At 57.8% G+C, this 80,939-nt stretch carries 73 protein-coding genes and 3 pseudogenes; 33 read left to right on the top strand and 43 right to left on the bottom strand.

Annotated features, from left to right (window positions below; all coding sequences use genetic code 11):
- Positions 1–88: 88 nt before the first annotated feature.
- The 5 genes from argE to KGB23_RS19730 all read right to left on the bottom strand — a co-directional run bounded on the left by argE (position 89) and on the right by KGB23_RS19730 (position 5,266).
- A complete protein-coding gene (argE, locus tag KGB23_RS19750; RefSeq protein ID WP_223432279.1) occupies positions 89–1,240 on the bottom strand; it encodes an acetylornithine deacetylase in 1,152 nt (383 codons plus the stop codon).
- The gene (locus KGB23_RS19745; protein WP_223432278.1) at positions 1,237–1,914 is read right to left on the bottom strand and encodes a DUF1028 domain-containing protein; all 678 of its coding nucleotides are present in this window, start codon (positions 1,912–1,914) and stop codon (positions 1,237–1,239) included. The genes argE and KGB23_RS19745 overlap by 4 nt, the downstream gene beginning before the upstream one ends.
- 165 nt (positions 1,915–2,079) lie before the next feature.
- On the bottom strand, positions 2,080–2,496 hold the full coding sequence (locus KGB23_RS19740) for a RidA family protein (protein ID WP_008027166.1): 417 nt from the start codon (positions 2,494–2,496) through the stop codon (positions 2,080–2,082).
- A 24-nt stretch (positions 2,497–2,520) separates the two neighbouring features.
- Positions 2,521–3,831, bottom strand: coding sequence for a flavin-containing monooxygenase (locus tag KGB23_RS19735; RefSeq protein ID WP_223432277.1), 1,311 nt, complete (start codon positions 3,829–3,831; stop codon positions 2,521–2,523).
- Between the two features lie 160 nt (positions 3,832–3,991).
- Positions 3,992–5,266, bottom strand: a complete 1,275-nt coding sequence (locus tag KGB23_RS19730) for a flavohemoglobin expression-modulating QEGLA motif protein (RefSeq protein WP_223432276.1) — start codon at positions 5,264–5,266, stop codon at positions 3,992–3,994.
- 180 nt (positions 5,267–5,446) lie between these two features.
- On the opposite strand from KGB23_RS19730, the gene KGB23_RS19725 reads away from it, so the two are divergent.
- The 3 genes from KGB23_RS19725 to KGB23_RS19715 are packed head-to-tail and all read left to right on the top strand — an operon-like array spanning position 5,447 to position 8,792.
- Positions 5,447–6,109, top strand: coding sequence for a VIT1/CCC1 transporter family protein (locus KGB23_RS19725; RefSeq protein WP_223432275.1), 663 nt, complete (start codon positions 5,447–5,449; stop codon positions 6,107–6,109).
- 42 nt (positions 6,110–6,151) lie between these two features.
- Entirely contained in the window at positions 6,152–6,973 is an 822-nt protein-coding gene (gene ppk2 / locus KGB23_RS19720; RefSeq protein WP_223432274.1) for a polyphosphate kinase 2, read from the top strand.
- 49 nt (positions 6,974–7,022) lie between these two features.
- The gene (locus tag KGB23_RS19715; RefSeq protein ID WP_223432273.1) at positions 7,023–8,792 is read left to right on the top strand and encodes a SulP family inorganic anion transporter; all 1,770 of its coding nucleotides are present in this window, start codon (positions 7,023–7,025) and stop codon (positions 8,790–8,792) included.
- A 16-nt stretch (positions 8,793–8,808) separates the two neighbouring features.
- Here KGB23_RS19715 and KGB23_RS19710 read toward each other — a convergent pair whose 3' ends face one another.
- Entirely contained in the window at positions 8,809–9,177 is a 369-nt protein-coding gene (locus tag KGB23_RS19710; protein WP_095132201.1) for a DUF5064 family protein, read from the bottom strand.
- Positions 9,178–9,398: 221 nt separating this feature from the next.
- On the opposite strand from KGB23_RS19710, the gene KGB23_RS19705 reads away from it, so the two are divergent.
- The gene (locus tag KGB23_RS19705; RefSeq protein WP_223432272.1) at positions 9,399–9,878 is read left to right on the top strand and encodes a VOC family protein; all 480 of its coding nucleotides are present in this window, start codon (positions 9,399–9,401) and stop codon (positions 9,876–9,878) included.
- A gap of 8 nt (positions 9,879–9,886) precedes the next feature.
- Here the strand turns inward: KGB23_RS19705 and KGB23_RS19700 are convergent, their stop codons facing one another.
- Entirely contained in the window at positions 9,887–10,312 is a 426-nt protein-coding gene (locus KGB23_RS19700; protein ID WP_150657415.1) for a hypothetical protein, read from the bottom strand.
- A gap of 199 nt (positions 10,313–10,511) precedes the next feature.
- Here KGB23_RS19700 and KGB23_RS19695 point away from each other — a divergent pair, with 199 nt between their 5' ends.
- Together KGB23_RS19695 and KGB23_RS19690 are read left to right on the top strand one after the other, a co-directional pair.
- Positions 10,512–10,883: a PH domain-containing protein gene (locus KGB23_RS19695; RefSeq protein ID WP_223432271.1), complete on the top strand. Its 372-nt coding sequence runs from the start codon at positions 10,512–10,514 to the stop codon at positions 10,881–10,883.
- Positions 10,884–10,948: 65 nt separating this feature from the next.
- Entirely contained in the window at positions 10,949–11,371 is a 423-nt protein-coding gene (locus KGB23_RS19690) for an HD domain-containing protein (protein WP_223432270.1), read from the top strand.
- A gap of 286 nt (positions 11,372–11,657) precedes the next feature.
- Here the strand turns inward: KGB23_RS19690 and KGB23_RS19685 are convergent, their stop codons facing one another.
- Together KGB23_RS19685 and speF are read right to left on the bottom strand one after the other, a co-directional pair.
- Entirely contained in the window at positions 11,658–13,334 is a 1,677-nt protein-coding gene (locus KGB23_RS19685; RefSeq protein WP_223432269.1) for an MFS transporter, read from the bottom strand.
- A 226-nt stretch (positions 13,335–13,560) separates the two neighbouring features.
- A complete protein-coding gene (speF, locus tag KGB23_RS19680; protein WP_223432268.1) occupies positions 13,561–15,744 on the bottom strand; it encodes an ornithine decarboxylase SpeF in 2,184 nt (727 codons plus the stop codon).
- Positions 15,745–16,196: 452 nt separating this feature from the next.
- On the opposite strand from speF, the gene KGB23_RS19675 reads away from it, so the two are divergent.
- Positions 16,197–16,985: a DeoR/GlpR family DNA-binding transcription regulator gene (locus tag KGB23_RS19675; protein WP_223432267.1), complete on the top strand. Its 789-nt coding sequence runs from the start codon at positions 16,197–16,199 to the stop codon at positions 16,983–16,985.
- 13 nt (positions 16,986–16,998) lie between these two features.
- On the opposite strand, the gene KGB23_RS19670 is transcribed toward KGB23_RS19675, so the two are convergent.
- The 4 genes and pseudogenes from KGB23_RS19670 to KGB23_RS19655 all read right to left on the bottom strand — a co-directional run bounded on the left by KGB23_RS19670 (position 16,999) and on the right by KGB23_RS19655 (position 19,464).
- Complete coding sequence (locus tag KGB23_RS19670) at positions 16,999–17,250, bottom strand: MoaD/ThiS family protein (protein WP_223432266.1); 252 nt, start codon at positions 17,248–17,250, stop codon at positions 16,999–17,001.
- A pseudogene (locus tag KGB23_RS19665) lies at positions 17,247–17,572 on the bottom strand (cyclic pyranopterin monophosphate synthase MoaC). Before KGB23_RS19665 ends, KGB23_RS19670 begins: the two are co-directional and overlap by 4 nt.
- A gap of 37 nt (positions 17,573–17,609) precedes the next feature.
- Positions 17,610–18,437 carry a formate dehydrogenase accessory sulfurtransferase FdhD gene (gene fdhD, locus KGB23_RS19660; RefSeq protein ID WP_223432265.1) on the bottom strand — a complete coding sequence of 276 codons (828 nt, stop codon included), beginning with the start codon at positions 18,435–18,437 and terminating at the stop codon, positions 17,610–17,612.
- Between the two features lie 136 nt (positions 18,438–18,573).
- Positions 18,574–19,464: a LysR family transcriptional regulator gene (locus KGB23_RS19655; RefSeq protein WP_223432264.1), complete on the bottom strand. Its 891-nt coding sequence runs from the start codon at positions 19,462–19,464 to the stop codon at positions 18,574–18,576.
- Between the two features lie 294 nt (positions 19,465–19,758).
- On the opposite strand from KGB23_RS19655, the gene moaB reads away from it, so the two are divergent.
- Both moaB and glp read left to right on the top strand, forming a co-directional pair.
- Positions 19,759–20,298 (top strand): molybdenum cofactor biosynthesis protein B, encoded by a 540-nt coding sequence (gene moaB, locus KGB23_RS19650; protein ID WP_223432263.1) that lies wholly within the window; start codon positions 19,759–19,761, stop codon positions 20,296–20,298.
- Positions 20,295–21,500 carry a gephyrin-like molybdotransferase Glp gene (gene glp, locus KGB23_RS19645; protein ID WP_223432262.1) on the top strand — a complete coding sequence of 402 codons (1,206 nt, stop codon included), beginning with the start codon at positions 20,295–20,297 and terminating at the stop codon, positions 21,498–21,500. The genes moaB and glp overlap by 4 nt, the downstream gene beginning before the upstream one ends.
- Before the next feature lie 201 nt (positions 21,501–21,701).
- Here glp and KGB23_RS19640 read toward each other — a convergent pair whose 3' ends face one another.
- Entirely contained in the window at positions 21,702–22,601 is a 900-nt protein-coding gene (locus tag KGB23_RS19640; protein WP_223432261.1) for a bestrophin family protein, read from the bottom strand.
- A gap of 5 nt (positions 22,602–22,606) precedes the next feature.
- Positions 22,607–23,605: a GTP 3',8-cyclase MoaA gene (gene moaA / locus KGB23_RS19635; RefSeq protein ID WP_223432260.1), complete on the bottom strand. Its 999-nt coding sequence runs from the start codon at positions 23,603–23,605 to the stop codon at positions 22,607–22,609.
- A 331-nt stretch (positions 23,606–23,936) separates the two neighbouring features.
- On the opposite strand from moaA, the gene KGB23_RS19630 reads away from it, so the two are divergent.
- The 4 genes from KGB23_RS19630 (at position 23,937) to KGB23_RS19615 (ending at position 28,995) form a co-directional block, all read left to right on the top strand.
- Positions 23,937–26,261 (top strand): FdhF/YdeP family oxidoreductase, encoded by a 2,325-nt coding sequence (locus KGB23_RS19630; protein WP_223432259.1) that lies wholly within the window; start codon positions 23,937–23,939, stop codon positions 26,259–26,261.
- A gap of 136 nt (positions 26,262–26,397) precedes the next feature.
- A complete protein-coding gene (locus tag KGB23_RS19625; protein ID WP_223432258.1) occupies positions 26,398–27,819 on the top strand; it encodes a cytochrome ubiquinol oxidase subunit I in 1,422 nt (473 codons plus the stop codon).
- 17 nt (positions 27,820–27,836) lie between these two features.
- Complete coding sequence (gene cydB / locus KGB23_RS19620) at positions 27,837–28,853, top strand: cytochrome d ubiquinol oxidase subunit II (protein ID WP_223432257.1); 1,017 nt, start codon at positions 27,837–27,839, stop codon at positions 28,851–28,853.
- Positions 28,840–28,995, top strand: coding sequence for a DUF2474 domain-containing protein (locus KGB23_RS19615; RefSeq protein ID WP_223432256.1), 156 nt, complete (start codon positions 28,840–28,842; stop codon positions 28,993–28,995). Before cydB ends, KGB23_RS19615 begins: the two co-directional genes overlap by 14 nt.
- Before the next feature lie 70 nt (positions 28,996–29,065).
- Here the strand turns inward: KGB23_RS19615 and KGB23_RS19610 are convergent, their stop codons facing one another.
- Complete coding sequence (locus KGB23_RS19610; RefSeq protein ID WP_223432255.1) at positions 29,066–29,917, bottom strand: CAP domain-containing protein; 852 nt, start codon at positions 29,915–29,917, stop codon at positions 29,066–29,068.
- A gap of 175 nt (positions 29,918–30,092) precedes the next feature.
- Here KGB23_RS19610 and KGB23_RS19605 point away from each other — a divergent pair, with 175 nt between their 5' ends.
- The 4 genes and pseudogenes from KGB23_RS19605 to KGB23_RS19590 all read left to right on the top strand — a co-directional run bounded on the left by KGB23_RS19605 (position 30,093) and on the right by KGB23_RS19590 (position 33,522).
- Positions 30,093–30,713, top strand: a complete 621-nt coding sequence (locus KGB23_RS19605) for a cell wall hydrolase (RefSeq protein ID WP_223432254.1) — start codon at positions 30,093–30,095, stop codon at positions 30,711–30,713.
- 177 nt (positions 30,714–30,890) lie between these two features.
- Positions 30,891–31,793, top strand: coding sequence for a universal stress protein (locus KGB23_RS19600; protein ID WP_223432253.1), 903 nt, complete (start codon positions 30,891–30,893; stop codon positions 31,791–31,793).
- Positions 31,794–31,798: 5 nt separating this feature from the next.
- A pseudogene (locus KGB23_RS19595) lies at positions 31,799–31,957 on the top strand (PLP-dependent aminotransferase family protein); the annotation flags it as partial.
- A 17-nt stretch (positions 31,958–31,974) separates the two neighbouring features.
- Positions 31,975–33,522: a phospholipase D family protein gene (locus tag KGB23_RS19590; protein WP_223432252.1), complete on the top strand. Its 1,548-nt coding sequence runs from the start codon at positions 31,975–31,977 to the stop codon at positions 33,520–33,522.
- A 22-nt stretch (positions 33,523–33,544) separates the two neighbouring features.
- On the opposite strand, the gene KGB23_RS19585 is transcribed toward KGB23_RS19590, so the two are convergent.
- Both KGB23_RS19585 and KGB23_RS19580 read right to left on the bottom strand, forming a co-directional pair.
- Positions 33,545–34,969 (bottom strand): GGDEF domain-containing protein, encoded by a 1,425-nt coding sequence (locus KGB23_RS19585; RefSeq protein WP_223432251.1) that lies wholly within the window; start codon positions 34,967–34,969, stop codon positions 33,545–33,547.
- A gap of 194 nt (positions 34,970–35,163) precedes the next feature.
- A complete protein-coding gene (locus KGB23_RS19580; protein WP_223432250.1) occupies positions 35,164–35,454 on the bottom strand; it encodes a hypothetical protein in 291 nt (96 codons plus the stop codon).
- 379 nt (positions 35,455–35,833) lie between these two features.
- Between KGB23_RS19580 and KGB23_RS19575 the strand changes: the two genes are divergently transcribed.
- Together KGB23_RS19575 and KGB23_RS19570 are read left to right on the top strand one after the other, a co-directional pair.
- Positions 35,834–36,649 carry a carbon-nitrogen hydrolase family protein gene (locus tag KGB23_RS19575; protein WP_223432249.1) on the top strand — a complete coding sequence of 272 codons (816 nt, stop codon included), beginning with the start codon at positions 35,834–35,836 and terminating at the stop codon, positions 36,647–36,649.
- Positions 36,650–36,776: 127 nt separating this feature from the next.
- On the top strand, positions 36,777–37,877 hold the full coding sequence (locus KGB23_RS19570) for a polyamine ABC transporter substrate-binding protein (protein WP_223432248.1): 1,101 nt from the start codon (positions 36,777–36,779) through the stop codon (positions 37,875–37,877).
- A 305-nt stretch (positions 37,878–38,182) separates the two neighbouring features.
- On the opposite strand, the gene KGB23_RS19565 is transcribed toward KGB23_RS19570, so the two are convergent.
- Positions 38,183–38,560, bottom strand: a complete 378-nt coding sequence (locus KGB23_RS19565; RefSeq protein WP_223432247.1) for a cytochrome c — start codon at positions 38,558–38,560, stop codon at positions 38,183–38,185.
- A gap of 567 nt (positions 38,561–39,127) precedes the next feature.
- Positions 39,128–40,063: a LysR family transcriptional regulator gene (locus KGB23_RS19560; protein WP_223432246.1), complete on the bottom strand. Its 936-nt coding sequence runs from the start codon at positions 40,061–40,063 to the stop codon at positions 39,128–39,130.
- 138 nt (positions 40,064–40,201) lie between these two features.
- On the opposite strand from KGB23_RS19560, the gene KGB23_RS19555 reads away from it, so the two are divergent.
- Positions 40,202–41,257, top strand: a complete 1,056-nt coding sequence (locus KGB23_RS19555) for a tartrate dehydrogenase (RefSeq protein WP_223432245.1) — start codon at positions 40,202–40,204, stop codon at positions 41,255–41,257.
- An 87-nt stretch (positions 41,258–41,344) separates the two neighbouring features.
- Complete coding sequence (locus KGB23_RS19550; protein ID WP_223432244.1) at positions 41,345–42,700, top strand: dicarboxylate/amino acid:cation symporter; 1,356 nt, start codon at positions 41,345–41,347, stop codon at positions 42,698–42,700.
- Positions 42,701–42,743: 43 nt separating this feature from the next.
- On the opposite strand, the gene KGB23_RS19545 is transcribed toward KGB23_RS19550, so the two are convergent.
- Positions 42,744–43,229, bottom strand: a complete 486-nt coding sequence (locus tag KGB23_RS19545; RefSeq protein ID WP_223432243.1) for an adenosine-specific kinase — start codon at positions 43,227–43,229, stop codon at positions 42,744–42,746.
- 185 nt (positions 43,230–43,414) lie between these two features.
- Here KGB23_RS19545 and KGB23_RS19540 point away from each other — a divergent pair, with 185 nt between their 5' ends.
- Positions 43,415–43,615: a YbdD/YjiX family protein gene (locus KGB23_RS19540; RefSeq protein WP_095132157.1), complete on the top strand. Its 201-nt coding sequence runs from the start codon at positions 43,415–43,417 to the stop codon at positions 43,613–43,615.
- On the opposite strand, the gene KGB23_RS19535 is transcribed toward KGB23_RS19540, so the two are convergent.
- Positions 43,612–47,100, bottom strand: coding sequence for a hypothetical protein (locus KGB23_RS19535; RefSeq protein WP_223432242.1), 3,489 nt, complete (start codon positions 47,098–47,100; stop codon positions 43,612–43,614). The genes KGB23_RS19540 and KGB23_RS19535 overlap by 4 nt on opposite strands.
- Positions 47,101–47,225: 125 nt before the next feature.
- Here KGB23_RS19535 and KGB23_RS19530 point away from each other — a divergent pair, with 125 nt between their 5' ends.
- Together KGB23_RS19530 and KGB23_RS19525 are read left to right on the top strand one after the other, a co-directional pair.
- Positions 47,226–48,158: a GlxA family transcriptional regulator gene (locus KGB23_RS19530; protein ID WP_223432280.1), complete on the top strand. Its 933-nt coding sequence runs from the start codon at positions 47,226–47,228 to the stop codon at positions 48,156–48,158.
- Between the two features lie 262 nt (positions 48,159–48,420).
- Positions 48,421–49,395, top strand: a complete 975-nt coding sequence (locus tag KGB23_RS19525) for a nitrilase-related carbon-nitrogen hydrolase (protein ID WP_223432241.1) — start codon at positions 48,421–48,423, stop codon at positions 49,393–49,395.
- Between the two features lie 51 nt (positions 49,396–49,446).
- On the opposite strand, the gene KGB23_RS19520 is transcribed toward KGB23_RS19525, so the two are convergent.
- From KGB23_RS19520 to KGB23_RS19510, 3 genes are all read right to left on the bottom strand, one after another.
- Entirely contained in the window at positions 49,447–50,145 is a 699-nt protein-coding gene (locus KGB23_RS19520) for a dienelactone hydrolase family protein (protein ID WP_223432240.1), read from the bottom strand.
- Between the two features lie 94 nt (positions 50,146–50,239).
- Positions 50,240–50,755 carry a DoxX family protein gene (locus KGB23_RS19515; RefSeq protein ID WP_223432239.1) on the bottom strand — a complete coding sequence of 172 codons (516 nt, stop codon included), beginning with the start codon at positions 50,753–50,755 and terminating at the stop codon, positions 50,240–50,242.
- A 56-nt stretch (positions 50,756–50,811) separates the two neighbouring features.
- Positions 50,812–51,015, bottom strand: a complete 204-nt coding sequence (locus KGB23_RS19510; RefSeq protein WP_223432238.1) for a hypothetical protein — start codon at positions 51,013–51,015, stop codon at positions 50,812–50,814.
- A gap of 439 nt (positions 51,016–51,454) precedes the next feature.
- Between KGB23_RS19510 and glsB the strand changes: the two genes are divergently transcribed.
- On the top strand, positions 51,455–52,363 hold the full coding sequence (glsB, locus tag KGB23_RS19505; RefSeq protein ID WP_149630625.1) for a glutaminase B: 909 nt from the start codon (positions 51,455–51,457) through the stop codon (positions 52,361–52,363).
- A 16-nt stretch (positions 52,364–52,379) separates the two neighbouring features.
- Here the strand turns inward: glsB and KGB23_RS19500 are convergent, their stop codons facing one another.
- Positions 52,380–53,171 carry an N-acetylmuramidase domain-containing protein gene (locus KGB23_RS19500; RefSeq protein WP_223432237.1) on the bottom strand — a complete coding sequence of 264 codons (792 nt, stop codon included), beginning with the start codon at positions 53,169–53,171 and terminating at the stop codon, positions 52,380–52,382.
- 166 nt (positions 53,172–53,337) lie between these two features.
- Here KGB23_RS19500 and KGB23_RS19495 point away from each other — a divergent pair, with 166 nt between their 5' ends.
- Positions 53,338–54,840, top strand: coding sequence for an aldehyde dehydrogenase family protein (locus KGB23_RS19495; RefSeq protein ID WP_223432236.1), 1,503 nt, complete (start codon positions 53,338–53,340; stop codon positions 54,838–54,840).
- Positions 54,841–55,007: 167 nt separating this feature from the next.
- On the top strand, positions 55,008–55,358 hold the full coding sequence (locus KGB23_RS19490) for a BON domain-containing protein (RefSeq protein ID WP_223432235.1): 351 nt from the start codon (positions 55,008–55,010) through the stop codon (positions 55,356–55,358).
- 80 nt (positions 55,359–55,438) lie between these two features.
- Here the strand turns inward: KGB23_RS19490 and KGB23_RS19485 are convergent, their stop codons facing one another.
- Together KGB23_RS19485 and cynS are read right to left on the bottom strand one after the other, a co-directional pair.
- The gene (locus KGB23_RS19485) at positions 55,439–56,101 is read right to left on the bottom strand and encodes a carbonic anhydrase (protein WP_223432234.1); all 663 of its coding nucleotides are present in this window, start codon (positions 56,099–56,101) and stop codon (positions 55,439–55,441) included.
- A gap of 164 nt (positions 56,102–56,265) precedes the next feature.
- Complete coding sequence (cynS, locus tag KGB23_RS19480; RefSeq protein WP_223432233.1) at positions 56,266–56,733, bottom strand: cyanase; 468 nt, start codon at positions 56,731–56,733, stop codon at positions 56,266–56,268.
- Between the two features lie 124 nt (positions 56,734–56,857).
- Between cynS and cynR the strand changes: the two genes are divergently transcribed.
- Positions 56,858–57,763, top strand: coding sequence for a transcriptional regulator CynR (gene cynR / locus KGB23_RS19475; protein WP_223432232.1), 906 nt, complete (start codon positions 56,858–56,860; stop codon positions 57,761–57,763).
- Here cynR and KGB23_RS19470 read toward each other — a convergent pair.
- The 5 genes from KGB23_RS19470 to KGB23_RS19450 all read right to left on the bottom strand — a co-directional run bounded on the left by KGB23_RS19470 (position 57,749) and on the right by KGB23_RS19450 (position 63,927).
- On the bottom strand, positions 57,749–58,051 hold the full coding sequence (locus KGB23_RS19470) for a hypothetical protein (RefSeq protein WP_056741688.1): 303 nt from the start codon (positions 58,049–58,051) through the stop codon (positions 57,749–57,751). The two genes, cynR and KGB23_RS19470, sit on opposite strands and share 15 nt — an antisense overlap.
- 124 nt (positions 58,052–58,175) lie before the next feature.
- The gene (locus KGB23_RS19465) at positions 58,176–58,505 is read right to left on the bottom strand and encodes a hypothetical protein (RefSeq protein WP_150657455.1); all 330 of its coding nucleotides are present in this window, start codon (positions 58,503–58,505) and stop codon (positions 58,176–58,178) included.
- A 519-nt stretch (positions 58,506–59,024) separates the two neighbouring features.
- Complete coding sequence (locus KGB23_RS19460; RefSeq protein WP_223432231.1) at positions 59,025–59,528, bottom strand: GNAT family N-acetyltransferase; 504 nt, start codon at positions 59,526–59,528, stop codon at positions 59,025–59,027.
- A 99-nt stretch (positions 59,529–59,627) separates the two neighbouring features.
- The gene (locus KGB23_RS19455; protein WP_223432230.1) at positions 59,628–61,577 is read right to left on the bottom strand and encodes a DNA topoisomerase III; all 1,950 of its coding nucleotides are present in this window, start codon (positions 61,575–61,577) and stop codon (positions 59,628–59,630) included.
- Positions 61,578–61,695: 118 nt separating this feature from the next.
- Entirely contained in the window at positions 61,696–63,927 is a 2,232-nt protein-coding gene (locus KGB23_RS19450; RefSeq protein WP_223432229.1) for a C1 family peptidase, read from the bottom strand.
- Positions 63,928–64,230: 303 nt separating this feature from the next.
- On the opposite strand from KGB23_RS19450, the gene KGB23_RS19445 reads away from it, so the two are divergent.
- On the top strand, positions 64,231–64,599 hold the full coding sequence (locus KGB23_RS19445) for a DUF427 domain-containing protein (protein ID WP_046048949.1): 369 nt from the start codon (positions 64,231–64,233) through the stop codon (positions 64,597–64,599).
- Positions 64,600–64,667: 68 nt separating this feature from the next.
- Here KGB23_RS19445 and lldD read toward each other — a convergent pair whose 3' ends face one another.
- From lldD to KGB23_RS19405, 8 genes are all read right to left on the bottom strand, one after another.
- On the bottom strand, positions 64,668–65,810 hold the full coding sequence (lldD, locus tag KGB23_RS19440; protein WP_223432228.1) for an FMN-dependent L-lactate dehydrogenase LldD: 1,143 nt from the start codon (positions 65,808–65,810) through the stop codon (positions 64,668–64,670).
- Between the two features lie 197 nt (positions 65,811–66,007).
- The gene (locus KGB23_RS19435) at positions 66,008–67,597 is read right to left on the bottom strand and encodes an MFS transporter (protein WP_223432227.1); all 1,590 of its coding nucleotides are present in this window, start codon (positions 67,595–67,597) and stop codon (positions 66,008–66,010) included.
- A gap of 419 nt (positions 67,598–68,016) precedes the next feature.
- Positions 68,017–69,606, bottom strand: coding sequence for a hypothetical protein (locus KGB23_RS19430; RefSeq protein WP_223432226.1), 1,590 nt, complete (start codon positions 69,604–69,606; stop codon positions 68,017–68,019).
- A gap of 736 nt (positions 69,607–70,342) precedes the next feature.
- Complete coding sequence (locus KGB23_RS19425) at positions 70,343–71,287, bottom strand: ATP-binding protein (protein WP_223432225.1); 945 nt, start codon at positions 71,285–71,287, stop codon at positions 70,343–70,345.
- Complete coding sequence (locus tag KGB23_RS19420) at positions 71,280–71,945, bottom strand: Mu transposase C-terminal domain-containing protein (RefSeq protein WP_223432224.1); 666 nt, start codon at positions 71,943–71,945, stop codon at positions 71,280–71,282. The genes KGB23_RS19425 and KGB23_RS19420 overlap by 8 nt, the downstream gene beginning before the upstream one ends.
- Positions 71,942–73,183 (bottom strand): hypothetical protein, encoded by a 1,242-nt coding sequence (locus tag KGB23_RS19415; protein WP_223432223.1) that lies wholly within the window; start codon positions 73,181–73,183, stop codon positions 71,942–71,944. Before KGB23_RS19415 ends, KGB23_RS19420 begins: the two co-directional genes overlap by 4 nt.
- Before the next feature lie 116 nt (positions 73,184–73,299).
- Positions 73,300–73,608, bottom strand: a complete 309-nt coding sequence (locus tag KGB23_RS19410) for a hypothetical protein (protein ID WP_223432222.1) — start codon at positions 73,606–73,608, stop codon at positions 73,300–73,302.
- Between the two features lie 2 nt (positions 73,609–73,610).
- Entirely contained in the window at positions 73,611–74,270 is a 660-nt protein-coding gene (locus KGB23_RS19405; protein WP_223432221.1) for a transposase, read from the bottom strand.
- 256 nt (positions 74,271–74,526) lie between these two features.
- Here KGB23_RS19405 and KGB23_RS19400 point away from each other — a divergent pair, with 256 nt between their 5' ends.
- Positions 74,527–75,423 (top strand): hypothetical protein, encoded by an 897-nt coding sequence (locus KGB23_RS19400; protein WP_223432220.1) that lies wholly within the window; start codon positions 74,527–74,529, stop codon positions 75,421–75,423.
- A gap of 552 nt (positions 75,424–75,975) precedes the next feature.
- Here KGB23_RS19400 and KGB23_RS19395 read toward each other — a convergent pair.
- The gene (locus tag KGB23_RS19395) at positions 75,976–76,206 is read right to left on the bottom strand and encodes a BPSL0761 family protein (protein ID WP_223432219.1); all 231 of its coding nucleotides are present in this window, start codon (positions 76,204–76,206) and stop codon (positions 75,976–75,978) included.
- A gap of 129 nt (positions 76,207–76,335) precedes the next feature.
- The gene (locus KGB23_RS19390) at positions 76,336–77,307 is read right to left on the bottom strand and encodes a DNA-binding protein (RefSeq protein ID WP_223432218.1); all 972 of its coding nucleotides are present in this window, start codon (positions 77,305–77,307) and stop codon (positions 76,336–76,338) included.
- Positions 77,308–77,482: 175 nt separating this feature from the next.
- Here KGB23_RS19390 and KGB23_RS19385 point away from each other — a divergent pair, with 175 nt between their 5' ends.
- The 3 genes and pseudogenes from KGB23_RS19385 to KGB23_RS19375 form a co-directional block, all read left to right on the top strand.
- Positions 77,483–78,391 carry a tyrosine-type recombinase/integrase gene (locus KGB23_RS19385; protein WP_223432217.1) on the top strand — a complete coding sequence of 303 codons (909 nt, stop codon included), beginning with the start codon at positions 77,483–77,485 and terminating at the stop codon, positions 78,389–78,391.
- A 266-nt stretch (positions 78,392–78,657) separates the two neighbouring features.
- Positions 78,658–79,170 carry an antitoxin Xre/MbcA/ParS toxin-binding domain-containing protein gene (locus KGB23_RS19380; protein WP_223432216.1) on the top strand — a complete coding sequence of 171 codons (513 nt, stop codon included), beginning with the start codon at positions 78,658–78,660 and terminating at the stop codon, positions 79,168–79,170.
- Between the two features lie 568 nt (positions 79,171–79,738).
- Positions 79,739–80,117 (top strand): annotated as a pseudogene (locus KGB23_RS19375) (transposase domain-containing protein); the annotation flags it as partial.
- Positions 80,118–80,939: the final 822 nt, after the last annotated feature.

The following is an 80,939-nucleotide window of genomic DNA, read 5'->3' as shown; positions in this document are numbered from 1 at the left end:
GTGTCAGTCGACAATGATGTTGTCTGACACTCCGCCTTCGCGAGCAAGCCCGCTCCCACAGGGGATTTTGGGGTGTTCAAAATCTTTGCTATTCGCTGATTGATTGCAGCATTCGATGGAGCATGGCATCGCAGCTGTTCAATTGCTCGAGGCTGATGAATTCGTCGGGTTTGTGGCCTTGATCCATGCTGCCGGGGCCGCAGACGACGGTGGGAATGCCTGCTGCGTCGAATAGGCCGCCCTCGGTTCCGAACGCCACGGTGCCAAATTCTCGGGAGCCTGAGACCGCAGCAATCAACTCAGCGGCTTCGCTTTGCGCATCAGTCGCCAAACCGGGGTACGCCGACAACTCGCTGAAGCGAATCTCACTCTGCTCACTCACGGCACGCATGCGCGGCAAAACCTGCTGTTCGGCATAGGCCTTTAGCTCCTGCGCAACCTCACTTGGATCATGCGAGGGCAGGGCGCGGATTTCGAAGTCGAAGCGGCAATCGGCAGGGACGATGTTCAAGGCCTTGCCGCCGGAAATCACACCGGTTTGCACGGTGCTGAACGGCGGATCGAATCGGGCGTCGTGATGCTCGGGTGCTTTGAGCCGGTTGCCAATCCTCCCCAGTTCACCGATCAGTTCCGCGGCGTATTCAATCGCATTGACCCCGAGCGGTGCGTACGCCGAATGGCACGCTTCACCGTGAATGTCGCAGCGCATCGCCAGTTTGCCTTTATGGCCGAGCACCGGCTTCAGCTCGGTCGGTTCGCCAATGATGCAGAGCATCGGTTTGACCGGGCGCTTTTCCAACTCCGACAGCAACGAACGCACACCAAGGCAGCCGACTTCCTCATCGTACGAAAGCGCGATATGCACCGGCAGCCTCAGCGAGGCGTTTACCAAGGATGGAACCAGGGCCAATACGCAGGCGATGTAGCCTTTCATGTCCGCCGTGCCGCGACCGTACAGTTTGCCGTCGCGCTTGGTGAGTTCGAACGGTGCAACGGTCCACGGCTGGCCATCGACGGGCACCACGTCGGTGTGCCCCGACAGCACGATGCCCGGCCGGTCCGCCGGGCCAATGGTTGCGAACAGATTGGCCTTGCTGCGTTGCTCGTTGTAGATCAACTCGCAAGGCACGTCGAAGCGTTCGAGGTAGTCGCGGACGAACTCGATGAGGTGCAGATTTGATTCGCGGCTCGTGGTGTCGAACGCCACCAACGTTTTCAGCAAATCGAGGCTGTTGCTCATCGGTCGTCTCCGGCGACACCGTAGCCAGGGGATTTGTCGGGGGCCAGGGCGCGGTCGATGTAGTCCTGAACCTGTGGGCGATAGGCGTCCCACAATTTCTCAAGCTGGCCGATTGGATCGTGATCCGCCCAATCCACCCGCAGGTTGATGATCGGCCAGGTCAATTCGCCGACCACCACCACCGCGGCCGAATGCACCGGCCCGGCTTCACCGCCCGCCGCGATGGCTGCTTTCATGGCCGCCAGCAAGCGGTCGGTCAGTTGACCCTCGCCATGCTCGAATGCCTCGACCATCGCCTCGATCACTGCACGGTCCGCCAGCATGTTGCCGGCAGCCACGCATTGATCGCCGGACACGGCGTTGTGGTTGCCCAGGGTTTGCGAGCCGCTGAAGTGTGCGGTCTGGCCGAGGTGGTCAATCGCGGTGATCTGGCGGTATTGGCTGTAGCCGTTGCGGGTCAGGACCTTGTCCAACGCTTTGGCCGGTGCAAGGCCTTGCTCCATGAGGGCGAGGACTTCCGGGCCGAGCGACGGCAGGGTGATGTTTTGTGTGGAGACGGCGCCGACACCCGGCAGCAGCCAGGGGCAGCGGGCGCCGACGGCGATGCTGGAGGAACTGATCGCAATGCCGAACTGACCGGTTTCGGGGCAACGGGCGGCGATGGAGAAGGTCATGTTTTGGTTCCTTGTTTAGCCTTGGCAAAGTGGGTGTCTGTGCGGACGCCTTCGCGAGCAAGCCCGCTCCCACATTTGATCTGTGTCGCTCACACATTTTGTGTTCGCTGAAGATCCCCTGTGGGAGCGGGCTTGCTCGCGAAGGCCGCGCCTCGGTCTACTTCCTTACTCAGGAATCACCGCAATCACATCAATCTCCATCAACCACTGCGGTTGTCCCAGTGCCGACACCACCAACCCGGTCGAAATCGGAAACACCCCTTTAAGCCACTTGCCGACTTCCTGATACACCGGCTCGCGATACCGCGGATCGATCAGGTAAGTGGTGGTTTTCACAATGTGGCTGAGGTCGCTACCAGCCTCTTCCAGCAACTGCTTGACGTTGCGCATGGCTTGCTCGGTTTGCGCTCGCGGGTCGCCGAGGCCGACCAGGTTGCCTTCGAAATCAGTCCCGACCTGACCGCGAACGTAAACGGTGTTGCCGGCCCGGACGGCTTGGCACAGGTCATTGTCCAGGCTCTGGTTCGGGTAGGTTTCTTTGGTGTTGAACATGCGAATGCGGGTATGGGTTGGCGTGGACATTTGAAGCTCCTAAAGAAAAATGGCTCAAGCGCTGACAGTTGCTTTATGGGCGGCCGGGACGGTTTCAGCCTCGCGTTGCGCGGCGTCGTGGTAGTCGAGGTAGGAACGCTGGATGGCGATGTGATCAGCCACGTACTTGGCGTCGTGCCAAACGCCCCAGATGAACGAAGACCCGCGACGGGACTGCCACGGCAGGCCGAGAAAATACACGCCAGCTTCGCTCGACACGCCGCGCTGATGTGCCGGTTTGCCGTTGTCGTCGAAGGCATCAACCTTGAGCCAGCTGTAATCCGTGGCAAAACCGGTGGCCCAGATGATCGAGGTCACGCCGGCCTTGGCCAGGTCGAGCTGAAGAATCGGGTTGGTCACGCACTCCGGATCCGGGAAGGTAATGCGCGCTTCAGGCTCTTCCGGCAGGTCCAGGCCGTTGCGTTCGATGTAGGCATCGGCGGCATTGAGCAGCGCCAGATAGTTCTCATCGCCACGCGCCAGGTTCTCGGCAAGGTTCGGTTGAAAAGACGCTACGCCGCCGTTGAACGACTGGGTCAAACCCACCAGCGTCATGCCGCGATGGGCGAGACCACGGAAGTCCACCGTGCGGCCGCCATGCGCACCGCTGACCGCGATGGTCACGTGTTCCCGGCCGGGCTTCATGGCGGCCTGATCCCATTCGCCCAGCACACCCAACCACCAGCAGAAATCACGGTTGCGATAGGCGCGAGGAGGGCGATCATGTGCGCCCACCGAGAGGTATACCTTCTTGCCGGCACGCTGCAATTCATCGGCGATCTGCACGCCCGACGAACCGGCACCGACCACCAGAACAGCGCCTTCGGGCAGCTGCGCCGGGTTGCGATAGTCGGCGGAATGGATCTGCAGGAATGGCTGATCTTTCGGCGCGATTGGCGGGATGACAGGGCGCTGGAAAGGCCCGGTGGCAGCCACCACGCGATTGGCTTCGATCACGCCCTCGGAGGTTTCAATGGTGAAGCCCGGGCGACCGACATTGGGCTCAACCTTCAGCACGTCCACGCCGGTGCGGATCGGGGCGTTGAATTTCTTGGCGTAGGCTTCGAAGTAGTCGGCGACCCGTTCTTTCGGGGCAAAGTCGTCGGGGCTGAGGTCGTCGAAATCGAGACCGGGAAAACGGTCGTGCCAGGCCGGACCGTTGGCCACCAGCGAATCCCAGCGCCCGGTGCGCCAGCGCTCGGCGATACGGTTGCGCTCCAGCACCAGGTGCGGCACGCCGAGTTTGCTCAAGTGTTCACTCATGGCCACGCCAGCCTGACCGGCGCCAACAATCAGCGTATCTGTTTTTATTTTTTCAGTGGTCATCTCAATACCCTTCGAAGTTGGATTTAGGTCGGTAACGGCCTGCCATTTCTTGGGGTCAAGACTAGGGATCACCCTGGTATCGGTAAAATATTATTAAGCTGGCATTTGAGTATAAATAACTGATGCAGAGCGTTTGGTTCGGCGGCTCTCCCTTTAAACGCTAGGCGCTGGCATCGGCTTCATGCTCGTCGGCGAAGGCCATGAGCACCTCCAGATCGAGTACATCCAGCTTGATCCGGGAAATAAAAGCGGAGAAGGCCAGGTTGGCGGCGAGCAGACGCAGATCGGAGGCCCAGGCCGGGACATGGACCGGCCCCTGCAGCCAGCCGGACTCGAAGAGCGGGGCCAAGCGCACGGTATCCCCCAGACTGAGGCGCCCGGCGAACAAATGGCCCACCAGTTCCGGCCGGTTGTCGCGGATCGCGATGCGCAACAGGGTATGCACGCCGAGCAAACCGGTCAGGTAGGCGGCATCCTTGGTGAACGCCGAACCGCCGCGCAGGTCGGCGCCGCGGAACACCCGCTGGGTCGAGCGGAAGGATTCCTCTTGCGACTGTCCGGCCGCGAGAAAACCTTCAAATACCTGGATGAAATCGGCGCCATCCAGCGCCTGCTGGACCGCGAGTACGCGCAGGGCGAGGCGGCGCAGGCGGTTGATGTCCATGCTGCCGGTGAACAGCTCGGCCAGGGTGGCGATGCCCTCTTGGGTCTGGGTCGTGCGTGGCGCCCCCAGGCCCAGGCTTTTGAGGTTGGGTTGGAGTGCGCCGTTTTGTGCCGTGGCGACATGCACGAAGGCCTCATGTTGCAACAACTGGTTCTTGTCCAGTTCCGAGAACAGCGCGCTGGCCCGCAGGCGGATGCGACTGGCCCCGGCGATGGCCTTGGCGGCCAGGGTCGGATCGAGCACGACGGTGATCCGGCCCGGTCCGAAGAAGCGGTCGAGTTCCGGCTGCATCCAGGCGGCGAAGACCTCGGCCGGAATTTCTGCCGGGCACGGTGGAATCCGCGCACCGCCCAGAAGGGCGTCGGTGGTCTTGAGGAAGAATTGGGCCGCGTCCAGCATGCTCAGTTTCAGGCGCGAATAGTAGAAGTCCGGGCGCCGGTACAGCGCTGACGAATACTGAGTAAAGTCGGGTGTGCCGATGGCACCGAGCATGAGCCCGGCCGTGGCATAGCTGCGCGCCGTCATGGCGAGGTGGCGTCCGGCCGGATGGCCTTCATCGCAGCGGCCGATAAAGGCTTCGAGGGCGGCGATGTCAGCGCTGTGGTCGCGCGGGCGCAGCTCGACCCTGGGCAGTTCTGCCTGCCCGGCGCGCCAACGTGTCAGAAATGCTTCCTCAACCCCATCCGGCCAGGCCAGGGCGTCCAGCACGCGGATCTTGCGGACCAGACCGGGTAGAGCAGCATCGAGTTCGGACAGGGACGCGGTGCTCATGAAGATCTCCTTGGGGAACAAGGTTCAATCGCAAAAGTTTAGTCGTTGTCGATACGCCGCGTTGTGACAGGTCAAGTCTGAACTAAGCTGTTCGGTGTGCTTGCGGATGCCGGGTCTTGGCCATCCTGGCACGGCTGAAAACCAGGACCACGCTGACGCAGCCGTGGTGAGGATGAGCGCATGCAAAGCACTGGAGAGCAAAAGCGGGCCCGTGTACTTGATCCGGTCGATCGTGTCACGGAGGTCATCTTCGGCCTGCTGATGGCTATGACCTTCACCGGAACCATCAGCGTGGCCACGTCTGGCCAGGAGGCGGAGCGCACGATGATGATCGCCGCGCTGGGTTGCAACCTCGCCTGGGGACTCGCGGACGCCGTGATGTATTTACTGCGAACCCTGATCGAGCGCACGCGCAACCGTACGCTTCGCACCAACCTGCGCGATGCGACGGACGCAGCCGCCGGGCAAGCGCTCATTGCCGAGGCGTTACCCCCGCGTCTCGCAGCAGCGGCCGGCCCTGAAGAGCTGGAGTCGTTGCGGCGCCGCCTGGTCGAGTATTCATCGATGCCGGTACAGCCACGCCTCGGTTGGGATGATTTCAGGGGCGCTGTCGGTGTTTTCCTGTTGGTGGTGTTCTCGACATTCCCGCTTGTCGTGCCGTTTCTGTTGCTCGACCAGACGGCGCTCGCCGTGCGCCTGTCTAACCTGGTCGGACTCGGCGTGCTGTTCATCGCCGGTTGGGTGCTCGCGAAATACGCTGGCGCAAAACCGTGGCAAGGCGCAATTGCGCTGGCAGTCACCGGCGCTGTTCTAATCACCGCGATCATCGCGCTCGGTGGATGAGCAGATTGCAACCCTACGCTGTTTATTGGTGAGGTCTCGATCATGGCAAAGGACAAGAAAAAAGCCCCTAAGCGTAAATCTGCTGAAAACCCGAAGCTGAAGAGCAAGGATTACCTTGAGCAACTGCGCACCCTGCACGTCGAACTGGTCAAGTTACAGGAGTGGGTAAAAGCCAAAGGCATCAAGCTCTGCATCGTCTTCGAGGGGCGCGATGGCGCTGGCAAGGGCGGAACGATCAAGGCGATTACCGAACGCGTCAGCCCGCGTGTCTTTCGGGTGGTGGCGCTAACGGCGCCGAGTGATCGAGAGAAAAGTCAGATGTATGTCCAGCGTTACCTGCCGTACTTGCCCGCGGCCGGCGAAGTGGTGATCTTCGATCGCAGTTGGTACAACCGGGCGGGCGTTGAGCGTGTGATGGGGTTCTGCACTAAACAGCAGGTTGCCAGTTTCCTGAAGACAACGCCGCTCGTGGAGCGTGCAATCGTCGATTCGGGCGTGATCCTGCTCAAATACTGGCTGGAAGTCAGCGAAGAGGAGCAGACCTGCCGGCTTCAGGAGCGCATCAAGGATGGACGAAAAACCTGGAAACTGACCCCCATGGACCTCAAGTCATACAGCCGCTGGTATGACTATTCACGTGCACGTGACGACATGTTCAAGGCGACTGACACCGATCATGCCCCATGGTTGGTGGCCAACTCGAACGACAAGCGGCGGGCCCGCCTTAACATCATCACCGATTTACTCAGCCGCATCCCGTACAAGGAAGTCGAACACGAGAAGGTGATATTGCCCAAGCGGCAGAAGCCAGGCGGCTATCGCGACCCGGATTATCCGCACCGGCGAGTGCCCGAAAAGTTCTGACGGGCACGTGTAAGCGAATCTGCGCTGTACACCTAAAGGCCACAGTTCTATGAGCGATTCGGATTCTTCGCCTCCCGTCCCGGAACCGGGCCGGATTGCACGCCGGGATACCGGCGACGATACCGGCTGGAGCCGTTGGCTTCCTGGGCTTCGCACGCTGCGCGGGTACCAGGTTGCCTGGTTACGTCACGACATCATGGCCGGGCTGGTACTCACGACGATGTTGGTGCCCGTCGGCATCGCCTACGCCGTGGCATCGGGCGTACCCGGCATCTATGGCCTCTACGCGACCATCGTTCCGCTACTCGCTTACGCATTGTTCGGGCCTAGCCGGATTCTGGTGCTGGGCCCGGATTCCTCACTGGCCGCCGTTATCCTGGCGGTCGTCCTGCCCCTGTCGGGTGGTGACCCGCATCGCGCCGTCGCCCTTGCGGGCATGATGGCGATCGTTTCAGGCGCCGTGTGCATCCTGGCGGGCATCATGCGTTTGGGCTTCATTACGGAGTTGCTGTCCAAGCCGATCCGCTACGGGTACATGAACGGCATCGCGCTGACCGTGTTGATCAGCCAACTGCCCAAGTTTTTCGGTTTTTCGATTGAGTCCGACGGCCCGCTGAGAAACATATGGGCAATCGTCACAGCGGTGATGGAAGGAAAGACCAACTGGACCGCGTTCATGATCGGCGCAGCCACTTTGGTCGTGATCCTGCTGCTCAAGGGCTTCAAGCGCGTGCCGGGCATCTTGATCGCAGTGGCAGGCGCGACCGTCGCCGTCGGCGTGCTGGACCTTGGCACGCGCGCGGGTGTGTCGGTCCTCGGTGCTCTTCCACAAGGTTTACCTGCGTTCGCCATCCCCTGGATCACCCAAGCCGATATTGTACCCGTGCTCATCGGCGGTTTTGCCGTCGCCCTGGTGTCGTTCGCCGACACCAGCGTGCTCTCTCGTGTCTATGCGGCGCGGACCCGTTCCTATGTCGATCCGAACCAGGAGATGGCGGGGCTCGGTTTTGCCAATCTGGCGGCTGGATTTTTCCAGGGCTTTCCAATCAGCAGCAGTTCGTCACGTACCCCCGTGGCCGAAGCCGCAGGCGCCAAAACCCAGTTGACCGGGGTTGTCGGCGCGTTTGCAGTTGCCTTATTGCTGATGGTGGCGCCGAACCTGTTGCAGAGTTTACCCAGCAGCGCGCTGGCAGCGGTCGTAATCTCCTCGGCCATCGGCCTGATTGAAGTCGCCGACCTGCGGCGCATTTATCGCATCCAGCGCTGGGAGTTCTGGTTGTCGATCGTCTGCACCGTCGGCGTGGCCGTGTTCGGCGCGATCGAGGGCATCGGCCTGGCCATCGTGATCGCCGTGATCGAATTTCTGTGGGATGGCTGGCGGCCGTATTCCGCGGTGCTGGGGCAAGCCGAGGGGGTCAAGGGCTACCACGACATCCAGCGCTATCCCGACGCGAGCCTTATCCCCGGCCTGGTGTTGTTTCGCTGGGATGCGCCGTTGTTTTTCGCCAACGCCGAACTGTTCAATGACCGGGTGCTTGCCGCAGTGGCGACATCGCCTACGCCCGTGCGCTGGTTGGTCGTTGCGGCCGAACCCGTCACCAGTGTGGACGTGACCTCTGCCGACGTGTTGGCTGAACTGGACGACACCTTGCACGCGGCGGGCATCAAGTTGTGCGTGGCCGAGATGAAGGACCCGGTCAAGGACAAGCTGAAGCGATTCGGGCTGTTCGCACGGCTTGGCGAATCGGCGTTCTTTCCAACCATCGACGATGCCGTCGACAGCTACCTCGTGATCCATCCGGTGGACGAGGCGCGCTGAGTGGCATTGGCGTCACTCAGCGACGGTCTTTCTCCGCGTTATCCAGATTGACTGGATCGCCCGGTTGGACGCCGAGTTTGTCGCGAATATCCTCGAACATCGCGTCGTATTCCTTGTGCCCGCGCATGATGAGACTGGCATTGGCGGGCACTCCATGCTTGGCCGCAGCCTTTGCCACGCGGCTGGCGAAGTTGAAGGCCGTGTCGCGGTGCATATCGAATTCTTCAGTGAAGCTTTTACCTGATACCGCTCCGTCCATCTTGAAGTGCATCAGCATGCCTTCCTTGGGGTCGCGGCGGACTTCATAGAAGACATCAATGTTGTATTCCGGGACTCCGGGAGTGCCAGGAGCATTAGTACGGTTCAGGTGACCGGGCTTGAACATGAGTGGCTCCTTTTGGGGTGGATGGCTACCTTCCTGGAATCGGCAGTCCATGAAAATCGCATTAATGGAGCGTGCTCCATAGCGTGGAGCTATCAATTTGTAGCAGCGCAAAATCTCCCCTTAGAGCTTAGGTGATCGCTTGGGGTTTTCTACCTTCAAGGTGCACGAAAGGCGTATCCGTACCAGAATGCACGTACCCGTTTCTTTTCTGGAGAACCGCGATGATCAGCAAAAACACGATTTGTCTGTGGTACGACGGCACCGCGCTGGACGCTGCGACGTTCTACGCCAAAACGTTTCCCGACAGCGCTGTGGGAGCGGTCCTTCGCGCGCCTGGCGACTATCCGGCGGGCAAGCAGGGCGATGTCTTGACGGTCGAGTTCACGGTGATGGGCATCCCTTGTCTCGGACTGAACGGGGGCTCGGCGATCAAGCACAACCAGGCTTTTTCGTTCCAGGTTGCAACCGACGACCAAGCCGAAACGGACCGCTTGTGGAACGCGATTGTCGGAAATGGTGGCCAGGAAAATGTATGCGGCTGGTGCCAGGACAAGTGGGGAGTGTCATGGCAGATCACACCACGCGTTCTGACCGCCGCGATAACCAATCCTGATCAAGCAGTGGCCAAGCGCGCGTTCGACGCCATGATGGAGATGGGAAAGATCGACGTCGCTGGGATTGAAGCGGCGGTTAAGGGTTAACTGAGCGGTTACTGCGCTTTCCAGTGACCACCACCCGACTCGCAATCAATTTTCGCCTGACTCAAGTGCTCAGCGCCGTAGTAATACGTAGTGACCTTCGCATTGTTCGGAATGTTCAGCGATGTGCTGCTCTTGTCCTTGCTGGTGGAGTGAGGATTGGCCAGCGATTCTTGCGTCAACGTCGCGATGCAAGTGGCCTGAGAATGATCGGCACATTGTTCGACTTTTTTCTTGGTGCTGGTCAGCATGTCTTTGCTCTCGTTGCTGCATGACCAATCAATGGAACTCACCGGCATGCCTTCGTACTCATAGCAGCTATGCGTTTCGACCACCGGCACGGAAGGGCTTTGGGAGCGGGTCAGCACGTCACAGCCCTCAGCCATGACCAGGGTTGGGCTCAGGCTGGCAAGCAGAAACAGCAGTCTACTGTTCATCGGGGTTTCCTCTCCAATGGCGCCTTGTTTGATCAAAGATCAGCGCTGATAGGCTTTCGAAAACGCGATGAGGCGCGCGGTTCCATTGGTTTTTCAGATCCGCTGTGGGAGGGGGCGTAAAAAGCGCAGGCCCGATGGTATGCTCGCCGCGCCACGCGCTGGCAATCCAGGGAACACTCTTTAAGGAAGGGGATGACGGATGATCGATTTCAACAACAAAGGCTTTTTCAAACTCAAGCAAAACAACGAGTACGCGGAGCGAGTCACCGCGCTGCTGCTGGACGGCGAGCATGTCATTGATGCCTATAAATCCATGCGCGACGGCGTGGTGTTTACCAACAAGCGAATCATCGCGGTGAACGTGCAAGGCATCACCGGCAGCAAAAAAGACTTCACTTCGTTGCCTTACAAAAACATCGTCGCCTACTCCGTGGAAACCTCGGGCACCTTCGACCTGGATTCTGAGCTGGAAATCTACTTCTCGGCGCTGGGCAGAGTGAAGTTTGAATTCACGGGGAGGACGTCGATGGTCGAGATTTCCAAACTCATCTCACAGCATCTGTTGGGCTGAACCCGGATTTTAACGGTCATTGCGGCGAGCTCCAATGCGAACGCCGATTACCCAGAGAGAACGACATGAGCCAGACGCTGGAACGCGCCATTGCCATCGCCGCCACCGCGCATGAGGGGCAGGTCGACAAGGGCGGTAGCCCTTACATCCTGCATCCGCTAAAAGTCATGTTACGGGTCAACACGCTGGAAGAACGCATCGTCGCGGTGCTGCATGACGTGGTCGAAGACAGTGGCATCAGCCTTGATGACCTGCGCAAGGAAGGCTTCAGCGAAGCCGTTCTGACAGCCATCGAGTCGGTGACCAAAGTGGCGGGTGAGTCCTATGAAGCCTTCGTCGAACGCGCGGCGCAGAACCCGATAGGCCGGGTGGTGAAACTGGCGGACCTTGAAGAGAACAGCGATCTGTCGCGGATAGCGCAGCCGTCGTGGGAAGACCTGGAACGTGTTGAGAAATATCGACGAGCGATTGGCGTGTTGCGTTCCTGACAAGCCGAACCAATAGATCAATTGCGCCCCGCACTGTGTAGCAGCTGGCGCAGCCTGCGTTCGGCTGCGGAGCAGTCGTTAAACCTCAACACACGGTTTTCCTGAAGCATCGCATTGTCTGGACATCACGACTGCTTCGCAGCCGAACGCAGGCTCCGCCAGCTGCTACACAGTGCGTGTTGCGGCGCAAGTAACCGAGATTACTGCGCAATGAAGTCGCGAATCGCTCGAATGGTCTGCGTTGGCGCTTTGCCCTCTCCCTGGCAGGAGAGGGCGGGTGCCAGACTTAGGTGTGATGAATTTCCCGATCCTTGGTTTCCGGCAGGAAGAACGTGCCAAGAATGGCCGTCATCACAGCGATGACAATCGGGTACCACAGCCCATAGTAGATATCACCCGTGGCCGCCACCATGGCGAACGCCACCGTGGGCAGAAAGCCGCCGAACCAGCCGTTGCCGATGTGGTAGGGCAGCGACATCGAGGTGTAGCGGATGCGCGCCGGGAACAGTTCCACCAGCCAGGCGGCGATCGGGCCGTAGACCATGGTCACGTAGATCACCAGGATGGTCAGGAGCAGCAGCACCATTGGGTAGTTGGTCTTGGCCGGGTCGGCCTTCTCGGGGTAGCCGGCGTCCTTGAGCGCGGTGCCAAGCGTGGCGGCGAAGGCGTCGTTCTTGGCCTTGAAGTCGGCGCCCGGCATGCCGGTGCCCTCGAAGCTCTGGATCACCTTGTCGCCGATGCGCACCTGCGCGACGGTGCCCGGTTCGGCCTTCTCGTTCTTGTAGGGGATGGCCTTCTTCGCCAGCACGGTCTTGGCGAGGTCGCAGGAGCTGGTGAATTTGGCCTTGCCCACCGGGTCGAACTGGAACGAGCACTGGCCGGGATCGGCGACCACCGTGACCGGGTTCTTCTCCTGCGCGATGAACACGTCGGGGTTACCGTATTGGGTCAACGCATGGAAGATCGGGAAGTAGGTCACTGCCGCCAGGATGCAGCCGGCCATGATGATGCCCTTGCGGCCGATGCGGTCGGACAGGCTGCCGAATATGACGAAGAACGGCGTGCCGATCAGCAGGGAGCCGGCAATCAGCAGGTTGGCGGTTTGCGGGTCGATCTTCAGCGTCTGCAGCAGGAAGAACAGCGCATAGAACTGCCCGGTGTACCAGACGACGGCCTGGCCGGCAGTGCCGCCGAGCAGGGCCATGATCACGATCTTGAGGTTGTCCCAGCGGGCGAAAGATTCGGTCAGCGGCGCCTTGGAGGACTTGCCTTCGGCTTTCATCTTCAAGAACACCGGCGACTCGCTGAGTTGCAAGCGGATGTACACCGAGACGATCAGCAGCAGGATCGACAGCAGGAACGGAATCCGCCAGCCCCAGGCTTCGAACGCTTCGGTGCCGAGTGCCGTGCGGCAAGCAAGGATCACCAGCAGCGAAAGGAACAGCCCAAGGGTCGCGGTGGTTTGAATCCACGAAGTGAAGTAGCCGCGTTTGCCTTTCGGCGCATGCTCGGCGACATAGGTCGCCGCGCCGCCGTACTCACCGCCCAGGGCCAGGCCTTGCAACAGGCGCAAGGAGATCAGGATGATCGGCGCCGCCACGCCGATGGTCGCGTAGCCGGGCAAAAAGCCCACCACGGCCGTGGAGATACCCATGATCACGATGGTGATGAGGAAGGTGTGTTTGCGTCCGATCATGTCCCCCAGTCGGCCGAACACAATGGCGCCGAAGGGGCGTACCGCGAAGCCCGCGGCGAACGCGAGCAGCGCGAAGATGAAGGAGGTTGTCTCATTGACGCCGGCGAAGAAGTGCTTCGCAATAATTGCGGCGAGAGAGCCGTAAAGGTAGAAGTCGTACCACTCGAACACGGTGCCCAGGGACGAGGCGAAAATGACCTTGCGCTCCTCCTTGGTGATCCCGTGGTGGGGCGCGCTGCTCGTGGAAGTGTTGTCGATTGCGGCCATGAGTCTTCTCCGTCGTTCTTGTTATAGGCCGGAGTACCTCGTTACTTTTTTGCCGCACCCAGGCCCTGGGGCTGATGTCGTCGGATTACGGATTGCGCGAAGCATGCACACAGGCTGACGGCCTCGCATCGCTGCAAGGTTTCCTGAAGCATAATCGGCTTCGCGCAGATATCCACTCGCCATCACGCTCAACCCCGGGCTGACACACCGCTGGAGGTGTGAAGACTCACGTCTTGATCACGTACCCATAGGCTCGAATGCGATCACCTTCCTGTTTCAAGTACACGCCCTGCAGTTCCGGCGTGAAGCCGGGCAGTGAGTTGATACCTTCCTCCAGCGCCAGGAAGTACTTGAGCACCGCACCGCCCCATATTTCCCCGGGCACCACGCAGAGCACGCCGGGTGGATAGGGAAGGGCACCTTCGGCAGCGATGCGACCTTCGGCGTCTGCCAGCGCCACCAGTTCGACGTTGCCACGGATGAATTCGAACTGTGCTGTTTGCGGGTTCATCGCCTTTTTCGGGAAGTGTTCCTTGCGGAACATTGCCTTCTGCAATTGCTGGACGTTGTGGGTGCGGTAGAGGTCGTGCATCTCCTGGCAGAGTTGGCGAATGGTGTAGTTGCGATAGCGCTCCTGATGCTTCGCATAGATGGCCGGCAACACCCGGCTCATTGGCGCGTCATCACTGATGAAGCGTTCAAAGCGCGCGATCTGTGCGGCGAGATGAGTCATCTTCGCCCAGTCTTCAGCAGGGGTGAGCAGGAATAGAATCGAGTTCAGGTCGCACTTTTCCGGAACGATGCCATTCTCGCGCAGGAAGTTGGCGAGGATGCCGGCATGGATACCGAAGTCGGTGTAACTGCCATCGATCGGGTCGATGCCGGGCGTTGTGAACAGCAACTTGCAGGGGTCGATGAAGTATTGCTTGTCGGCGTAACCGCCAAAGGCATGCCAGCGATCCTTCGGATGGAATTCGAAAAACCGGATGTCGTTGGCGATGTTTTCGGTCGGATGGTCCTGCCAGGGGCGCCCGTCAATGGTGTCCGGCACGAAGGGGCGAACCAGGGTGCACGCTTCCAGAATCAACTTGCGCGCCTCGATGCCGAACTTCACACAGTCTTCCCACAGGCGCAGGCCACTGCGGCCGGAATGGATGCGCGCGTTCACATCCAGTGAGGCGAACAGCGGGTAAAACGGGCTGGTAGAGGCTTGGGCCATGAAAGCGTTGTTTAGCTGCGCATGGTTGCAATAACGGGCCTGGCCCTTGATATGGCGATCTTTTTTGTGGATCTGCGACGCCTGGGAAAACCCCGCCTGCTGTTTGTGCACCGATTGGGTGACAAAGATGCCGGGATCGTTTTCATGCAGATCCAGCAGCAGCGGCGAGCAATCCTTCATCATCGGGATGAACTGTTCGTAGCCCACCCACGCCGAGTCAAACAGGATGTAGTCGCACAGTTTGCCGATGCGATCGACGACTTGCCTGGCGTTGTAGATGGTGCCGTCATAGGTGCCCAGCTGAATGATCGCCAGGCGAAACGGCCGTGGCAGCTCGGCCTTGTCCGGTGCAACTTCACGGATGAGTTCGCGCAGGTAATCTTCTTCGAAACAATGGGCGTCAATCCCGCCGATGAACCCATAAGGGTTGCGCGCGGTTTCCAGGTAAACCGGGGTCGCCCCCGCCTGGATCAATGCACCCTGGTGATTGGATTTGTGGTTGTTGCGGTCGAACAGCACCAGGTCGCCAGGCGTGAGCAGCGCATTGGTGACCACCTTGTTGGAGGCCGATGTGCCATTGAGCACGAAGTAGGTCTTGTCGGCGTTGAACACCTGCGCCGCGTGCTTTTGCGCCAGAAGTGCCGGGCCTTCATGGATCAGCAGATCGCCAAGTTTTACGTCGGCGTTGCACATGTCGGCGCGAAACAGGGTCTCGCCGAAGAAGTCGAAAAACTGCCGGCCAGCCGGGTGTTTGCGGAAAAACTGGCCGCCCTGGTGACCCGGGCAGGCGAACGTCGCGTTGGCTGATTCGGTGTAGTGCTTTAGCGCGTCGAAGAAGGGCGGCAGGAGACTTTCTTCATAGGCTTTTGCCGCCGTCTCCAATTGGTTGCCATGGTATTCGGCGTTGTTGCGCGAGGGGTCAAAAATGCCATTCACCTGAAGCAGAACATCTTGCAGGTGCTTGTAAACCTCCCGGGCGCGGTTGCCGGAACCGGGGGAGGCGACGAGAAAAATGGGGATATCGAAACCGGTACGTTGCAGGACGCCCAAGGCGTCTCCCAGCACATCCTCCACAGAGAACACCGCAACCGCGACGTCGGTGTAGTCGGTTTGATTGAGCGGAATCACTTCTCGGGAGGTCTGGAAACAATCGAACGCGGAATCACTGGCGGCTATTTTCAGGGTTTTCATGCGAGGAATCTCCTAGCGGACAGTCACTTGTCGGCTTTTTTCAAGAGATCAATTTAGCGAGGGAGACTTCAAGGTTCCCTGATCCAAATCATGTAGACACTGGTTATAGACCATGTTTGGCAAGGCTTATGGCTTTTCTACCGGTGTTCCCCAAGCACCGCGGCGCTCGACCCCTCTGATTCGCTAACCCCTTGGTTTCCGCTGATCAGGCGTGGCCCAACGCAATCGCGAACGAGACCACGATCATGCAGGCAAAGGCAAAATTTAGATTCATGAAGTTTTCATCCAAAACATGTGTGATGGCGCCATCTTGAATAGGTCACAAAGAAATAAAAAATTCGGCTTCATGATTTGAATCATCGAAACAATTGATAGCCGGCTGGTTTGTGTTTACCCCGCGCTTTGGCTAGTCTCGCACAAACACGCAATTACACGCAAAAGCGGGCAAAAACATGCACGATTCACACTCAGCCGCCGAACTCCCTCATCTGCGCCGGCAAAAAATCCTGCTCATCCTCGAACGTGACGGCAAGGTCATGGCTAGTGAGCTTAGCCAGCATTTCGTGGTGTCCGAAGATACTATTCGCCGTGATCTGGCGGAGCTGGCCAGCGCCGGGCTGGTGCAGCGGGTGCACGGCGGGGCGCTGCCGCGGCCCAAGGACACCGGCAAGGATTATTTCACCCGCGTCAGCGAAACCGATGAGGTGAAAACACACTTGGCGCAACTGGCCGCACGCCACGTACACAACGGCCAGATTGTGATTTTCGATTCGGGGAGCACGACGCTGCAGATCGCCCGTTCTCTACCTTCCGACATTGCCATTACGGCCGTCACCGCCTCGCCGATGATCGCGATCACCCTGGCCGAATACAAAGGCATCACGGTGATTCTGGCCGGCGGACAACTCAACCCCGCGACCCTGTCGGCCAGCGGACATGAAACGTTGCGGCTGATCGAGGGCATCAAGGCTGATCTGCTGTTCACCGGCGTCTGTGCGATTCACCCGGAAGTCGGCATCAGCTCCCTGCATTTCGACGAGGTGCCGGTCAAACAGGCAATGCTCGCCAGCGCTTCCCATGTCGTTGCCGTTACCACCGCCGACAAACTGGGGGCGGTAGAGCCGTTTGTTGTTGCGCCGTGTCAGCGCATTCACACCCTGATCACCGAGCGCCACGTGGCGTCGGGCAATGTCGAGGACTATCAAAAACTCGGGATTGAGGTGGTGCAGGTGGAGGCGTGAAGCGCGTCATGCTTCAGCCCCCGGTCACCGGCGGAAAAAAGGCGATCTCGTCAAAGTCCTCGATTGCCTGATCCGGGTGGCACAGCTCCTGGTTCAGGGCGCACATCAGGTTGCTTTCACCCAGCACCTCTGCCCAGACACCGCCGCGCGCGATCAGCAGTTGGCGGACGTCGTCGATGCTTTTGAGGGTGGCGGCCAATGGCAGCTTTTCACCGCCAAGGTTCAGCTGCTCGCGATAACGAGCGAAGTAACTGATCAGAATCATTGTGCGTCCTCCCACTGGAATTTCCCCGAACGGCCACCGTGTTTGCTGAGCAGACGGATTTCGCCGATGACCATGCCGCGATCCACCGCTTTGCACATGTGGCCGCCATGATGCCGGCGATCCGGGCGACGGTAAACACATCGCCTTTCGGGTGGCCGTCGTTCTGAATCAGCTTCAAAGTCTCGGGGCGCATACGCACCCAGGCGTGTGCCTGGGCTTCACGCAGGGTCGAAGTTTTTTCACTCACATCGACCATGTTCGCGCGGCCCTGGCTGTCGAGGTGGGTCAAGCGGTTGGATGGGGTATTCGCGTTTTCTGTCATGTCTAACTCCTGCGCTCACAAGAGAGCGCTAATCCCGTTAAACCGGGCTGTAAATGCGTGGCGCGTTTCGATGGGGGACGTGGATCAGGTTCAGGCGATGTTTGAGGGCCCACTGCACGGTCAGCGCGGTGGGCGCCAACAAGCTGACCAGCGTGCCAAGCTTCGCCCTGACGGCTTTGTGAATGAGTTCCAGGCTGCAGCGGCTGGTCACCACCGTGAAGCCGCTGCGCGTATTGATGCCGGCGTGTTGCAGGGCGCCGATCAATTTATCCAGCGCGTTGTGGCGGCCGATGTCTTCGCGGCACAGCAGCGCCGCGCCGTGAGCATCGAAGTACAGCGCCGCATGCAAGGCACCGCTGCTGCGGGCCATTTGCTGAGCCTGTTCGATGCGATCGCGGATGCCGCGCAAATGCTCCGCCGGTGGAAGCGCGGCAGGGTGCAGAATCTCCAGTTGCGGCAGCGCCTGCTCCAGCGCTTCCACGCCGCACAAGCCGCAACCGCTGGTGCCCGCCATTTGCCGGCGATGATTTTTCAGTGCCCAGAAAGCGCGATTGGAAATCTGCACATCCGCCTGACAGGCCTGGTCGAAATGTGAGAGACGGACATCGTAGATTTCGCTGAGGTCTTCGACGATGTCGTTGCTGACGCTGAACCCGCGAATGAAGTCCTCGAGGTTACCGGGCGACACCATCATCACGGCCTGGCTCAGACCGTTGTAAGTGATAGCGAGGGCAATCTCGGAGGCCAGCGCCGCTTGAGCGACTGACGCGTTCGAATCGTATTCTTTATAAGTGACGTGCAAAGGCTTTGGCGCAGGTGCGTTTGCGTCGGTTAGTTCACGTGTTTGTTCAACTTGGCACGCCATGATAAATCCCCGCAGCACTGGACTAAGTTCAGGCTACGGATATTCAACGAGTGCGTCTAATCGCTTGTTCCGATTCGGTGATTGGTCGCGTCGATCACCCTGTCCGATATGAGTTATTAGTTGTGAATAATCAGTATTAACTTTTTGGGCTGAAAAGCAGTTTGGCTTCAGCAAAACATTTCTCGGCAATGGCCGATCGAGGCTCGGTTTTGCGCATGACGAGGCCCAGGGGCGCAAGCACACTGGCATCCGGCAGGTTGATGAACGCCAGATGCTCGATGGGTTCCTCCAGACCGCTGTCCAGCGGCATGATGGCGCAGCAAAAGCCTTCGTGAATCGCCTGGAGCAACTGGTACGTCGAATCGCTTTCCAGTATCGGCTGCGGATTGAGTCCACGGCTGCGGAAACTCAGATCGATGGATTTTCGATAGTGCATGCCGTTGCTGATCATCCCCAAGGGCAGTTCGGCGGCGTCTTCCCAGCTCATTTCAGTGCCTTCGAAATGGAAGTGCCGCGTGTCGTACAGCAGGCCGACGCGGGTCTCGCCGATTTCGAAAGACTCGAAATAATTCGGATTGACGTGATCCAGGTAGCACACGCCCAGGTCCAGTTGATTGTTGCCAAGACCTTCGATGATCTCGTCTGAACTGAGGGAGCACAGGCTGAATTTCAGCTCGGGAAAGCTGCGGTTAAGGCCCTGAATGTAGCTGACGGGATTGAAGCTGCTCAGCGGCACCAGGCCCAGACGCAAGTTGCCGACCAACTGGCCACGGCACGCGGCGGCTTCAGCGAAGAGCCCGTCGTGGGCGGCCAGCAATGTCTTGGCCCATGCCAGCACACGCTCACCGGCCTGGGTAAAACCCTCGAAGCGTTGGCCCCGGGTGACCAGCACCAGGTCCAGTTCATCCTCCAGGTTGCGCAAGCGCATGGACAGGGTTGGCTGAGTGATGTGGCAGCGCGCGGCGGCCTGCCCGAAGTGTCGGGTCTGCTCCAGGGCAATCAGGAACTTGAGTTGTTTGATGTCCATGATGGCACCTGCTGACGGAGGAATGAGAGGTAAGTATTGACTCAGGTGCCGTAGACACAAGGCTGGGCTGATGGCGTTAGGCGCAGACGATCTCACTGTCCTTGTCATGCGTCTAATCAGCAGTATTTAAGGGGTTATCGATGGGCTCTATCAGCGGCGGGTTATTTACACTTGATACACACTATTTATCGATAGAGGCGCTCGATAGTCTGGTTGGTTAGAGTGATTAGACAGTCAGCGTTTAAGCGCTTTAGTCTCTGAAAGTTATTTAACTTATATCGGTCGGAGAATGACATGAGCGTGAAATCGGATGCATTGTTTATACCGTTGAATATTGCCGTGCTGACTGTCAGCGATACCCGTGAATATGCCAATGACACGTCCGGGCAATTACTGGTCAGCCGGTTGCTGGAAGCCGGTCATACCCTGAGTGAACGAAACCTGTTGAAGGACGACCTGTACAAAATCCGCGCGCAAGTCGCGCACTGGATTGCCCATGAAGGGATTCAGGTGGTGTTGATTACCGGGGGCACCGGGTTCACCGGCCGCGACAGCACACCTGAGGCGGTGGCCTGCTTGCTGGATAAACAGATTGATGGCTTTGGTGAGTTGTTCCGGGCGATTTCCATCCTCGACATCGGCACGTCCACGGTGCAGAGCCGGACCTTGGCCGGGCTGGCCAATGGCACGCTGGTGTGCTGCCTGCCAGGGTCCACAGGCGCTTGCCGCACGGCGTGGGAAGGCATTCTTGCTGAGCAACTGGACGCCCGCCACCGTCCGTGTAATTTCGTGCCGCACCTCAAGCCTGTGCAAGCCTGCGGGTCACGGGGATGAATCGGTCAGCGCTGATGCCGGTGGAAGAGGCCATTGCGCGGTTGCTGGAGATGGCTGAGGCACAACGTCTTCAAGACAGCGAGCCCGTTCTTTTGAGCGAAGCTCGGCAACGGGTGCTGGCCAATGATTTACTGGCGACGATGGACCTGCCGCCCTGGCCGAACAGCGCCATGGATGGTTATGCCCTGAATGTGAACGACTGGCATGGCGAACCACTGACCGTGTCGCAGCAGATTTTTGCCGGCCGCGCCCCCGAAGCGCTACGCCCGGGAACTTGCGCCCGCATCTTCACCGGAGCCCCCGTACCGTCAGGGGCCAACTGCGTGGAGATGCAGGAAAACACCCAGGTGCTGGACGACGGCCGCGTCAGCTTCAAGCAACCGCTGGCGATGGGTGACAATATCCGCCCGCAAGGCCAGGAGAACCGTGCCGGGCAAGTACTGCTGCTGGCCGGCAAGCGATTGGGGCCTTTCGAGTTGGCGGTCGCTGCGGCTCAGGGCTGCACCCATGTGCACGTCGTGCGGCGGCCACGGGTCGCCTTGCTCTCCACGGGTGATGAGCTGGTCGATCCAGGAACGCCGCTCAAACCCGGCAGTATCTACAACAGCAACCGCACCTTGTTGAGCCATTGGCTGAGTGCATTGGGTTGCGAGGTCATCGATGCCGGCATTCTTCCTGACGATGCCCGGCAGACGCGTCTCAAGCTCGAACAGTTGCAGCACGCGGCGGACTTGATTCTGACCACGGGCGGGGTGTCCGCCGGTGACGCCGATTGCCTCGGGCAGGTGCTGCGTGAGTGCGGTAAGCCGCTGCTCTGGAAGCTGTCGATCAAACCGGGCAAGCCGTTGACCGTGGGCCATTTTGGCACCGTGCCCGTCATCGGACTGCCCGGTAACCCGACGTCGGCGCTGGTGACATTTGGCCTGTTGGCGCGACCTTATGTGTTGCGGATTCAGGGTGTCGAAGACGTCACGCCATTGAGCTTCCCGATCAGCGTCGGCTTTGCCTGGCCCAAACCGGGCAGCCGCCGGGAGTACCTCAGAGCCCGTTTGGAGGCGGGTCGAGCGGTGCTTTATCCGAACCAGAGTTCCGGCGTGTTGCTGGGCGCCTCATGGGCGGATGGGCTGGTGGAAATTCCAGAGGGCTGCACGCTGGAAGTCGGCGACACGGCGCGGTTTATTCCCTTCAGCGAATTGTTCTAAAACACGTAACGCACTCTGTAGCAGCTGGCGAAGCCTGCGTTCGGCTGCGAAGCAGTCGTGAAATCAGGCAATGCGGTCCTTCAGGGCTACCTCATTCTCAGGTTTTACGACTGCTTCGCAGCCGAACGCAGGCTTCGCCAGCTGCTACAAGGTGTGTGTTGCCGGGGAAATTACTTCACTGGCGGGCATTAACGAAACCCATCAACTAAGCACATAGTCCACCGGCTCCAGCTGCGGTGGCAGTTGCGTCACGCCAAGCGCCGCCAGCACATCCCGTTCGACGCTGCGCACCAATGCATCGGTGGGCAGGTCGTTTTCATCGCGCCCGAATGGGTCTTCCAATTCATCGCCAATCGCATCCAGACCGAAAAAGGTATAGCTGACAATGGCGGTGAAAATCGGTGTCAGCCAGCCCAGCGGCTCGGCCATCGCGAAGGGCAGCAAAATGCAGAACAGGTAGATGGTCCGGTGCAGCAGCAAGGTGTAAGGGAAGGGCAGCGGTGTGTGTTTGATCCGTTCACAGACCGCTTGCACCTGGGTCAGGCGGGTCAAATGGTTGGCCATGAGCGTATAGCGCCATTCATTGATCGCCCCTGACTCGGCGAGCGCCGAACACTGTTGACCAACCTGCAGCAGAATCTGCCCGCTGAAATCCGCCGCGTTGTCCTTGGGCACCGGGTTCAGCCATTCACCACTGGCCGCCAGTTCGTTTTCTTTGCGCAGTTTTGCATTGAGCGCATGGGCGAAGCCGCAGAGGTTGCTGAGGATATTGTGTCGCTCGTTCGCGTCCTTGATGACCTGGGTTTCGCGCACCATCGAGCGAATGTCCACCAGCATGTCGCCCCAGGCTTTGCGCGCTTCGTACCAGCGGTCGTAGCAAGCGTTGTTGCGAAAGCTCATGAAGATCGACAACGACAAACCGAGCAGGGTGAAAGGCGTTGCACTGACCTTGGAAAAATAGCTCGGGTGCAGTGTTTCGATGAGTACGATGGCCGAAGCGAGCAGCGTTACCAAAAGGCTGCGCCAGGCAATTCGTTTGGCGATCGAGCCCTTGAGTGAAGTCAGGACGCCGATCAGATTGGGTTTGGGTCTAACGATCATGGTGTTCAGCCGCCCGTCATGTTCATGAAGCGAACCACCTGGACATCGTCGTTCACTTCGAAATTGTGCCGATAGGGTTTGAGTTTCATCGCCTCGATGATGGCTTTTTCCAGGCGCTCGGGATGGCCGGGGTGGCTGCGCAATACGGCCTTGAGATCGACGGAGTGCTCATTGCCCAGACACAGCAACAGACGACCTTCCACCGTCAACCGAACCCGATTGCAGGTGCCGCAAAAGTTGTGGCTGTGGGGCGAAATGAACCCCAGACGAATCTGCGGTGCCTCGGTCAGGCGCCAGTAGCGCGAAGGGCCTTGAGTCGACTCGGCGGACTCGATCAACGTGTAGCGCTCGGCGATCGGTTCACGTACCTGGTGGCTTGCGTAAAACGACTCCGCGCGGCTGTGTTCATGGATGGTGCCCAGCGGCATTTCTTCGATGAAAGAAATGTCGAGATTTCGGTCGATGGCAAAGCTCACAAGGTCGTTGATCTCGTGGTCGTTACGGCCCTTCATCACCACGCAATTGAGTTTTGTGTGGCGAAATCCCGCGGCGTTGGCCGCGTCGATGCCTTTGATGACCTGCGCCAGATCACCGGTGCGCGTCAGTTCACGAAAGCGTTGCGGGTCCAGGCTGTCGAGGCTGATGTTGAGCCGTTTGACCCCGGCCTCGAACAAGGGCGCTGCAAGCTTGCCCAACTGCGAGCCATTGGTGGTCATGCACAGTTCACGCAGGCCTGGCAGGGCGGCGATCTTTTCGCACAGTTGCACCACGCCCGGACGAATCAGCGGTTCGCCACCCGTGAGGCGGATCTTGCGAGTGCCCAACGCCACGAAGCTCTCGGCCAGTTGGTAGATTTCTTCCAGGGTCAGTACCCGTTGGCGTGGCAGAAACTGCATGTCTTCAGCCATGCAATACACGCAACGGAAATCGCAGCGGTCGGTGACAGACATCCGCAGATAGTCCACACGCCTGGAGAACCCATCGATCAAGACTCGCTCTGACATGACATCCTCGCCTGCATCCGTGAAATGAGTATTCCGCTATTAACGGAGTTGTTGAGCGCAGGCTAAGAGCAACTAGAGAGGGCGTCCAATCACTATTAATGACCGGCTGATCGACAGGGTCGATGAAGGATTTATTTAAACGATTAAAGTTGTTTTATGTAGATTCAACTGGCTGATTTAAAACGGAAAAAACTCATGATAGATGTCCTCGATAATGCAGTCGTAAATAGCGATTAGACAATATTTAATCCCCGTTCATATTCTTTCTCCGTCAATCGAACAAAGACCTGAATCAGGTCGAAGCCTGTGTGCATTGTCACGGAGAATTACCATGTCTCAAGTCGACCGTTACAAACCCTACAAAGGCGCCGCCGCCGGTTGGGGCGCGTTGATCAGTGTCACCAAGAACTGGTTAAGCAGTGAAAATGCCCTGAAAAACATTCGCGCCATGCTCAAGACCAACCAGAACGGTGGCTTTGACTGCCCGGGTTGCGCGTGGGGCGAGTCGCCGGAAAGCGGCATGGTCAAGTTCTGTGAAAACGGCGCCAAGGCCGTTAACTGGGAAGCGACCGGTCGCTTGGTCAACCCGGCCTTTTTCGCCAAGTACAGCGTCTCGACGCTGTCCGAACAGAGCGACTATTGGCTCGAGTATCAGGGGCGACTGAGCCATCCGATGCGCTATGACGCCGCCACCGATCATTACGTGGAAACCACCTGGGACGAAGCGTTCGCCCTGATCGCCCGGCACCTCAATGCGCTGGAATCGCCGGACCAGGCCGAGTTCTACACCTCGGGCCGGGCCAGCAACGAGGCGGCGTTTCTCTACCAATTGTTCGTACGGGCCTACGGCACCAACAACTTCCCGGACTGTTCCAACATGTGCCACGAAGCCAGTGCCGTCAGCATGGTTGAAAGCCTGGGCGTGGGCAAAGGCACCGTGGTGTTTGACGATCTGGAGCATGCCGACGCGATCTTTGTCATCGGCCAGAACCCCGGCACCAATCACCCGCGGATGCTTGAACCGCTGCGCGAGGCGGTCAAGCGCGGGGCACAGGTGATCTGCATCAACCCGCTCAAAGAGCGTGGGCTGGAGCGTTTCCAGCATCCACAGCACCCGATCGAGATGTTGCTGAACGGCTCCGAGCCGACCAACACCGCCTACTTCCGTCCGGCGCTGGGCGGGGACATGGCGGTCATGCGCGGCATGGTCAAGTTTCTCTTGCAGTGGGAGCGCGAAGCGCAGGCCACCGGTGGTGAGCCGGTATTCGACCATGCCTTCATCGCCGAACACACCTCGGGAATGGACGCCTACCTGGCCGAAGTCGACGCGACCACTTGGGCGCACATTGAGCAGCAATCCGGCATGACCCTGGCCGACATCGAACTGGCCGCGCGCATGTACGCCAAAGCCAAGCGCGTGATCATGTGCTGGGCGATGGGCCTGACTCAACACACGCACTCGGTGCCGATGCTGCAGGAAGTCATCAACCTGATGTTGCTGCGCGGTAATGTCGGCCGTCCCGGCGCTGGCCTGTCGCCGGTTCGCGGTCACAGCAACGTGCAAGGCGACCGCACCATGGGCATCAACGAACTGGCACCGGTCGAATTGCTGGATGCGTTGGAAAAACGCTTTTCGTTCAAACCACCGCGCGAGCATGGCCACAACACTGTCATGGCGATCGGCGCGATGGAGCAGGGGCTTTCAAAAGTGTTTATCGCCCTGGGCGGCAACTTCGCTCAGGCCACCCCTGACACGCCGCGTACCCATGCGGCCTTGCGCAAATGCGACCTCACGGTGCACATCGCCACCAAACTCAACCGCAGCCATTTGGTCACCGGGCGTGAAGCGCTGATCTTGCCGTGCCTCGGCCGCACCGACATCGACGTGCAAGCCGAGGGGCCGCAAGGCGTCACCGTGGAAGACACCTTCAGCATGATCCACATCTCCCATGGTCAGTTGAAACCCAAATCGGTGCACCTGCGTTCAGAGCCGGCGATTGTTGCCGGGATCGCCGCCGCCACGCTGGGCAAGCATCCGATCGACTGGAACTGGGCCATCGGTGACTACGGCCGCATCCGCAACATGATTGCCGACACCATTCCCGGCTTCGAGGATTTCAATCAACGACTGCTGCACCCGGGCGGTTTCCATATGCCAAACGACGCGTCGAATCGCCTCTGGAAAACCGCGACCGGCAAAGCCCGATTCATCCCGAGCGTGTTGCCGGAACATCTGATCAGCGAAGGTGTGCGCAATCTGAAAGTGAAGCCGCATCTGATCTTGCAGACCATGCGCTCCCACGATCAGTACAACACCACGCTGTACGGTCTGGACGATCGCTATCGCGGGGTTTACGGCATGCGCGATGTGGTGTTTGCCAACGAGCAAGACATTCGCCGACTCGGTTTCGAACCGGGGCAGAAAGTCGATCTGGTGGCGCTCTGGGACGATGACCGCGAGCGTCGGGTCAGCGGTTTTACTCTGATCGCGTACGACATTCCGGCCGGTCAGGCGGCCGCGTACTACCCGGAGACCAATCCGCTGGTGCCGCTGGAAAGTTACGGTGACCGTACGTACACCCCGACTTCCAAGTTCGTCGCCATCCGGCTCGAGCAAGCGGGCGCGAGTAACGTGATTACGTCTTCCGTCGCGTAGTTCAAACCGGGGCGGCCATCCACGCCGCTCCTGTTTCACCGAGAACCTTTCGACACGTGTTGGCTGCAGGCCTTACGGCCTGACGGTGGCCCGACCGTGTGCCGCATTTTTTTCAGCATCGATGAGGATATTCATCATGTTTAACCTGGAGGCACTGGACCTGGCGCGAATTCAATTCGCGTTCACGGTTTCGTTCCACATCATCTTTCCCGCCATCACCATCGGCCTGGCCAGTTTTCTGGCCGTGCTTGAAGGGCTTTGGCTCAAGACTCACAACGACACCTACCGTGATCTCTACCATTTCTGGTCGAAGATCTTTGCCGTCAATTTCGGCATGGGTGTGGTCTCGGGGCTGGTCATGGCCTACGAGTTCGGCACCAACTGGAGCCGCTTCTCGGACTTTGCCGGGAGCATCACCGGCCCGTTGCTGACCTATGAGGTGCTCACCGCATTCTTCCTGGAGGCCGGTTTCCTCGGCGTCATGTTGTTTGGCTGGAACCGGGTAGGGCGCGGTTTGCACTTCTTCTCGACGGTCATGGTGGCGATCGGCACATTGATTTCGACGTTCTGGATTCTCGCGTCCAACAGCTGGATGCAGACGCCTCAGGGTTTCGAGATTGTCGACGGCCGGGTCATGCCGCTGGATTGGCTGGCGATTGTGTTCAACCCGTCGTTCCCGTTCCGCCTGGCGCACATGGCGATTGCCGCTTTCGTGGCCACCGCGTTTTTTGTCGGCTCGTCGGCGGCATGGCATCTGCTGCGCGGGAATGACACCAAACAAGTGCGCAAAATGCTGTCGATGGCGTTGTGGATGGCGTTGATCGTCTGCCCGATTCAGGCCGTGGTGGGTGATGCCCACGGGTTGAACACCCTGGAGCACCAACCGGCGAAAATTGCGGCCATCGAAGGGCATTGGGAAAACAACAATGACGAACCGACGCCGCTGGTGCTGTTCGGCATCCCCGACATGCAGGCCGAGAAAACCCGTTACGCCCTGGAGATTCCGTACCTGGGCAGCCTGATTCTGACCCACAGCCTGGACAAACAAATCCCTGCGCTCAAAAGCTTCCCGAAAGAGGATCGGCCCAACGCGACGATTATCTTCTGGAGTTTCCGCGTCATGGCCGGCCTGGGCATGTTGATGATTCTTGCCGGCGCGCTGGGCCTGCTGTTGCGCCGCAGCGGTGGCATTTATCGCAATCGCTGGTTCCTGCGCTTCGTGCTGTGGATGGGGCCAAGCGGTCTGATCGCCATGCTGGCCGGCTGGATCACCACGGAAGTGGGGCGCCAACCCTGGGTGGTGTATGGCCTGATGAGAACCGCCGATGCCGCGTCTCATCACACCGCCATGCAGCTGAGCATTTCGTTGGCGCTGTTTGTGTTGATCTACTTCTCGGTGTTCACGGTGGGGATCGGCTACATGATGAAACTGGTGCGCAAAGGGCCGCAACCGCATCACGAGCATGCGGTTGGGGACACTTCCGGTCAGGTGGTCACGCCGCGCAGGCCGCTGTCCGCCGACGCCGAAAACCTCGCAACCGACGCCCGCGTCAATTGAAGAAGGGGAGTTGAGTCATGGGTATTCAAGGTATCGATTTATCATTGATCTGGGGCGTGTTCATCGCCTTCGGGGTGATGATGTACGTGATCATGGACGGGTTCGATCTGGGGTTGGGCATCCTGTTTCCATTGATCCCGGATGCACGGGAACGCGATGTGATGATGAACACTGTCGCACCGGTCTGGGACGGCAACGAGACCTGGCTGGTGCTGGGTGGCGCGGCGCTGTATGGCGCCTTCCCGCTGGCGTATTCGGTGATTCTGGAAGCGTTGTACCTGCCGCTGATCCTGATGTTGTGCGGGTTGATTTTTCGCGGCGTGGCTTTTGAGTTTCGCTTCAAGGCCAGCCCTGAAAAACGCCATATCTGGGACCTCGCGTTTATCGGCGGTTCGCTGTTGGCGACGTTCTCCCAAGGTGTGGTCATCGGCACTTACATTGCCGGCATCCCGGTGGTTGATCGGCAGTTCGCCGGCGGCACGCTGGACTGGCTGGCACCGTTTCCGTTGTTCTGCGGTTTTGGTCTGGTCGTCGCTTACGCACTGCTGGGCAGTACCTGGTTGCTGGTCAAGACCGAGGGCATGCTGGAATCGCGGATGCGCCTGTTCACCCGACCTCTGGCCTGGCTGTTGTTGGCGGTGATCGGAGTGATCTGCGTGTGGACGCCGATGCTGCACCCGGAGATTGCAACGCGCTGGTTTGCCCATGCGCACCTGGCGGTGTTCGGTGCGTTGGCGGTATTGGCTTTGCTGGCGATGTTCGGGCTGCTCAGAACCTTGCGTCAACGCCACACCCATTGGCCGTTCGCCTTTACCCTGATGCTGGTGTTTTTGGGTTACATCGGCCTGGCGTTCAGCATCTGGCCGAACATCGTGCCGCCATCGATCAGCCTGTGGGCCGCAGCATCGCCACCCTCCAGCCAACTGTTCATTTTGATCGGGGCCTTGTTCATTCTCCCGATCATCCTGATGTACACCTGCTGGAGCTACTACGTGTTCCGCGGCAAAGTGAGGATCGGTGATGGCTACCACTAAATCGCGTCAACCTGAACCCGCGCGCTGGTACCGGCGCCTCGGGTGGCTTGTGTTTATCTGGTTGGGCAGTGTGCTGGCGTTGGGTGTCGTGGCGGGGGCATTGCGATTGTTGATGCATGCGGCCGGGATGAGTACCCACTGACGATCGCTGCAAAAAGAAACCCGGAGCCCCATGACAGGGCTCCGGGTTTTTTCTATCGGGCGTCCCGAACTTACGGCGCCCCGAACATCGCCGTCCAGTAAATCCCCGGATCACTCTTCGGATCAACCGCATAGGCCGCGCCCAACTCCCGGTACTGTGGGTTCATCAGGTTCGCGCAGTGACCGGCGCTGGACACCCAGCCATCGACCACCTTGCGCACGGTGTCTTGGCCGGCAGCGATGTTCTCGCCGACCTGTCCGCCGCTGTAACCGGCCAATTCAGCCCGGTCACCCGGCATGCGGCCATCGCGGTCCTTGTGATCGAAGTAATTGTTGTTGGCCATCGACCGGGCGTGCTCCTCGGCCGCCGTCGCCAATGCGGCGTTCCAGGCCAGTGGCGTGGCGGCGGCAAAGGATTGCGTGCCGCACTGGCGCGGCTGACTGCGTGCGATGTTGAGTTCGGCCAACAGCTTCTGACCTTCCGACTGCCAGTCGCCCAGGCGACCGCTCAACAGTGGCCGCGCCAGCACGATGCGCCACTCGCGGTCCTGGTGGCTGACGCCGACATCGACGAATTGCGGGTCCAGCACGATCTGGCAAAAACTTTCCTGAATGGCTTTCATCGCCGACGGCGCATCGCGGGGCCCGGACAGGCTGATCGCCTGTACATTCTTCATCGGATAACCCGCGCTGGCCATTGCCTGCTGCAGATTGCCGACACTGTTGGCGTTCAACGCCAGCCGTGGGTCGCCGGCCAGCGGTGGCAGTTCCTGCGACACCTGACCCGCGCAGCGCTGCACCTGGCTGCGGTAGAGGTTAATCGAATCAATCAGTTGTTTCTCGTCGGCCGCCAATGTGTTCACGGCGAACAACATCCCCAGTGACAACGTGGCAAGACACATAGCAGATGATTTGACGCGCATGGAAATCCCCTTGAGCTGACTGCGCCCATGATGCGCGATTTCATCCCCGCGAGCGCAATGACTTTTCACGCCCCAAGACTGTTTTTTTGTCCGTCTGTTGGAATGAATTCTGACAACTACAATCAAGCAAAGTCGCCAGTGTGGCGTGCTTCCGGTTCCGTCCGAAGGGTCGATCATGCGAGTTGTCTGGATAGCCACCTGCTTGGCAATAACCCTTCTCGCCGGCCAGGCTATCGCGTCTGAACAGGAACAAAAAAAGGAAGTGGCTGAGGACAAGGCCGAGGTCCTTGAGCAGAAAGCCGCGGAGAAGGGTACCGATGTACCGGTGCCCAGGTCCGAAGCCATCACCACCTCCGAAGTGCAGGCGGTCGATCCCGCCGGCGCGTCGCCACTGGACGATGCAATCACCTGTATGGCCCGCTCGATCTATTGGGAATCCAAAGGCAAATCGTCCGCCGACATGGAAGCCGTCGCCAGCGTCGTCATGAACCGCCTGGACCATGAGGGCTTTCCGGACACGGTATGCGCCGTGGTCAAGCAGGGTTCTGAAACCAAAAATTGTCAGTTTTCGTGGTGGTGTGACGGACGCTCGGATCGGGTCCAGGAAGAAACCCAATACGCGATTGCCAAGGAAATCGCGCGCAAGGCGCTTAATAAGCAACTGAAGGACCGAACCCACGGCGCGATGTACTTCCACGACCGGAAGGTGAAACCCGCTTGGGCGAGGAAATACATCAAGACCACCGAGACCTCGATGTTTCTTTTTTATAAGCCGCGTGGTGGGTCGGCGAAGTAGGGATGTTCGCATGAGCGAGGTCCACGCCATCCTCAAAGCCTATGGCTTCAAACTCGGGAATCCAGGCGTATATTGATAGTGTCGATCCAGATAGTTGAGGCGATAGTCAATCGTCGGTGGTGTGACAGGCGAGAGCGCTGGGGGAGCTAGATATCCCGGAACGTTTGGAGGTGTTACATGAGCCAATATCAACGACTCTTTCTGATAGCCGGTCCAGGCATGCGTCATACCCCGGCGTTGGAGCGAGCTGTCGCCATTGCCGAAGCCACTGGCGCAGCGCTGCACATCACGGTGTTTATCGAAGACTCCAACCTCTTGGGTTTGAAGAGCGCTGGTGCACGTTTTCGTGAGGCCTGTCAGCAGGAGAACGAAAAATGGTTGAAGGATGAGGCCGATCTAATACGCGCGCGCGGGGTCATGCTGAGTACCGAAGTGCTTGTTACGCGAACCGCGCTGCAAGAAATACTTCGGCATGTGGCAGAAATGCAGCCGGATCTGGTTATCAAGGACGTGCAACACGAGTCAGCGCTCAAACGCGTTTTCATTACGCCTCTGGATTGGCACCTGTTGCGCGAATGTCCGGTGGCGGTGCATCTGGTCAGCGAAGTCAGGTGTCCACTTCCGCGGGTGGTAGTGGCGGCAGTCGATCCGTCACAACCTGAGACTCAGATCACCGGCATCAACGACCGCATCATCCAGGCGGCGAACGGATTGTCCATGCAATGCAGCGCGGAACTGCATCTGCTGCATGCCTACGATCTATCACGGACACATATATCCGACGCAGGCGCTGGTGCAGTGACGATGCCAGGTTTCAACAGCGAAGTGCGCAAGTCACTGCAAAAGTCATTTATCGCCTTGGCTGACCACTATGGTGTGCCCACTGAGCGACAACACTTCGTTGAAGGGCCACCTGGCAAAGCGCTGGCCGACTTTGCAGCGCATCACCGGGCCGATGTGATCGTCATGGGAAATGCGCATCGCAAGGGACTGGGCAAATGGGTGGGCAGTACGACGGAGCATGTTCTGTATCAAGTGCCCTGCAACATTTTCGCCGTTACGGGGTCTGCGGATCAGTGAATGGAGTGGAACTGCCGGAAAATTTCGACACGCTGCGCTTAAACCGGGCTTTACTGAAATAAGGTGTGCAGATTGCCGTGGGCTGCATTTTCTCGGCATCGGGCAAGTACCGTAACTGTCTGCGAATGAACTTCGCTTCCAGGGCAACACAGGAAATCGATTGAGGACGAGCCCCTTGCCCATGTCCCGCTTCTTCCCCGCCATGTTGCTCGCACTGCTGCTCGCTGGCTGCGCCACCACGCGCTTGCCCCATGACTTCAGCGAGGCAATACCCGCCAGCGATTCGGTTTTCGGGCGCTCGATCCAGGCCCAGGCCGCCCAGCATGAGGGGCACTCGGGTTTTCGTCTGCTGCCTAACAGCAGTGAAGCGTTCCGGGCGCGCGCCGAGTTGATCCGCAATGCGCAGAAAAGCGTCGATCTGCAGTACTACATCGTGCATAACGGTCTCAGCACCCGGGCACTGGTGCGTGAAATACTGCTGGCAGCCGATCGCGGTGTACGGATACGCATGTTGCTCGATGACACTGCCAGCGACGGCCAGGAAGAAGTAATCGCTACTTTGGCCGTGCACCCGAACATCTATATCCGTGTCTTCAACCCTTTGCATCTGGGGCGCAGCACCATGGTTACCCGAACCATGGGCCGTCTGCTTAATCTTTCCCAACAGCACCGGCGCATGCACAACAAACTGTGGCTGGCCGACAACAGCGCAGCCATCGTCGGCGGACGCAACCTGGGGGATGAATATTTCGACGCCAAGCCCGATCTCAACTTCACCGACATGGACCTGCTGTGCATCGGCCCGGTCGCCGAGCAGTTGGGCCACAGCTTCGATCAGTACTGGAATAGCGCCCTGAGCCAGCCGATCAGTGACTTCCTGCTCAACAAGCCAACAGCCGAAGACTTGCTCAAGAGCCGCCAACGCCTGGAACAATCGCTCCAGACCACACGTATCGAGAACACAGTCTTGTACGACCACCTCATGACCTACCGGACACAACCGCAACTCGAGAATTGGCGCAAGCAGCTGATCTGGGCCCATAGCAAAGCGATGTGGGACGCCCCGAGCAAGGTACTGGCCGACGACGAACCGGCCCGCGCGCTATTGATGGCCACACAACTGCGGCCTGAGCTCGATAGCGTCAGTAAGGAGCTAATCATGATCTCGGCTTATTTCGTCCCCCAAAAGCCGGGCATGCTCTACCTCCTCGGTCGTGCCGATGCCGGTGTTGATGTGCGCCTGTTGACCAACTCACTGGAAGCCACCGATGTGCCAGCGGTGCATGGCGGCTATGCGCCTTACCGGAAAACCTTGCTCGAACATGGCGTGAAGCTTTATGAACTGCGGCGCCAGCCGGACGATCACAGTGGCGGTTCTTCTTTTGGCTTCAGTGGTGGCTCGGACTCCAGCTTGCACACCAAGGCCATGATTTTGGACAAGCAGAAGGTGTTCATCGGCTCCTTCAATTTCGACCCGCGCTCAGTGTTTTGGAACACGGAAGTCGGGGTGCTGGTCGACAGCCCTGAATTGGCTGGTTACATGCGTAAGCTGGCGCATGAGGGCATGGCGCCAGCTGTGAGTTACCAGGCCCGCCTGGAAAACGGCGAAGTCGTCTGGATCACCGAAGACGACGGCCGCCTGCATACCTTGCATAAGGAGCCCGGCGGTAAATGGCGCAGCTTCAAGGCCTGGCTCAGCGACAAGATCGGCCTGGAGAAAATGCTCTAGATCGAAGCCGGTGCCGACGCTTTCACAGCGATTGGAGACTGGTTTTGATGGTCGTGACCACACGGTTACGGCCTTCGTGTTTAGCGTGATACAGGCGTTGATCGGCTGTACGCAGAATGGCCTCGATGGTGTCGCCGTCGCGGCCGGATTGCGATACGCCGATGCTCACTGTGACCACGGTTAACCGCTGCAGGCCATGAAAAGAATTATTTGCAACGGTGCTTCGCAGACGCTCAGCGATTACGTGCGCGCCTTCAAGTGACGTCTGAGGTAGCAGAATCATGAATTCTTCCCCACCCACTCGGGCTACACCGTCATACGGCCGGATCGAATCGAGGCATTTCTCCACGAAATCCTTCAGGATGTCGTCGCCAACCTGATGCCCGAAGCGATCGTTGATGGACTTGAAATTATCCAGATCGAGTGCCAACACGGAGAACGGCTCACCGCCGCGCTTGGTTCGGCCCATTTCGACTTCGACCCGCTCCATGAACCGACGCCGATTATCAGCGCCAGTCAGTGGGTCAGTGGCCGCAAGGTGCCCGAGTTCTTGATTGGTGCGCTGGAGTTCCTGCAGGGCGCTCTCGGTATACGCCATCGCTTCGGCAAGACGCACCATCAGCTCCTCTTGGCTGTAAATCTTCGAGAACGACCGCGTGGTGAGGAACGCTTGCACGACCCCATAGCTCAACATGAAGAATCCACCGGCGAAGATCGCATGAGCGAGCCACCACATGTGGTTCCACGGACGTGCAAGGATGAAGGCAAGCGATGACAGCGCGAACGCGGTGACCGAGACGACAAAAATCATCATCAGCGGCGAACGGATACGGCGCAGCAGGAGTATTGCCACGGTCAATGTGGAAAGAATGAGGGCACCACCTTCCATCGAGAGGCGCACCGCGATATTGCCGGCGATCGGTGAATTCGCGACGTACGCCACTGCCACGTCAACCAGCAGGAACAGTCCTATCCAGGTCAACCACGGGCGGGCCTTCATTCGTTGGTCCGCTGCATCGGGTGGGCGGTGGTACGACAGCATTCCGACTAACAGCAGAATCGACATCACCAGTCGAGAGGCTGGTCCATACAGCAGGAAGAGCCAGATATTGTGGTGCGCTTGCCCGGTGAACGCACCATGCAGCGCGTAGATCAGTACAAAACCGAGAAAACCAAGCGTCATCCATCGCAGCAGCGGATCTCCCGATGACTGATAGCAGCGCCACGTGACGTAAGTCACAAACAGGCCCGCCAAGGTGGCTGCGGTGATCGCAATGATATGAAACAGGTGGTTTTCGAAAATAAGGGTGGGGTCTTGAAAGACGTATAAGTAGCCAATCAGATAGGCCGGAACAAATGCAAACCCTGCGAGCAGCAAGTAGGCGTAAACCTTGACCATGAGGCGGACGGCTTCAGGTGGCTCGCCGCTGGCGATGAGATTGCTCATGGTTCCCTCCAGGTTGAAATCTATTTAGCCAACACCGGTCCGGTGTTGGTTCCAAAGCCGCCTGCATGCCAACAGTCCCACGCATCATTACGCAGATAGGGGATGGACCGACCTATGGCATTTCAATATTAGACTCCTTCCCGATTTCTGCTGCACAAGCAGGTAAAAATGTTCACGCGAACGCAAGGGGCGCGCTAATTGATCTGCACAATGACCGGACCTTCCGTGACGACTGGCGGGTTCGCATGGATGTGCGAAGCGTTTTTCTGAATCCAGTCGCGAGCGACTTTCATGCTCTCATCGGTGCCGGCCTTGTCCGTGCAAACAGTCACCGACATACCGCCATCACCGAGAGGTAGCAGTGTGTAGCTTGCCAGGCCAGCCACTTTTCGGAGGGCAGCTTCGACGTCGTCCTTTTGCTTTTCTAAAACATCGAAAAGCTGCTTTGCACCAGGACCTGAGTAGGTTCTTATGACCGCATACATAGTCGTCTCCTTTGTGATTTACCGTCTTGATACTCACCCAGATTCGTTGTTGGCCGCATCACTTGGGTTTCAGTCCGTACTGATTTGTTCAGCTTAGTCAAACGCCGGTGACAAGCGAAATGCAACGACCACCGGCAGCAGCCATTCCTAATGTGGACGTAGAGTCCAGCAGGGCGAATGAACCAATCAGAAACTGGGGCGATCCCCGTCTGGGTCTGCCGGCGCTCACTTAGCTCCGACCCCATCCTGCAATGTCGCTTTCACGTCACTACTCATTCGCGGTTAACCCTGGGGGGTAATTACGGGTCGCTCTTGCGCGCTCCATACTCTGGCCAACCCTGGCGGGTTGGGCCCTTACTTAACTGTGCAAGGAACAGAGATGAAGATTGAATTGGTGCAACTGGCTGGCCGTGACGGCGATGTCGTTCACAACCTCGGGCGTACCTTGGAGGCCATCGCTACCTGCGCGGCTGACACGGATCTGTTGATCTTCCCGGAAACCCACCTGACGGGATTTGTCGATGCCGAGCAATTGGCGAGTGTTGCCGAACCCTTGGATGGCCCCACCTTGCAGGCCGTCGAGCAGCTGGTGCGCAAGCGTAATGTCTCAGTCGTCGTCGGCATTGCAGAGAATGATGGCGGTATCTTTTACAACACCTCGGTGCTGGTGACGCCCGACGGTATCGCGTTGCGCTATCGCAAGACCCACCTGTGGCCATCGGAGCGTGGGCTTTTCCAGCCGGGTGACCGCTATGTCACGGCACTGTGGAAGGGCGTGCGTGTAGGCATCCTGATTTGCTACGACATCGAACTCCCGGAAAGCGCCCGCGCCCTTGGGCAGCTCGGCGCCGAGCTGATACTGGTCACTAACGGCAACATGGATCCTTACGGCCCGGTCCATCGCACGGCAATCATGGCTCGCGCCCAGGAAAACCAGGCGTTTGCTGTCATGGTGAATCGGGTGGGAGAAGGGGATGACGGCCTGGTGTTCGCGGGGGGCAGCGCAGTGGTCAATCCATTCGGGCAAATAATGTTTGAGGCCGGCCGCGAGGAGTGTCAGCAGGTGGTCACGCTTGACCTTGAGCAGCTCAAGGAGTCCCGTCGGGATTACGACTACCTCAACGACCGCCGCCTGCATCTGTCAGGCGTACAACTTGAACATACGGACGGTCGTCGCGAGCTGCTGATTCCTTGAGTCGCGCGAATTCTTTTCCCCAGTAATACGTCGTTGATCTTGCCGATGTCGGCCCTGCCATATAAATCTAACAATCAGCAGGCGTAGCGTTTTTTGTTAAACAGCGCTACCGCTCCGGAGTCTCCAGATGAACCCGAAAGTCGGTTTACAGCTAGTCCTTGCCTCACTGTTGAGTACAAGCATCCTCTGCACCGAGGCCGCTGAGCCCCAGATGAATATCTACAGCTGGTACGACTTCATCGCACCGGATGCGACGAAAAATTTTCACGAAGAAACCGGCATCAAAGCGACGTATGACTCGTTCGATAACGCCGATGTCATGCAAAGTAAAGTCATGGCCGGTCGTAGTGGCTATGACGTGGTGATCGCTACCGATGGGCTGTTGCCGAACCTGATAAAGGCCGGTGCCCTCAAGGAAATAGATCGGGCGCAATTGTCCAATTATCACCATCTCAACCCGGATATCCTTGCCAAGCTACAAGCTAACGATCCAGGTAATCGATACGCCATTCCGTATATGTGGGCTACCACCGGGATTGGTTATGATGCGGACAAGGTCAAGTCGATCCTTGGCCCGGATGCTCCGGTCAACTCATGGGACCTGATTCTAAAGGAGGAGAACCTCGCCAGGTTAAGCCAATGCGGCGTGGCCATGCTGGACGCACCGGGCGAGATTTTTCCGATAGTGCTGCATTACCTTGGGCTGCCCTATAACAGTCAGAATCCCGAGGACTTCCGCAAAGCTGAGGCGCTGTTGCTGAAGCTGCGCCCGTACATCCGTTACTTCGACTCATCTAAATTCAGCGCTGACCTGGCCAATGGCGACGTCTGTGTTGTGCTCGGCTGGGCTGGCGGAGTTTTCGGGGCACAAGAGAGCTCCAGACTTGCTGGTAACGGACGCAAGATCATCTATAGCATTCCTCGCGAAGGTGCTCCGGTTTGGGTAGAAAACCTTGTGCTGCTTAACGATTCCCCGAATCCAGTGGAAGGAATGGCCTTCATCAATTATATGCTACGCCCTGAAGTTATCGCCAAGTCCTCCAACTACTTGGCCTATCCGAACGCCAACAAGGACGCCACCGCGCTGGTCGAGGAGAGTATTCGCAATAATCCTGACGTTTATCCGTCGAAGCAGGTTTTGGATACTCTGTTCCCGCTGGAGCCGATATCGCTGAAGATGGAACGCGTACGTACCCGTCTCTGGAGCAATATCAGGACTGGCAGTTGATCGTATCTGCGCAAGGATGATTAGGGGTCATTGATCAGTGCTAGGCAGGTCACTCAGACCAGCCGAGCGCCGCCGTCGATGTTTGTTACTCGTATCTTCCAGTTCAGGACTAGGCCTATTCGATTGTGAGACCGGAGAAAAAATTGCCCGAGACGCTTCTGATCGAGCACTCACAAACCGCTTCCTCGAATGCAAGGGCATCGGCGTGCTTGAAAACAAGGTCGACGGGCTCACCGGCATTGCCCCACAAGCCCTCAAATCTGAAATGGCTCTTAGATTTCTGTGCCTACCTCTCAACTCAAAAATCATCGATTTTTTGAAATCACACCACTCATGTATTGATTTAAATCGCGCAGATCTTTAATCCTCCATGAGTACGGCGATAGCTTTACACCATTCTCTCGCAAAGTTTTTGGAATCAAGTCTCCATTTGGACGAAGTATTATCGATGATACAATTACGCCCGGATAATCATTTAATCGTTTTTTGAAAGCGGATGTTGTTAGATCAGGTGTAGGAGGATTGCTTTTATTGGCCAATGGTCCTGTTGCTTTGAGATCTATTCCGTGGCACATGGTGCATCGCTGTAAATAGAGATTTTTTCCATTAACATTATCCGCGAAGGATAGTGATGTTTGAACTAGCGATAAAATTCCTAGCGAAGCGATGAATAATATTTTCATTGTTTTTATCTTCCTTGATGGATCAGCGTCGATTGGACGCGATTTGGTGCGCGGGAAAGATATCAGCCATCGTATCGGCTTGCCAATCCTTACCAGTCGCTGTGGTTCTAGTGGCGCCAGTAATTGTCACAAGACCTGCTGGTCAAATCCGATGTACATAACTGGTCATGCAGAGGCAAGTGGTTGGTGATATCAAACAATTGTCCGTAGGAAAATGAACAAGTACTGGGCTAATAAAAAGCCCTCCGACATGCTAACGATGACGGAGGGCTGTCAGCCTGTAGTTAGTCTCCAGGCTTGTGCTTGTGGATAGGTAAAGTAGGGTGTTTTTTATCGTTGGGTGGATTCACATGCCGTCTGCGGTCCTCCTTGCCATCATCGCGCTTGGGCTTCGGGCCTGGCTTGATATCAGTAAACATGCGTACTCCTGTAAAGAACGGTAGATGAGAAGCTTTGAAAACGCAGCACATAGCCATTCACCTACCTCATTTCGCTTAAACAACCGGCACCGCTCAAGCCCGGCTTTACTGGACAGCGGCACAAGAGAGGCGCGTTTCTCTCCTCTGCTTAAAGCTCAGAGGAGTTCGTTATTACAGGAATGTCGTCCAGGTGATCGATGTGCTTGAAGCGCTCGACCAGGAAATCGATCAGGCTGCGTACCCGTGCCGACAGGTGCAACTGTTGCGGGTAAACCGCGTAGACATCGGCGCGGGTGGGGGTCTGATCCTCCAGCACCAGGCGCAAGCGGCCACTGCGCATGTAACGGGCGATGTCCCATTCGGCCCGCAGCAGAATGCCGTAACCTTCCAGCGCCCAGTTCAGGGCCACTTCACCGTCGTTGCAGCCTAACGCGCCGCGCACCTTGATGTTTTGCGTGCGCCCGCCATTGGTGAAACTCCACACGCCGTAGGGCGTTTCGTTTTGCCGCAGGAAGATGCAGTTGTGTTGCTGTAAATCCGCCAGGCGTTGGGGCACGCCATGTTGTTCCAGGTACAGCGGCGAGGCGCATAACAGACGGCGATTGGAGGCGATCTTTCGGGCATGGAAGGCGGCGTCCGGCAGCGTGCCGAAACGAATACCCAGGTCAAACCCGTGAGTCGTCAGGTCGAGCGGGTGGTCGCTGATTTCCAGCTGTATTTCCACCTCCGGGTATTGTGCGAAGAACGCGCCCAGGGCAGGGCCGATATACCGGCGACCGAATCCCAGCGAAGCGTTGACGCGAATCAGGCCTTTAGGGGTTGCCCGACTGCTGCTGATCAGCTGCTCGACCTCGTCGATCTGCGTCAGGATGCGCGCGGCATGGGAAAAATACAGTTCACCTTCCGACGTCAGGCTCATCGAGCGCGTGGTGCGGTTGACCAGGCGTATACCCAGTCGTGCTTCCAGCGCGGTCAGGCGTTTGCTCACCGCAGGCGGGGTGACGCCCAACTCTCGCGCCGTCGCCGCCAGGCTGCCTTTGTTGGCCAGCAGGTAGAAAAAAGACAAATCCAGGGTTTGGCTCATTGGTAACTCAAATTCATCTATGTAGTGATTTGGAGTAACTCACGCTCATTTGTTCACTACATATACTCCGCTCACACCCTGATTGAACACCCCCGTTCGACAGGCACAACAAGAACGTGACGAGAGTGGAGTTTATTGATGAGTGCATACAAAATTGCTGCGGTTCCAGGTGATGGTATCGGTGTTGAAGTGATCGCCGCGGGCGTCGAGGTGCTGCAAGCCTTATCGAAGAAATCCGGCTTCGAACTGGATTTCAAACACTTCGACTGGAACTCGGACAACTACCTTAAAAACGGCTACTACATCCCGGAAGGTGGCCTGGAAGAGCTGAAAACCTTCGACGCCATTTTCTTCGGCGCTGTTGGTGCGCTCAACGTGCCGGATCACATTTCGCTGTGGGGCCTGCGTCTGCCGATCTGCCAGGGCTTCGACCAATACGCCAACGTACGCCCGGCTCGTGTACTGCCAGGGGTCAAAAGCCCGCTGCTCAATGGTGATCAGATCGACTGGGTCGTGGTGCGTGAAAACTCCGAGGGCGAGTACTCCGGCAATGGCGGTCGCGTCCACCGTGGGCTGCCTGAAGAAGTCGCCACCGAAGTGTCGGTGTTTACCCGTGCCGGGGTCGAGCGTATTCACCGTTTCGCCTTCGAACTGGCGCAAAGCCGTCCACGCAAACACCTGACCATGGTCACCAAATCCAACGCCCAGCGTCACGGCATGGTGCTATGGGACGAGATCTTCTATGAAGTCGCCAAGGACTTTCCGGATGTGAAGATCGACAAGGAACTGGTCGACGCGGTGACCACGCGCATGGTGCTCAAACCGTCGACGCTGGACGTGATCGTCGCCACCAATCTGCACGCCGACATCCTGTCCGATCTGGCCGCCGCGTTGTCCGGGAGCCTGGGCATCGCGCCGACCGCCAACCTGAACCCCTCGCGCAAATTCCCCTCGATGTTCGAACCGATCCACGGCTCGGCCTTCGACATCACCGGCAAAGGCGTCGCCAACCCGATTGCGACGTTCTGGACGGCGGCAATGATGCTCGAACACCTGGGCGAAGCGGCCGCGGCGAAGCACCTGATGTCGGCCATCGAGGCGGTGACCGAGAGCGGTCTGCATACCCCGGATCTGGGCGGCACGGCCACCACCCGCCAGATCACGGATGCGGTCATCGAGTTGATCAAACGCTGATTCAAGCTGCGGCACAACGCCAAGGGGCTGATCACCGATCAGAGCCCTTGGCATTTCCTGACAACAATAAAAAATCAGGGCCCTGTCATGAAAAGAATATTCGGCAAACTTTACGTACAAGTGCTCATCGCCGTGATCCTCGGCGCCATCGTCGGGGTGTTCGTGCCCGAAACCGGAACAGCGCTCAAACCCTTGGGCGACGCGTTCATCAAACTGATCAAAATGCTCCTTGCCCCGGTGATCTTCCTGACGGTGGTCACGGGCATTGCGCGCATGGAGAACATGAAAGAGCTGGGGCGCGTCGGCTTTCGTGCGCTGATCTATTTCGAAGTGGTGTCCACCCTGGCACTGGTCGTCGGTCTGGTGGTGGTCGATGTGTTCAAACCCGGCGCCGGCATGAACATTGATGTCGCCACTCTGGATACATCCAGCCTGGCCACCTACACCAGCGCCGTGAAGCATGCCTCGTTCATGGACTTTGTGATGAACATCATTCCCGACACCATCGTGGATGCCTTCGCCAAGGGCAACGTGCTGCAAATATTGCTGTTCTCTATCCTGTTGGGCATTGCCCTGGCGCATGTCGGACCTCGTGCCAAGGTATTCGTCGACACGCTGGACAGCCTGATGCAGGGCATGTTTCGCATCGTCAACATGGTCATGCGTCTGGCACCCATCGGCGCCTTCGGGGCGATTGCCTTCACCATCGGCAAATACGGCTTTGGCTCGCTGTTCTCACTCGGCAAGCTGATGGCCTGTGTCTACCTGACCTGTGCTGTGTTCGTGATTTTTGTGCTGGGCCCAATCTGCCGCTACAGCGGATTCAGCCTGTGGAAGTTTCTGAAATTCATCAAGGAAGAACTGTTCACCGTCCTCGGCACCAGCTCTTCGGAATCGGTGCTGCCGCAGATGATTTCCAAGATGGAAAAGGCCGGTGTTTCCAAACCCGTCGCCGGCATGATCATTCCCTCGGGCCTGACCTTCAACCCGGACGGGCAGGCGATCTACTACACCATCGCCGCGATCTTCATCGCGCAGGCCACGAACACACCGCTGACCCTGACGGATCAGTTGATCGTCCTGGCCGTGTTGATGTTTACCTCCAAGGGCTCTGCCGGTGTCACCGGCTCGGGATTCATCATTCTGGCGGCGACGTTATCGTCCCTTGGCACTATTCCGGTGGCGGGCATGGTGCTGCTGTTGGGCGTCGACCGGTTCATGTCGGAGGCGCGCGCGATCACCAACACCATCGGCAATGGCGTCGGAACAATGGCCATTGCCAAATGGGTCGGGGCGCTGGACACCGTGAAAATGCACAAGGCGTTGAATGGTGAGGTCGAAGGGGAGAAACCCGCGACGACTCAGGCAGAGGTTATCGCTGCTCATTCAGCGCTGGGAGCAGGTTCCGTGCTGCCAGCCCGCCAAAAAGCCTCTCAGGCGTAAGGTGTGAGGCGCTGAACAGTGTGATGTTCAGCGCCTGCATTGCTCAAAGTTTGTAGCCGATCTGCCGCAACAGGTTCTTGCGCCACAGGATGTCCTCTTCACCTTCAATGCCACTGGCACAGAAGCCATCCACCACGCCCAGAATGGCTCGCCCTTGGTCCGTCCCGGCGAGAATCACTTCAGTCGGATTGGCCGTTGCACAAAAAATACGGCACACCTCTGGAACCATTTTGACGGTGTTCAACACGTTCAGCGGATAGAAACCATCGCCGAGGAAAATGATGAAGCTATGCCCTGCGGCGATGGCTTGCGCATTCTTCTGGGCCAGTTCGATCATGGCGGTATCGGTGCCAGACCAGCGCACCAGGCATTTACCGGAGGCTTCGCAAAAGGCCACGCCAAAGCGGATACCTGGCACGGCATTGACCAACGCTTCGTGGATGTCCTCGACGGACTTGATGAAGTGGGTCTGACCCAAAATGAAGTTCGTCGCTTCCGGCTTGTCGATTTTCAACGTGATGAGTTGCATCTAAACGCCTCCTTTCACGATGTGGCTGCCAGGGGCTGGCAACACATCAAGCATAGCTACCCATGGGTTTTGTGATCGCCGCCGCTGTTGATACTTGAAAATACAAAAGGCCCCGGTGCTGACACAGTGCAGATACATCGGTGCGCTTTCATGGGGCCAGGCCCACACACATAGAGAGAATTGCCATGTACAGCAAACTGCAGCATGTCGCGAAGTTCCTCAGCCAGAGCGCGCGTTTAATGGTTGGCGTGCCCGATTACGATAACTACGTTGCGCAAATGGCGCTCAATCATCCCGGCGAGCCGGTCATGAGCTATTCGGCGTTTTTCCGTGAGCGTCAGGAGGCCCGTTTCGGCAGTGGAAAATGCAATACCCGTTGCTGCTAGAACTTCGCATAGTTCAGCGCATCGACAATGGCCGAGCCGCCGATACCGGTCAGCGACAGCAGCAGCGCCCTGATCAGCGGGTCTTCCGCGTAGCGTGAGAACGACCCGGTATTGAATGTCGCGGCCCGCTCGCGGATCATCTTGAACTTGGCGTAGCAAGGCGTCGTTTCGGGTGTTTGCAGCAGATAGGCGTCGAGCCGTTGCAAGGCAACGGTGCGGGCCTTTTCCGCTGCGCGTCGCAGTGATAGCGCGGAAACCAGCAGTACCAACGCCGTCAGCAAGTAGGAAATGATCAGGCCGGGCGGTGTCGGCCAGTTATCGAACAGACTGCTGCGCGACGCCAACAAGATCAACAAGACCACGGTCGGCGCATAGATCAGACGGTTAACGGCCGAGGTGCGCTTGGCGATCAGCTGCAAATCCACCCACTCGTCGATACACGGGTGCCGGAGCATGCCAAAGGTTTTCTTGTGCTCCATCTGCAAGGAGCCAGGCCAGATCGCATGATGTTCGCTGAGATGGCGGATGAACCGCGTCAGCAGCAAGTTGGCATCCACCACCCAGAACACCAGCACCTGGAACGTCAGGGAGGGGATCAGCCAACTCATCATCCACCACATTGATGCGCCGCGAACGGGCATGCCCTCCATGGGCCAGATCACAAACAACACGCTGGTGACCACGACGTAAACCCACGTGGCGAGCATGGCCCGCAGCATTCGGGCACCGAAGGAGCCGCAGACGCAGTGCTCACCCCAGAAGCGTGCAATGAAGATCATCTTGCGCCCGTCCGTGCAAGCGGCCTGTGCCGGTGCGCAGGACGTTGACCATTCTTCGCTGGCGGTCAGTAGCGGGAAGAAAATCTTCAGCAGGCATTGCCCCAGCTCGTTGCACCAACGACGCAATGCCCAGCCTTTGCCCCGGCGAATCAAGCGTCGAACCTGGCCCCACAAGGTCATCTCGTATTTGCGCATGTGCAGGCGTAAATGGAACGCGGCTTCGATCTCGGTCCGGTTGATGCGCAGGTTGCGCCAGCCCCATGCCAGCGCCGAGAGGGAGATCAGCACGGCCAGCAGCCGCAGTGCCACAGTGGGCCAGGCACTGATGCCTTCAAACAGGAACATCGGCTCACCCAGTCCGTTGTCCGTCAACGTGCTGCGCATCTGGTACGCGAGCATCAGCGCGAGGATGAACATGACGAGAGGGACCACGATGTACCACGCCCGGGAGTCGTATAAACCAGTGTCCATGCTGGCAGTCGAGTCCTTGGCCATCGCCAGTTGCCTGGCGGAGCGTCGGGTCAGGTTCGACGAGATGATACCGAGCAATATCAGCACGAACGTGAACCAGAGAAACTCTGCATGCCAGAACCGTGTAGCGATGAATGCGCAGGCCGCTGCCACCATAAACAGCGTCATCGGCACGCCGCGCACCCAGGCCAGCCGTGCGTCATGGTCATCTTTCGGGCCCTCGATGCGCCACCAGACGATGAACCCGGCGAGTATCAGCAGGGTGATCGTCAGTGGCCCGGCCCAGAAGAAGGATTGGGCTTGCTTGAAACGGTCGCGGATGGATTTGGAGGGTTCAGGGTAGGGCGGTGGCGAGGGGTCCTGGAGGCAGCGCAGCGCCATCAGGTCATGCGGACGTACGCCTCGTTCCGACTGCGATTGTGTCGGTGCTTCGCAGCTCGCCGGGCGAGACGCGGTCAGCCGGCTCGCCAGGGGAATGAAGCCGCTGATCCCCACTTCATAGATGCCCGGCGAGAGCAGCTCCGATTTGGAGTAGTCGAACTTCGCGCGCTTGGCGTCGAAGGATTGCGGTGCCAGCGCCGCCAGCACCGAGATGAACACCGCACTTTGCAGGCTGTCGCGAAACGGTGGCACGTCCTGTTGCAGGGCGCGGGTCAGCGTGAGTCCGTAGGGGGCGGCGAGTATCAGGTTGCGCGTGGTTTGCGCCTGGCCCCGTTGCAACATGCGGGCATCAAGGTCGGTGGAAAAGTACAGTTTGTACGGCATCCGGCTCTTCAGCGCTTGCAGCACCAGGAGCTTGTCGTAGGCATCGACGCCCAGTACGCCAATCGCGCCGATGCCGCTTTCGCCGTTGCGTCGATAGGCCGCGTCCTCGTTGGCGATATGGTCGGCGAGGCGCCGCAGGTAGTCGAGCTGGGAGTTGCCGTCGGATTTCTCCAGCGGACTGAGATCAAGCTGGGTGGGGTCTTTGTTTTTACCAGGATCGGTACCGGCGCTTTTGTCGTTGCTCGCCGACTCTTCCGGGAGGCGTCCGTCCAGGCCGCGCAGATAGCTGAAGCGCAAAATCCACTGATCGACCACATCCCTATGGTTTTTTTCGTCGCTGCCCAGGCGGGCATCCTTGGCCACCTGTGTCTTGAAGCTTTCGATCAGCGCGCGGCTGTAGAAACTGTCCCACTCGGAAATCAACGCGATGCGGTTGCCGCTGCGGCGCAGGTCGCGGGTGCACGGTGAGCCGATCCGTTGCAGCTTGCCTTCGCTGCAACGCACACCCGTGGCCGGGTCCACGCGGCGCAACTTCAGCTCTTCCAGCATCAGTTGCGTCATGGTGCCGTCGTCGCTGACGGTGCGCAGCAACTTCATGGGTTGCCTGATCGCCAGCGGCGGCGACAGCTTCTGGTAACCGCGATCCAGCGTCTCGTTATCGGCCGTGGCCAGTGGTGAATAGATTTCGACCTTTGGCGTGGCCTGGCCGATGTCCTGGTCCTGGAACATGTCGCGCAGGACGGTTGAGGTAGAAGGGCCGATGACTTTCAGAACCGCCGTGTCAGGTGGCTCTGAACACGGTTTTGGAGCGCACGCCAAAGCAATTTTGTTTTTCAGGGTCTCGCGTAACGTTTCGAGCGATTGCAGCGGAGTCGAGCCGAGCGCGTCCTGTTTGAACCAGAACACGATCGTTCGGTCAGGCGGCGGTGGTGCGCCTTCAAGTGCTGTCGGCGGGTCGAAGGGGTTGGAAACGAACACTTCATAGGGCGCGTCGACGAAACCGGTTTTCTGCGGGGACTCCAGCGACAGGTTGGCGGCGAGTCTCAAGCAATGGATGTACTGTTCCTGATCCGGCACCCGGTGGGAGTTCTTGAACCCTGCGAGCAGTGCATAACGAATGCGCCGACGCCGTTCGACTTCGTCGGCGTAAGGGCCGCCTTCGACCAGCGCCACCATGATGTCGGGAGCCGGTTTGTTGCCAGACAGGGGAGAAATGTCCGGGCTGCAAACATGCTCGGCATCCGGGTTCTTGCTGTCCGTGAGCTTCTTGCGATAACGCTCGACCGCATCGAAAGGGTCTTGCCATAGCCGGGCTTCGATGGGCAGTTGTGCCTGGAACTGTGCACCGATCGGCCGCGGTTCAAGGAACGGTTCGCGGTTGAGCGCGAACATCGATACCACCAGACTCAGGATGACCGCACTGCCTGGCAACCAGAAGGCCAGGTTAGTGCCAGATCCCTTGTTGTCCATGGCCTGTGCCTCTTGTTCTCGGCCGACTGATTACAGTTATGTATAGACCCATTAAGGGCATTCAGTGCAAAGTCAGTGGCGGTAAAATCACTCATGCCACCTTTAAGGTCAAAGAAGCAGCCACCATGCACACCATCGGACTCATCGTTTACCCCGGGTTTCAGGTGTTGGGCCTGGCCATGTGTGCCACGTTCGAGTTGGCCAACATGGCCACTGACGAACCGGCGTACAACATTGTCTTGCTGTCCGAGCGCGGCGGTACGGTGCAGACCTCCGCCGGGTTTGGCGTGGAAACCTCGGTGTTCGACCAGCGCTCGTTCGACACGCTGCTGGTAATGGGCGACAACCTGATCCGTCCGGTATCACCGGGGATGGTGGCGTTCTTGCGCAACGCCAGCCGAACCACCCGGCGTCTGGGTTCGATCTGCACTGGCGCGATTGCGCTGGCCGAGGCCGGTTTGCTCGATGGCCGGCGCGCGACCACGCACTGGTGCCATGCCCCGGCGCTGCAGAAGGCGTACCCGAAGGTGAAAGTCGAGGAAGACCGGATCTTCATCAACGACGGCAACATCTGGACGGCGGCAGGCATGAGCGCCTGCGTCGATCTGGCGCTGGCGCTCGTTGAAGGCGACCTGGGGGCGGAAGTGGCGCGGCGGGTGGCCCGGCAATTGGTGGTGTACCACCGGCGCGCGGGAGGGCAGTCGCAGTTTTCGGTGATGCTCGAACTGGAGCCCAAAACCGATCGCATCCAGGCCGCGTTGGCCTATGCCAAGCAGAACCTGAAGTCCGCGCTGTCGGTCGAGGAACTGGCCAGCGCCGCCAACCTCAGCCCTCGGCAGTTCAGCCGTGTGTTCCATGCCGAAACCGGGCAATCACCGGCCAAAGCCATCGAAAACCTGCGCGTGGAAGCGGCGCGTCTGATGATGGAAACCGGTCGGCACCCCATCGACGTGGTGGCGACGGATACCGGTTTTGGCGATCGGGAGCGGATGCGTCGGGCGTTTATCCGAGCATTCGGTCAGCCACCGCAAGTGATCCAGCGCGCGAATCGCGGCTGACGCCAGTCAGTCAAACGTGACACTGAACCTGTGGCGAGGGAGCTTGCTCCCGCTGGACTGCGCAGCAGTCCCGTTCTTTTTAGGGATTAGGGGCCGCTTCGCGGCCCAGCGGGAGCAAGCTCCCTCGCCACAGGTTACTCATCGATCGTTGTGGCAGATTTTTAGGATGTCCTAAAAGGTGGTGTATTCGACATTTCGGACTAAATATTATTGGCGTAATTTTGATCTCGTTGAAGTCCACTCCCTCAATGAGATCACCGTCATGACCCTCGTCAAAGCCGCCGCCGTACAAATCAGCCCAGTGCTCTATAGCCGTGAAGGCACCGTCGACAAAGTGGTGCAGAAGATTCTCGAACTCGGTGAGCAGGGCGTGCAGTTCGCAGTGTTCCCGGAAACCATCGTGCCTTACTACCCGTACTTCTCTTTCGTTCAGTCGCCTTTCGAAATGGCGGCTGAACACCTCAAACTGCTGGATCAGGCCGTCACTGTCCCGTCGGCTGCCACCGAGGCCATCGGCGCCGCCGCCAGACAGGTCGGCATGGTGGTTTCCATCGGCGTCAATGAACGTGACGGCGGCACGCTGTACAACACGCAGTTGTTGTTCGATGCCGACGGCACCCTGATTCAGCATCGCCGCAAGATTTCCCCGACCTATCACGAACGCATGATCTGGGGCATGGGCGACGGCTCAGGCCTGCGCGCCACCGACAGCGCGGTAGGGCGCATCGGCCAACTGGCCTGCTGGGAACATTATAATCCGCTGGCCCGTTACGCCTTGATGGCCGATGGCGAACAGATCCACGCCTCGATGTATCCAGGATCGTTTGCGGGGCCTTTGTTTGCTTCACAAATGGAAGTCAGCATCCGCCAGCACGCATTGGAGGCGGCCTGCTTCGTGGTCAACTCCACGGCTTGGCTGAACCCTGAGCAACAGGCACAAATCATGGCCGACACCGGTTGCCCCATCGGCCCGATTTCCGGTGGTTGCTTCACTGCGATCATCAGCCCGGACGGCGTGGTGCAGGGCTCGCTGACTGAAGGCGAAGGCGAGGTGATCGTCGACCTCGACATGGGCCTGATCGACAAACGCAAACGCATGATGGATTCGCGCGGTCACTACAGCCGTCCGGAACTGCTGAGCCTGCTGATCGACCGTACACCGACGAGCCATGTGCATGAACGCAGCGCACATCCGAAATTGGCGGTGACCGATACCGTGGAAGAAATCAGTCGTTAAATCGCAGACACAAAAAGGGGACTTTGGAAGTCCCCTTTTGCTCGTCTGGCCTTACAGTTCCTGACCCAAAAAGATCAACGTATTGCCATGGGCCTCAGCCGCTGCGCGCTGGTTGTAGCTGTCGCGATGCGAGCAGTTGAAGCCGTGTTCGGCCTCCGGGTACACGACAATTTCCACGTTGTCGTTGTTCTCGAAACGTTCGGCGATTTTCTCCACGGCTTCCAGTGGGATGTGGCTGTCCTGTTCACCGAAGTGCATCAGCAGTGGCACTTCGATTTCATCGGCCCGGTCCAGCTGATTCTGGATTCCGCCGCCGTAATAGGCGATGGCCACGTCCACCAGCCCATTGGCGGCGGTGTGGTACGAGAGCAAACCACCGAAGCAGTAACCAATCGAAGCGATCCCGCCGTCCAGGCCCGGCTGGGCTTTCAAGGCGTCGATGGCCAGTTCGATGTCAGTCTGTGCCTTGCCGACGTCGGTGGCGTTCATCAACTCGACGGCGCGTTTCCAGCCGGTCTCGTCGTAACCCAGTTCGATCCGCGCGCCGCTGCGCCAGAACAGGTCCGGTGCGATGACCAGGTAGCCGTCGGCGGCGTATTGTTCGGCGACCGAGCGGATGTGTTCATTCACTCCGAAAATTTCCTGGATCAACACGATCCCCGGGCCTTTGCGGGTGTGCGGAATGGCCAGGTAAGCGCCGAATTTACCGTCGGCGCTGTCGATCTCGATCCATTGGGTGGTCACGCTCATGGTGGCTCCTGTCTTCGCATGTGAGTGGGGTGAAGCTTGTTGGGGCTGTAAGTCGTCGATGCCGGGTTTTTGACGTTATCCAGTCCCTGGCGCTTCAGCGGTTATCGCGACGCCAGAAGACTCGAGCCAGCAGCGCATCAAGGCTAAGCTTGCCGGCACCCGAGAGCAACAGCGGCATAAAGGCCGCGAGGTAGATCAGCGGCAGTTTGAAGTTGCCGTGACCCTTGTTGCTGATGGCGTAACCCTGGGCAAGCTCACTCAATGTAGACCAATCGGCCGGCCAGTGAACGGCAGCGGTCGCGACGACGGTGACCACGATCAAAATGATTGCCGAGATCCGCGTTCCCAGGCCGACCAGTATGGCCAGGGCGCAGATCAGTTCGGCCCACATTGACAGTTCCCAGTTCAGCGTGGCCGGCACGTGGTTGAAGGGGAACGGGAAGCTGTCCTGAATATCGGCGAACCAGTTTTCGCCATTGAATTTTTCCAGGCCTGATTCGAAGAACTCCCAGGCGAGGAACACCCGCAGGGTCAGCGGCGCAATCCAGCTACCGGCACGGTCGAGGCTCAGGTGCAGGCCTTTCACAGCCGAAGAGAGTGAGGTGGTCATGGCTTGATCTCCGTTCAGTCAGGGAAGTGGGGCACCGCGGTGCCCCACACATTGGGTTACTCGCCAGCGCCGCACTTGCCTTCGCCACATTTACCTTCCGCCGGTTTCTCCACCGAGTCGGCCTGGACCTGGCTGTAGCCGTGGGTCAGTTGTTTCATGCTGAACGCCTCGGACTCGGAGGCTGAAGCCGCGTTGGACAGGGCCAGGCCGCCAGCGATGATCAGGCCGAGGGTCAAAGAAGAAGTCGAGAGTTTGAACATGGTGATACTCCGTAGCATTGAGTGAGTTGAGCGCTTTGATCGGCGTGGCCAATCGACCGGCACAGTTCATCAAGCAGGTGTATCTGCGATGTGTCTTTGGTGTGGGGTTTTAGGGGTGGGGTGTGTCGGGAGAGGCGCTGTACACACTGTGATACGTAACCCTGAAATTACTCAGCCAGAACGCAGACCTGTAGCAGCTGTCGAGCCTGCGAGGCTGCGTTCGGCTGCGCAGCAGTCGTAAACCCTGTGCACGCGATTCACCAGGACTACCGAGCCGCTTGGTTTCACGACTGCTGCGCAGCCGAACGCAGCCTCGCTGGGGCTCGATAGCTGCTACAGAGAGGCGGTGGCACAGTACAAAACTGTGATCCGGCCTCGACCGCAGGCGTCTAGCGTCTGTGTCCCCGCAATCCCATGGGGCGTGACTTCGGAACCCGGCATGCAAGCGCTGTTGAACGAGATCCTTGACGCAGTACGTCCTCTGATCGGCCAGGGCAAGGTGGCTGATTACATTCCCGCCCTCGGTACGGTGCCAGCCGATCAGCTGGGCATTGCGGTGTATGGCAATGACGGCGAGCTGTATTGCGCCGGCGATGCCCATACGCTGTTCTCGGTGCAGAGTATTTCCAAGGTGTTTAGCCTGGTGCAGGCCATCGGACACTCCGGCGAAGCCATTTGGGAACGCCTGGGTCACGAGCCTTCCGGCCAACCGTTCAACTCGCTGGTGCAACTGGAGTTCGAGCGCGGGCGCCCGCGCAATCCCTTCATCAATGCCGGTGCGCTGGTGATCTGCGACATCAACCAGTCACGCTTTGCCGCGCCGGCACTGTCCATGCGCGACTTTGTCCGTCGGCTGTCCGGCAACCCGCAAGTCATGGTGGACGGCAAGGTCGCCGAGTCCGAATACCAGCATCGTGCGCGCAACGCGGCGATGGCTTATCTGATGCAGTCTTTCGGCAATTTCCACAACGACGTCGAAGCGGTACTGCGCAGTTACTTCAGCCATTGCGCACTGCGCATGAGCTGCGTGGACCTGGCGCGGGCGTTCTGTTTTCTGGCCAATGACGGTTTCTGCAAACACAGCGGCGAACAGATCCTCACCGCCCGCCAGACCCAGCAAGTCAACTCGATCATGGCCACCAGCGGCCTCTACGATGAAGCCGGCAACTTTGCCTATCGTGTCGGTTTGCCCGGCAAGAGCGGCGTGGGCGGGGGGATTGTCGCGGTAGTGCCAGGGCAATTCACAGTGTGCGTCTGGTCACCGGAGTTGAACACCGCCGGCAACTCCCTCGCGGGCATGGCCGCGCTGGAGTTGCTGAGTCAGCGGATTGGCTGGTCGGTGTTCTAGACACAATGGTGCCGGGTCAGAGCGGCAACGCTTCGACTCGGTTGCGCAAACACGCCAGCGTTTCATCGTCCAGCACCGTGGTGATGTCCAGGTGCTCTTTTGCCTGAAAGAGATTCATCGCATCCCGGGTCTGTTTGCCGACGATGCCGTCGACGGGGCCGAGATGCCAGCCCAGGTACGTCAAGTAGGTTTGCGCCATACGGATTCTCAGGTCCGGCGTCCCGCCATAGGAGAACTTCTGATACGCCGCGCTGAGCCGCACGTCGTAGTTGTTGATCGCGTAGTTGGGACCGTTGTAGCGGCGTGCAAAGTTGGCCCAGTCCTTGGCCCGTAATGCCGCGACTGACCCGCCTTCGATCAGCGTGCCAACGGTACACAGCAGTTGTTGGTTTTCGGACTCGATCATTCGCTTGATCATCTCCTCGACATCCGCCGAACGGGTCTGCGCAAAATTGAACCCCATGATCTGCCCCAGCCCCCACGATGTACTTTGCAAGGCTGCGTTCCTGTTCAGGCCGACGGCCAGGTTCAAACGGTCATATTGATGCGGCCCCGTTGCACCATAGTTGCCGGGGTTTTTGCTGCTGATATCCGGGTGTTGCGCGTCAAACTTCTGGTGAGTCAGCCGACTGAACACGTGGCGTTCGTAAAGGATTTTCGGACGGCGATCGGGATAGAACCCGTTGCCGGAGGTTTCTACTGCCAAAACAGCCCAGAGTTGCGCGGCACTGACTTTGGCAAGGTCCAGCGCAGCCGCCAGACCTTCATCGTCAAGGGCCGCTCCATGGCTTGTGAATTCATCGCTCATGACGGCCTCCTTGGAAAACAGGAAACGCTGATGTACCTCTTTTAGCGTAGGAGGGCCGGGGGCAGGGCCGTCGGGTTTTCGATCACCGGTCAGGCGTGCGGTTAATGACGCTCCAGGGATTTTGCTATACATTTTCCGGCCGCCCACTGCATGGTGAAACCGCTTCATGTCTCTTGCGCTCGAACGTCTAGTCGCTGGCACGCCTATCCCTTTCGCCGGGAATCGTGTCTCTGTGGTCAGCCCCGAATTAGCCGCGCGCTTTCAGCCCGGGGACCATTTGCTGGTGGAGCAGGTCAGCGGCGAATTGTTGCTGATCCCGGTGGCCGACCAGCAAGCGGCGGCCATTGCAATCGAGCGTGCCGAAGCGGCTTTCAGCGCAATGTCCGCGGTTTCCGATCAAGCCATCAGCGAGTTCTTTGATCGCTTCGCCCAACGCCTGGAAAACCCTGACTGCTGGGCCTTGATCGAAGCCGCCAACCTGGCCGACATCGAGCGGGCCAAGGCCCGCGGACGCTCCACCACGCGGCTTCTGGCTGATGAACGCATGCGTCGCGACATGATCGCCGGGCTCAGGGCCTGGCGTGATGCGTCGGCCACGCGTGGCAAAGTGGTCAGTTGCATCGAGCATGACGGCTGGAAAGTCGAGCAAGTGGTCTCGCCACTGGGCATCGTCGCGTTCGTCTTCGAAGGTCGACCGAACGTCTTCGCCGACGCCGCCGGTGTGTTGCGCACGGGTAACACGGCGGTGTTGCGCATTGGCAGTGATGCGTTGGGCACGGCGCAAGCCATCGTCACCCACGCACTGAATCCGGCACTGAGCGACGCCGGGTTGCCGACCGGCGCGGTGTCGCTGGTGGAAAGCGTCAATCACGCCGCCGGTTGGGCGATGTTCGCCGACCGACGCCTGTCGCTGGCAGTGGCCCGTGGTTCGGGTCGTGCCGTCAGTCAATTGGGCAGCATCGCCCAACAGGCCGGCACCGCTGTCAGCCTGCACGGCACCGGTGGCGCCTGGCTGATCGCCGACAAGGACGCCGATGCCCAACGTTTTGCGGCGGTGGTGCGCAACTCGCTGGATCGCAAAGTCTGCAACACGATGAACGTCTGCCTGATCCACCGTGACCGTGTCGCAGAACTGCTGCCGCTGTTCCTCGACGCGTTGCAACAGGCCGGCACCGCACGCGGGCAGGGCTGCAAATTGCACATCGTCGAAGGTAGCGAGCAGTACTTGCCGACCGATTGGCAGACCGCCAGCGTTGAGGTGTACCGCGCCGAAGGCTATCAGACCGAAGCGTTGGCCGAACCGCTGCCCGAGGATCAGTTGGGCCGCGAGTGGGAATGGGAAGAAACCCCGGAAGTCAGCCTGAAGATTGTCGATGACCTGGACAGCGCCATCGCGTTGTTCAATCGCTATAGCCCGCAGTTCACCGTGTCGTTGATCAGTGAAGATGCCGCGGCTCAGGAACGCTTCTACAGCGCGGTCAACGCACCTTTTGTCGGCAACGGGATTACCCGCTGGGTCGACGGCCAGTACGCGCTGAACAAGCCGGAACTGGGGCTTTCGAACTGGGAGAGCGGTCGCCTGTTTGCTCGCAGCGCGATTCTCTCGGGCGATGGGGTGTTCACGATCCGCAGTCGCATGACCCAGACGGATCTGTCGGTCAAACGCTGAGCCAGCGCCACGACCCCAGTCAACGGCCGCACTATACTTAATGTGCGTCCGTATGGGCGTGGCGAGCACTCCAAAACGAATCAGATGTCCATAACGCTCGCCTGAGCGTCAAGGCTGCACAGCCAATGGACGGGCAGTGCACCTGATGACGGAGAGAGGGTTACACCATGAAACTTCATTCCTTTCAGCAATACTCTCATGATCTGGAAAGGGGCGTTCACGACACGTGGATTACTGCCAGGGTGAAGTCAGCCTTGGCAATGGCTGAACCAAGCCTTGGCCTGCAAATCCATGTCAAAACCCACGGAGGCACGGTGGCATTGAGCGGCCGCGTCAACACCCATAAACAGTGTGAGCAGGCAGTAGCGCTGGCCCGTTCGGTTCAGGGCGTCGTCGACGTCGATGCCAGAGACTTGCTGACTCACGTGTTCACGCCAGGCAGTATTCCAGAACCCCCCAACGCTGAAGAGGCCCCTGAAATTCGGCCTCAATCGTCAACAAAGATGGACGATAAATAACCCGGTCGATCGTGTCAGTGCAGCGCTCCCGTGAGCCGGGAGCGCTGCGTCGATCGTCTATCTGCCAATGGATACACACTTCAGGCGGCTGCTTCTATGGATCGGGCTTGAAGGACGCAGGTGTCCGGATACTCGGCGAGCGCCACAAAACGGTGGCTGTCGCCATCCAGGGCGTCAACCGAACCGGTCTCGATGTCGTAAACCCAACCATGCAAATTCAACAGGCCTTTCTCCTGAGCCAGGCGCACGCTCGGATGCGTCTGGATATTGGCCAGTTGCGCGATGACATTCTCCCGAACCATTGAACTCACCTTCGCCGCTTCATTGGCGTGAGGGCGGGATTCGTTGATGACTTTCGCTGACTCGGCGTGTTGCAACCAGCCGCTGACGGCGGGCAGGTGGTCCATGCATTTGCACTTGGCGACGGCGGTCATGGCGCCGCAGTCCGAGTGCCCGCAGATCACAATATCGGTGACGCCGAGCACTGCGACCGCATATTCGACCGTGGCCGACACACCGCCGGGGTGAGGGCTGTAGGAGGGCACGATGTTGCCGGCATTGCGGATCACAAACAGTTCACCGGGTTCTTGTTGGGTCAGCAGTTCCGGCACGACACGGCTGTCGGAACAGGTGATGAACAGCGTGCCCGGATGCTGGGTGGTCGCCAGGTGTTTGAACAGGTCGGTCCGTTGCGGAAAGGCGTCTTTCTGGAACTTCAAAAAACCTTCGATGAGCGCTTTCATAGTGACTTCCTCATTCTGTAGCAGCTGCCGAGCCTGCGAGGCTGCGTCCGAGGACGAAGTCCTCGCAGATCGATGCGACTGCTGCGCAGCCGGACGCAGCCTCGCAGGCTCGGCAGCTGCTACCGGATTTCGTGGGCTGAAAAATCGTTGCGGCTGGTATCTATTTAGAAAGGACGCAGTGGCAGGAACTTGCCGTCGAGCGTGATCACCGCGCGGGAGCCGCCTTCCGGGTCTTCGACTTTCTTCATGTCGAGCTTGAAGTTGATCGCACTGATAATGCCGTCGCCGAATTGCTCATGAACCAGGGCTTTCAAGGTGGTGCCGTAAATCTGGATCATTTCGTAGAAGCGGTAGATGGTCGGGTCGGTCGGGACACCCGAGAGGCTGCCGCGCAGTGGGATGATCTGCAGGCGGGCCACGGTGTCGGCGTCCAGGTCGAGTTTTTCGCCAATCACTTTGGCGGCGTTTTCTGGCAGCGGGTGCTGACCGAGCAGGGCGGCAGTGACGTAGGCCAGGCCGAGGCCGGTGCCGCCGGTCAGGTCCTGCCAGGACAGGTTTTTGCGCGCTTTTGCATCGAGGATCGACGTGGTCAGGGCCAGGCTTGGGTCGTTGTAAGCGTGGGACTGTTGCATGGTGTTTCTCCTGTCGGGAGTGATGTTGCTTGGGTGTGGAGCCATCTTCTGCCGATCGATCCATAGCGTCCAAGATCGATATACAATGCAATGCATAAGCACAGCCTATAGATGGTGATTCCCCATGCTGCTCCGACATTTGCGCTATTTGCTGGCGGTCGCCGACCACGGCGGTTTCACCCGCGCCGCCGAGGCGCTTCACGTTTCGCAGCCGACCCTGTCCCAACAGATCCGGCAACTGGAAGAAACCCTGGGCGTGAGCCTGTTCGACCGAACCTCGCGCACGGTGAAACCCACCGATGCGGGAGAGGCCTACATCGAATGTGCTCGTCGGGTGCTGGTGGAACTGGAGGCAGGCAAACGTGCGCTGCATGACGTAAAGGATTTGTCCCGCGGCACCTTGCGGCTGGCCATGACCCCAACGTTCATGGCGTACCTGGTGGGGCCGCTGGTGCGCGATTACGTGGCGCGGTATCCGAACATCCATCTACAGATTTTCGAGCTGTCGATGGATGACATCGAGGCCGGGCTAGTGGATGACTCACTGGACATCGCCATCGCGTTTACCCAGGTCAGAAATGCCGATATCGAGTCGATCCCGGCATTTACCGAGACGTTGGGCGTCATGGTGGGGCGCGATCACCCGTTATACGAAAGCCAGGTCGCGTTGTCCGCGCAAGAGGTCGCGCAGCTGGAATTTGCGCTGCTGGCCCCGGACTTCGTTACCCGCACCCGCATCGATGAGTACTTTGCCCAGGAGCAGATCACGCCGAAGGTGGTGATCGAGGTCAACTCGGTGAGCACTTTGCTGGAAGTCATTCGGCACACGGCCATCGCCACCATCCTTCCGGAGCCCATTGCCACCGAGGACCGGGCGTTGCGCAAGATCCCGTTGTTGGGGGAGGCGCCCAAACGAGGGGCCGCGCTGCTTCGACGCAAAAACAACTATCACAGCGCAGCGTCGGTGGCGTTTATGGAACTGGTGTTGGGTGCGGCTGCAGGTGAGTCGACGACGTCAGTCTTCTATTAATTGGCACACACCATTAGGCGCCTTGCCCGTGGAGGACACCGTGACCGAGTCGTCATCGGAGAGGAGGATGGAGATGACGACGCCCGAACCCTTGGCTTCGAAACGGCGATCGTCAATGGCTTTGGTCTCGGCTTCCTTGCTGTTGATCAACACCGGTCCGTCCTGATCCGCGTGGACGATGATTTTGCCGGGGCAGTCCGCATCGAACAACGGAACGCCGGTGATGCTGTTTGCATGGGCAGCACTGGCCATTACGAGCAACAGCAAGCCTGTCAGTTGTATGTTCATCACAAACCTCCAATGATCCAGTGCACACGGTTAACCATAGCGTTGTTTGGTGCGCACGAGACAAACAAAAAGGCCCCGCTCGATATGACGAGTGGGGCCTTTTTATGGATGGGGTGTGGAGGTATCAGTAGAACCGGTCAATCACCCGAACTTCGTTCTGGTTCTGCATCGAGGCCCACGCCTGTTTCAGCGTCTGCAGCACATTACCGATGAAGTCCTTGTCAGCCGCGGCTTTCTTGCCGACATAGCCTTGGCCGCGACGGTACATCTTCAGTCGGGCGAGCAGGTTCTGGTTGTTCTTGTCGAACTCCGCTTCATGGGCGTGAGGCGACAGGCGGTCGATATGCACCTGGCCAGACTTGCTGATCCACAGAATGTGGCTGTCATGGCTGTCTTTTTGCGCAGCGAACAGATGAGCCAGTTCATCGATAGTAGGTTGATTGTTCAGATTCATAGTAAGCCCCTTGACCATTTGGTGATCTTTCAAAGTTGATTCGCTAATACAGGTAGCCCATCGGTTAGTTGATCCCTGGCACCGAAACCAGGACGTCAGCGGTCGGCCGCCAAATTGACGGGGGCCCGCGTCTGTTGCATGTAGTCGTGTTGAATAACTGCTACGCAATAGCGTCACAACGAGGAGAAGCAGCGAAAACCTTCAGGCCACTGCCGACATTTTCAGGGTCGGCCACAAGCTTCATGAGGATTGATCGCCAGCGCTTCTCGTCCTTGTACTGGACGTTCAGGCCAGGTCAGCTTCTTCAATCTGCCTTGTGGGCAGCGTGTATCCGGGAAAAACAGCTCGGCGGTCAGACGAGCTTGCTCAAACGTGTTGCCTGTTCTCCCGATCGGGGAGACGTCTGCATCATGCAAGGGCAAATCGGAGGCGTCAACGGTTTTGTAGTGATTATTTTTGGTCACTACATATTGTCGGACAAAGTTGTTTGGAATTAAAAAGCGGAGGGGAAAGCGCCAGTCAGGACGCTGGCAGCGATGTCTGGAATCGGTAAACGGTGCAGGGATAACCGTCTACCGGCAGCTGATGCAGGGTGAACTCGCCATGGGTGAGATCGGCCAGGACCCGGGCCCAGAACCGCCGCGCAGGCTGATTCGCGTCGAGGTGGAAAATTTGCCATTGACCGGGGAACTGGCTCAAGAGGGTGGAAACGACAAACTTCGCGACGCCTTGGCCACGAAAGCGTCGACTGACAAAGAAATAGCCGATGTTGTACTCGGCGCCGTGAAGATGGGTTTCATCATCCACAGTCACGAAACCGGCCAATTCACCGTCGACCTTGATCAGAAACGGCCTGGTTGCCGGTTTTCGCCAGTAACCCGGTTTGGGCTGGGCGTTAAAGAAGCCATGCTCACCGAGCTTCAGCGGCAGCCACTCGCTGAAGTCATACATATAGAACTGCATCAGGTTTTCAATCGTTTCAAGTTCGTCGCGCTGGGCGGCGCGCAGTTCGATCAAGGGCATGCGGGTTGGCTCCTGAAGCGCAGGTCCGTCGTGGCGCTGGTGCGCTGCACGATAATTATGGTCGATACTTTTCCAGAAAGTCGCCCGCTCGAAGTGCCTTCAAGCCTTGCTCGCCGGTTTCGCCGCGCGTTTGGTGCCCGTCGAGGGCTTGCGTTTGGCGGGCTGGCGTTTGTTTTTCCACGGTGTGGCACCGCGCCCGGCGGGGCTTGCCGGTCCGCTGATGGTCAGGCTCAGGCCGGCGCAACGGGCGACCTGTTTGCTCATCCACGCGGCTTGCTTGGTGACGAATTCTTCAAGGCTCATTTCACCACTCTGCACCATGTCCAGCGCCTGTTCCCAAATCGCCGTGGTCCCGGGGTCGGCGATGGCACGCGGCACGGCATCGATCAGGCTGAACGCGGCCGGGGTGGCGGCCAGGGCCTTGCCGTTCTTGATCAGATAACCACGGTCGAGCAGGCCCTGGATAATCGAGGCGCGGGTCGCTTCAGTGCCGATGCCGGTGGTGTCCTTGAGTTTCTGCTTGAGCAGGGGATCTTCCACCAGTTTGGCGACGTTCTTCATCGCCTTGATCAGATCGCCTTCGGTGAACGGTTTGGGCGGTTGGGTCCAGAGGTCCTTGAGCTTGACGTCGACCACTGCGCAGTCACGCCCTTCGGCCAATGTCGGCAATGTTTGCGGCGCCGGTGCTTCGCGGCCTTTGGCCGGGGCGAGGGCCTCGGGCAGGGCGCGCTTCCAGCCGGGTTCGACGATCTGCTTGCCGACGGCACGCAAGGCTTCACCGGCGCAGTCGAAGTCGGCCTGGGTCCGGTCGTATTCATGGTTGGGCAGAAACTGCGCCAGGTAACGCGCGCGGATCAGGGTGTAGACCGCCCGCTGCTTGCCCGCCAGCCGCTCGAGGTTTTTCGCCGCAGCCGTGGGGATGATGCCGTGGTGAGCGCTGACCTTGGCGTCGTTCCAGGCCCGTGAGCGGCGCTGAGGCTCCAGGAAATCGTTCAAAGCGTTCAGCGCCGGATCAGCCTGCCTCAGCGCGGCAAGAATCCCCGGCGCTTCACTGTGCTGACTCACGGGCAGATAACCGCAGTCGCTACGTGGATAGGTGATGACCTTGTGGGTTTCGTACAGGGCCTGGGCGATGTCTAGGGTTTCCTGGGCGCCGAGCCCGAGCTTCTTCGAGCAGACTTCCTGCAAGGTGCCCAGATCGAAGGGCAGGGGGGCCACTTCGCGCATCCGCTCGGTGCGCAGTTTGATCACCCGGGCACTCGCCGCACTGCCAATCGCCGTCGCGGCTTTTTGCGCCAACGCCTGATTCAGGCAGCGATCCTGATCGTCGCAAACTTCGGAGGCTGCACGCCACTGGGCGGTGAACGCGGTGCCGTCGTGCAGCAGTTGCACATCGATGGCCCAATAGGCGACCGGCACGAAATCGGCGATGCTGCGGTCACGATCCACCACCAGGCGCAGGGTCGGCGTTTGCACCCGACCGACCGGCAATACGCCCTGATAACCCGACTGACGCCCCAACAGTGTGAACAGCCGACTCATGTTCATCCCGATCAGCCAGTCGGCCCGGGACCGCCCGAGTGCCGAATGGTAAAGGCTAAAGGTCTCGGCCCCCGGCTTCAGGGCTGCCAGCGCCTTGCGGATCGACGCATCGTCCAGCGCCGACAGCCATAGCCGCTGGATCGGCCCGCGATAACGGCAATGCTCCACGAGTTCCCGGGCGATCATCTCGCCCTCACGGTCGGCGTCGGTGGCGATCACCAGTTCGCTGGCCTCGCCGAGCAGCCGCTTTACCGCTTTGTACTGGCTGGCCGTGCGCGGTTTGACGGTCATCTTCCACTTCTCTGGAATGATCGGCAGATCCGCCAGCACCCAGCGCTTGTAACGCGCGTCATAGGCGTCGGGCGGCGCGGTTTCCAGCAGATGGCCGATGCACCAGGTCACCGTGACGTCCGTTCCCAGCCAGCAGCCGTCGCCCCGACGCTTGGCGCCGAGGACGGCCGCAATGTCTTTGGCCTGGGAAGGTTTTTCACAGAGGTACAGCCGCATAACCACCATCGCTCATCAACTGTCGAGAGGCGGACAGAATGGCGGCTGATGAGCGATGGGGCAATCTTTATCTGTATGGATGTACAGTCGGAGCGTTGCGATTCATTGCACAGGCTCCTCAGTAATTCAGGTTAACCACCGGCTGATCCAGCTTCGCGCCGGGCTCTCGCCTGAGAATGGTCAGCAACGCTGCGGTAATCACGTTCACATCATTATCGAAGCCTCCGTGGGAGGTGTCCTTTTTGGTGCCCGCGCCATAGTTCATTTTCGGATCGTTGAAGATATGCAGGGTTTGCGCGAACGCTTCGGGAAGCCCGCGTCCCGTTGCGGCAAACCCGGTCGGAATGGTTTTGCCAAAGTAAAACTGGCTCCACTGTTCGGTCATGTTTTTGGCGGCGATGTTCCACTCCGCCAGATCGGGATTGCTGAAGTCCTGGAAGTGCTTGTCCAGACTTTTGGCCATGCCCAGCAGCGGCATGCGTTGCAGTTCTTCATAGGCACGGGAAACGAGGTACAGCAGGGACTTGTGGTACACGCCGATGACGTTGTCATCCTGTTCGCGGCTGTCGGACATGATGTAGATGTGGAAGTCCTTGCGCTTGAGGCCTCCCCCTTCGATGACTTTGCGGTAGGTCTGGTTGGCGAAATCGAGGGTGCAGGCCGGGGCCATCAGCGTCGACGTTTCCGTGGGCAAACCCCTGGCCCACAGCAATTGAATCAAGTGGCCATTGATCAGGGAGCCCGCGGAATGGCCGATCAAATGCAGCTCGACGTTCTTCTTGCCCATGTCGGCGACCAGGTTTTTCAGCGACTCCGCCATTTCCACCAGTCCACGCGGGGTAAAGCCGGCGACGGCGGCAGCTTCGGCGTTCTGTTTCATCTGGCTCCACTGGTCGCCGCCGGGTTTTTTGGTCGCCAGTTCCAGCGTGCGATCAAAGCCTTCCACGGCTTTGTCCTTGATCGCCTTCAATGCATCGCTGATGCTGCCGGCCTCGGGAAATAGCCCGGGCAGGGTGTCCTGGACGATATCCGCCAGCGTCTCGAGGGCCCCGGTGCGCCAGGTGACAAACAGCGGATAGATGCCGTTTTCAAGGAAGTAGGGTGCCATCGCACAAATGCGATTGATCGAATCCTGCTCGGAATTGAGCCCGCCGTGGGCAATGACGGCGATGCGCAGCACTGGGGGTTTGTTTGCGGCCGGCAGCTTGTCGTACCAGGCACGAGGCGCCTCGTAGACGATGCGCTTGACGCCCGCCCGGACGTTTTCCACGTCGGTAAGGCGAGGGCCGATGCTGCCATTGTTTTCCATCACGATGGTCAGGCCGTAAGCCTGATCCTTGGTCAACAGCGGCGGCCCTTTGCGATCGGGCTCGCAGGCGCTGGCCGTGAACAGGGAAAACCCTTCGCGCTTGGCGCTGGAACTGGACAGCGCGCTACGAAACGGTGATTGAGCGCCATTCCTGGAACCTGAAGGGCGTGCGTTTTGCGATAGCGCGCCGCGTTCGATCGGCACCCCGAGGGCCACTGTCCAGGCGTCGGTGCCATTGGCCAGCCAGTCTTCGAACGTCAGGATGGCGAAGCCGGAAAATCCCCAGTCGGTTGACCAGGAGTTCTGCACGATGAACCCCTGACTGGTGTAGCCGATCAAGGCAAAGGCGTGACCGCCCTCACTGGCTGCCGGCCATTTGATGACGGGCAGCGCAGACATGCTCTGGAATTGCACCGTCGGCTGCTTTTTGCCTTTGGGCCGCATCAGTGCCCAGCCCTGATGCACATTGGCAGAGACGAAAAGCGCGCCGGCCTCATACAGCGCCGCCATCATGGCGGTGACATCGTCCTTCTCGACACGGTAGTAAACCCCCAGCGGCCGCGTCATGGCATCCATCGCCCAATTCTCCGCCGGTGCTTCAAAGGCCGGAACCGATCCGTCCGGCTTGACGGTATAGGGCCACAGTTCCTGCGCGCAGACGCCGTGTTTGTGCCAACCCTTCAACGCGCCGCGACAACTGGAACCCACATAATCCTCGCCTGGCCATTCATCATAGAGTTTGGCCAGATGATAAAGCTGGCGCGGACTTGTTTTGGTGGAGGCCCTGTCTCGCCGCCACAACAGAAAATTGACCACCGCCGCCAGTCCGAACCCGGTGCACGCGCCTTCGCTGCCCTGGTTGAGCACCATGTTTTTGTCCAGGTAGCCCGAGAGTTCGGAGGCAATGTCCTTGTCGGCGGGCCAGGAGGGCGGCAGCGACTGGACCCGTGGGGTAAAAATACGATCGCGCAGGTCGAGGCGATCCGGACGGGCGTCGAGGGTGATGATTTTCTGGTCGAGGGAAAACTGTGTGGCGGGCATGGTGAGACCCTCAGGTTTCTGAGACTCAAATCCCCACGCCATGCCACGACTGCCTGTCTGGGCAGCAGGGACGTCAACGGTTCTATTGATCGTAGACGATGTTTCACCGGCTCTGAGCGTTTGCCCGCTTATCTCTGCATTTCGTTTTTGGCCTAATCGTCCCGTTCGGCTGCGAAGCCGTCGTGAGTGCAAAATCTGGGTTATACCTGAAAGTCGTGGTCTCAGGTTTTGGGGCTGCTGCGCCGCCCACCGCGGGCAAGCGTCGCTCTCACAGGTTCATCACCGTCATGAGGAACGTATTTCATGAAAAGCACCGGTCCTAGTCCTGTCATCACCATTGCAGAGCAGCCGGGCTGCCTGCTTGTAAAGTTTCACGGTATTCAGGTGGCCGCTTCCGCACGGGCGCTGGTGTTGCTCGAGGCCAACTATCCTCCGGTGTATTACGTACCGCGGGAGGACATCGATGAAAAATACTTTGCCCGCACCGATCACACGAGTTATTGCCCCTACAAGGGCGATGCCAGCTATTTCAGTCTGCAAGTCCCTGGACATGAGGGCGCTAACGCGGTGTGGAGCTATGAAGACCCGAAAGTGTCGGTCGATCAGATTCGCGGCTACATGGCGTTCTATCCCGATCAAGTCACGTTTGAGGTACTCAAAGACGTCGAGTGAGGGTCGCTTTCCAGGCATCAACGAAAACGCCGCGCATGGGCGCGGCGTTTTAAGGTCAGGTGTTCAGCTCATCGAACAGCATCCACCAGCGTGGATTCATCAATCTGGCCAATCGAGGTCACCCCGGTCAAGGTCATGGCAACGCGCATTTCCTTGGCGAATATATCCAGCATATTCTCCACCCCGCGTTGACCATCGGCCGCCAGTGCATAAGCCATGGAACGCCCCAGCAATACGCCTTTTGCGCCCAGCGCCAACATCCGTACGACATCAAGCCCCGAGCGGATTCCCGAGTCGACCAGCACCGTCAAATCATTACCGATGGCTTGCATAATGGGCGGCAACGCCTTGGTGGTGGAGAGCACGCCGTCCAGCTGTCGCCCACCGTGGTTCGACACGACAATGCCGTCAGCGCCAAAGCTGACCGCGTCTCTGGCATCCTGAGGATCGAGGATGCCTTTGATGATCATCGGGCCTTTCCAGAACTCACGAATCCACTCCAGGTCACTCCAGCTGATCGAAGGGTCGAAGTTGTTGGCCAACCAGCCCATGTAGTCTTCGAGCGTGACGGCTTTGCCAAGGTACTTCGAAATATTGCCCAGGTCGTGTGGACGCCCCATGACGCCGACGTTGAATGCCCAGTCGGGTTTGGTCATGGCCTGAAGCATTCGCCGCGATGCCGCAAAAGGGCCTGACATGCCCGAGTGTGCGTCCCTGTATCGGGCGCCGGGCGTGGGCATGTCCACGGTAAACACCAGGTTTTTCACACCGGCGGCCTTCGCCCGCTCCAGTGCATTTTTCATGAAACCTCTGTCCTTCAACACATACAGCTGAAACCAGATGGACTGTTGGCTTTGTGCCGAGACCTCTTCGATCGAGCACACCGAAACCGTTGATAGGCACAGTGGAATGCCTTTATTTTCCGCCGCTTTTACCGCCTGTACCTCACCACGACGGGCGAACATGCCCGTCAGGCCGACCGGGGCCAATATGATCGGCATTGAAAGTGGTTGATCGAAGAGGGTGGTTTCAAGGCTCAGGGTTTCGACGTTTTTCAGAATGCGCTGACGCAGGCTGATGCCGGTCAGATCCGCGCTATTGGCCCTCAGCGTATGCTCTGCATAAGCCCCGCCATCAATGTAATCAAACAAAAAACGCGGGAGTTTGCGTCGTGCTGCCTCGCGATAGTCAGATGCGGATGAAATGATCATGGTGCCTCGGTCTGTGGAATGGCGGGGCTGCCGATATCGTCGAGCTTACCTGTGGCGAGGGGATTTATCCCCGTTGGGCTGCGAAGCGGCCCCGATCCAGCCGACTCGATCGTTCTGACACACCGAGGCGGCTGGTTTAGGCCTGCTTCGCAGCCCAACGGGGATAAATCCCCTCGCCACAGGGGATTGTGGTGAGCTCAGTTGGTATCCAGGTCTACGTTCTTGGTCTCACGCAAACAGATCATGCCAACCACCAGACTCACCCCGGTAATCAGCACCGGGTACCACAACCCGTAGAAGATGTCCCCGGTGTACACCACCAACGCAAACGACACCGTTGGCAGGAAGCCGCCGAACCAGCCATTACCGATGTGGTACGGCAGGGACATTGAGGTGTAGCGGATGCGGGTCGGGAACAGTTCGACCATCAGCGCTGCCAGCGGGCCGTAGCACATGGCGGAGATGATGATCAGCGCGACGATCAGCGCCACGATCATCGGTTTGTTGACCAGCTGGGTGTCGGCTTTTGACGGATATCCCGCCAGGGTCACGGCGCCACGCAGGGCCGCTTCATCGTAGCCTTCGAGTTTCACTTCACCGACGCTGACCTGCACGGCGCTGCCGGCCGGTGCGGCTTCGCTGTTGTAAGGAAGGCCCTGTTTCACCAGGAAGGTTTTGACCTTGTCGCAAGGGCTGTCAAATTTCGCCTTGCCCACCGGGTCGAACTGGAAGGTGCAGGTGGCTGGGTCAGCCAGTACGGTGATCGGTGCCTGACGGCTGGCCTGGTCGATGGCCGGGTTGGCGTAGTGGGCGATGGACTTGAAGATCGGGAAGTACAGCGCGGTAGCCAGCAGCAGGCCGATCATCAGCACCGGTTTGCGCCCGACTTTATCCGACAGCCAGCCGAAGAAAATAAAGAACGGTGCGCCGATGATCACGCTGACGATCAACAGACTGTTGGCCAGCGCCGGGTCCATTTTCAGGAACTGGGTGAGGAAGAACAGCACGTAGAACTGCGCCGCGTAGAAGGTTACGGCTTGCCCGGCGTTGATGCTGAACAGGGCGATCAGGACGACTTTAAGGTTTTCCCATTTGCCGAAGGAATCGCGCAGCGGCGATTTGCAGAGCTTGCCTTCTTCTTTCATTTTCACGAATGCAGGCGACTCGTGCAGGCTCATGCGAATCCAGGTCGAGATGCCCAGCAGAATGATCGAAAACAGGAACGGAATCCGCCAGCCCCAGACTTCGAACTGGTCACCGGTGAAGTAGCGGCAACCGAGCACCACCAACAGCGACAGCAGCAAACCGAGGGTCGCGGTGGACTGAATCCAGCTGGTGTGGAAGCCGCGTTTTCCCATCGGTGCGTGTTCGGCCACGTAAGTGGCAGCGCCGCCGTATTCACCGCCCAGGGCCAGGCCCTGAAGCATGCGCAGCACCACGAGGATGATCGGCGCGGCAATGCCGATGCTCGAGTAGGTCGGCAGCAGCCCGACGCAGAAGGTCGCCAGGCCCATGAGGATGATGGTCGCAAGGAACGTGTATTTACGCCCGATCATGTCCCCCAACCGGCCGAACACCAAGGCGCCGAACGGCCGCACGATGAAGCCGGCAGCGAAGGCCATCAGCGCAAAGATGAACGCCGTGGTGTCGTTGACCCCGGCGAAAAACTGTTTGCTGATCACCGCCGCGAGGGCGCCATAGAGGAAAAAGTCATACCACTCGAAGACCGTCCCGAGCGACGAGGCGAAGATGACTTTCTGGGTTTCCTGGCTGGTGCCCGCGCTCATAGGTTTTCATCCTTCTCAGAAATGGAGCCCCCGCCACGTAAGGGCATACCGATGTAAATTTCACTAACTTGCGAACTAGTTTTTCACTTAGGCCGAAATTCTAGCAGTGGGTTTCAAATCACGTTGGATCACGCAGATAGCGCGATAATGAGTCGGTCGCCTGAGAGGGGGATGCGGCTTGACAAAACAACAACTCGCTCTCGAGGTGAAGAGGATGGGGGGAGTGGTCTGGTTTGTTGGCGAAATTTTCCGCAAATCTTTATTGACTAGATGTCGAGCGAAAAAACCTGAAGTCCTTCTCTCTTGGGACACCTCGCCTGTTTTCAACTGGGACTGATTAATGCGCGTTGCCTTTGAGTGCGATGCGCAACTCAGCACATCACTTCAACGCTCGACAAGTGAGGCTTCAATTTTAAATGTCAGCGAAAGTTTGCGGCTTTTTGTAAAGAGTATGGAGTGTAGCGCTGGCGTGTCTCGCAAGATCTTAGTTTGAGAAGTTGTAAAACGCGAGATCTTTCAAATAGGGGGTTTTTGTATTCATATCCTGGTGGGAATACAGCTGGGAGTTTTCCATTTTGTCTTAGATGATATATTTGGACGGTGGAAAGGTGAAGAATTTTTCCTGCCTCATCCGGAGTGCAGTATTTGTCAAGCAAGGTGTCCAATTTTGCGATGTCGGATGAGTTCAGATATTCTTCGTTGTTGATTTTTAGAATGTAGACAAATTTTGAGTGGATGAAACGACGGCTGAATGCGGCGTGTGTGATACCTCGATTTCTTAGAAATATAGACAGTTTCGAAAGAGAGGAAAGAAATGAACTGACGCACGCAATTTCATCGGGAGTTACCTGGCGAACGTTTCGGTATTGCAGAGCTCGGGCAGGACGAATCGTTAAGGTAAAAATTTTTTGGAAATCAGAATGTTGTATGCCGAGCTGCTGAGCTGCATCATCCAACGAGTACACCTCTGCACGGGTCCAGAACTCACCAAAACTATCGTGCGTCGGGTTTGTTAACTCCTCCAGATTTGTTGGTAGGGTAGAGCGATCATATACGGAAAGAGGGTTTCCGTTTGTGACTCCGCCCGATATCGGGAAGATTTTTAGGGGCTCTAGAAGTTGAGCTACTCTGTTCTCTCCTATTTTCAGTTCCTTTGCCAGCATCGCGCAAGTCGTATAGCGGGCATAGAAATTTTCGATGTCGCTGGCAGAAAGCCTTAGGGTGTTATTATCGGCGCATCTGATTAATCCCAAATCCCGATAATAAGTCACAGTGTTTGTATGGGTTTTTAACTGCAGCGCGGCTTGGCTGAGGCTCATCAATCGCACACGGGTAGCGGCGCATGTCCGTAGGTTTCGCTTTGCTCCCAGCTTGCGATTTACAGGTGGAAGTCTATCGAGGCAATTCTGGAGGAGTTCTATTTCTTCGTTTTTGACCAGAAATGAGCAGCCGAATTGATTGTCTAGCGCAGTAACGGACGGGGTATTTCTGATGGCTCTTCGCACTCGCGCGGTTGAGGTATTGAGGTGTGCCGCCAATGCTTTTACTGATATGTAGTTGGAGCGAAAATGATCAACGTCATCCTTTTTGAAATAAAAACGTGACGATACTCGAGCCGGAGGCGATAGTAGTTTCAGGGTGTGAAGCAATGTGCACTCCCAGTTCGTTATGCCCAGTAGTGATGCGGTCTCTGAGCGCGTATAATACATTGCCATAAGTGTTCGTTGTTCGGTACTTTTTTTCGACGCGCCCAGCTGTCGTGACGTATCGAGGGTATCTTTTATTTGGCGGGCTTCCTGTTTGGTGTAAAAGCGTTGTTTGCAATGATTGGGTGAGGAATAAATTTCTCGCCACTTGCGTTTGCCGATGCCTAATAGTGTGGCCATGCATTTAGTAGGAATGACAATGGGTGGGGATTCAAAGTTTTTATGAGTAGAGGAGGTCTTGAGCTCATGTTTTAGTAGCGATAACGATTCCTGCGATGTTGTCGGGGAGAGTTTGGTGATCATTATGTCTATTTCAAAAGCATCAGATGTGTCAATTATGAAAGAAAGCGCTGTGGCCGCTCCATGATGATCATCGCATGCCAAAGCTGCAGCGGCTGAGAAGATGAGAGGGGGGCATGATGTGCTGATTCTATTACGAGGCACTCCTAAAAGGCTAATGAGAGACAATAAGTGATCGAGGCGGTTTTGGTCTCCCGATTGGAGTATTTCAAGAAGTCTTTTCTCGGGGAGGGCTTCCTCAGGTGAACAGATGGGAGATTCCAAGGTCCCGCCACAGACACACCGAAGAGAACTTTGGTTTTTCCAGATAAGTTTTCGCTGGCAATGAGGACATGCAAAAAGATAGTGCCGGTTGTGGATTGGGCAATGGCTGCTTAGGCATATGTCTTTGATGCTCCTTTCCCAGCCCTCTTTAACGCACTCTGTACATAACGCGGCTTTTTTAGGTCGGAGAAGGCGCCTTCCGATTATGACTGTCCCAATCATGAAGGCGCCTAGGGGGGATTGGTGATCGACCAAACGATAAAAGCCCTGATGTATGCGTTCGTGGAGCGACTGGCCGACTTGCGAAATTAGCAGCGTCTCAAATCGACTCCCTTGTAAGAGGGCAGTTGCTTTGGGTGCCTTATATCGCATGTGGTGCTCAACGAATTTACTGCAGTTACCATAGCCGTTGTGCAGCGCTAACCTTTTTATCAGGCTGGTAGGACTTTCACCAGGAATTGGGAGCGGAATGAAGTTAAGGGTTTTCATGTCCTTCTCCATAGATCTTTCGGTAGCAAGTGGAAAGCGACTCGCTGAACGGATTTGCAAGTAGACTCAGTTTAAGATTTAACAACGAGGATGCTTGGACAAAGTCTTCAATGGCCAGCCCCGAACGTTTGTGGGCTAGCGCGTGTTGAAGTGCGCTATGGATGATCAATCTTATATATTCTAGGTTGCCAGAGGTCGCGGCAAACAGTGGTGCGGCAATATCTGTATCTGTTAAATGAGCGCCGCTGCTGAACCTATCATTAACGTAAATATGCTCGTCCAATTTACCCAACAACACCATGTAGTCTGATTCGTGTACTTCGCTATAGGGCAAGTAATTGAGTTCAATTAAGTAGGGGAAGCGGCGAGCTAATGCTTCACGTTCATCAAGCAATTTTTTGCAATCTTCGGTGCCAGCCAATATGAATGGCGTCATCGTCTCATTGATCATTGTAATTAACCAATCTATTACAATGTCTCTTGATTTTTCCGCCTCGGGCCGCACTAGCCATTGAAATTCATCAAGTTCGCACACCTGAACGCCGCAAGTTTTTAGCAACGCCATAATGCGGTAGGTGAGTTCGACCGTGTCGCCCCGTGTATCCGAGTTTCCTAGCGCGCGGACAAGGGTTTTTGCGAATGATTTCACGGTCACCGGGGAGGGTACGCTGCAGTAAAAGGCAGGGCGAATCGTCACAATGCCGTCTGGCTTGATGAGTTCATACGCTCCCCCAAACGAATCTCGGAACAGTTGGCATAGGGTGGACTTACCGGAACCCGATGGGCCTATGACCATTGCTGAGGTTGGGACACCGCGTTGCAGTGTGGTTTCGATACTTTTTTGCAGAATGGTGTAGGCGTGGTGATACGAGGGAAAGAGCACGAGTTGTTGGGAGAACTCGCGTAGCCATTGGCTGTCTGAATTATTCATGGCGCACCGTTACCGTTGAGGCGAAAGTAGGAGGGGTCGCCTCTGTCAATGTAACTTCCGGTAAGGCAAGAGGCGCCGATGGTGGTTCCACTGGGGTGGGCTGATCAGTGCAGTACAACGATCCATTTTCCTCCAGGCGAGCGATTCGTTTGTACGCGGTTTTGCCCTTAGCCTTGCGTAATTCGAGAATGTAATTGACTCGGGCTTGGCGAGCCCGTTTAAAATCAAATTTCTGTCCCTCCTTGCGAAGCTTCTGCTGGACAAGGTGATGCATTTCAAGTGTAAGGTTGTTTTGATAATCTGGGTCGACAGCCTCGGCAGGGAGGGGCTCCGCTGGCCATTTGGGATGGCACACCCAGACAGTTCCCAAGTCGCTGATATCATAAAACACCGTGAGCCTGACTCTTTTTCCCCCTCGTGTCGCAAGCGCGGAAACACTTGGGCCAGTCCATTGAAGTTTGTCAAAGCCAATTCTGCCGTTAATAGGCAGTGCTGTGGTTTTGCTCCACATCAATCGCCTAATGTCGGACTCTGCCAGTCGCTTGGGCGGGGACAAGGGATCAAGGTTTTTTTCCCAAGTGCTGTGTGGTGAATCATTCAAGCTTCTATGAAACGCGTGATGATAGATATCCAGGAACTTTTCGAATTGCGCATTCAATTCCTCCACTGTGTATAAAGCTTTTTTTCGGAGCGATAATCGCCGCGTTCCTCGGGATCTGAAAACGTGGTGCCGCTCAAATGGTGGACAAATTGAATGTTATGGGTTTTGAACCAGCGTTCAACGTGAGCCTTCTGGTCCGGCGCATACGGTTCACAGTAGACAATCTCAGATCCGAGTAATTGCATGACATAGGCGAGCTTGCGACCGGCAAAATCGCTGCCATTATCCATGATATAAGTTTGACCCAGGCCCGTGTGATCCCAGTCCGAGCATAAGGAGCGCTTTAGGGCGCGTAACGTTTTTTCGATGCAGGGAGGGTTGAGCGAAATGTCGTATCCGATGATATAACAAGAGCGCACCTCTAACAGCACCGTTAGAAATGGACGACCGATGACTCTGCCCTTTCTATCGACGACGAATACATCCATTACTTGGGTATCACATTCTATCCGTTCCAGCAGGTGCCCCGGTTGATCAGTTCTCCGGCTCCATTTCTGTTTCTTTAACGCGTATTTTTGACCTTTTTGGAACAGGTCTTTCTCGTATTCGTCGTACTCTTTGATGATTCGATAAAGGGTAATGCTACTGGGGATGTGCAGTTGATCAATAATGGGCCGTTTACTATTGAGGTTCTCCAAACTGCAAATGATCGCATCAGTGACTTCCGTGATGCTGCACGGGAGCTCCGTTAGGTATAACTCATTCACCCAGTAGTCGATTTCTTTTCCTACCGCGTGGGGTTGTAAATCCAGACGCCGTCGCCGTTTGTGTAGCGGCGCTTTCACTAACGCGATCGGATTGTCCCCTGCTTGGCGAAAGGCCTTTAGCCACTCATACACACTGGTGTAACAAGGAGGCGAAGGATCGGCTCGCTGTTCCCCCAAACGACTCATTAAAGCAATGGTACGTTTGCGGGGTAGGTTTCCTCCGAACTCTGTCTCAGCTGCACGGATGTAAAATAGGCGCCGCTCCAACTCGCCCCGTTGTTTGTCGGTCAGGTCCGCGAGGATTCGCCCCGTCTGCTGCTCCAGCGGGGCCTCTTGAACCTTGCTCAGAGTTCCATGGCGGATCGCTTGGCGTAAGCGTTCCAACGTGTGGATGGCGATATGATTGCGACGCACCGTACTGCGCAGTTGTGCACGGTCACCATCGACCGCGATCACCAAATATACTTCGGTGTGAAACTTCCACTGTTCGCCCACCTTAAGTGTGAAGTTTTCAAGAGTGGTATTCATGGTCAGGGGCTCTTCTGTTGGCTGCAATTATCGGCACGCAGCGAACTCTCCGCCGCGCTTTTAACATTGGTCGTTGGATAGGGATGAAGTCCTCTCGCCAGAGAATGGTCCTTTTCCTAGCGTTGGAGTGTCATGCGACGTCCGAAATGCGCGGTCATGGATTTTCTGTTAGTGATGAAACTGAAGGACTTCGATTGAAGCCAGTTTGATTTTCGAAGTTGCTTCGGCTGGCCGGAAAAGGCGAGGTAATTCTTGGCTGGGTTGGCGAGCGCAGTGTGGCGTGCCAGTACATGGCTCTTATTAAGTATGCGGGCTCCTTTGAACAACTGAAGTCCATTGAAATAAAATTCATTTACGTTATCGAGCAGTATACAGGCCCAGTATTTAGCCATTTCTCTGCGGTGAAATGTGATTGAGTTTTTCATGATTAACTCCACGCTAGGGAGGTCAGGCACAGTGGTTTGAAAATATCGCAATGAATGGTTCGATAGAACAGCGCGTGCGCAACATCCTCAAAAGAATAGCCGTTGTCGGTCAAACACCTAATCGGTCGTCGATCAGGGGCGCATTGAGTCAGTAGAGTTCGAATGCTCGCCCCCGCAGTACCTTGACTGCAATATGCACCGTGATACAGATAATACAGGTTGGGTGTTCTGACCTTTCCATAGAATTTGGCCGCTGGAAGGTACTCCAGAATACAGCCTTGCTCGGCGAGTAACTCTATGTAGCGTGTGATTCTTCCCGTGATGGCCTTGTCTTGGTAACTGTCATCATTTTTGATCTCTATCAATTGTTCTTTGCCGCTGGCGAGCCGTACTAAAAAGTCCGGCGTGTATCGATATTTAGTACCAATAAAATTGATGGTAAAGGGGTGGGCGTCATAGTGAAGTACCTTCGAGTTGCGTTCCAGTTCCAAGCAGAACGCTGCTTCCAACCGGGACTCGCAAAAGACCGGAGCGTTGTTTTTCCGCGAGGGAAATATTGTGACTTGACTGCCATGGCGACCGTGCTTCGGCAGAGTGCATTTGTTGCAGATCGCAATACTCGCTAGCAGATCTTGGGTGTGGGTGAAATTTAAGGAAGTCATGCTGCCTCCTTGATCAATAATTTTTGGCTATGGCGTGGTGAACCTTTTTTGTTACGAGTGTTAATATTAATTCACAGCCGTTACCGCATGACTCAAGTGTGCACCGGAATGAAACGGTACGACACCGTCGATAATTGGGATCTACCGGCTGTTACGCATGTAACGCGCAAGGCTCTAGGACGCCAAATTTCCGAGTTTTCAGGCCTAAAAAAGTTTGCGCATTGTGAACATGAGGGGGTACAGCGAGGTGTACAAAATGAACACGCTCAGTCTCGATCCCAGCGGCCATCAGCTTCGTGGTAAGGCATTCTTTCATGCGGCGGCACAATCGGCGGGCTGTCCTCATCAGGCAAACAGCCTGGCCAAATGCTGGCAACTATGGTATCCGCGAAACCCTACGGACTCGCGTTCGATGTGGCGGCGCGCCTCTCATGGCGCAACATTGATGACGGCAACACGCAACAAGTTGTACCGGCGGATTCCCACATTGCGCAGTGTCTTTGATAATCCGCTGTGGGCGGTGCTGTCCAGCAGCGACGCGCCGGGGCGCTGGGATGAGTTGGCTGAGACCATTCGTGTCGGTAATCAGCCGTTGGATGCCTACGATGGAAAATTGTCGAGATGGTTGTTTGATCGTGTTGATTGGCCGTGTTTCGCAATACACCTGGTATTGCTTCATACTCGGGATTTGCGATTTCTAACACACCGTATGTGGCTTGCGCGGAACTTCACCGCTATGTATGCGTTGAGCAGTGTCCAGTCGCCACTTATCAATATCTGTTCTGAACTGTATTCAGTGCTGTGGCCGCATGTTTTAGACGCGCATGCGCCTTGCAACCCTGTGAAAGAATGGTGGCGGTGGCCGGAGCGGCATCGTTTCAACGCCGCAGTGGTGGGACAACTTCGTGACGATGGCTGGTTGTCGGGTCAGGATCAACTCCTGGCTTTACTCCTCTGGAATCTATGGAAGGAGTTGCGTGGTCATTTAGCGGAAGTCGGGCTGCATGAGCCCGGTGCGGCAGGTACGCCAATGCCGGTAACTCTTCGGAGAAAGTGGGCAAGAAAAATTAAAGAGTGGCAGGACCATCCGGTGTCCCTGAACGGATATTGCTGTGAGTTTCCGCAGGCGCACGGCTTAACTTTATCGAGTTAACAGCCGTGTCGTGGGCAACGGTATCTGGATGGTTGGGCAGTGGCTTGGGAGGCAGAAAGTTGGGCGGCGCGCCTAGTCAATGACAGCGGGCGGCAGCTGAACCTTGGTGATGCTCGCTCGGTTTAAGTCCTGTGCACTATCTCTGGCCTGTATCGCCAGTCGGCACGACCATTCACTAATAGCGCCGGACAGTGCGGTCGAGTTTCAGTGTATTAAAATCGATTGTGCTGCGGTTCAATTGCACATTGCGACTTCAGGTTAACTTGTCGACTCGGGCGAGCTTGTTCGAAAATTTTTCGGCAAGATCAACCGGTCTCCCTTGGGAACTTCCGAGAGTCGTCCACTCGGGGGGCTTTTGCCATCGGCGACCGGTAATTGCAATGGCCAGGGCGTGTGCGCTGTTCGTCTGGGCACTACAGCCCGGCTGAATCGAATTGATCCAGCCGGGTGACAGGGTGGGGCGTTCGCGGTTCCTTCCCGGCGGCTGCCGCGGGTTGCTTGAACACGCCCTCAGCCAAGGACCTGTAGCCATGGCCAACGGCGTGCACGCGCTCAACTGGGGATGGTGGAGCTGAAGATCGGCCCCAGCGCTCCGAGCGGCAAGGTTTCACTGTGCTCCTCTATGCGCCCCGCTAAGACCACGTCGTCCCGAGTGGGGAAATGCCGTAACAGAAACTTGGCATCACGCCGCACCTGATCCGGCAGGCTGCTATTTTGCGCAAGCTCGACCAGAAACTCGCGTGTCTGCACCACCGCCCGGGAGCGTTCAGTTGGCATCGTCATGTCCACCTCCACCAACGTTGGAAGTGAACAGTGTCTGGCGGTTGTCGAGGGCTGTCCACTGCTTCCAGTGGATGTCCGACACGGCCAGTGCCAGTGACTGGGCGGGAAGGATTATCGAGCAGTTCCCGTTTATTCAATCTGGCGGGGGCTCTGTGCGGACAGCAGCGTGTGCAATTGCGTCAATTGTCGCGCCTGCGCGCGCAGGGCTCGGCGGTCCTGGCGCTGGTCGAGTACATAACGTCGGGCTTTTTCATGCAGAACCGACAGTTGCAGGCGCAAGGCCTGGCACTGTGCCTGTTCCTCCTGCAGGGTCGTTTGCAAGTGTCGATGGCGCTGGGTCTCTTGTTCCAGCGCTTGGGCTTGGTGGCGCAGTTGCTGGATGTGATTCCTCTGTTCGGCGTTCAGTCCTTCCAGCTCACGGTACACCTGGCTCAGCTCTTCCTGTTTCTGCATCAGCTGTTCCTGCTGGCGGCGCAGTTCCTGTTGCAGCTGTTGCACCTGGAGATCATGGCGGGTGAGTTCCTCTTGGCGTTGGTGCACCTGCTGTTCACGGTAATGTTCCAATGCCGCCCGCGCGTGGCTGTGCTTGTCCTCCAGCGAACCAATCTTTGCGGCCCGCTCCTCGAGTTGTTGCAGTTGCCGTACTTCGACCTCGCGCAGGCGTTGCAGTCCGCCTTCTAACTGCAACAGGCGCTCATGCAGTTGCTGCTCGCGAGAGCTCGCGGCCTGACGCTCTTGCAGGGCCAGTTGGTGGGCCTTGTGCAGCTCTTCGTAGCGCGCTTGATTGACCTCGCGCTGGTGCTGGAACGCGGCTTGCTGACGCTCCAGCCGGGCGCGGTCAGCCGCGACGGTGGCCTGCGCATCAGCAGCCAGACGTTGGGCTAGACTGCCTATATAGGCCAGCAATTCCTCATCCAGTCTGACCGTGGGTGGGCGCGGTTCGTCGGCGGCCAGTTCCCGCAAGTAGCGGCTGATCGTGGTTTTTGAGCCCGTGTGCCCCAGCTCCACACGCACCGCCTCGATACTCGGTGTTGACCCACGAGCCAGCAGGGTATCGCGGGCTTGCTGGACCAGAGCCTTGTTGATCCCGGCACGAGCCATGCTGTTACTCCGACAATTTCATACCGTTTTCCCAGTATGGAATTACACCTGTACCGACGCCACGGGCAGGGGCGTAAATTCCGACGACCTGACGCGTGAGAAGCCCAGTTTCTTGAACGTTAGGGGCGAATGCCGGTAAAAATGCCCTTTTGGCGGTACGCGTGGAGGAAACCCAGTGAACCATACAGCCGAGCGCTATCTGCAGGCGGCGCGGCGTGAAAGCACCCAGCGCCGTTATCGGCAAGCCGTCGAGCATTTCGAAGGGGAGTGGAACGGCTTGCTGCCGGCCTCCAGTGAAAGCCTGGTGCGCTATCTGGCAACCTATGGCGCCCTATTATCAGCCGCCACCTTGCGCACGCATTTGGCGGCCCTGGCGCATTGGCATCGCCAACACGGTTTCGCAGACCCGACCAAGGCGACTCGGGTACGCGATGTCCTGCGCGGTATCCAGGCGCTGCACCCACGATCACCGCAACAGGCCGAAGCGCTGCCGTTGCGGGAGCTCGAGGCTTGTATTGGCGGGCTAGCCGCGCAACAACACGCGGGGGACTCTGCGGTACGGCTACGCGCAATACGCGATCAAGCGCTGATCCTGCTCGGGTTCTGGCGGGCTTTCCGCGGCGAGGAGTTGTGCCGCTTGCAGGTTGAACACATCCAGTTGCGTCCAGGGCAGGGCTTACAGCTCTACCTGCCGAGCAGCAAGAGCGATCGCGACCACCGCGGCCGCATGCTGTGCGTGCCGGCGTTGAAGCGACTTTGTCCGGTCGAGGCCTACCAACTCTGGCTGGAGGTCAGCGGCTTGCAGCAGGGGTCGGTGTTTCGTGCGATCGATCGCTGGGGCCATCTGGCTGAGAACGGACTCAATCCCAACAGCCTCTCGCGTCTGTTACGCCTCGCGTTTCTGCGTAGTGATGTGGTGGGCGAGGGCTACTCCGCGCACTCCCTGCGTCGCGGCTTCGCTACCTGGGCCAGTCGCAACGGTTGGAGCAGCAAAGCGCTGATGGAGTATGTCGGTTGGCAGGACGTACAATCGGCGGCGCGCTACATTGACGCGGATGCGCCCTTTGGGAACTGGGCGCGTTGAGCGGTCAAGCCGAAAAAGGTTTAGGCCTTGTTTACCCGTCAGCAGCGGAATGAAAATCGCATGCCTATGTAAATTTTGAGTTTGCGGACCAGTCAAACGCTGGCAGGTTTTTCGTAGCAATGCAGAGCGCAAAATGATTCGTGTGTTTTCGCATCGCCTAGGTCAAGCGATCTTTCCTGACTATCAATTATCGAGAGCCTGTCCAGCAGCTCAGTGCCGGATAGTCACAGTCAGCGGGACTGCTCGCCGGATCAAATAGAAGACCTATGCTTCATTTGACCAGTTTAATTGGTGGAATGCTTTTGCCTACCTCAACGACTACCTGGTACCAGATGAAAGTGACGGATAAATCACGTGAAGTGCTGATCGCCGCATTTTGGAATTTCAGCGCCAATCAAAATTTGCTCAAAGACTCAGAGCGGCTTTTCCAAATCAGGGAAGGATGTTCCGCTCGTCTTTTCCGATCCGTTCGCATGACCTTTGATCTCCAGGAGCGCAGTGTGGAGGCACTGTTCAGCATGTCGATTTCCACTCTTAGACGCCGTGCGCGTGAGCAAAAGCGCCTCAACGCTGCTGCGTCGGAACGATTAGATCGAATTGCTGCTATTTGCCACCTTGCCGAACAGATTTTCGAGAGCCGCGAGGCTGTCGCGCGATGGATGTCAAAACCTAACAAAGCCCTTGGAGGGAGTACTCCGATTTTGCATTGCGTAACCGAGATTGGGGGCAAACAAGTGCGCCGCGTTCTTTGTGCCTTGGAATGGGGTGCTGCTGCCTGATGTTGTGGCTTCCTTAATTAATAGTGAAGTCAACCTAGAGAGCGCATTCTTAGGGGAGAGAAGTCCGAGCCGCAAACACTGAAAAGCCACAGGTTTTTCTAGGCATCACGATAGGCGAGCGTAGGTCACGACAGGCCGAACTCGGCCGATTTCTGCCTGTCGCCACCATCAGCTTTGGGTCGACGCCGACTACTCGTGATACCGAGAAACCAAATGACGACGCTGCCCATCGCGCGCTGATTGATGCGTCGCATTGCTTCTCCACCTCGCACTTAAATATCAGCTCTAAGGGAAAGGAATCTTCCCTCTAAATGCATAAAACACCACCAAGGACAAAAATTCTTTACTTAATCCTAAGCTCTACGCGCAGCGTAAGCTGCGCGCCCAGGTACGAAATGCTCCACCGAACCACCCGATTGCATCGGAATTTACCAGTATTCCCACAGTGCAGATCGGCAGAGAACGGCCGATTCTGTTGAAAAAGTCGGTTCTTCGTAAGCGTCCGGCAAAGTCACCTACCCGATCCGACGCATAAGGACGATATTGGCCACCTAAAAATCCGTGGACGCTGCATGAGTCGACGCTGGCCCAGCATGACCTGGTACTTAACGGATCAGTAACGGCCAAAGTCTTGGACTACAGCCCTAAGCGCTGGGTAGCGCTATTTGGAGGATGGGACTGTGCCGAGCGACAACAACTAGGTCGAGAATCTGATCCAGCCGTGGGCACTTGGGCGCTCCAATTGGTTGTTTGCCGGGTCGCTGATGCAGTGGCAAACGGGCGGCGGCGATCATGAGTCTGATCCAGTCGGCACGCATGAATGGTCATGATCCGTATGCCTACCTCAAAGATGTTCTATGCGGCTGCCGACGAAGCGAGCAAATGAGATTGGATGCCACATCAGCGGGTGCCTGCCTAGCTTACGAGGTTACTTTGGCAGACGCTAACCTTGGCCGGATGGATACGTTGATTTGACCCGGGTAGGAATTTGACCGAGTGGATTGACCGAACTTTAATCATGACGCGTTTCCATGGTTGGGAATGCGTAACAGGGAGAAATTCTCTTTGAGAATTTCAGTAAATACGGAATATATAAGGAAATTAAGATGTCTCAATTAGCCCAAGAAAAAGACCAGCAATTAGAACAAGCGCCGGTCCAAACCTTCACGCTGTTCATCTAAAACAAAATCAGCATTACCTTGGATTTGCCCGGCGCATTACAGATCAACCAGAATAGGCAAGAGCTTTTCCCCACCGCGCCAATCTTGCACAATGACACGGAGTTCCCAATTGAATCTGCGACGTTCACTATAAAAATGGAGGACGTGATCGATCTCTCAAGCAATGTGATCGCGAACGTGCGGTGGTGGAACGACCAAATTTTCGATGGGAAACAGACCATGGAGTTCACTTGTAAGGTGGTTAAGCCCGGCGATAAGGGCACGTGTATCCCGACCTCTTCTGGATACTCTCAAGTCCGGTGGAGCACTTCGGTTTCGAGCGGGCGCGGCACGGAGACCTTCACGAATACCCTGAACCTTGTCTCGCTCACATACGGACCTTTTCCTCCAAATGCTCCGACTGGGCCCTCTGGGCCGATTGTCCAAATTGGCTAGCTGATCTGCCACCGCGGCGCCCGGAGGTAAGCGGCTGGGGAAGTCACCTTCCGAACTCCAGCATTAAGGGCGATGGTGTCCGCGTATTTCTAAGCGGACGCGATCGCCCTTAACGTCAGGATTTCCATGCGCCAACGAAGCTCTTACCCGAAA

Source organism: Pseudomonas sp. GL-B-26 (assembly GCF_019947405.1).
Lineage (GTDB): Bacteria > Pseudomonadota > Gammaproteobacteria > Pseudomonadales > Pseudomonadaceae > Aquipseudomonas.
The sequence above is the reverse complement of the archived record's forward strand: the minus strand, read 5'-3'. Positions and strand labels throughout refer to the sequence as shown.

Excerpts from the sequence above, each read along its gene's own strand:
- KGB23_RS19705 (WP_223432272.1), top strand. The coding sequence starts at position 9,399 with ATGATCAGCAAAAACACGATTTGTCTGTGGTACGACGGCACCGCGCTG.
- lldD (WP_223432228.1), bottom strand. The coding sequence starts at position 65,810 with ATGATCATTTCATCCGCATCTGACTATCGCGAGGCAGCACGACGCAAA.
- cynR (WP_223432232.1), top strand. The coding sequence starts at position 56,858 with ATGCTGCTCCGACATTTGCGCTATTTGCTGGCGGTCGCCGACCACGGC.
- KGB23_RS19710 (WP_095132201.1), bottom strand. The coding sequence starts at position 9,177 with ATGTTCAAGCCCGGTCACCTGAACCGTACTAATGCTCCTGGCACTCCC.
- KGB23_RS19655 (WP_223432264.1), bottom strand. The coding sequence starts at position 19,464 with ATGGACATCAAACAACTCAAGTTCCTGATTGCCCTGGAGCAGACCCGA.
- KGB23_RS19670 (WP_223432266.1), bottom strand. The coding sequence starts at position 17,250 with ATGATTCTGATCAGTTACTTCGCTCGTTATCGCGAGCAGCTGAACCTT.
- KGB23_RS19560 (WP_223432246.1), bottom strand. The coding sequence starts at position 40,063 with ATGAGCCAAACCCTGGATTTGTCTTTTTTCTACCTGCTGGCCAACAAA.
- KGB23_RS19745 (WP_223432278.1), bottom strand. The coding sequence starts at position 1,914 with ATGACCTTCTCCATCGCCGCCCGTTGCCCCGAAACCGGTCAGTTCGGC.
- KGB23_RS19525 (WP_223432241.1), top strand. The coding sequence starts at position 48,421 with ATGACCCTCGTCAAAGCCGCCGCCGTACAAATCAGCCCAGTGCTCTAT.
- KGB23_RS19405 (WP_223432221.1), bottom strand. The coding sequence starts at position 74,270 with ATGACTTCCTTAAATTTCACCCACACCCAAGATCTGCTAGCGAGTATT.
- KGB23_RS19575 (WP_223432249.1), top strand. The coding sequence starts at position 35,834 with ATGAAGATTGAATTGGTGCAACTGGCTGGCCGTGACGGCGATGTCGTT.
- KGB23_RS19460 (WP_223432231.1), bottom strand. The coding sequence starts at position 59,528 with ATGCCCTTGATCGAACTGCGCGCCGCCCAGCGCGACGAACTTGAAACG.
- KGB23_RS19550 (WP_223432244.1), top strand. The coding sequence starts at position 41,345 with ATGAAAAGAATATTCGGCAAACTTTACGTACAAGTGCTCATCGCCGTG.
- KGB23_RS19585 (WP_223432251.1), bottom strand. The coding sequence starts at position 34,969 with ATGAGCAATCTCATCGCCAGCGGCGAGCCACCTGAAGCCGTCCGCCTC.
- KGB23_RS19610 (WP_223432255.1), bottom strand. The coding sequence starts at position 29,917 with ATGCGCGTCAAATCATCTGCTATGTGTCTTGCCACGTTGTCACTGGGG.
- KGB23_RS19445 (WP_046048949.1), top strand. The coding sequence starts at position 64,231 with ATGAAAAGCACCGGTCCTAGTCCTGTCATCACCATTGCAGAGCAGCCG.
- KGB23_RS19600 (WP_223432253.1), top strand. The coding sequence starts at position 30,891 with ATGAGCCAATATCAACGACTCTTTCTGATAGCCGGTCCAGGCATGCGT.
- KGB23_RS19615 (WP_223432256.1), top strand. The coding sequence starts at position 28,840 with ATGGCTACCACTAAATCGCGTCAACCTGAACCCGCGCGCTGGTACCGG.
- moaB (WP_223432263.1), top strand. The coding sequence starts at position 19,759 with ATGAGCGTGAAATCGGATGCATTGTTTATACCGTTGAATATTGCCGTG.
- KGB23_RS19430 (WP_223432226.1), bottom strand. The coding sequence starts at position 69,606 with ATGATCACCAAACTCTCCCCGACAACATCGCAGGAATCGTTATCGCTA.
- KGB23_RS19515 (WP_223432239.1), bottom strand. The coding sequence starts at position 50,755 with ATGACCACCTCACTCTCTTCGGCTGTGAAAGGCCTGCACCTGAGCCTC.
- KGB23_RS19640 (WP_223432261.1), bottom strand. The coding sequence starts at position 22,601 with ATGATCGTTAGACCCAAACCCAATCTGATCGGCGTCCTGACTTCACTC.
- KGB23_RS19555 (WP_223432245.1), top strand. The coding sequence starts at position 40,202 with ATGAGTGCATACAAAATTGCTGCGGTTCCAGGTGATGGTATCGGTGTT.
- glp (WP_223432262.1), top strand. The coding sequence starts at position 20,295 with ATGAATCGGTCAGCGCTGATGCCGGTGGAAGAGGCCATTGCGCGGTTG.
- KGB23_RS19605 (WP_223432254.1), top strand. The coding sequence starts at position 30,093 with ATGCGAGTTGTCTGGATAGCCACCTGCTTGGCAATAACCCTTCTCGCC.
- KGB23_RS19485 (WP_223432234.1), bottom strand. The coding sequence starts at position 56,101 with ATGAAAGCGCTCATCGAAGGTTTTTTGAAGTTCCAGAAAGACGCCTTT.
- KGB23_RS19540 (WP_095132157.1), top strand. The coding sequence starts at position 43,415 with ATGTACAGCAAACTGCAGCATGTCGCGAAGTTCCTCAGCCAGAGCGCG.
- KGB23_RS19695 (WP_223432271.1), top strand. The coding sequence starts at position 10,512 with ATGATCGATTTCAACAACAAAGGCTTTTTCAAACTCAAGCAAAACAAC.
- KGB23_RS19495 (WP_223432236.1), top strand. The coding sequence starts at position 53,338 with ATGTCTCTTGCGCTCGAACGTCTAGTCGCTGGCACGCCTATCCCTTTC.
- glsB (WP_149630625.1), top strand. The coding sequence starts at position 51,455 with ATGCAAGCGCTGTTGAACGAGATCCTTGACGCAGTACGTCCTCTGATC.
- KGB23_RS19730 (WP_223432276.1), bottom strand. The coding sequence starts at position 5,266 with ATGAGCACCGCGTCCCTGTCCGAACTCGATGCTGCTCTACCCGGTCTG.
- KGB23_RS19685 (WP_223432269.1), bottom strand. The coding sequence starts at position 13,334 with ATGGCCGCAATCGACAACACTTCCACGAGCAGCGCGCCCCACCACGGG.
- moaA (WP_223432260.1), bottom strand. The coding sequence starts at position 23,605 with ATGTCAGAGCGAGTCTTGATCGATGGGTTCTCCAGGCGTGTGGACTAT.
- KGB23_RS19735 (WP_223432277.1), bottom strand. The coding sequence starts at position 3,831 with ATGACCACTGAAAAAATAAAAACAGATACGCTGATTGTTGGCGCCGGT.
- KGB23_RS19450 (WP_223432229.1), bottom strand. The coding sequence starts at position 63,927 with ATGCCCGCCACACAGTTTTCCCTCGACCAGAAAATCATCACCCTCGAC.
- KGB23_RS19415 (WP_223432223.1), bottom strand. The coding sequence starts at position 73,183 with ATGAATACCACTCTTGAAAACTTCACACTTAAGGTGGGCGAACAGTGG.
- argE (WP_223432279.1), bottom strand. The coding sequence starts at position 1,240 with ATGAGCAACAGCCTCGATTTGCTGAAAACGTTGGTGGCGTTCGACACC.
- ppk2 (WP_223432274.1), top strand. The coding sequence starts at position 6,152 with ATGGCAAAGGACAAGAAAAAAGCCCCTAAGCGTAAATCTGCTGAAAAC.
- KGB23_RS19700 (WP_150657415.1), bottom strand. The coding sequence starts at position 10,312 with ATGAACAGTAGACTGCTGTTTCTGCTTGCCAGCCTGAGCCCAACCCTG.
- KGB23_RS19565 (WP_223432247.1), bottom strand. The coding sequence starts at position 38,560 with ATGAAAATATTATTCATCGCTTCGCTAGGAATTTTATCGCTAGTTCAA.
- KGB23_RS19625 (WP_223432258.1), top strand. The coding sequence starts at position 26,398 with ATGTTTAACCTGGAGGCACTGGACCTGGCGCGAATTCAATTCGCGTTC.
- KGB23_RS19580 (WP_223432250.1), bottom strand. The coding sequence starts at position 35,454 with ATGTATGCGGTCATAAGAACCTACTCAGGTCCTGGTGCAAAGCAGCTT.
- KGB23_RS19500 (WP_223432237.1), bottom strand. The coding sequence starts at position 53,171 with ATGAGCGATGAATTCACAAGCCATGGAGCGGCCCTTGACGATGAAGGT.
- KGB23_RS19425 (WP_223432225.1), bottom strand. The coding sequence starts at position 71,287 with ATGAATAATTCAGACAGCCAATGGCTACGCGAGTTCTCCCAACAACTC.
- KGB23_RS19395 (WP_223432219.1), bottom strand. The coding sequence starts at position 76,206 with ATGACGATGCCAACTGAACGCTCCCGGGCGGTGGTGCAGACACGCGAG.
- KGB23_RS19465 (WP_150657455.1), bottom strand. The coding sequence starts at position 58,505 with ATGAATCTGAACAATCAACCTACTATCGATGAACTGGCTCATCTGTTC.
- KGB23_RS19520 (WP_223432240.1), bottom strand. The coding sequence starts at position 50,145 with ATGAGCGTGACCACCCAATGGATCGAGATCGACAGCGCCGACGGTAAA.
- KGB23_RS19570 (WP_223432248.1), top strand. The coding sequence starts at position 36,777 with ATGAACCCGAAAGTCGGTTTACAGCTAGTCCTTGCCTCACTGTTGAGT.
- KGB23_RS19530 (WP_223432280.1), top strand. The coding sequence starts at position 47,226 with ATGCACACCATCGGACTCATCGTTTACCCCGGGTTTCAGGTGTTGGGC.
- KGB23_RS19725 (WP_223432275.1), top strand. The coding sequence starts at position 5,447 with ATGCAAAGCACTGGAGAGCAAAAGCGGGCCCGTGTACTTGATCCGGTC.
- KGB23_RS19410 (WP_223432222.1), bottom strand. The coding sequence starts at position 73,608 with ATGAAAAACTCAATCACATTTCACCGCAGAGAAATGGCTAAATACTGG.
- cynS (WP_223432233.1), bottom strand. The coding sequence starts at position 56,733 with ATGCAACAGTCCCACGCTTACAACGACCCAAGCCTGGCCCTGACCACG.
- KGB23_RS19545 (WP_223432243.1), bottom strand. The coding sequence starts at position 43,229 with ATGCAACTCATCACGTTGAAAATCGACAAGCCGGAAGCGACGAACTTC.
- KGB23_RS19690 (WP_223432270.1), top strand. The coding sequence starts at position 10,949 with ATGAGCCAGACGCTGGAACGCGCCATTGCCATCGCCGCCACCGCGCAT.
- KGB23_RS19400 (WP_223432220.1), top strand. The coding sequence starts at position 74,527 with ATGAACACGCTCAGTCTCGATCCCAGCGGCCATCAGCTTCGTGGTAAG.
- KGB23_RS19675 (WP_223432267.1), top strand. The coding sequence starts at position 16,197 with ATGCACGATTCACACTCAGCCGCCGAACTCCCTCATCTGCGCCGGCAA.
- KGB23_RS19715 (WP_223432273.1), top strand. The coding sequence starts at position 7,023 with ATGAGCGATTCGGATTCTTCGCCTCCCGTCCCGGAACCGGGCCGGATT.
- KGB23_RS19510 (WP_223432238.1), bottom strand. The coding sequence starts at position 51,015 with ATGTTCAAACTCTCGACTTCTTCTTTGACCCTCGGCCTGATCATCGCT.
- KGB23_RS19470 (WP_056741688.1), bottom strand. The coding sequence starts at position 58,051 with ATGAACATACAACTGACAGGCTTGCTGTTGCTCGTAATGGCCAGTGCT.
- KGB23_RS19390 (WP_223432218.1), bottom strand. The coding sequence starts at position 77,307 with ATGGCTCGTGCCGGGATCAACAAGGCTCTGGTCCAGCAAGCCCGCGAT.
- KGB23_RS19490 (WP_223432235.1), top strand. The coding sequence starts at position 55,008 with ATGAAACTTCATTCCTTTCAGCAATACTCTCATGATCTGGAAAGGGGC.
- KGB23_RS19380 (WP_223432216.1), top strand. The coding sequence starts at position 78,658 with ATGCTTCATTTGACCAGTTTAATTGGTGGAATGCTTTTGCCTACCTCA.
- fdhD (WP_223432265.1), bottom strand. The coding sequence starts at position 18,437 with ATGGCGTGCCAAGTTGAACAAACACGTGAACTAACCGACGCAAACGCA.
- speF (WP_223432268.1), bottom strand. The coding sequence starts at position 15,744 with ATGAAAACCCTGAAAATAGCCGCCAGTGATTCCGCGTTCGATTGTTTC.
- KGB23_RS19590 (WP_223432252.1), top strand. The coding sequence starts at position 31,975 with ATGTCCCGCTTCTTCCCCGCCATGTTGCTCGCACTGCTGCTCGCTGGC.
- KGB23_RS19435 (WP_223432227.1), bottom strand. The coding sequence starts at position 67,597 with ATGAGCGCGGGCACCAGCCAGGAAACCCAGAAAGTCATCTTCGCCTCG.
- KGB23_RS19740 (WP_008027166.1), bottom strand. The coding sequence starts at position 2,496 with ATGTCCACGCCAACCCATACCCGCATTCGCATGTTCAACACCAAAGAA.
- KGB23_RS19455 (WP_223432230.1), bottom strand. The coding sequence starts at position 61,577 with ATGCGGCTGTACCTCTGTGAAAAACCTTCCCAGGCCAAAGACATTGCG.
- KGB23_RS19535 (WP_223432242.1), bottom strand. The coding sequence starts at position 47,100 with ATGGACAACAAGGGATCTGGCACTAACCTGGCCTTCTGGTTGCCAGGC.
- cydB (WP_223432257.1), top strand. The coding sequence starts at position 27,837 with ATGGGTATTCAAGGTATCGATTTATCATTGATCTGGGGCGTGTTCATC.
- KGB23_RS19630 (WP_223432259.1), top strand. The coding sequence starts at position 23,937 with ATGTCTCAAGTCGACCGTTACAAACCCTACAAAGGCGCCGCCGCCGGT.